Origin of the sequence: Aquitalea magnusonii (genome assembly GCF_002217795.2) — a bacterium.
GTDB classification, from domain to species: Bacteria; Pseudomonadota; Gammaproteobacteria; order Burkholderiales; family Chromobacteriaceae; genus Aquitalea; species Aquitalea magnusonii_B.
This window is the reverse complement of the sequence record NZ_AP018823.1, coordinates 1725663-1838233: the sequence shown is the minus strand read 5'-3', so window position 1 is coordinate 1838233 and position 112571 is coordinate 1725663. Positions and strand designations below refer to the sequence as shown.

Below are 112571 nucleotides of genomic sequence, written 5' to 3'. Positions count from 1 at the left end.
ATGAAACATCTTCGGCAATGGCAACCAGCGATCTGGCCTGTCCGGACAGCGCAACCAGGCTGCGCTCCACATCGCCTATCATGCCGCGCAGTTGCGTGCTCATCTCATCGGCAGCCTGCAACAGTTTGCCTACCTCATCCTGGCTCTGCGCGGTGAAGTTTACGGTCAGATCACCCGCCGCCACGCGGCGAATGGCGTCAACCGCTTGCGCCAGCGGGCGGGCCACCCAAGTACGGCTGGCCCAGAACGTGGCAGCAAACAGCAAGGCAATGATGAGCAAGGTGCCGATGGCCAGGCGCAGGCGCATCGCCATCAACTGGCTGGCAAACTCATCTTCGTAACTGCTGGCCGCCACAATCCAGCCCCAGCGTTCAAAACTATCAAATACGGCAATCTTGGGGCGGATTGCTTCATCGCTGTTCGGTTTGGCCCAGTGGTAATGCAGCAAGCCACGCTTTTGCTCCAGCATCACCCGATTGATGGCAATGCCATCCCGGTCCTTGAAATCCAGCAGATTCTTGCCCTGCGAGTGCGGGTGGATCATCATGCGGCCCGGTTCGCTGCGCGCATCAAACGCATAGACATAACCGGACTCCCCAAAACGCACCGACATGATTTTCTGGCGCAAGGCGGCCAGGCTGGCGGTAAATTCCTCGCCCACAAACAGAGCGGCCACCACTTGGCCCGCCTCATTGCTCAAGGGGGTGTAAAGCGTCATGAAGTCACGTCCGAACAACTGGGCCGGCCCGGTATAGGCACGCCCGGCATTCAGGCTGGCATAGGCCGGCGAGTCGTGACTCAGCACTGCGCCCACGGCGCGGCTGCCATCCTCCTTCTTGACCGACGTGGCAATCCGCACCCATTCGCTGCCATCCTTGACAAACACTGTGGCCAGCGCGCCGGTGCTACGGGTAAAGCGGTCCACCTCCAGCGTGCTGTTATTGATCACACGCTCACCGATACGCAGCAGCGGCAAGGATTTGCCTGCGGTATCACCACGCTCGGGCAACACGACTACCGCACCGGGCAAGTTTGCCCGCAAGGCAGCCGCCCCCAGCGCGGCAGAACGTTCCAGTTGCGCAGCATAGGCATCCATCATGTCGATGACCTGCCGGTTAGCTTGCTGCATTTCTTCTTGCATCTGGCTTTGCATGCGCTCGCCCTGCCAGTGCGTCAGCCAGGCGGCGGCGATGCCAAGAACCACAATCAGCAAAATGGAGAGAACCAGGTTCAGCTTGGTGGCTATGCTGAGCGAGCCGCCCAGCGTGGAAAGAGGTTTTGACATGATGAAATGGCCGGTAGGGATGAGTGGCAGCGATGCATTGCTGCCTAGTACATTGGTCTATTTTTCGGCGCATGATAATACGATTTGCTCGCAGTTGAACGAGCGAACAGAACCGCCATTGATTAATGTCAAACAATAAGACCCGGCAGAAAATCTGGCATAAAGTATGCAATTTTCAAGCAGAACGGCGATTGCGCAACAAAATTGGCAGACTGCCAGGTGTTCGCCATTTAATGCCATGCGAATGCTGCTGCTCAATTGAACATTGCCACGCGCCACCCCAGGCGGCCGGGGCCAGTGCCTGACAGGCAGGCTTGGCAACAAACAGCCACCGGCGGGTGCTGCAGTGCGGTTTTGCGCATGTTTTCTTGCCATCTGCCCAGACCAGGCTAGCCGGCCAGACGGCATTGCATTACCCTACGCGCTCGCGACCGGCCCAGCCATTTTGTTTCCAGCCACACAAGACCACGCATGCGCATTCAGGATTTTCATCACACCCTTACCGCCCTTGGCGCCCGTCCCTGTCACATCGGCCGCATCAACCGCGCCTGGCTGCAGGGCCTGGCGCTCGACCACGGCACCCGCCACCAGCAAAGCGCCGACTACTTTCCACTCAAAGTACGTCAGGGCCTGCCGGCACTCAGCCAGCAACTGGCAACACTGGCGCGCATCCATACCCGGCATGAGGCGGCAGATGCTTCGCAGCGCTTGCTGGTGGAACTGGCCGATGGCCAGATGGTGGAAAGCGTGCTGTTGCCACGCGACGGGCTGTGTGTTTCCAGCCAGGTGGGCTGTGCGGTGGGCTGCACCTTCTGCATGACTGGCAAATCCGGCCTGCTGCGCCAGTTGGGCAGTGCGGAAATTGTCGCCCAGGTGGTGCTGGCGCGCCGCATCCGCCCGGTGAAAAAAGTGGTGTTCATGGGCATGGGCGAGCCGGCCCACAATCTGGACAATGTGCTGGAGGCAATAGATTTTCTGGGGCGCGAAGGCAATATCGCCCACAAGAATCTGGTGTTTTCCACCGTGGGCGACCCACGCGTCTTCGAACGCCTGCCCGCCATGCAGGTAAAGCCGGCGCTGGCGCTGTCCTTGCATACCACTCGCGACGACTTGCGCGCCAGCCTGCTGCCGCGCGCACCACGCATCAGCCCGGCAGAACTGGTGGAGCTGGGCGAAGGCTATGCCCGCCAAGTGGGCTACCCCATCCAGTACCAGTGGACCTTGCTCAAGGGCATCAACGACAGCCTGCAGGAGATGGACACAGCCATTGCCTTGCTCAAGGGTAAATATGGGGTGCTGAACCTGATTCCCTACAACAGCATGGAAGGCGACAGCTTCCAGCGCCCGGACGAGGCGCATATCCGCCACATGAAGCACTATCTGCATGCTGGTGGCGTGCTGACCAAGATCCGCGACTCGGCGGGTCAGGACATTGATGGTGGCTGCGGGCAATTGCGCGCCCGAGCAGCCGACCGCATCGACCTGAGCCGGCTGCGGCGCAAGGCGGCCGGGCAGTCATAGCGGATTGCATTGACAGTGGAATTATCCTTTTTGCTAAAATGGTTATTTGCCGGACAATATCCGCTCCGGCCAACCTGAATAGCAGAAAGAACCAGCGTGCGGCTGCGATTTGAACAATGGCGTGATTTTCTCGATATTGATGCCGACAGCATCAACACCTTGCGTGAATTCAGCGGACTGATCCGCCCGCACATGGATACCCTGATGGATGCGGTATACGCCTACATCCAGGCCAATACCGCAGCCAGCGCCACCTTTGCCGACGCCGCAGCCCTGCAGCGCGCCCGCACCCACCAGCAGCATCACTGGCAAGAACATGTGTTTGCCGGCAACTTCAATCAGCACTATCTGGAAGCCACACTGGCCATCGGCCATACCCACCAGCGGCTGGGCGTGGACCTGCGCTTTTACTCCGGAGCCTATGTGGTGGTGCTCAACCAGGTGGTGCAACTGCTGGACCAGTTGGTGCAGGACGGCGCTACCCGCAGCCGCTACCTTACCGCCATCAACCGGGCCGTCTTTCTGGACATGGGCCTGGCCACCTATGCCTATTACGACACCTTGCTTAATGCGCTGGAAGACATGGCGCAGGAAGTTACCCTCAGCCTGGCCCGCGCCGGCGAATACCGTGACAACGAAACCGGCAAGCACATCACCCGCATGAGCAAGATGTGCGAACAGATGGCCCTGGCGCTGGGCAAGGATGCCACCTGGGCGCATGCGCTGCGCATGGCCAGCCCGCTGCATGATGTGGGCAAGATCGGCGTGCCGGATCGCATCTTGCTCAAGCCTGGACGGCTGGATGAAGCCGAATTCCAGATCATGCGCGAACACCCGCGCATTGGCGGCACCATCATTCCGGAACATCCGGCGCTGGTGATTCGCATGGCGCGGCGCATTGCCCTCACCCATCACGAAAAATGGGATGGCAGTGGCTACCCGGCCGGCCTGTGCGGCGAGGAGATTCCGCTGGAAGGCCGCATTGCCGCCATCTGCGATGTCTACGATGCCCTGGTGTCCGCCCGCCCCTATAAACCGGCCTGGACCCAGCAAGCCGCGCTGGATTACTTGCAGCAGGAAAGCGGATACCACTTCGACCCGCAACTGGTACAAACCTTCTTGCGCATCGTGCCGGAAATCCAATCCATCCAGAGCCGCTACGCCGAAGACCCCTGCTGACATCTGCCACGCATCACCAGCCTGTCATCAAGTCATGGCACACTGTCAGCCGGCACTCCGCCGGCAAGGACAGGGAAACAAGATGCGCAGCAAGGTGATTCTGGTCGTGGTGGATGGACTTGGCTGGCAGGTCGGCCACGATGGTATGGGCTATCTGCAAGCCATGTGTGAAGCCGGACAGGCCAGCCTGCACCAGTTGCGCTGCGAGCTGCCATCCTTGTCCCGCCCCTTGTACGAATGCATTCTCAGTGGCGCAGCCCCCATCGCCAGCGGCGTAGTGCATAACGATGTGGTGCGGCTGTCCACCGCACAAAGTATCTTCAGCCTGGCGCACGCGGCCGGACTGCGCACCGCCGCAGCGGCCTATCACTGGATCAGCGAACTCTATAACCGCGCACCCTATGATGCCGTGCGAGACCGGCTGACCGACGACGACAGCCTGCCCATCCAGCATGGCCTGTTCTATCACGTGGACCACTACCCTGACGACCATCTGTACATCGATGCCGAGCTGCTGCGCCGTCGCCACAAGCCCGACTTCCTGCTGATTCACCCCATGGGCGTGGATGATGCCGGCCACCGATTTGGCGGCGACAGCATGCAGTACCGCAACGCCGCCCGTGCCAATGACAAGCTGCTGTCGCACTATCTGCCGCAGTGGCTGGCCGAGGACTACCAGGTGCTGATCACCAGCGACCACGGCATGAATGCCGACCACAGCCACGGCGGCATTCTGCCGGAAGAACGGCTGGTGCCGCTTTACCTGCTGGGCAGCCGTTTCAACCATGCCAGCACTGCGCGGGTCCGCCAGCTAGAACTATGCGGGCTGATGGCCAGCCTGCTTGGCATCGCCCACAGCAAGCCGGATAACCGTGCCGTACTGAACCCGCCACACTAAGCGCCGCCAATTAAGAAAGCTGCCCCCGCTTGTCCTGGCGCTTGTACCGCCGCATCGGTGCGCCCGGCCCCGGCGACGCAACGCTTTTGCTGGCCGTGGCAAGCGGCGCACTGGTGGTAGATGGCGGCTACTGACGGCCCAAACCGCGCCATCCGGACGCCTTATCTTGCAAGATCATGGCGAGGATCGGCACACCACGCGACCTCCGATAGCGCCGGCACCGCCCAGCCCGCCACATTGGGGATGGCCGTACTTAGTAACGGTTGCCATCACCATCACAAGCGTGTTAGCCAACCACAACGCCCGCCACACAGTCATCTAAGCAACTGAAATAAAACATAATTTATCTATAAAATAACCGCAGGTATTAAATAGTATTCACTGATAGCTGCGATAAATATTTCAAAATTCATCCCCTGCCGTGCGCTCCCTAGACTGAAGGCCCTTTTCACCATCAGGACCAGCAATATGGCCAATCAGTACCCTCTTCACACCTTGGGCGTTATCGCACTCAGCCTGAGCCTGCTCACCCCGGCACACGCAGCCAGCCTCACCCGCGACAACGGTGCGGTCGTCGGCGACAACCAGCATTCGCAAACCGCCGGCCCCAACGGCCCGGTCCTGCTGCAAGACGTGCAGTTGATCCAGAAACTGCAGCGCTTCGACCGTGAACGCATTCCGGAGCGGGTGGTGCATGCCCGTGGCGCCGGCGCTTACGGCACGTTTGAAGCCAGTGCCGACATTTCGGCGCTGACGCGCGCCAAGGTATTCGCCAAGGGCAGCAAAACCCCGGTCTTCGTGCGTTTTTCCACCGTGATTCACGGCCTGCACTCGCCGGAAACCCTGCGCGACCCGCGTGGCTTTGCCACCAAGTTCTATACCAGCGAAGGCAATTGGGATTTGGTCGGCAACAATCTGCCGGTGTTCTTCATTCGTGATGCCATCAAGTTCCCCGACATGGTCCACTCGCTCAAACCGTCGCCGGAGACCAATTTGCAAGACCCCAACCGCTTCTTCGACTTCTTTGCCCACCAGCCGGAAGCCACCCATATGCTTACCCGGCTGTACTCCGACTACGGCATCCCCAAGGGCTATCAGTATATGGACGGCAATAGCGTCCATGCCTGGAAGCTGGTCAATGCCCAGGGCCGTTACGTGTATGTGAAATTCCACTGGGCCAGCCGTCAGGGCCAGCACAATCTCACCATGCAGCAGGCGGCCGCCATCCAGGCACAGGACTTCAACCATGCCAGTCGAGAGCTGATCAAGGCGATCAAGCACAAGCAATACCCGCAATGGGATCTGTACCTCCAGGTGATGCAGCCGGAAGACATGGCCAAGCTGGATTACAACCCGCTGGATGCGACCAAGATCTGGAGTGGTGTGCCGGAACAGAAGGTCGGCACCATGACGCTTAACCGCCTGCCGGCCAACATCTTTCAGGAAACCGAGCAAAGCGCTTTTGCGCCCTCCAACCTGGTGCCGGGCATTGAGCCCTCGGAAGACCGCCTGCTGCAAGGCCGCATCTTTGCTTATGCCGATACCCAGTTGCACCGTGTAGGAAGTAACGGTCTGCAATTGCCGGTCAACCGTCCGCTTGTTGCCGTAGACAACAACAATCAGGATGGCGCGATGAATGGCGGCCAGCGCCAGGGTGGCGTCAATTACGAGCCCAGCCGCCAGGGCAGCCTGCAGCAGGATGCCAGCGCCCGTTACAGCCAGTTGCCGCTGTCCGGCAGCACCCAGCAGGCCGGCATCAGCAAAACGCTGAACTTCCGCCAGGCCGGCGAGTTCTACCGCAGCCTGAACAAGCAGGAGCAGGCCAACCTGATTGCCAATCTCGCCGCCGACCTGGGACGGGTGCGCAATGAGGCAACCCGCAACACCATGCTGTCCTACTTCTACAAGGCGGACAGCGGCTATGGCCAGGCCATCAGCAAGGCGCTGAATGCCAATGTGGGTGAAATCGCCAAACTGGCCGCTCAACTGCACGAATAAGCAGCGCTCCGCGCCGTGGCTGCCACCCGCAGGCTGGTGGCAGCCACGGCCAGACAGGCTTGCAGGGGAGATTCAGACGCTTCCCTTGGCGCATCAGAGACCATCACCGCCCCCAGCCACGGCCATCCATCACTTGTCCGCCACACAGATCCGAGGCAAGTTCCGGGCGGCGCTCTATAATCGCAGCATGATTTTCCTGCGCACCCCCTTGCTGGAACTGGCCGGCATCCAGGCCACGGCAGCCGGTTTTCCCAAACATACCCACGACGAGTACGTCATCAGCGCCAATCTGGGTGGACTGGAAGAGGTATGGCTGGATGGCAGGCGCTTTGAAGTGCGACCGGACATGCTCACCGTTTACGCACCCGGTGCGGTACAAGCCAGCCGCAGCCTGAGCGGCGAAGACTGGCAATGCCTGTCGCTGTATGTGGCACCGGCGGCCTTTCCCAGCTATTTCGACTGCCCGCCGCCCGATCTGCCCAGCCTGCTGCAGCGCCCCGATTTGGCAGCAGCACTGCGTCAACTGGCCGTGCAAGACGCCAGTCTGCGCGAAGAGGCCATCATTGCCCTGCTCGCCCGCCTGCCGCGGCAAGGGGCAGCCGCCGCCAATAGCGCCAGTCACCGTGGCAGCGTGCTGCTGCAGCGGGTACAGCAACAATTGCTGGATGATCTGTCACAACCGCTGACGCTGGATGCACTGGCGCAGCAAGCTGGCATCACCCCGGCCCATCTGGTGCGCAGCTTCCATCAGGCTTGTGGTCTGCCGCCTCTGGCCTGGCAAATGCAGCAGCGCATGGCCGAGGCGCGCCGCCGCTTGCGGGCCGGCGAGGCCATCATCGCGGTGGCACTGGCCACCGGCTTTGCCGATCAGGCGCACTTCAGCAAGGCATTCAGCCGCTTTTGCGGCATGACGCCGGGCCGCTACCGCCAGATCAATTTTTGACAAGACGCTTGCTGCGCCAGCCCGTATCATCGGCGCTGTTTTCTTATCAAGTACGGATGCGCTGTCATGCTGGCCATTGCCACCAAGGGTTTTTTACTGTCGGTATCGCTGTGCCTGGATATCGGCATCGTCAATGCCGCCCTGATCAACACCGGCTTGCGCAAGGGCTTGCGCCCGGCGCTGATGATGGGTCTGGGCTCCTGCTTTGGTGATCTGTTCTACGCCCTGCTGTCCTTGCTGGGCATGTCGCTGCTGTTTGGCTTCACCCCGGTACGCTGGGTGATGTGGCTGGGCGGTGGCAGCGTGCTGCTGTGGCTGAGCTGGAAAATGGCGCGCGCGGCCTGGCATGAGTTTTACCATCCAAGCAGCAAGGACGGCAGCAGCGCTGCCGATGATGGCCAGCAACGCAGCACGGCGGCGGAATTCTGGCGCGGCCTGCTGATGGCGCTGGCCTCGCCCTCCTCGCTGCTGTGGTTTGCCGCGGTGGGCGGCAGCATCATTGCCCAGTCCACCGATGGCAGCTCGCTGGCGGCCAGCGTGTTTCTGGGCGGTTTTTTCCTCGGCGGCCTCGCCTGGTCGTCTTTTCTGGCCTGGCTGGCCAGTCATGGCCAGAAGCTGGTGGGCCATCGCCTGCTGCTGTACTGCAATGCAGCGTCCGCCGCCTTGTTTGCCTATCTGGCGCTGGGGGTGATTGTGCATGGCTACCAGACCTTGCTATGACAGCACCATCGGTCAGCAGCCCATTGCAAGCCACTGCAGCTCAGCCGCCCACCACCGACAGCGCCGACAGGCCCACGCCACCGGCGCGCGTCACGCAGATCTGCACCGCAATGCGCTCCTTCATGCCTTCCACATGGCTGATAACGCCTATCATCTTGCCGCTGGCATTCAGGCTGTCCAGCGCATCCAGTGCAATCTCCAGGGTTTCGGCATCCAGCGTGCCAAAGCCCTCATCCAGGAATAGCGAGTCGATGGAGGTTTTGTGGCTGACCAGGTCTGACAGCGCCAAGGCCAGTGCCAGGCTGACCAGAAAACTCTCACCGCCCGACAGGGTGCGGGTATCACGACAGACATCCGCCTGCCAGCTATCGACAATTTCCAGCTCCAGCTCACCCTCGGCCTTGCGCCGTAATTGGTAACGCCCCTGCAGGCGCGCCAACTGACGATTGGCCAGATAGACCAGATGATCCAGCGTCAATCCCTGGGCAAAGCGGCGGAACTTGTCGCCCTTGGCTGAGCCGATCAGCCCATCCAGCCGCTGCCAGCATTCGCAATCCGCCTGCTGGCGGTCAATCTGCGCCAGCAAGGCCTGCAGGCCGGCACGGCGCTGGGCATCATTATCCAGCAAGGCCTGCAGCGCGCCGCTTTCGGCGCTCAGTTGCTGACGCTGCCCATCCAGCGCGGCCTGCTCTGCCTGCAGCGCTTCCAGGCTGAGCGGACTGACGGCAAGGGCTTGCAGTGCGCTCAGCCGGCTGTTGGCAGCCTGCAGCAAGGCTTCCGCCTGCTGCAAGGCCCTGTCCAAGCCCTGCTGCATGGTTTGCAGCGCGGTACGCTGGCTCTCCGGCAGGCAGGCAGCGGTAAAGGCGGCTTCATCGGCAAATGGACTGTGCTGCAAGGCGAGCTGCCATTGCTGCGCGACCTCCGCCAGTTGCCGCTCTTGCTGGCGGACATCCTCCGCTACTTGCTGTTGCTGCCCTTGCAACTGCGCCAGCGCGGCCGCCAAGGCTGTCCGCTGCTGCTGGCAGGCTTCCAGCTGCGTCGTGATGTCGGCCAGCTCCGCCATTGCGGTGTTCGCTGCTGCCGACGGCTCTGGCAGGGCCAGTTGTTGCCAGTAGTGCTGCCATTCATCGCACTGGGCCGCCGCCTGCCTGGCTTGCACCTCCAGCCGCGCCAGTTGCTGCTCCAGCCGCTGCATCGCTTGCTGTTGCTGTTGCCAGTCTTGCCATTGCCGGGCGCAGTCGGCCAGCCAGCGTGGCGGATCTGCCGGCATGGCATGGCCCGCCTGGGCCAGCGACTGCTGCAGCAACTGCCACTGCGCCTGCGCTTGTGCCGTAAGCCGTGCCTGTTGTTGCCCGGCCTGCGCCCATTGCTGTTGCAAGCTGGCCACGGCCTGCTGCTGCAGGGCCAGCGCAGCTTGCGCGGCCTGCCACTGCTGCTGCGCTTGCTGACTGCTCTGCAAGCACTGCTGCCAGTGGCGGGCGGCGTCCTCGGCCTGCAGCAGTTGCTGCTGTAATTGCTCTTGCTGCTGCATGGCCGCCTGTGCGGCCTGGTTGAGTAATTCCGGCTGCTGCCATGCTTCCGGTTGCACTGCCAGCGCAGCGGCCAGCGGCTGCCATTGCTGCCATTGCTGTTGCTGGCTGGCCTGTTGTGCTTGCCATTGCTGCTGCAGGCTGTCCAACTGCTGTTGCAGCGCTGCCAGTGCGGCATTGGCTTGCAGGCCCTGCGCCTGCACCGCATCCAGGGCTTGCTGCTTGTCAAGCACCGCCTGGCGTGCGGCGGTGGCATCCACCGCCTGGTAGTGCTGCACCAAGGGGTGGCTGGCCGAGCCACACAAGGGGCAAGGCTGGCCCGGTTGCAATAGCGCGCGCTGGGCTTCCAGATCCTGGATGCGCAGTTCCAGTTCCAGCAGGCGCTGCTTGTCGGCCAGTTGTTCCTGCAGTTCTCGATACTGGCTGCGCAGGGTGGCCAGCGCGGCCGTGTGCTGCGGCAGCAGTGTCTGCAGTCGGGTCAGCGCCTGCTGCAGGTCTTGCGCGGTCTGCCAGTCTTGCCGCAACTGCCCGGCCAGCAAGATGGCTTGCTGCCACTGCTGGGCGGCTTGCTGGGCGGACTGCCACTGCTGGCGCAGGCTGGCAAGGTCCTGCTGCTGGCTAAGCAATGCGGCGGCCTGTTCGGCTTGTTGCGCGTGGCGGAAATCGGCCTCGGCCTGCTGACAGAGCAGGGCTTGCGCCTGCATGCGCTGCTGCTCAGCCGCCAGTGCGGTGGCCAGTTGGCGGGCTTCTTGCTCTGCCTGTGCGCTGTCCTGCAGCATGCGGGCATGCTGGTCAAACTGGCTGCGCCAGAGCGGCAAAGACTCGCCCAGTCGCGCCAAGTGTGGCTGGGCCTGTTGCTGTGCTTGCCACTGCTGCCATTGCTGCTGCGCCTGTGCCTGCGCGGAGGCCAGCAGGGCAGATTGCTGCCGCGCCAGCACAAAGCCTTGCCAGTTTAGTTGCTGCCATTGCTGCCAACTGTGCTGGTAGCGCGCATGCAGCGCTTGCAAAGCGGCCTGGCCCGCAGTCAGGCGTTGCTGCTGGCTTTGCCATTGTTGATATAGCGGCGCAATGCGCTGGGCCGGTGCGCTGGCTGCCAGTTGCTGTAATTGCGGGGCCGCCTGGGTGATGGCGGCTTGGGCCTGTTCCAGTTGCAGGCTGGCTGCCTGCTGTTGCTGCTGAGCCTGTGCCAGTTGCTGTCGCCATTGCAGGGCCTGGCCAAGCTGTTGCTGCTGCTCGGCCAGCATCTGCTGTTGCTGCTGCAGGCTGCTCAGTTGCTGCTGCATGGCGCTGCGCTGCGTTTCGGCCAGCAGCTCCACCCCGCCGGCCTGTGCCTGCAATTGTTGCAGCGCCTGGCGGCTGTCACGCGCTTGTTCGAACACGCGCTGGGAAATCTGGCCGTACAGTTCGGTGCCGGTCAGTTCTTCCAGCAACTCGGCGCGCTCATTGGGGCTGGCATTCAGAAAAGCGGCAAAACCGCCCTGGGCCAGCAGCATGGATTTGGTGAAGCGGGCAAAGTCCAGCCCGGTGATGGCGGCAATGCGCTTGAGCTTGTCGTTGCTGTGGGTAGTGAGAATGTTTCCGTCGCCATCGGCCAACTCCACCCGTGCCTGCTGCAAGGCACCGTCGGCCTTGTCCCGCGCCCGGCGCTGGCTCCAGAACGCCCGGTAAATCTTGCCCTTTACCTCGAACTCCACCTCGGCCAGGCAGTCGGCGGTGTGGCGGGTCATGATGTCGTTGCTGTTGGCAGAGATGTTTTTCAGCCGTGGGGTTTCGTGGTAGAGCGCCAGGCAGATGGCATCGAGCAGCGTGGATTTGCCGGCTCCGGTGGGGCCGGTAATGGCAAACAGGCCATTGTCGCGAAACGGTGGCTGGGTAAAGTCGATGGTCCACTCGCCCTTGAGCGAGTTGAGGTTTTTCAGCCGCAGGCTACGGATTTTCATGTTTGTTCCTCCTGCAGCGCTTGTACTATCTGCCGGTAACGCTGGCGCAGATCCGCTGCCAGCGCCTCGTCCATTTGCTCCAGCGCCAGCCGACGCTCAAACACTTCTTGCGGGCTCAGCTCGTCCAGCGTGCTGCGCTCGGCCTGCAGTGATGCGCGCTGCTGACTGCGGGCGCGCCGCAGGCGCAGCAGTTCAACCGGCTGTCCTTCCAGCAACTGCTGGATGCGGCTTTGCAGATCGGACAGATAATCATCCCCCTCTACTACCACTTCCAGCCACAACGTCTGCCCGGCAGGGGTGGCGGCCAGTGCGGCTGCAATGGATTGCTGCAGATCAGCCAGCGTGCCACGCAGGCTGCACAGGGGCTGGAAGCACGGCACGTTCAGCGGGCTGATGCTGGCAATGGAGCCGGCATCCAATTCCAGCAGCAGCATCTGCTTGCTTTGCCCCAGCTCATCAAAACTCAGGGGCAGTGGCGAGCCGCTATAGCGGATATGTGCCTGTCCCCCCACCTGCTGTGGCCGGTGGATATGCCCCAGCGCGATATAGTCGAACGGCGGAAAGGCATTGCTGGGGAAGGCATCCAGCGCGCCAACATAGATGTCACGCACCGATTCGCTGCTGCTGGCACCCACGGTGGTGAGATGCCCGCTGGCCAGAATGGGCAGCGGCAGGCCCAGGCGGTCGCGCTCTTGCAAGGCCAGTTGGTGCAGGGACTGATAATGCATGGCGATGGCCTGCTGCAGGCCCAGTTGTTTCTCCTCGGCACTCTGCCCAGCCTGGCTTTGCATCACATCACGCGCGCGGATGAAGGGCACCGCGCACAGCAAGGCGGCGGGCTGGCCTGCCTTGTCACGCAAGGTCAGCAACTGGCGTGACAGATCCTCCTGCACCGCAGCCACCACGGTGCAGCCCAGATAAGCCAGCAGCGGGCGGCTTTCTTCCAGCGTGGCCACCGAGTCATGATTGCCACCCAGCAAAACCAACTGGCAGCGCGCCTCATGCAGCCGCACCACCAATTGGTTGTAGAGTTCGCGCGCGTAACTGGGCGGCGCGCCGGTATCGAAGATGTCTCCCGCCAGCAGCACCGCATCGATGGCATGCTGGCTCACCTGCAATAGCAGCCAGTCAATCAGGGCCTGATGTTCCGCCTGCCGGCTGCGGCCCATGAAGTGCTGACCCAGATGCCAGTCTGATGTATGAAGTATGCGCACGCCATCCCCTTGACCGAAAACCAGCGCGCATTCTAGCAAGAGCGCAGCCCTTGCGCCTGCCCGGATGGCAGGGCGCGCCACTGCGGCTGGCATGCCATCATGCCGCGATGAACCTACCACTTCGCTCAGTGCTGCCATGCCTGCTGCTCATCTGCACGGGCAGTAGCGCAGCAGCAGTCAGTACCGCCCCAACGGCAATGCGCAGTGAAGTCGCCTTTGCCCCCGACCCCGCAGCACTACAACTGGTGCTCAAGGGCATTGGTAGTGCGCGGCAATCCATTCATATGGCCGCGTATGTGTTCACCAGCAAGCCGGTGGCCCTGGCGTTGCTGGATGCCCGCCAGCGCGGTGTGGAAATTGCCGTGGTGGCCGATCGCAAGGAAAGCACCGCCAGCTACAGTGCCACACGTTTTCTGGCCAGCAAGGGCCTGGCGGTAAGATTGAATGGCCGCTACACCATCCTGCACCACAAATTCATGATCATCGATCAGTTGCACGTACAGACCGGCAGTTTCAATTACACCGCGGCAGCCGCCAGCAAAAATGCGGAAAACGTATTGATCATCTGGAATGCGGCAGATCTGGCCGCGCGCTACGAAGCGCAATGGCAGCAGCTATGGCAGGAGGCAGCGCCACTGGAGGACGGCGCTAGCGCAGCACGCTAGCCAGCGGCCATCCTTGCGGCGCGCATGATGTCATCCGATTGACATACCCGGCAATATTCTCCGTCCAGATTGGCCAGCGACATGGCATGCACTTCATCGGCGGTGCGCCAGCACCCGGCCCAGTCTCGCCGGGCAAAGGTAAAGCAGCCATCGGCCACCAGGTAAACCGTATAGCCCAGGTTGCCGGCCATGCGCACAGTAGCCTCTACCGAATTACTGGTGGCTACCCCGACCACCACCAGGGTGGTGCAGTCGATGGCGGCAAGCCTTGCCTGCAAATCGGTACCGATGAAGGCCGAATTGGTCTGCTTGGGCAGCAGCCACTCGTCCGGTTGCGGCAAGGCTTGCGGCTTGAAATCATGCCCCGGCTGCCCTGGGCGATAGGTAGAGCCTGCTTGCTGCGAGTCATGCCTGACATGGCAGATTGGCCTGTGTTGGCTGCGCCAGCATGCCAGCAGCCGTGCCACCACCTGCTCGGCCTGCGGATTGTTGCGCTCGCCCCAGCACGGATCATCCACCGCACGCTGCAAATCCACCAGCAACAGCACGGCATTGCCAGGCAGGGAAAGAGGTAAAGCCGTCATGCAGCCCCCTGCTAAAGTTGATGCCACAGCATAACAGCACCTGGCATGAAAAACCCCCGCCGGACCAAAGTCGGGCGGGGGTTAGTTCAGGACCGCAGCCCGCCTTACGGCGGAGATGCGGTCTGTATTCTGAGGCTTACAGCGGCTGAACGTTGGTAGCAGCCGGGCCTTTTTGGCCGGCAGCCTTAACGTAGCTTACCTTCTGGCCGTCTTGCAGCGACTTGAAGCCGTCTACCTTGATTTCGGAGAAGTGTACGAACAGGTCGTCGCCGCCTGCATCCGGAGTGATAAAGCCAAAGCCTTTGGCGTCATTGAAGAATTTTACGGTGCCGGTTTCCATGATATATCCCTGACATAAAACAAATTAAAAACAGAGCAAATGCTCACAAACAAGACATTCAAGGGATAGACATTTGAACAATTAGGCACTCTTTGGGGAGGGACACACACTGTAACGAAATAGGCACAACTCTTGAAATCCTGCCCGACCTTTATACGCACCTGCCGCCCATTGGTCAAACATTATCTGCCAAATCTGCAAAATAAATTCTCTCAATAGCAAAAGCATTTCCCACTCGGGCCAATATCACTGGCTGTCAGCAAGTAACACGACTTGCGCCTGCTTTCAGCGGCACGCGCATGGCAGAACGCATGAAAATGCTTCTGCTTTGGGCCGCGGCTCTCTATCATCCTCACATCACCCCTCCTTGCAAGGCAGCCATGATTACCCTGCACCATCTGAACAACTCACGCTCGCAACGCATCATCTGGTTACTGGAAGAGCTGCAGCTTCCTTATACGATTACCCGCTATCAGCGCGATGACAAAACCATGCTGGCTCCCGCCGCCCTCAAAACCATCCACCCACTGGGCAAAGCACCGGTGATTAGCGATGGCGATGTCGTGGTGGCGGAGTCCGGCGCCATCATCGAATACCTTGTCGACAAGCCGGGTGCTCAATGGCTGAAACCGGCTGCCGACAGCCAGGCCCTGCTGGACTACCGCTATTGGCTGCACTACGCCGAGGGCTCGGCCATGCCACCACTATTGATGAGCCTGGTGTTCTCGCGACTGGACCAGCCGCCCATGCCCGCCCTGTTACGGCCCTTGGCGCGCCTGATTGCCAATGGCGTGCGCAAGAACTACCTGCAGCCGCAACTGGCAATGCATTTCAACCATATAGAAGCACACCTGGCCAAGAATGGCTGGTTTGCCGGCAACTCCTTTAGTGCGGCCGATATCCAGATGAGTTTTCCGCTGGAGGCCGCCAGCGCCCGCGGCCTGGTCACGCAGCAGCACCCGCATATCCGTGCTTTTCTGCAAACCATCCACGCCCGGCCCGCCTATCAGGCCGCACTGCAGCAAGGCGGACCATATGCTTATGCGTAAGCGGCGCAAGACGGCCTGATTTTGCCCTTGCCGGGGCTTGACGAGAAAAAACAGCCTCGCTATCATGCCGATCTCTAAACGGAGGGGTTACCCCAGCGGTCAACGGGTCCGGACTGTAAATCCGGCGGCTCAGCCTTCGAAGGTTCGAATCCTTCTCCCTCCACCAGCATTGCGAAAAAGGCCCGGCATCATGCTCGGGCCTTTTTCATGCCGTCAGCAGCGGCATCACCCGCAGGAGACCGCGCCATGGCCAGCAAAAACACCAAAGCCAACAAGCCCAAGCCAGCCCAGCCGTCACGACTGGCCGAGCAAAAACGGTTTCAACGCACCGAAGACGCTTGCCGCCGCATCATGGACCTGCTGTTTGCCATGCAACGCGCCGAACGCTTTGCCGAAGGCGAACTGGCTGGCAAATACGCCATCATGGCCGGCATCCACTACCGCAAGATCCGCCATGGCAAGGTAATGAGTGCGGCAGACTTCAATGCCGCCGTGGAAGTCTGCACCGCCGCCCGGCGCTGCCTGCAACAACTGGATGCCAGCTTGCAGTTTGACCAACTGCCGGACAGTGCCGGCCTGCAGCAAATACTGCCGCTGATTGATGGCGTACTGGCCGATTACCAGCAACTCAAATCCGGCAAGCCAAGCTGAGTCACACCACCGTATTCAGTGCAACTGCCGCTCCAGCAACATCCGCTGCCCGCCCCGCATCTGCAGCGCCTGCAAGCCGCGATCCAGCCGCCGACGCAGCCCCTGCGCATCGGCATACTGCTTTGACACCATGAATGCCAGACTGACCGGCGGGCGTCCTGGCAAGGGCTGCATCTTGAGCGGCGGCAGCTCCTCCGGGCGCAACACTCCCTGTTTCAACAAGCCCTGCCATACCTCCCGAAACTCGACAAAGCCCCGGCAGCGGCCTGCCCTTAGCTTGCGCAACATATCCGGATAAGTGGACGAGCCACGATCAAGCGCATCGGCTGACACGCCGAAAGCCTGATAATTAAAGCCATTCAGTCCGCACCAAGGCAAAGGCTTTGCCCCCACCTGCGCAAACTGCAGGGTGAGGCTGACTGGATGCAGCTGCAAATAAGACCGGGTAAACAGGAAATGACGTTCGCGCTCGGGCGAACGGCTGGCCGCCATTACAATCTGCACCTGACGTCCTTGCTCGGCCAGTGCCAGGCAACGGGCAAATGGCATCAGCCGCACTTGCACCGCAGACTTGCCACCCAGCACCGCATGCAATACATCCGGCGAATAGCCCTGCACATCGGCAGCCGCCGCCATGCGGTATGAAGATGGCGGCCACTGGTTATCCCCGCCGCAAGCCACCACAGTGCCCTGGGCCGGCGACACGAACAGCAGGCAGGGCCAGGCACAGCGGATGTGCTGCATGATTATTGCGACTGCACGTTTCATCCTGCGGCTCACACCTCTTCTAGCGGACAGGCTGGCAAGATACCATTAACACAACTGTGATTTCGAGCCGAAAACCATGACAAGCCCGCAGGATTTGCTGCAGCAACTGGATGCACAAGACATCCACTATCAGCGCTTTGATCACCCTGCCGTGTTTACCTGCGCCGAAGCCAGCATGCTGGCACCGCTGCCTGTTGGCCTGCCCAGCAAGAACCTGTTTCTCAAGGCTGGCAAAACCGGGCGCTACCTGCTGCTGTGCCTGCCCGCCAGCGCCAGGCTGGACCTCAAAGCCCTGGGCGAATTGCTGGCCATCAAGAACCTCGGCTTTGCCTCGGCCGAGCGACTGCTGGCCGCCCTGGGCCTGACACCGGGCGCCGTCAGCCTGCTGGCCGTCATCAACGACCGCGCCGGGCTGGTGGACGTGATTATTGATCAGACCGTCGCGCAGCATGACACCATCCTCTGCCACCCGCTGGTCAATACCAGCACGCTGGCCATCAACACCGGCGATTTGCTGCGTTTTCTCGATAGCTGCCACCACCCGGCCCGAGTGATGCCGCTACCCTGCCTGCCGAGCTGAAGCACCCATGCCGGGCAGCCATGAAAAAAGGCTGCCGGCACCACCGACAGAAGGTCGGCAGCACAGGCAGCCCGGCTGAGCGCATGCGGCGCGGTTGATTGCTTACACGCCAGCCTCGTGGGCCTGTACATCGGCATGGTAGCTGGAGCGCACCATGGCACCGACTGCCGCGTGGGCAAAGCCCATTTCATAGGCTTTTTCTTCAAACATCTTGAAGGTGTCGGGGTGGACATAGCGCAATACCGGCAAGTGTCCGTCGGACGGTTGCAGGTACTGGCCGATGGTCAGCATATCCACATTGTGGGCGCGCAGATCGCGCATCACTTCGAGGATTTCCTCGTCGGTTTCGCCCAGACCCACCATCAGGCCGGACTTGGTGCGCACTGCCGGGTTCTTGGCCTTGTAGTCCTTGAGCAATTGCAAGGAATGCGCATAGTCGGCACCGGGGCGGGCCTGCTTGTACAGACGCGGCACGGTTTCCAGATTGTGATTCATCACATCCGGCGGGGTGGTGGTGAGAATGTCCACCGCGATGTCCAGCCGGCCACGGAAGTCCGGCACCAGGGTTTCGATCTGGGTGCCGGGCGAGGCGGCACGCACCGCGCTGATGCAGTCGGCAAAGTGCTGGGCACCGCCGTCACGCAGATCGTCACGGTCTACCGAAGTCACCACCACGTACTTCAGGCGCATGGCGGCCACGCTCTCGGCCAGGTGCTTGGGCTCGTTTTCGTCCAGCGGATTGGGACGGCCATGACCCACGTCACAGAAGGGGCAGCGACGGGTGCAGATATCACCCATGATCATGAAAGTGGCCGTACCCTTGCTGAAGCACTCGCCGATATTCGGGCAGGTGGCTTCTTCGCACACGGTATGCAGTTTCTGGTCGCGCAGAATCTGCTTGATCTCATGAAAACGCTGGCCGGTGGGCAGCTTGGCGCGAATCCATTCCGGCTTTTTCAGCTTTTCATCCAGCGGCACGATCTTGATGGGAATGCGTGCGGTTTTGGCGGCGCCTTTATGCTTGACCCCTGCCTCGTTGTCCAACTTCATGCTGTCTCCTTCACCACGGTCAGGTGTTTTTCCAACTGGGGCAGCAGCAGCTCGGCCACTTGCGCCAGGGTTTTATCCACCCCCAAATCCTTCATTTGCGTCACCCGCAGGCCTTCATAGCCACAGGGATTGATCCAGCCAAACGGCGTGAGGTCCATGTCCACATTCAGTGACAGGCCGTGATACACCGCTCCGTTCTTGATGCGCAGGCCCAGCGAGGCAATCTTGGCACCGTCCACATACACGCCCGGCGCGTTGACATCGCCATTGGCGGTAATGCCCTGCCCGGCCAGCATGTCGATCACCGACTGCTCGATGCGGCGCACCAGTTCGCGCACACCGATATGCATGCGCTTGAAATCAATCAGCAGATACACCACCAACTGGCCGGGGCCATGATAGGTGACCTGACCGCCGCGGTCGGTTTTCACCACCGGGATGTCGGTCAGGCGCAGCAGGTGTTCCGGCTTGCCGGCCAGACCCTGGGTGTATACCGGATGGTGCTCCACCACCCACAGCTCATCCGGCGTTTCGGCCGTGCGGGTATCGGTAAAGGCCTGCATGGCCCGCCAGGTGGGTTCGTAGTCCACCAGGCCCAAATGCTTGATCAGACGCTGCACGCGCTTGGCTCCACGTTGGTTTAAAGCACCATCTTGACCATGGGGTGGCCAGTGAGCGACAGATAGATATTATCCAGCTGCTGGCGCGAGGTGGCATTCACGGTAATGGTGAGCGCGTAGAAACGTCCACCCGAGCTTTCGCGCAGGGTGACATCATGCTCGGCCAGGTCCGGCGCATGTACACGCACCACTTCGGTCATGGTGAGGACAAATTCGTCATGACGCTCGCCCATCACCTTCAGGGGGAAGCGACAGGGAAACTCAATGATTTCCTGTTTTTCAGTGCTGTTTTCAGCCATGTTCAACTCGATTCTGCAAAGGCAAAAGGCCCGCATCACCCGATGCAGGCCATTGCCGTCCCCCATCTGGCGGGGCGTCAATCAAAAGCCGGTTTACTTCCAGCCCAGCATCAGCTTGATGCTGTCCCACAGGCGGCTGAAGAAACCACCCTCTTCCACGGCTTGCAAGGCCACCACCGGACGCTCCAGCAGCGGCTTGCCATCCAGGCTCACCACCAGCTTGCCTACCGTCTGACCGGCCTTGATCGGGGCGATCAGCGGCTGCATGGTGGACAGGTCGGCCTTCAGCTGCGCGGCCTGGCCCTTGGCCACGGTGGCATAGACATCCTGGCTAAAGCCCACCGGTACTGCTTTGGCGGCACCTTTGTAGACCGGCACTTCGGAAACCGGCTTGGCTGCGGAGTAAAGTTTGGGCGTATCGAAAAACTGCAAGCCGTAATTCAGCAGTTTGGCACTTTCCACTGCACGCGCTTCCGGACTGGCCGTGCCCACCACCACCGAAATCACCCGGCGGCCATCACGATGGCTGGAGGTGATCATATTGTAGCCGGCGGTATCGGTGTAACCGGTTTTCATGCCATCGACGTTGGGATCCCGGTACAACAGCAGGTTGCGGTTGGGCTGGGTAATCTTGTTATAGGTGAAGGACTTGATGGAGTAAGTGGGGTAGAACTCCGGGAAGTCTCGGATCAAGGCTGCGGACAGGATGGCCAGATCATGCACCGTGGTGTAGTGGTCGGCATGCGGTAGGCCGGTGGCATTGCGGAACTGGGTGTTCTTCATGCCCAGTTTCTGCGCCTGTTGAGTCATCACCTGCGCAAACACGTCTTCACTGCCGGCAATGGCTTCGGCCAGGGTGACGCAGGCATCGTTGCCGGACTGCACGATCATGCCCTTGATCAGGTCATCCACCTTCACCGGCACTTTCGGGTCAAGGAACATGCGCGAACCGTCGGTTTTCCAGCCACGACTGGACACGGTCAGCATCTGGTCCAGCGACAGGCGCTTTTCCTTGATGGCCTTGAAGGTGAGATAGGCGGTCATCAGCTTGGTCAGCGAGGCCGGCTCTACGCGGGCGTCAGGGTCCTGGGCAGCCAGCACCTGGCCACTATTGAAATCGACAAGATAAAACGCCTTGCCGGCGATTTCCGGTACCGGCGGAACAAAAGCAGCAGCGGAGGCAGCAACAGGCATGGCCAGGCTGGCGGCCAGCAGAATTCGGGTGATGGTGGTTTTCATTAGGATCAACAACGGGTGAGGGGTACACACAATAGCCGCTGATTATACACGTCCACGCTGCTGCGTTGACCGTAAATGGCCGGTTTTTGGCGTAATCTGCGGCTGGTGACAGCGCGATTGCGGCAATGCAGCATGAAAATGGCAACACGGCTTCCCGGCGGCTTGGAGTTCCTGCTACTCTGACAGTTCAATAAGAAAGCACGACAAGGACATCGGCATCACCATGCAAGACAAGCAAGACTATCTGGAGCGCATCCTCACCTCCCGCGTCTATGACGTCGCAGTGGAAACCCCGCTGGAAACCGCCAACAACCTCAGCCGCCGCACTGGCAACACCATTTTGCTGAAGCGCGAAGACCTGCAACCGGTGTTCTCGTTCAAGCTGCGTGGCGCCTACAACAAGATGGCCAAGCTGACCCCGGCGCAACTGGCCAATGGCGTGATTACCGCCAGCGCCGGCAACCACGCGCAGGGCGTGGCTCTGTCGGCCAAGAAGATTGGCTGTGAAGCCATCATCGTGATGCCGGTGACTACCCCGCAGGTGAAGATTGACGGTGTCACCAGCCGTGGCGGCAAGGTAGTGCTGCACGGCGAATCGTTCAGCGATGCTTACCAGCACGCCATGACCCTGGTGGCCGAAACCGGCAAAACCTATATCCCGCCGTTTGACGACCCGGACGTGATTGCCGGCCAGGGCACCATCGGCATGGAAATCCTGCGTCAGCACCCCGGCCATATCGATGCCGTGTTTGTCGCCATTGGCGGCGGCGGTCTGGCTGCAGGCGTGGCCAGCTTCATCAAGCGCCTGAAACCGGAAATCAAGATCATCGGCGTGCAGCCGGTGGATTCGGACGCGATGAAGCAGTCCATCGAAAAAGGCGAACGCGTAGAACTGAAAGATGTGGGCCTGTTTGCCGATGGCGTGGCTGTGAAGCTGGTGGGAGAGGAAACCTTCCGCATCTGCCGCGAGCTGCTGGACGAAATCATGCTGGTGGATTCGGACGCCATGTGCGCCGCCATCAAGGACATTTTCGAAGACACCCGCTCCATCGTGGAGCCGGCCGGCGCACTGGCCGTGGCCGCCGCCAAGGCCTATATCGAGCGCGAAGGCTGTACCGGCCAGACGCTGGTGGCCATCAACTGTGGCGCCAACATGAACTTCGACCGCCTGCGTCACGTCTCGGAACGCTCCGAGCTGGGCGAACGCCGCGAAGCCATCATCGCCGTCACCATTCCGGAAAAACCGGGCAGCTTCAAGCAGTTCTGTTCGGTGATCGGCAACCGCAACATCACCGAATTCAACTACCGCTTTGCCGACCCCGGCACCGCCCATGTGTTTGTCGGGGTGCAGATCAGCGGCAAGCAGGATTCGGAACGCATCATTGCCGAACTGAAAGCCAACGGTCTGGAAGGGCTGGATCTGACCGACAACGAGCTAGCCAAGCTGCACATCCGCCATCTGGTGGGCGGCCATGCCCCGCAACTGAAGGACGAGCGCGTGCTGCGCTTTGAATTCCCCGAGCGTCCGGGCGCGCTGATGCGCTTCCTGGAAGGCATGCAGACCAACTGGAACATCAGCCTGTTCCACTACCGTAACCACGGTGCCGATTATGGCCGCGTGCTGGTAGGCATTCAGGTGCCCTCCAGCGATAATGCCGAGTTCCAGCGCTTTCTGGATGGCCTGGCCTACCCCTATGTGGAAGAAACGGACAATCCGGCCTACAAGCTGTTCCTGGGCAAGACCATCCGCTAAACTCTGCTGGCCAGCCAACACGGCTGGCCGCAGAACTTCCCGCACAGGCATCCGACATGATCAAAGCAGTACTGTTCGACCTCGACGGCACCCTGGCCGATACCGCACGCGACCTGGGGGCAGCCCTCAACCGTCTGCTGGCCGAAGAAGGCCTGCCGCCGCAGCCCTACTCCGCCATCCGCCCGATTGCCAGCCACGGCGCACGCGGGCTGGTGAGCCTGGGCTTTGGCATTGATCGTGAGCATCCACGGTTCGAAGAATACCGCCTGCGCTTTCTTGATCATTACGAACACAGCTTTGCCGATGAAACCGTGCTGTTCGACGGCATCAACAGCATGCTGGACGGCATTACGGCCAAGGGCCTCACCTGGGGCATCATCACCAACAAGCCGATGCGCTTTACCGACCGGCTGGTGCCGGCGCTGCCCTTTAGCAGCCGCCCGGCCGTCACCGTCAGCGGCGACACGGTAGGCGTACCCAAGCCGGACCCTGCTCCCATGCTGCATGCGGCCAGCCAGATCAGCATCGCACCGCAGCACTGCCTGTATGTGGGCGATGCCGAGCGCGACATCCAGGCCGGCCGCGTGGTGGGCATGAAAACCGTACTGGCCAACTGGGGCTATATCTCGGCGCAGGATCAGCCGGAGCAATGGGGTGCCGACATCAGCATCAACCATCCGCTGGAATTGCTTAAGCATCTGTAAACCAGCAGCAGCCAAGCGCCGCAACCCGCATGCCGCCACCGGCCAATGCGGGTTTTCTTTTGCGTGATTAAACACCAATAAGAAACAATATCTTGAAGATATTGGTCTATTTCACCAGTCGGGTAATCAATACACTGTATCCATCTGCTGGCAATCACAGCATAAACCGACAAGGATGCAGACCATGAAACACCTCGCCCTCACCCTGCTGGCCATAAGCTTCAGCACTGCCGCACTGGCCGCCCACCACAGCAACTACCCCAGCGCCAGCGACATCAGCGCCTGGCAGGCGGAACAAGCGGCCATCAAGGCAGCCGATGCCCGCCTCCCCGCCGAACGGCAGGCCGAAATCGCCCGCGACAATGCCGCCTGGCAGGCTGCGCTGCTGCAGAAAAACCAGCACAACGCCGGCATCAATCACTGACACCACGAGGTCACACCGCATGAGCCCTCTTCATCTGCATATCGGTGCCGCACACACCAGCCTGGCACCGGCACACCCGGCACCGCAGCCAAGCAGCATGCCGGTAGGCTGGCAATCGGCACTGGCCGCCACTCCACAGCGCCTCCCCAGTGCGGCAGCGCTGGAGCTGGCCATCATGCAGGTGGAAGATGCCATCAGCGCCAGTTGGCCGCAGCGGCTGACGCTGGATGCGGTCAGCAGCAGCGACCCAGCCATTTGCCAGATGGCTGCGCTGTGCGGACTGCCACCGCAGCCAGGCAGCCGGCTGCAACGGCATAGCGTGGAAAGCCTGTTTTCACGCCTGGCCAATGCGGTGGAAGGCGGCTCGGCAGCCGGGGTGCCGGACAATGCCGAATTCATCGGCAGCCTGCTGATCCTGCGTGAGCTACTGCATCACCTGGATATCGCCGCCATTACGCTGGCCGATCCGGCATCTTGAATGTCGCCCGGACCAAGCGTGCAGTACAAAAAAACCGCCGCCAGGGAAACCTGGCGGCGGTGGTATGCCAAGCCGGCTGTAGCTACAGCCGGCAGCGGACTCAGAAGGGATAAACCACTTCTGCCGGCTTGAACTCGCAAGGCTTGTCGGACGGAGCCGCATCGTGCATTTCGGCCTTGCTGTCGGAAATCTTGGTCCACGAACCACCCAGGCTACAGGCAAAATCCTGGCCCAGTTCCAGTTCACCAAACGTCGATGGCAGTACCGGCTCTTCACAGTGCGGGCACAGATTGCCATCCGGCCCCGTCAGTTGGGCCCGGCTGGATACCTTGTCACACCAGCAACATTTGATTTGATCTTCAGTCATCTTTACTTCCCGTTACCATGGCTTGTCATGTCGAAATGACGCGAGTGGAGCGGGATTATACTCGGCTTGAGCCAAACCGACGAATGCCATGTACGGCATCAGGCGGCGTGCGTGTCCTTGCGGGGTGAAAACAGCACCACCGCGGGGCGGGCATAATAGAAGCCCTGCAATAGCGCCGCACCGGACTCCACCACCAGTTGGTGCTGGGCCTCGGTTTCCACCCCCTCGCACACCACTTGGGCACCCAGTGCGCCAATCATGCCGATCAAGCCGGGCAATACCGTACGCGCCCGCGGGTTCACCATGGACTGTGTCAACAGGCTGCGATCAAGCTTCACCAGGTCAGGCGTCAACTGCCACAGCCGGTCAAAATTGGAATGGCCGGCACCAAAATCGTCGATGGCAATGCGAAAGCCCTTGCGTTTGTAGCTGTTGATGGCCGCATCCAGCAAGACGAGGTCGTCTATTTCCGATTCAACGATTTCCAGCACCACCTGCTCCGGCCGCAAGCCGCAATAACTCAACAGGGTTTCGAAGGTGGTGCCGTGCTTGCCGCTGGCAATGCTGAGCAAATGCCGCCCATGCACATTCAGGAACAGCAACTCACCCGCCTCGGCCTGACTGGAAAAATTCAGCGCATGCACCACCCGGCTCAGGCGGTCCAGGTACACCAGTTCCTCGGCACAACTGGCGCGGGCAAAAAACCGGTCGATGGCCATGGGCTGACCATCACGATCGATCACCCGCAGCAGGGCCTCATGGGCAAACGGCTGGCGGGTTTGCGCATGCATGATGGGCTGGAAGGCACTGTACAAGCGCAAACCGCCATACATGGCGAAAGTGCCATGATCGGAAAAATTGAGCGTGGGCCTGTGCTGGGCAACCCCCGCCGGCCATTGATTGAAATAGCCCAGCAAACGGTTCAACTGCATGCATGTCCTATCTTGATTGAGCAGTTTGACGGCTACACCGGCGCACGCTGGCCTGGCCGTGCTTCAGGCGGCGTTCAGCCGGTGCAGGATGCTTTCGTCATCGGCACTGGCAACATATGTGGCAAAGCCATGGCGGGCATAGCTTTCGCGCACCGCCTGCAGGCGGGCAGGCTGCCTGGCGTATTCCGCCGGCAGCAAAAAACCGATTTGCTGTTCCGGCATGGCCAGTTGATCGACAATCTGGCGAAACACCCGCCCGTGATCCTGGCTTACCCGCTCCAGCAAGGCCACGGAAACCGGCAATAACAAGGCTTCGCCCTGATGGGGACCTTGCAGGAAATTGAGCAGATGCAGGCAACGGATGAAACGGTCCAGCACCACCGGTGTTTCACTCACTCCGGTCAGACGCGACAACACCTCGCCGCCAATCGGCTCGCCACCCGGTGCCACGGCATGCAGGCTGGCCAGCACACCAAGGCGCTGCCCGGCGTCATCGCTGACCGGTGCAAAGCGGCTGGCAAGCCTTACCTTGAGGAACTCCCCCACCACTTCTCCATCGGCGGTATTCCACAGCGGAAATTCCATGAAGTAAGCAGGATGGACCGTATGCAGAAAACGTGTGAGCAATGGATTCATCAGCGGCCCGACCGGTAACAGGCATTAAATCGAAAGAATGAGTCAATAACTGCCTGCACTCTAGCCCCATCTGTCAGCAAAGAAAAATCATCAATCTTCAATTTGGTATGCATTTATCTGCTATCGACTGCACAAATCCGTCGCAAGACTGCTCTCACCTGCACATCGACATACCGCTATTGATATGGCACAAACTCTGTACAAGTCGGGCTGGACGCCGCATTACTGCTCCCCGGATACTGCTGGCGTTAATCCTCCTCCATCCCTATGGAACTTGTGCCCACCCCTTGCCGGGTGGGCAATTTTTATTCCACCGCCCCTTGCGCGCTCCGCCCTCAGTTGCGCGGCTTAAGCGGCTCCGGTAAAAATCCGCCAGCATCTGCGCAGACCGGCATACCGAGCGCCGGTCTGACTTCCGGTTTCTGCTTGCGCAGCGGTGGCAAACGCCAGCCATGTGAACCCGCAGCAATAAGCGGCAGAAATCGGCCACGCCCAGTCATCCCGACTTGCGTTTATCATGTGCAGCACGCCGTTTTGTTGCACAAGCCGGCGCAACAGCCCCGGAGGCACAGCCATCCGGACCACCAGCAGCCACACCTGGCAAGGCAAAGCGATGATCAGTGAAGAAATCACCCTGCGCAAACTGCAGACCCTGGCGGCCTTTGTCGCCACCGGCAGCCTGTCGCGTACCGCCGAACGCATGCAGATGAGTACGGTGAGCGTACACCGCGCCCTGCATTCGCTGGAGGACGCCATGCGCTGCGCGCTGTTTCGCCACGAGGGCCGTCGGCTGATCGCCCTGCCCGCCGCCCTGGCGCTGGCCGAAGCAGCCGAGGACGCCGAGCGGACATTGGAGAGCGGCATCAGCAAAGCGCGGGAAAAAGCCGGTTTTGGCGCGGCACAGTTGAAAATCGGCGCCATGTATTCGCTGACGGTGGAGCTGATTCCGCGGCTGGTGATGGGGGTGAAGCTGCGCCGCCCGGAACTGGCCATCGAATTGCAATTGGGCTCCAACGCCCAGTTGCTGGACAAGCTGCAAACCCAGACGGTGGACGCCTTGCTGATGTCGCTGCCGGACGAAGGCAGCCCGCCGGGCTTGCTGGCGGTACCGCTGTTTGAAGACCAGCTTTATCTTGCCTCCTCCCTGAACAGCCCGGCACCTGCCAGTACCACGGCAGACCTGGCCGACTACCGCGACGAAAAATTCGTCGCCCTCAGTGACGGTTTTGCCACCAGCCGCGACTTCCAGCGCCTGTTCAGCAGCGCCGGCTATCAGCCGGATGTGGTGATGCGGGTGGATGATATTTTCTCGCTGATGAACCTGGTGGCCGCCGGAGTGGGCCTCAGCCTGCTGCCCGGCCGGGTCAGTTCGCTGTTTGCCGGGCGCATCCGCTTTACTCCGCTGGCCCAAGAGTGGCGCAGCACACAACGTATCGGCCTGTTGCTGCAGGAATGCCGCGAGCGCGACCCAAACCTGCTGGCCTTGCTGGCCGAAGCCCGCATGCTGGGCCAGCAGATGTCAGCCAGCGGCATTGCCGCCAAACCATTAGCCTCAGGCTAACAATTCGACAGCCAGCTTGATTGATGGCCAGCGTGCCAGCGCCTACCTTGCAGACATTCTCATCTGCGATATGGAGCAAGCATGCTGGCAGCCTCAACTCCCTCCCCGGTCTGGAATCGCCGCCGAGCCGAAAAGCGCCGCCGGATCGAGCTGGCCGGCCATCTGGCGGATGGCCGCATCCTGCCCACCAGCCAACTGACCGCCGCGCTGGAAATCCTGATCGCCCCCGGCGACCGGGTGGTGCTGGAAGGCAATAACCAGAAACAGGCCGACTTCCTGTCGCGCAGCCTGGCCCGCGCCAATCCGTCCCGCCTGCATGATCTGCACATGATCATCCCCAGCGTGGGCCGTCCCGAGCATCTGGACATTTTCGAAAGCGGCATTGCCCGCAAACTGGATTTCTCCTTCTCCGGCCCGCAAAGCCTGCGCATCGGCCAGCTATTGCAGGATGGCTGTCTGGAGATCGGTGCCATCCACACCTATGTCGAGTTGTATGCCCGGCTGTTTGTCGACCTCACTCCCAATGTCGCGCTGGTGGCCGCCTATCAGGCCGACCGCCACGGCAATCTCTACACCGGCCCCAGTACCGAGGACACCCCGGCGCTGGTGGAGGCTACCGCTTTTCGTGACGGTATTGTCATTGCCCAGGTGAATGAAATTGTCGACGACCCGTCCGGACTCACCCGTGTGGACATACCGGCCGACTGGGTGGATTTCGTGGTGCTGGCCGACCGCCCCTTCTTTATCGAACCGCTGTTCACCCGCGACCCACGCCTGATCAAGCCGGTACATGTGCTGATGGCGATGATGGCGATTCGCGGCATTTATGAGCGGCATCAGGTGCAGTCGCTCAACCACGGCCTGGGCTTTAATACCGCCGCCATCGAATTGCTGCTGCCCACCTATGGCGAGCAACTGGGATTGAAGGGCAAAATCTGCCGCCACTGGACGCTGAACCCGCACCCGACACTGATTCCGGCTATCGAAAGCGGCTGGGTGGACAGCGTACACTGCTTTGGCGGCGAACTGGGCATGGAAGCCTATGTGGCAGCCCGCCCCGATGTGTTTTTCACCGGGCGCGACGGTTCGCTGCGTTCCAACCGCGCCTTCTGCCAGATGGCCGGGCAATACGCGGTGGACATGTTCATCGGCTCCACCCTGCAAATGGATGGCGACGGCCACTCCTCCACCGTCACCCATGGCCGGCTGTCCGGCTTTGGCGGCGCCCCCAATATGGGCCACGACCCGCATGGCCGACGCCATGCCAGCCCGGCCTGGCTGGACCTGATCCAGACCGACAACCTGCTGGCGCGCGGCCGCAAGCTGGTGGTGCAGATGGTGGAAACCTTCCAGGGCAACGGCCAGCCCACCATCGTGGAAAGCCTGGACGCGGTGGAAGTGGCCCGCAGCAGCGGCATGCCGCTGGCACCGGTGATGATTTACGGCGATGACGTCAGCCATGTGCTGACCGAAGAAGGCATTGCCTACCTGTACAAGGCGCAATCGCTGGAACAGCGCCGGCAGATGATTGCCGCCGTGGCCGGCATCACCCCCATCGGCCTGCGCCACGACCCGGCCAGCACCGCCGCCCTGCGCAGCGCCGGGCTGGTGGCCCTGCCGGAAGACCTGGGCATACGCCGCAGCGATGCCAGCCGCTCGCTGCTGGCCGCCAAGAGCATGGCCGAACTGGTGAGCTGGTCGGACGGGCTGTATCAGCCGCCGGCCCGCTTCAGGAGCTGGTAATGCAGCCCGCCCTCGCCCCCGATCAGGCCGGACAACTGGCCAGCCAACTGGCGGCCCTGGCCTGCCAGTGCCTGCTGGACGAAGCCCGGCTGGCACCCAAACCCGGACTGGTGGACAGCCGTGGCAGCGGCGCACACCAGGACCTGACGCTGGCACTGATGTGCCGCTCGGCCCGTGCCTTGCAACTGGCCTTCCTCGCCATGGCCCGCGCCGCCTGGCAGCAGCAGGCATCAACCACGCTGCGCGAACAGCTAGGCAGCCTGGGCCGGGCTGGTGAACAAGCCATGCTGCAGGCCAGTGGCGGCGTCAACACCCATCGCGGTGCCATCTGGGCCATCGGCCTGCTGGTGGCCGCTGCCGCCATGGACAGCAGCCAGTTGCAGGCATCTGCCGTCTGCCAGCGGGCCGCCGCACTGGCACAACTGCCCGACCGCCTGCTACCGGCACAGCCACGCAAGGGCGAACTGGCCTGCCAGCGCTATGGCGTGGGTGGTGCCCGCGGCGAAGCGCAGCAGGGCTTTCCGCACATCACCCGCCTGGCCCTGCCAGCGTTGCAAGCCAGCCGCGCACGTGGCGACGGCGAGGTCAATGCCCGGCTCAATGCCTTGCTGGCCATCATGAGCCGGCTGGACGACACCTGCCTGCTGTCACGCGGCGGTATGCCGGGGCTGACCCTGGTGCAAAGCGGCGCACAGGCGGTGCTGGCCGCCGGCGGGGTGGCCACGCTGCCCGGCCGCCGCCAGCTCTACCAACTGGAACAAGACATGCTGGCGCAACGCCTGTCACCGGGCGGTGCCGCCGACCTGCTGGCCGCCACCCTGCTGCTGGACCGGCTGCCAGGCATGGCAGGCAACTGATAAGCAAAAAGCGAGGAGCAATCATGGAAAAACTACATCTGGAATACCCGGCCGCTGCCCCGGCCACACGGCGTGTGCTGGTGGGCGTGGTGGCCTCCGGCGATCTGGAAGTGCTGATCACGCCGGCTGACGCAGGGCGCTGCCACATCGTGATACACAGTTCTGCCGATGGCAGCGCCACCCGCTGGCGCGCCCAGCTCGACCGCCTGTTTGCCGACGGCAAGGCTGCCGCCATGCGGATGGAAATCAATGATTTTGCTGCCACGCCGGGCGTGATCAGCCTGCGCCTGGCCCAGGCACTGGAGGAACTGTCCGCATGAGCCATCAACAAGATATCTCCCGTCTGCTGCAAGGCCACAGCTTTATCGAGCTGAGCGCCCGCGAACGCGCCCACAGCCTGCTGGACCCAGGCAGCAGCCGTGAGCTGGCCGGGCCGTTCGAACGGCTGTATTCACCCTGGCTTGGTACGCAGGGCATTGTGGCGCAGGCCGACGACGGCGTGGTCATCTGCAAGGGCCTGCTCGATGGCCAACCCGCGGTGATTGCCGCCATCGAAGGTGGTTTTCAGGGCGGCAGCCTGGGCGAAGTGGGCGGAGCCAAGCTGGCCTGCGCGCTGGAACTGGCGGCAGCAGACAATCGCCAGGGCATCCCCACCCGTGCCGTGATTCTGTTTGAAACCGGCGGCGTGCGCCTGCAGGAAGCCAATCTGGGCCTGGCCGCCATTGCCGAAATCCATGCCGCCATTGCCGACCTCAGCCGTTATCAGCCGGTGATCGGCATCATTGCCGGCACCGTGGGCTGTTTTGGCGGCATGTCGATTGCCGCCGGCATGTGCAGTTATCTGATTGTCACCCGCGAAGCCAGGCTGGGGTTGAACGGCCCGCAGGTGATCGAACAGGAAGCCGGGGTGGCGGAATACGACTCGCGCGACCGGCCCTTCATCTGGAGCCTGACCGGCGGCGAACAGCGCCATGCCTGCGGACTGGCCGATGCCCTGCTGGAAGACGACAGCACGCTGATCCGGCAGCAACTGCTGCACTTCATTGCTAGCGGCCTGCCCGCCACGCCGCGCCATCGGCGCAGCCAGCATTACCTGCAGCGGCTGCTGGCCATGGACAGCAGTGTCCAGGCCGATGCCGCCTCCGCCCGTCAACTTTTCCAGTCAGGAGCAAAACCATGAGCCAGTCCACCATCAGCCAGCGCGGCCGCGACTGGTTTCACGCCCTGTGTGGTCAAATCCCGCTGCAGCAAGGTTTGCCGCCATCCCTGCTGGTGGCCGATGGCGAACTTGCCGGGCAGCCCGCACGTTATGTGGCCGTGGTAGCCGACCCGCACAACCCGTTTGAACGTGCCCGCCACGGCGAAGTGGGACTGCTGGAAGGCTGGGCACTGGCCGCCACCATTGACGCCGTGGTGGATGCCGACCAGCAGCAAGCTGACAAGCGCGCCATCGTCGCCATTATCGATGTCCCCAGCCAGGCCTATGGCCGGCGCGAAGAAGCCTACGGCATCCACCAGGCACTGGCTGCCGCCGCCGCTGCCTATGCCCGCGCCCGGCTGGCCGGTCACCCGGTGATCGGGCTGATTGTCGGCAAGGCCATGTCCGGCGCATTTCTGGCCCACGGCTATCAGGCCAACCGCCTGCTGGCACTGGACGACGCCGGGGTGATGGTACACGCCATGGGCAAGCAGGCCGCCGCCCGCATCACCCTGCGCACGGTGGAAGAGCTGGAAAAGCTGGCCGCCAGCATTGCCCCCATGGCCTATGACATCGCCAGCTATGCCAGCCTGGGCCTGCTGTGGCGTCTGCTGCAGGCCGCGCAGCCAGACCAGCCAACCCCGGCCGATGTACAACTGGTGCGCGCCGCACTGGCTGAGGCCTTGCACGACATCCAGGCCGAGCCGCAACCCGACCTGCGCCAGCGCCTGCACGGCGAACACCGCCAGGCCACGCGCCAGGTGCGCGCGCTATTGCAACAACAATGGACACAGAACGGAGGGTAAACAGTAACAATCACGGTGCATGGGCATTACTGCAGTAACAGGTGACAACAATATGACAATACAAAGGAGAGACACACCATGATCATCTACGGAACTGCCTTGCTGGCAGCCTGCCACTTGCTGGGCCTGTTTCTGGGCGACCTGCTGGGCAGCCTGATCGGCGTCAAATCGAATGTCGGCGGCGTGGGCATTGCCATGTTGCTGCTGATTTTCGCCCGGCTCTACCTGCACAAGCGCGGCTGGCTGCCTGCGGAAACCGAACAGGGCGTCGCCTTCTGGGGTGCCATGTACATTCCGGTGGTGGTGGCGATGGCGGCCACCCAGAACGTGGTTGCCGCCTTGCGTGGCGGCCCGGTTGCCGTGCTGGGCGCACTGGGCGCGGTGCTGGTATGCGGCTCGGTCATCGCCCTGCTCAATCGCGGCAGCAGCCAGCACGTCTGGCAGCCGGAAGCCGAAACCCCGCAAGACCCACTGGCCTGATACAGGAGCAACATCATGCAAATGCTGGAAAAAGTATTGGCGCACAACGGGCTGGTAACGGCCTTCCTGCTGGTGGGCAGCATCACCTGGCTGTCGGCGCGGCTGTCACGCCGCTTGACGCTGGGCCGGGTACACGGCTCGGCCATTGCCATCCTGATCGGCCTGGGGCTGGCCTATTACGGCGGCGTGCTCACCGGAAAACAAAGCGGGCTGGCGGACATTTCGCTGTTTTCCGGCATCGGGCTGATGGGTGGTGCCATGCTGCGCGACTTCGCCATCGTGGCCACCGCCTTTGAAGTACAGGTGACCGAAGCACGCAAGGCAGGGGTGATCGGTGCCTGCTCGCTGCTGCTGGGGACGGTGCTGCCCTTTATCGTCGGAGCCAGCATTGCCCATGCCTTTGGCTACCGCGACGTGGTCAGCATGACCACCATCGGTGCCGGAGCCATCACCTATATTGTCGGCCCGGTCACCGGGGCGGCGTTGGGTGCCAGCTCGGACGTGATGGCGCTCAGCATTGCCACCGGCCTGCTCAAGGCCATCATGGTGATGGTGGGTACGCCGTTTGCCGCAGGTTTCCTCGGCCTGAACAATCCGCGCTCGGCCATGGTGTTCGGCGGGTTGGCCGGCACGGTCAGCGGTGTTTCGGCGGGCCTGGCCGCCACCGACCGCCGACTGGTGCCGTATGGCGCGCTGGTGGCCACCTTCCATACCGGCCTTGGCTGCCTGCTGGGGCCATCAGTACTCTACCTGGCCACCAAGGCCATCATGGCCTGATACCAACCTCCTCTTTACTTCAGCCGAAGTAAAGATTTGTCGCGGCAGCGCTGGTCGCTGCCGTCTTTTTTTCAGGAGTGAGGGATGATGCCTGCTTGTTTGCCACACGATTTGCTGTGGCTGTCCGACGCTGCGGCGCTGGTGGCAGATGCCGGGCTGCCGGACTGGCTGCTATGGCACTGGCACCCCGGTCTGCCGGTGGTAGTGCGCCGCGCCAGCGCCCGGCCCGGCTGGATTGCCGTCGGCGTGCGCGGCCTGCAGCGCTGGCAACGCGCTGCCTTGTGGGCCGACAGCCAGCATATTGCCCGTCGGCTAAGCCCGGAGCAGTTGGCGGCACAGCAAGGCTGGCGGCATCATCCGCGCCTGGCTGTACTGCCCGCCTTACAGGCCCTGCAACAGGCAGCAGCCGCCTTGCAAGGCTGCGGCCTGGTCTGGGGCATTACCGGCAGTGCCGGTTTCGAACTGGCCACTGGCCAACCCGTCCTCAGTAACAGCAGCGATCTGGACCTGCTGCTGCGCTGCCCGCAGCCGCCCGACCCTGCTCAATTGCAAACCCTGGCTGCTGCGCTGGCGGACTTGCCGTGCCGGGTGGATGTCCAGTTACAAACGCCTGCTGGCGGGGTGGCGCTGGCCGAATACCTGCGTGGTGGCCGCTTGCTACTGAAAACCGATAGCGGACCACTGCTGCTGGATCAAGCACAAACAGCATGGACTGCCAGCAGGCACAGTCAGACGGAGCAATGCACATGAGCGTGTTATTCGTGTTTCCCGGCCAGGGCAGCCAACCCCCCGGCATGTTGCACCAGCTACCGCCACATGCCGCCTGCCGGGCGGTACTGGCCGAGGCTGAAGCCGTGCTGGGCCGCTCGCCGCTACTGCTGGATTCCGCCGCTGCGCTGCAATCCACGGTGGCGGTGCAGTTGTGCCTGCTGCTTGCCGGCGTGGCCTCCGCCCGCCTGCTGCAAGCAGAAGGCATCCAGCCGCAGTTGGTGGCTGGCTTGTCCATCGGTGCCTTCCCGGCTGCCGTCCTCGCCGGGGTGCTGGATTTCCACCACGCGGTGCAATTGGTTCAATTGCGCGGCCAGTTGATGGAACAGGCCTATCCGCAGGGCTATGGCATGTGCGCCATTACCGGGCTGGCGCTACCACAGTTGCAAGGCTTACTGGCCGCAGCCCAGGCCGAAGGGCAACAGGTGTATCTGGCCAATATCAATGCCGAGCAGCAACTGGTGGTGGCCGGGACAGATGCCGCGCTGCAAGCCATTGCGCAGGCCGCCTTGCAGGCAGGTGCCGCCCGCTGTCGTCGGCTGGCCATCAGCGTGCCTTCGCATTGCAGCCTGCTGCAGCCAGCCGCCAGCAAGCTGCAACAGGCAATGCGTGACACGCCGCTACACGCCCCGACCTGTCTCTACATGAGCGCCAATGCGGCACGGGTGTTGCGCCAGCCGGAGCAGATCCGCGACGACCTGGCCAATAATATGGCCCGGCTGGTGCATTGGCATGACACCGCCCGGCTGGCCTGGGAGCGCGGTGCGCGGCTGGCGGTGGAAATGCTGCCGGGCAGCACGCTCAGCCGCCTGCTCAAACCGGTGTTCGCCCAGGGCGTGGTGATGACGCTGGCACAGGACAGGCTGGACAGCCTGCAATACACCGCCCGGCGCATGGAACAGGACAGCCAGTACTGAAGTTGGTAATTACAGCCCGGCCAGCACCGCATCCAGCGCGCCCAGCAGCAGGTCGGCATGGTCGCGGCCAAACGGTAGCTGCGGCCGCACTTTCAGGATATTGCCTGCCGGGCCGGTGGCGCTGATCAGGATGCGCCGCTCGCGCAGCGCATTGACGATGCGCGTGGTCTGCGCACTTGCCGGGGTCTTGCTGTCGCGGTCGCTCACCATTTCCACGCCGATAAAGAAGCCGGTGCCGCGCACATCGCCAATCAGCGCATGCTTGCCGGCCAGTGCCTCGAAACCGGCCTTGAGGTAGGCACCGGTGTCGCGGGCATTCTGTTGCAAGCCCTCACGCTCAATCACATCCAGCACCGCCATGCCTGCAGCCACCGACACCGGATTGCCACCAAAGGTGTTGAAGTAACGTACCTGAGCGCCAAAGCAATCGATGATGTCAGCGCGCGCCATCAGCCCGGCCAGCGGGTGGCCATTGCCCATCGGCTTGCCCATGGTGATGATGTCCGGCACCACGCCATGCCGCTGGAAGCCCCAGAAATGGCTGCCACTGCGGGCGAAACCGGCCTGCACCTCGTCGGCGATGAACAGGCCGCCGGCGGCATGAATGGCATCCACCGCGCCTTGCAAAAATCCGGCTGGCTCGGCAAACACGCCATCACTGGTAAACAGCGTGTCCACCAGCAGTGCCGCCGGGCGGATGCCATGGCGTTGCAGGTCGGCAATGGCGGCCTGCACATCACGGGTAAAGCGTGCTGCCACATCCTGCGCATTGCCGCGATAGGCATCCGGCGGCGGCACGGTACGCACGTTAGGCCCCAGCGGCACGCCATCACCAAAGGCTGGCGAACAGGCAGCAATACTGCTGGTGACGCCGTGATAGGCATGCGCGGTGACAATCACCCCCTGCCCGCCGGTGAAGCTGCCCGCCAGCCGCAGGGCCAAATCGTTGGCTTCACTGCCGGTGCAGGTAAACATGGCCTGATAGCCGGGCATGGCCAGTGTGGACAGCAGGCGCTCGGCGTAATCGACAATGCCGTCGTTCAGGTAACGGGTATGGGTATTGAGCACGGCGGCCTGGCTGGCAATGGCGTCCACCACCTGCGGGTGGCAATGGCCCACCGAGGCCACATTGTTATACACGTCCAGATAGGGCTGGCCGTCCGGGTCGTACAAGTACACGCCTTCGGCGCGCACCACATGCAAGGGCTGCTGGTAGAACAGGCGGTAAGCCTGGCCCAGTGCCTGCTGGCGACGGCGGATCAGCGCCTGCTCGCGCTGTGGCAGGCTGTCGGCGGTGGCTGGGTCAAAGGCATTCACCATGCGTTGATCAGGCGGGTTCATGCGTGTCCTTTCATCTGGCACAAGGCAAACAAGTAGTCGGTAGCTTGGGCTTGTCCCAATGCAGACAGGCGCTGCAGGCCATCCCAACTCAAACCATTGTTGCGCAGGATATAGCTGCTGTTTTCCGGATGGCGCGCCGCGCGCCAGCCGGTAATGGTGACGGTCATGCACAGCCGGGTGAGAATCAGCGGGTACAGGATGGCAATTTCCTCCGCCTGCAGCGGACAGACTGCGTGATAGGCGGCAATCAGCTCCCCGGCGCTATCCAGCGGATTGTCATTGCCCGATAGCTGGTAGGAGCAGGCCACCGCCAGTTCGTTGATCAGCGGCGCTTCCACCATGTCACCAAAATCAATCAGTCCCACGGTGGTGGTGAGATCCTGCGGGTCCACCAGCACATTGTGCGGGTTGAGATCGTTATGGATGACCTGCCGCCGCAGGCCGCCCAACACCGGCTGCACATGCTGGATGAAATGGGCCAGCCAGTCCGCCAGCACGGCTTTTTGCGGGCTGTCCGGCGTTTCCGCCAGCAGCGCTTGCAGCCGCTCGGCATGCTGGATGTCCCACAGCAGCGGATGGTGTGCAGCCGGATGCGCATAGTCGCGCAAGGCATTGTCCAACCGCCCCAGCGTCTGGCCCAGATGGGCGCGCTGCGCCGGTGAGCGTTTGACCTGATGCAGCGGCTGGCCGGCCAGATAGCTCAGCAGGCGCAACACCCGCCGGCTGCCATCAGCCATGTCCACCACCGCATAGGGCAGGCCATCGCTGCGCGGCAACAACTGCGGCACCGGCAAACTTGGGTCCTGTGCCAGCGCATGCAGCAGCGCCCGGCTCTGGAAGTCGGTGACGGCACGGTCTTCGGCCGGATGGCTCAGCTTCAGTACATATTCACGACCGTCATCGCCGCGAATGTGGAAGTTGGCATCACGCTCGCTGTTGAGCGGGCTGGCCACCCCGCGCAGGCCATAGTGCTGCCACAGCAGGCTGGTGGCCTCGCGGCAATCCACCGCCGCGGCCATGGTGGAAAACAACTGGTCTATCACCATCTCAGACATGCTGTCCCCCGTTGATATGGATTTCCGAGCCATTGATATACGAGGAATGGCCAGAGCACAGGAAGTGAATCGCCTCAGCCACTTCATGCGGGGTTCCCAGGCGGTGCAAGGGAATATCGCGCTCGACAATGCTGGCGGTATTGGGCGACAGGATGGCGGTGTCGATTTCCCCCGGCGCGATGGCATTGGCACGGATGCCATGCGGGCCGAACTCATGCGCCAGTTCGCGCGTCAGCGCCGCCAGTCCGGCCTTGGAGGCGGCATACGCCACCCCGGCAAAGGGGTGAACACGCGAACCGGCAATGGAGGTGACATTGACAATGGAGCCCTGGCCTTTTTTCAGCTCGGGAAACAGGCCGCGTGCCAGCAAGGCGGTAGACACCAGATTGACATTCAGCACCCGGCTCCAGTCATCGGCGGAGCTGGCCAGAATGCCCAGCCGTTCGCCTTGCGGCCCCTTGGGCGAGATGCCGGCATTGTTCACCAGCGCGTGCAGCTCACCGTTTGGCAAGCGGCTTCTGACCTCGGCAATCAGCTTGTCCAGGCAGGACAGATCCGACAAATCAGCCTGTACATGACTTTGCCGGGCCGATGGCCACAGGCAGGCTTCGGAAAAGGGCTGCCGTGACACGGTGAAAATCTGCCAGCCGTTTTCCTGAAACAGCTTTACCGTGGCATGACCGATGCCGCGACTGGCACCGGTCAACAACATATAGCGGGTGGGATGGGACATGATGGCGCTCCTGGTTCTGAGGCAGATTGGCAGATGCTGCCGCCCTTGCCCGATTCAGCCAAATTTATGATGCATCATATTTGTTGCATTTGACTCTGGCAAGTGCGGTGTTACCATGCAGCTTTGCCCTTACTTGCACCCCACGCCATGGATTACCAACTGGACACACTGGAACACGACAATCTGGGTAGCACGGTGTATCAGATGCTGTGCAAGGCGCTGATCCAGGGGCGGCTGCAACCTGGCGCACGACTGAAAATACGCGATCTGGCCGAGCAACTGGGCACCAGCGTCACCCCGGTGCGCGATGCCATCCTGCGTCTGGTGCAGGAGCAGGCGCTCACCATGCAGTCGCCGCGTGACATCCGCGTGCCCTATATGACGGTGGAGCGTTATCTGGAAATCCGCGCCATTCGCATCCGCCTGGAAGGGCTGGCGGCGGAAACGGCTGCGCAGAAGGCAGACGCCAGCGCCATTGCCCGGCTGGAAGACATTGTCAGCCGCAATGCCGCCGCCATGCGCGTACAGGACATCGCACTTGGCTGCGAGCTGAATCAGCAATTTCACTTTGCGCTGGTGGAAATAGCCGGCCTACCGTTTTTACAGGGCATCCTGTATCGCATCTGGCTGCAGATGGGGCCGCTGATTGCCGCGGTGTACCAGCAAGGCGGCAGCGACATGATCGACTACCACTACCCGGTGCTGGAGGCCATCCGTCGCCAGGATGGTGCTGCAGCGGCCAGCGCCATTGGCGATGACATCCTGCACGGTGGACACAGCATTCTGCTGCATTTGCAAGCCCGCCAACCGGCCTAGCGGCGCAGCCCCAAGCCGCGGCTGACGGTTTTCCGTACGCCAAAACACGGAAAACCGTCAGCAAGCCAAAGTGCAATAAAAAATATCCTTGTTTTTCAATTACCTGCAAATAAAAAACCAGGCACGGCTTTTGCAATAGCTGGCGACATCTGCGTTACGGAAAGCTGCTGCCATGACCTTCAAACTACTGCTCAGCCTGATTGGCTCTTCCTTGCTGGCCCGCCAACTGGGCAGCAACCCGCTGGACGCATTGGACACGCTGTCCCTGCCCACGGTGCTGCTGCTGATGACGCTGGGCAATGCCGCCACCTATCTGCTGGTGCGACTGCTGTTCATCAGGCTGTCTGCCGCACACTGAGCCATCCCGGCGCACGCCATCCCCACAGGCAATACCCTGCACACATGACAAGGCCCGGCAATGCCGGGCCTTGTTGCTGCCGCTCAGACTGGCAGCGCCAGCCTGAGCGTGCAGTCGCCATCACACCATGAAGTAAATCAGCGCCGCTTCACCAAACACGCCAATCACCGTACCCACCAGCACCGAGTGCGAGGCATGCAGTGCATAGGTCTGGTTGCGCACGGCAAACATCGAGGCGGCAATGGCGGTGGGCACCGCCCCGACAATCAGCGCCTGCTTGGCAAACTCGGCATCCACGCCAAACAGGAAGATGCCCAGCAACATCAGGGCCGGTTGCAGGAAGTTCTTCATCGCCACATTGCCCACCACATGGCCGTTGAAGCTGGGTTTTTCCCCGCAGAACATCAGGCCCAGCGCCAGCAGCGACACCCCGCCGGCCGCCTTGGCCAGCATGTCCACGCTTTCCTGTACCGCAGCGGGCAGATGCAGGTGATTGAAGCTGAGGATCACCCCCAGAATCGGCAGCCAGACAATCTGGTTGGACAGGGTTTTCACCAGGCTTTGCTTGAGCATGGCCACCACGCCGTCATCTGCGCCGGCATCGGACATCTCGCCGCAACGGCACAGCACGATGGTAAGCGGCAGGATGATGAAGCTGGTGATCAGATTGCCGATCAGCACCGCAATAAAACCCTGCGGCCCGCACACCTGCTGCAAGATGGGCGCGCCAAAATAAGCCATGTCCGGGAAAGTACATACCAGCGCCTGGATGGCGCTGGTTTTCAGCCCCTGGCGGTAGTAATAACGCCCGGCCAGCAAGGCCAGCACATAGGTGCCGACAAAGCCGAAAGTCATGCACAGAATGAATGGCAGGTTCTGGATGCGCTCCGGCGGCGTTTTCAAAGCGCCGATAAACAATGAACACGGCAAGGCATAACGCATTACCAGCGTTGCCATCACCCCCACATCCGCCTGGCGGAAATAACCACGCTGGCCGCCAAACCAGCCCAATAACATCAACAGCACCACCGGCAGCAGTGCCGTGCTCATGGTTCCCCACATGATCTTGCTCCTCATCTCTGTAATGTTTGTCTCGCGATTGCAGAGCAAGCCCCGTGCCACGAAAAAACAAATACAAACCACTGTTTTTATTGAGGAATAAGCCACACAAAAACCATGAAGTGCGGATAGCCGCGAATCTGTCGCGCACCAAGTACGGAAATCCGTACTTTTATGCATGTCCCGGCTGACCCGCCAGCCAGGCTGAATGGCAGGAATTCCGTCCATCCGGCCGCGGCAAAGCGACGGAATTCCGTCACTACATCGCCCTGACGCCAGGCTGAATCCTGCTTTTTCCTTTGTTTTCAGATACCTGCACAGCACATGCCGCATGGCACGCTCCTTGCAAAGACCCTGATAACGGACAGGCCATTACGCCCGCAGCGGCAGGCGGCGTGATGACCAGAACCACAGCAAAGGAAATCCCATGAGTGAAACCATCCGCATCAGCATCGATGGCAAGGTGGTGGACGCTGCAGCCGGCAACTCCATCCTGCATACCCGCCTGCAAGGCGAAGAAGCACTGACCGCCAATATCGGCTGCATGGGCCAGGGGGTATGCGGCTCCTGTCGCTGCCTGGTACGCAAGGCGGGCGAACGCAGTGCCGAAACGCGACTGGCCTGTGAAACCGTGGTGGAGGACGGCATGCAAGTCAGCTTCATCGACTACTACCTGCCTGATCATGTACACCGCTACCGCCCGCAGGACTTGCGCGACGGCTGGCAGGCGCTGCCACAACTGCAACAAACCTTTCCGGAAATCAGCCAATGCCGGCACTGCAGCGGCTGCGACCGCGCCTGTCCGCGCCACATCCCGGTGCAACAGGGCATTGCGCTGGCCAATAGTGGCCAACTGCAAGCCGCCGCCGCGCTGTTTGATGCCTGCATCATGTGCAATCTGTGTACGCTGGCCTGCCCGGAAAACATCCGCCCCAATCATGTCGGCCTCTACCTGCGCCGCGCCCAGGCCATCCAGAACCTGCGTCCGGGCGATCTGCTGCGCCGACTTGAGCAGCAAGCCAGAGGCGAAATGGCCATCAACACCCTGGCAGACAACACAAGGAGCGAGGCATGACTAGCGCCATTCCCTATCTGCAGGCCCTGAGCAATCTGCACGCCCATGCACAGCCAGCGCTGCGTCCGGCCGACCTGTCGCGCAGCGCGCTGCTGGCGCAATACCACCCGGACAATGCCGACAATGCCAGCACCCTGCTGCAGATCGGCCCCAGCCGTGGCCAGCCCTGCCACCCGCGGCTGGCGGCGCTGCTGCAAAGCAATGCGCTGATCGACGGCTTTGACCTGGCCGGTGCCGAACAGCGCAGCACCGAGGTGTTGGTGATTGGCGGTGGTGGTGCCGGTGCCGCCGCCGCGCTGACCGCCGCGCGCAGCGGTGCCGAGGTGATCCTGGCCAGCAAGCTGCGCTTGGGCGACAGCAATACCGTGATGGCCGAAGGCGGCATTCAGGCCGCACTGGCCGCCAATGACAGCCCGCAACAACACTTTGACGATGCCATGCGCGGCGGACACCAGGCGGCCAATGCGCAATTGCTGGCGCAGATGGCCAGTGATGCACCCGGTGTGATTCGCTGGCTGATTGAGCTGGGCATGCACTTTGATCTGGAAGACCCGTTCACCGATGGCGGCAAGCTGCGCTACAAGCAGGCGGGCGGCTGCAGCCAGCCGCGCATCCTGTGCTATCGCGATTACACCGGGCTGGAGATGATGCGGGTGCTGCGCGAAACGGTAGAGCTGGAACCTGCCATCACCCAGCTCAACCGCTGTCCGGTAGTGGAACTGCTGTCGCATGAAGACGGCAGTTGTGCCGGTGCCGTGCTGTACGATCTGGAATACCAGCGTTTCATCGTGGTTTCCGCCCGCCAGACCATTCTGGCCACCGGAGGCTGCGGCCGGCTGCATCTGCAGGACTTCCCCACCTCCAATCACTACGGTGCCACCGCCGACGGGCTGGTGCTGGCCTACCGCATCGGTGCCGGCTTGCGTGACATGGATGCCTTCCAGTACCACCCCACCGGCGTGGCCTGGCCACAGCGCCTGCGTGGCGGGCTGATCTCCGAAGCCGCCCGCTCCGGCGGGGCCTTGCTGGTCAACGGGCTGGGCGAGCGCTTTGTCGAAGAACTGGCCCCGCGCGATGTCGTCACCGCCGCCATCCTGCGCGAATGCGCCGCCGGACGCGGCATCGAACGCAATGGTCAGATCGGCGTGTTCCTGGACACCCGGCAACTGGGGGCCGACCTGGCCAGCCGCCTGCCCGCACTCCAGCATCTGGCCGACAAATGCGGCATCGACCCCAGCCGCGAGCCCATGCTGATCTACCCCACCCTGCACTACCAGAACGGTGGCGTCATCATCGACGGCAACGGCCAGACCGCCGTACCCGGCCTGCTGTGCGCCGGGGAAATCACCGGCGGCATCCATGGCCGCAACCGGCTGATGGGCAATGCGCTGCTGGACATCCTGGCCTTTGGCCGCCGTGCCGGTCGCCAGGCCGCCCGCCTGGCCCAGGCCGCCCGTCACAAATCCACCCTGCCACCACAACGTGGCGGCATCGAACACGTCTACCGCTGGCAACGCCAGTTGGCCCTGGCCGGACTGGACAGCAGCCAGCAAGCACCATTGCTCTACCCCGGCGATGCACGGCTGAAACTGCAGCGCCCCACCGGCCCGCGCGTCTAGGAGAACAACATCATGGAAAAACTCAATCAGGTTCTGCTCAACCCTGCGCTACAGGTAGGCCCGGATCTGGCCGCCTGGTTGCAGGCCGGTGGCGGCCTTGGCCTGCAAGCCGCCCTCAACGCCCCCACCACCATCATCCGCCAGATTGCCGATGCCGACCTGCGCGGCATGGGCGGGGCCGGTTTCCCGGCCTGGCGCAAATGGGAAGCCACCGCCAATGCGGTGGGCGATAACAAATACGTGGTGTGCAATGGCAATGAAGATGAGCCTGGCACCTTCAAGGACCGCACCTTGCTCAGCGCTTCGCCGCATCAGGTGGTGGAAGGCGCGCTGATTGCCGCACTGGCGGTGCGCGCTGCCTGCGTCATTTTCTATATCAACCCGCACCAGGGCCAAAGCCTGCAGCATATGCGGTTGGCGGTCAGCCAATGGCAGGACAGCCCATGGCTGGACAAGCTGGCCGCCGCGCTGGGACACCCGCTGGCCATCAAGGTGGTGGCCAGCTCCGGCCGCTATATCGGTGGCGAAGAAACCGCGGTGGTGGCCTCGCTGGAAGCCGGCTTCCCCTTCCCGCGCAAAAAACCGCCCTTCCCGGCGGAACAAGGCATCAACGGCCAGCCCACGCTGATCAATAATGTGGAAACCCTGGCCAATGTCAGCCACATCCTGCGCCATGGTGCCGCGTGGTACCGCGCACTAGGCGTGGGCAAGGCCGGTGGCACCAAGCTGTACTCGCTGTCAGGCGACGTGCTGCGCCCCGGCCTGTACGAGCTGCCCATGGGCACCAGCCTGCAGGAACTGGTGTTCCACTACGGCGGCGGCATGCTGCAGGGCAAGGCCTTCAAGGCCGTGTTTACCGGCGGCCCGTCCAACACCCTGCTTACCGCGCGCGACCTGGACGTGGCACTGGACTTTGACTCGGTATGGCTGCGCCATTCGCGGCTGGGTACCGGTGCGATGATTGTCATCTCCGAAGGCAGCAGCATCATCCGCAAGGTGGCCGAATACATCGACTTCTTTGCCAAGGGCTCCTGCGGCCAATGCCCGTCCTGCAAATGCGGCACCTTCCAACTGGCCCGCCTGCTGGACCGGGTGGACGGCGGGCGCCACAGCCATGCCGACCTGGACGCGCTGCAACACCTGTGCCAAATCCTGCCCGGCAGCGGCCGCTGCGGGCTGATCGACGGTGCTGTCACCGTGGTGAAAAGCTCCATGCACACCTTCCCGCAGGAATACGGCCTGACTGCACCGGCAGAAGCCTGAGCGGGCCAAGCCTCAACCCAAGCAGCCCGGCAGCCTTGCTCTGCCGGCAACCACAACCACACCACAGGAATGATCCGATGCGCCAACAAACCATCGCCGGCAGCACCCCGGCACTGCGCTTTTTGCTGGACCACAAGGTGGATTTCACTTGCCACGCCTACAGCTATGAAGAACACGGCGGTACCGCCACCCCGGCCCGCGAACTGAATGTGGACGAACACAGCGTCATCAAGACCCTGGTATTTGAAGACCAGGACGGCCTGCCACTGGTGGTGCTGATGCATGGCGACCGCAAGGTGTCCACCAAGGAACTGGCCCGCCAGCTACCTTGCAAGAAGGTGCAAGCCTGCAAACCGGACGTGGCCAACCGCCATTCCGGCTATCTGGTGGGCGGCACCAGCCCCTTCGCCACCCGTACGCCGATGCCGGTATACATGGAAGCCAGCATCCTGCAACTGCAGCAGGTCTACATCAATGGAGGCCGCCGCGGCCTGCAAGTGGCCATGTCACCGCTGGATATCAGCCGCTTGCTGCAGGCGCGCTGCGTGGAAGTGGCGCTGGAAAAGTAAACCCCACCACGCCGTCACCGCAATAAGGGCAGCCAGGCAAAACCCTGCCCCACCTTGCCGTACTGCTTGCGCTGCCTGTGGCGGCGCGCCCTGCGCCAGGCTGCCAGGCGCTGCTTGGCCACGCCAGCGCCGCGCACTGGCCGTCCCCCGCCTGGCAGCCCTGTCGCCATGGCGGCAATCAGTCCCCGCCCCGGCAGCCGCGGCGCATTGTTGTCGCCACAGTCTGATCATCCCCAAGGCCGCTGACAGCGGCAGCAATATATTGTCTTGTACTGCCCACCACGCTGGTCTATCAACAGATAGCAAATAAACCGGGCGATTGATTAGTGATTGCTTGTTTGACCATTCACAGTGCAACGCCCTATTAAATCAAAACCGTGGTGGGGGAAGATCATGTTTAGCCAATTATCCGTAAAACAGAAACTGCTCGGGGGTTTTACCCTGGTCATCATGCTGTTGTTCATCCTGCTGGGCGTGGCGATTTTCAATATGAAAATCATCAACAGCAAAATCATGGACATGACGCAGGACCGCTACCCCAAGATATCCCTGGTCAACAGCATTACCGTGAAATCAATGGATATGGGCCGTCAGATCCGCAATGCGGTGTTGTTTGCTAACGAAAATGCCGACGAGTATGTGAGCAAAGTCACCGACCTGGACAAATCGCAGGATGAGGATCTGGCCAAGATAGCGCCTATGCTTTCCACCGAAAAAGGCAAGGCCATGTTTGCCAAACTGCAAGAGCAGAACCTGGCATTGACTGCCGCGCTGGAGCAGGTCTACCCCTTGATTCGCAGCCACAAATCGGCTGAGGCAGCCATTCTGTTGAAACAGAAAGTTGCTCCGGCCAACAATACCTTTATGGCCAGCCTGAAGGAGTTTGCCGCCTTTCAGGAAGAGCTGATGCAAAAATCGATGCAGGATGCCTCTCGCGCCTATCAGGATGCCATGGTCAGCATGATGACGGTGGGAGGGATGGCCCTGTTGCTGGCGGTGGCCTGTGCCTTGTTCATTGCCCGGCTCATCACCCTGCCGCTGCAGAAATCTGCCCGCCTGGTAGAGCAAATCCGTCAAGGCAACCTGACCGGCCAGGATGAGGACTACCCCAAGGCGCGTGACGAAGCCATACAGATCGCCCGCGGCATCCAGGAAATGCGCAGCGGCCTGCGCGAAATCGTACAGTCCATCCAACAGAATGCACACAATGTGTCGGACTCCGCCCGTGAGCTGTCCAGCATGGCAGAGCAAGTGGCCAGCGGCGCGCAGCACCAGGCCGAAGCCACGTCGGAAGCCGCCGCCACCATCGAACAATTGACCGTCAGCATCAATCATGTGGCGGACAATTCCGACGAGGCCAAACGCCAGTCCTTGCAGACCGGCAGCCTGGCCCGTGACGGTGGCAAGGAAGTGATTGATTCAGTGGCCCGTATCAAGGATGTCAGCCAGGCGGTCAGCGGCACCTCCACCCAGATGAATATGCTGAGCAATGAGGTGCAAAAGATTGACAGCATCGTCACCGTGATTCGCGATGTTGCCGACCAGACCAATCTCCTGGCGCTGAACGCCGCCATCGAAGCCGCCCGCGCCGGCGAAATGGGACGAGGCTTTGCCGTGGTGGCCGACGAGGTGCGCAAACTGGCGGAACGCACCACCTCTTCGGCACAGGAAATCACCCAGATGATCAACTCCATCCAGCATGGCGTCAGCCGCGTGGTGGGCAGCATGGACTCCAGCCTGGACAGCGTGCAGGCTGTCACCAGCAGCACCGAACTGGCCTCGCAAACCATCACCCGTATTGGCAACAGCACCCATGCAATCGAACGCAGCATTGCCAATATCACCGATGCACTGGGTGAGCAGCGCACCGCCAGCCAAAGCCTGGCACAAAACATGGAGCGGGTATCACATATGGCGGAGGAAAACAGCGCCACGGTAGAGGAGCTGGCAACCACATCGGCGCAACTGAGCGCGCTGTCGCATAACCTGCAAAGCATCACCGCACGCTTTCAGGTATAGCCAGCCGGCCCGCAGCCATGCGGCAGAGGCTAAGCGGGCCGCCCCCAGCTACACCGCCCCCAGGCAGTCACCGCCCAGGCTTAACCAACAGCAGCCGCCCTGGCCCTTAGCTGCCGCCCGGCCAGGCAGCGACTAAGCTGGCGCGGTGACGCAGTCCTCCGGCCAGCTTAGGGTAAAGCGGGTCCCCCCGTCCGGCGTGCGCTGGCAACTTGCCTGCCCGCCATGCGCCCGCGCAATGGCCGCCACCACCGCCAGTCCCAGCCCGCTGCCCGGAGCCTTGCTGTCTGGCGCCCGCCGGAATGCGGTAAAAACCAGGGCTTGCAAGGATGCGGCAATGCCAGGCCCGCTATCGGTCACGCTAAGCTGATTGATGCCTGCCTGACGGCTTAGCTGGATAGTGACCGGCCCGGCAAGCGCATGCAGCCTGGCGTTTTCCAGCAAGGCCAGCAGCGCCTGGCCAATCCGGTCCGGATCGCAGTTCACCTGTGTCAGTTGAAGGTCGAGGATCAGAGATTGTCCGGCCTCGGCCAGCGGGTGATGCAGCATCTCCGCCAGCGCGCGGATTTCCGCCTGCAGCGCCACCGGCTGGCAGCGCAGCGACAAATGCCCGCTCTCGGCCAGGCTGACCACCCGCAAGTCTTCAATCAACTGATTCAGGCCCTCCACCTGGGAGAGCAAGCGGCGGAACTGTGCCTCATCCGGCGCAAACACGCCTTCGGCCAGACCTTGCAACCGCCCACGCAAAATGGTGACTGGCGTCCTTAATTCATGCGCAATGGCGGCATTCCAGAATGCCTGCTCCTCGGTCATCTGCTGCAGCCTGCTGGCCAGCACATTGAAGTCATCCACCAGTTGGGTAGCTTCACCCAACTGGTGATCACCGGACACGGCGCGCGCCGTCAGATCACCCTGGGCCAGCCGCCGGATGCCGGCAATGACGGAATTGAGCGGTAGCAGGATGCGCCGTGACAGCTTGATGGCGACCAGCGCCGCCGCCAGCAGCGCGCTCAGCGCGGTGATGATCAGCCAGGTCCACTCCGGCCCGGTGGGGTAAAAAGTGTCTCCCGGAAAATTCTCGGGCCAGTATTCAAGCCACAGATAATAAAAAGCATAGGAAGTCAGCACCAGGAACAGGGTTACGCCCAGGGCCATGGCCATCATCGTCAGGACAATCTGCCGGCTAAGCCCCACCAGTCTCATGGCTCACCTCCAAAGCGGTAGCCCACGCCGCGGACACCGGCTGGGATGCCGCGAATGCCCAGTGCTTCCAGCTTTTTGCGCAGCTTGCTGATATGGCTGTCCACCGTACGCTCCAGCGCATCGCTCTCGGGCAGGCAGTGGGCCAGCAGTTCGCCACGGCTGAAAACGCGCTTGGGCGAGCGGGCCAGTTGCAGCAGCAATTTGTATTCGGTCAATGTCAGCTCCAGCGGCAGCAATTGCCCGGCAATATCAGCCAGCACCTCATGGCGCTCCTGATCAATCTGCAAGGGCTTCACCCGGATGCGCTGCGTGGCCGGGCTGCCCGGCCTGGGCGTGGCGCGCCGTAGCACCGCCTGGGTCCGCGCCACCACCTCGGCAGGGTTGAAAGGCTTGACCACATAATCGTCAGCCCCCAGGCGCAAGCCCATCAGCTTGTCGATGTCCTGGTCCATCGCGGTCAGCATGATCACCGGGGTATCGCCGCGCAGCCGCACTTCAGACAATACCCGCCAGCCATCCAGCTCTGGCATCTGCACATCCAGCAGCAACAGGTCCGGCTTGTGGCTCAGATGCATGGCCAGGGCCTCTCGTCCGTTTCTGGCATGCAGGCTGCGCAATCCGCTGCGTTCCAGATAGGCGGCAATGATTTCTGCAATTTCCACTTCGTCTTCTGCGATCAGGATCACCGCCTGTTTCAGCGGCACGGTGCTGCCCACGGTCTGCAAGTCGTTCGTCACGGCACAATCTCCATCGAATCTCCACATTGTTTCAGCTTGAACTCCACAGGGTCAATTCAGAATCCGGCACGCAGGTGCATTGTCACCCACTCATAAAGGTATTTTGCATGCAGCTTGACCCGTTTATCCGCCTTGGCGGCATTGCCGCCCTGCTTGCCCTGCTCACCGCATGCGATCAGGCAGAAACCGCGGAGTCACCCACCCTGCCACAAGTCACCACCGTAGTGCTCAGTCCAGGCCGACTGGAACTGAGCGAAGACCTGCCCGGCCGCGTTGCACCGCTGCGGATGGCGGAAATCCGGCCGCAAATCAGCGGCATCGTCCAGCAGCGGCTGTTTGAACAAGGTGGCGAAGTCCGCGCCGGGCAGGCGCTGTTCCGTATCAATCCGGCACCGCTGATGGCCGAACGCGATACTGCGCTGGCCGCGCTGCAAAGGGCGGAAGCGGTGCTGGCCCGCGCCCGGTTGCAGGCGCAGCGGCTGGAACCGCTGGTGCAGGCCGATGCGATCAGCCGGCAAGTTTACGATGACGCGGTTTCCCAGCGCGAACAGGCTGCCGCTGATGTGGCCCAGGCGCGCGCCACGCTGCAGCGGAAAAAACTGGAGCTCAAATACGCCACCGTGGATGCACCGATCTCCGGCCGTATCGACCAGGCACTGGTCACCGAAGGTGCGCTGGTAAGCAGTAACGATGCCAGCCCGATGGCGCGCATCCAGCAGATTGACAAGGTGTATGTCGATGTACGCCGTCCGGCCGCCTCGCTTGAAGCATTGCAGCAAGCCCTGGGCAATCGGGACGGCAATGGCCAGAGCGGGCTGCCGGTAACGCTTCTGCGCAGCGATGGCACTGCCTATGAAACCAAGGGGCGCATTCTGTTTTCCGGCATCAATGTCGATGCCGGCACCGGCGATGTGCTGTTGCGCGTGCAGGTGGACAACCCGAAGCGCCAATTGCTGCCAGGCATGTACGTGCGCGCCAGGGTGCCGCTGGCGCATTACAGCAATGCGCTAACCCTGCCGCAGCAGGCGGTCATCCATTCCGCGGGAAAAACCCAGGTCTGGACTGTCGATGGCCACAACAAGGCGCATCTGACCCCGGTCAGGGTTGGCGAGCTGGTCAACCGCCATTACCGCGTTGTCGCCGGGCTGATCAAGGGGCAGCAGGTGGTGGTGGAAGGGATGGATCGCCTGAGCGATGGCGCACAGCTTGCTGTGCGGCGCTATTTTGCTCCGGCACAACCTCTGGCTGATTAATCAGAAAGCTTTTGTCATGGCCAAGTTTTTTATTCAACGCCCGGTGTTTGCCTGGGTGATTGCGCTGTTCATCATCCTGCTTGGGCTTATTGCCATTCCGAATCTGCCGATTGCCCGCTACCCCTCGGTGGCCCCGCCCAGCGTCAATATCACCGCCACCTATCCGGGTGCCACCCCGCAAGCGATGAACGACGGGGTCCTCAGCCTGCTTGAGCGCGAACTCTCCGGGGTGAAGAACCTGCTGTATTTCGAATCATCCACCGACACCTCCGGCACGGCATCGATTAGCGTGACCTTCAAGCCTGGCACCGATCCGGAACTGGCCCAGGTGGATGTGCAGAACAAGCTCAAGTCGATTGAGCCGCGCCTGCCCCAGGCGGTGCGTCAGAACGGTCTGACGGTGGAATCCTCCTCATCCAGCTTTCTGATGGTAATCGCCCTGCGCTCGGACGATGGCCGCCTGAACGAAGTGGAGCTGAGCGATTACATGGCCCGCAATGTGGTGGATGAGCTGCGGCGCATCGAAGGCGTCGGGCAAGTGCAGCTATTTGGGGCAGAACAGGCCATGCGACTGTGGGTGGACCCGGCCAAGCTGAATGCATACGGTCTGACCATGGCCGACCTAGCCACGGCCATCAGCCAGCAAAATGCCCAGATCGCGCCGGGCCGGATCGGCGCAGAGCCGGTGCTGCCCGGCCAGCGCGTCACCGTGCCGCTGACGGTGCAGGGCCAGCTTGGCAGCCCGGAAGAATTCGCCGGCATCGTGCTCAAGGCCAATGCCAATGGTTCCAAGGTGCTGATGAGTGATGTCGCCCGCGTCGAACTTGGCGCGCAGTCCTACGCCATGGCAATCCGTGAAAACGGGAAAAGCGCCACGGCGGCGGCGGTGCAACTGGCACCGGGTGCCAATGCGCTCAAGACCGCCAATGCAGTCAAGGCCAGGCTCAAGGAACTGAAAAAGACCATGCCGCCGGGAATCAGCTATTCCCTGCCGTTTGACACGGCACCGTTTGTGCAGATTTCCATCGAAAAAGTGCTGTACACCCTGGCAGAAGCCATGGTGCTGGTGTTTCTGGTGATGTACCTGTTCTTGCAAAACATCCGTTACACCCTGATTCCGGCCATCGTGGCCCCCATCGCCCTGCTTGGCACCTTCACGGTCATGCTGCTGGCGGGGTTTTCCGTCAATGTGCTGACCATGTTCGGCATGGTGCTGGCCATTGGCATCATCGTGGATGATGCCATCGTGGTGGTGGAAAACGTTGAGCGCATCATGTCGCACGAGGGCTTGTCGCCACGGGATGCCACCATCAAGGCCATGCGGGAAATCACCGCGGCGGTCATCGGCATTACCCTGGTGCTGACCGCGGCATTCATCCCCATGGCCTTTTCCGATGGCTCGGTCGGGGTGATTTACCAGCAATTCAGCTTGTCGATGGCGGTATCCATCCTGTTTTCCGCCTTGCTGGCCCTGAGCCTGACCCCGGCACTGTGTGCCACCTTGCTCAAACCGGTGGATGGCAGCCAGACGCGCCAGCACGGTTTCTTTGCCTGGTTCAATCAGGGCTTTGACCGGTTAAGCCAGCGCTATGTCGGCGGGGTGGGCAAGCTGCTACTGCGCTGCGGGCGCGTGATGCTGGTTTTTGCCGCGCTGAGCCTGGCGCTTGCCTGCGGTTTCCAGTTGCTGCCATCGGCCTTCTTGCCGGAGGAAGACCAAGGCTATTTCATGACCTCCTTCCAGTTGCCGGCCGATGCCACTGCCGAGCGCACCCTGGGTACGGTGCGCAAGTTCGAGCAATACAGCAAGACACGCCATGACATTGCCGCGCAGTTGTCCATCATGGGCTTTGGCTTCTCCGGTTCCGGCCCCAATACCGCGCTGGTTTTCACCACGCTCAAAGACTGGAACAAGCGCAGCAGCAGCGCCCAGGACGAAGTGACGCAGGCCGCTGCCGCCACGGCAGATGCTGCCGAAGGCAATATCATGCATTTGAACCCGCCGGCGATTGATGAGCTGGGCACAAGCTCCGGCTTTACCCTGCGTTTGCAAGACAGGGCCAACCAGGGCTATGCCGCCCTGAAGGCGGCAGAGGCCAAGTTGCTGGCGCTGGCCGCCCAGAGCAAGCTGCTGAGCGGCGTTTACGCCGAGGGACTGCCTGCCGGCACCAGCATCCGGCTTGATATCGACCGCAAAAAGGCCGAAGCCCTGGGAGTGGCGTTTTCCAGCATCAGCGACACGCTGTCCAGCGCCATGGGCTCGCTCTACATCAATGACTTCCCCAATGCCGGGCGCATGCAGCAAGTGATCATCCAGGCCGATGCCCCGGCGCGCATGCAGATTGACGATGTGCTCAAGCTGTATGTGCGCAATGCCAGCGGCGGCATGGTGCCGCTCTCGGAAGTGGTGCATCCGGTGTGGTCCGATACCCCCTTGCAGATGGTGCGCTACCAAGGCTTTCCGGCAGCGCGCATCTCAGGCAGCGCCGCCCCAGGGGTTTCCAGCGGCGAAGCCATGGCCGAAATGGAAAGGCTGGCTGCCAAGCTGCCTGCTGGCTACAGCGTGGCCTGGACCGGCCAGTCGCTGCAGGAGCGCTATTCGGCAACCCAGGCCCCCATGCTGATGGTCTTGTCCATGCTGGTGGTCTTCCTGGTGCTGGCCGCGCTGTACGAAAGCTGGAGCATCCCGCTCTCGGTGATTCTGGTGGTGCCGCTCGGCCTGCTGGGCGCGGTGAGCGCGGTATTGCTGCGCGGCTTGCCCAATGATGTGTTCTTCAAGGTGGGCATGATCACCGTCATCGGACTCTCGGCCAAGAATGCCATCCTGATTGTGGAAGTGGCCAAACAGCTACGCGAACAGGGCCATGGCCTGCTGGAAGCGGCAAGCACAGCCGCCCGCCTGCGCCTGCGTCCCATCCTGATGACCTCGCTGGCCTTCGGTCTGGGCGTGCTGCCCTTGATGCTGGCCGGCGGGGCCAGCGCCGAAACACAGCATGCGATTGGCACCGGGGTGTTTGGAGGCATAGTCAGTGCCACGGTACTGGCCATCTTCTTTGTGCCGGTCTTTTTTGTGCTGGTCATGCGCGCGCAAGACAGCCTTGCCGCCTGGCGCATGGCACGCGCAGCCCGTAAGGCACAGGCCGGGGAGGACGCATGAAGCTCCGGCGGCCCATCTTGCCCGGCACACTGCTGGCGCTATTGCTAAGCGGTAGTTTTTGCCTGCTGCTGGCGAACCTGCCCGACCTGCGCCTGCATCATCTGCGCCTGCACTTGCAACCGCTGCGTTGGCAAAAGACGCACTGCCCTTCGCCATCGATTGCCGGAATACAAAGCACCCCGCCGCACAAGGGGCAGGACAAGGAGAAGTCTTGATCATGAAACCGCACTTTGCATATCTGCTGCTGGCCCTGCCGCTGGCAGCCTGTTCGCTCACGCCGGTACTGAATAAGCCGGTAGCACCGCTTGCGGCGCAGTTTCCCGCGCCGATGGCGCTAGACCAACAAGCCAGCGCGGCAAGCCGCGACTGGCGGCAGATTTTTCCCGATCCGCGCCTGCAGCAGTTAATCCTGACCGCACTGGCCAATAACCGGGATTTGCGCCTGGCAGCGCTGAATGTGCAAACCGTACAGGCCCAGTACGGCATTCAAGCTGCCACGCAACGGCCTGCGCTTGAGGCCACGGCGGGCAGCAGCCGCCAGCGGGCGCAGACCGATGGCAGCAACTCCGCCATCAGCACCACCTACACCCTGGGCATGGGTATCACTGCTTTTGAAATTGACCTGTTTGGCCGGAGCGCTGCCTTGTCCGAGGCGGCATTCGCGCGTTATCTGGCCAGTGAGCAAGGGCAAAAAACCGTGCAGATTGCCCTGCTTGCCGCCGTGGCCGATGCCTATTATGGCCAGTTGCTGGCGCGCGAACAGTTGCAACTGGCAGAGCAAACCCTGGCCGACTGGCAGCATTCGCTCCAGCTTGCCCGTATTTTGCATGCCGCCAATCAGAGCAGCGGCCTGGAGCTGGCACAGGCCGAAGGACAGGTGGCCAGTGCGCAAGCCGATCTGCAAGCCAGAATGCGCGGGCTGGAGCAGGCCGATAATGCCTTGCAGTTGCTGCTGGGCACGGCAATGCCGCCAGACTTGCCACCGGCACCACGGCTGGACGCCTTGCCACGGCCACTGCTGTCGGCAGGATTGCCATCGGAACTGCTGATGCGCCGGCCAGACATCCTGCAGGCCGAGCACAATCTGCAAGCCGCCAATGCCGATATCGGGGCGGCGCGCGCCGCTTTCTTCCCCCGGCTGTCGCTGACAGCCGCGCTGGGTTATGGCAGCCCGCAACTGCATGATTTGTTTGATGGCAAACGCCAGGTATGGAGTTTTTCCCCGCAGTTGAGCATGCCCATCTTCAATGCAGGCAGGCTGCGTGCCGAACTGCGCCTGGCCGAACTGCGCAAGTCCAGCGCGGTGGTCGAATATGAGCGCGCCATCCAGACCGCCTTCCGCGAGGTGGCAGATTGCCTTGCCGGGCGCGAAACCTATGGCCGCCAGATCAGCGCCCAGCAGCAGGCGGTAGCCAGTGCAGCCAAGCGGCTGGACTTGTCCAATCTGCGTTACCGGGCCGGGCTGGATGGCCGGCTGGAACTGCTGGATGCCCAACGGCAATTGTATGCGGCGCAGCAAAGCCTGCTGGATCTGCGCAAGAGCGAACTGAGCAATACCGTGGCGCTGTACAAGGCGCTGGGTGGCGGCGCATAGCAGCTTGCCGCCACCCAGGCGGCTGAGCGATCAGCCGCCATCACCGCATTGCAGGCTGGCGTGCCGGCTTACGCCCGCTGGCCTGCCAGTGCGGCGCGCACCAGGCCATCCAGCCAATCCTGATGACCATTGAGCATGGGATTGGGGTGGGTGTCGCGCAGCGCTGCCGCCGGTTTGCCCTTCTGGGTTTCCTGGGTAAGAATACGCAGCCGGCCACCGTCCAGGTCTTCCAGCAGCCAGGCATGATGCACGTCCAGCCGTTCAGCGCTGCCCTCGGCCCCGGCCCAGCCATGCCAGGCCAGCCGTCCAGGCTGGCCGGCTTGAGGTGCCACATATTCATTGCACTGCGCTTCTACCGGAAAACCGAAGGTTTCAAAATAAAACCGCAGGCCTTGTGCCAGTTGCGGCCCCTTGTCGGCGTAAAACCGCACATTGGCAGCGTTGGCGTAATAAGTGGGCCATTGCGCCGGCACTGCCAGCAAAGGCCATACCTCGGCGGCGCTCAGGCCGGCGACAATCACCTCATTGGAAACATAGTTTTCGGTAAAGCCGGGCAGATAATCCTGCGGCCAGATAATGCTGTGCATGGGGTATTCCTTGGGTCGATTGATCATCAGCAGCCCGTGGCAAGCACGCTGGCCGGGCGGGTTGCTGCTACCCCATCCATGATGGGTCGACCCAAGAAATAAGACCAATCCTGAATTCTTATTTTTGACATCAGCAAAAGCAATATCAGAACACCCGTCAACTGTCCTGCGGCAATGCCGGGCTGGCACTGCTGGCAAACAACAAGTCACGCAAGCAGCGCTGCGCCGGGTCGTGATGGCTGCGCGGGTGCCAGGCGGCAATCTTGACAAAACCGGGAACCGGCAGCGGCATCTCGCGCACCACCAGGCCGGGCAAGCCGTTCACCAGCCGGGATGGCAGGGTGGCCACCATATCGCTGTTGCGCAGGATGTCAGGCAGAATCAAAAAACTTTTTACCGACAGCGACACCCGCCGTTGCCGGCCTTGCTGTTGCAAGGCGGTGTCGGTCACGCCACAAAACTGCCCGCCGGCATAGGACACCAAGGCATGGTCAAGCTGGCAGAAGGTATCCAGCGACAGCACCGGCGTCGCCGCCGCCGGGTGGTCTGCGCGCATCACGCAGACATAGTGCTCACGAAACAGCTCACGCGCGTGTAGGTCGGGTGGCGTGCTATCCGGCGTCAGCAGGGCCAGGTCGATCTGGCCGCGCTCCAACTGGCGGTGGATCTGCGCGTGATCCAGCGGTAACAGCGCCACCCGCACCAAGGGTGCCTGCTGCTTCAGCATGGTCAGAAAAGGCAGCACCACCGCGCGCAGTGCGTAATCGGTTGCGGCGATGCTAAAGGTAAGCGAGGCCAAGGCCGGGTCGAAGTGTGGCGGCTGCAGCAGGGCATCTATCTGCCCTAGCGCCTGCTTGACCGGCAGGCACAGGTCCAAGGCGCGTTGCGTAGGGATGATGCCGCGCTGGGCGCGGACGAACAGCGGGTCGCCAAAACTGTCACGCAGGCGGGTGAGAATGCCGCTCATCGCCGGCTGGCTCACGCCCAACCGGGCGGCGGCCCGCGTGACATTACGCTCATCCAGCAGCGCATCCAGCGCCTTGAGCAGGTTCAGGTCCAGGGTGTTGAGGTTTCGCATGCCAGCGTTTCCATTGCGCGCTTTATTTGCTCACAGGGCGCAAGATCACATGCCACGCACCATGCGTGGCCGCGCACAGCATAGCAGGACGCCGCGCAACAGGCAGCCACCCCTGGCCGTGGCCGCACTCAGCCAGGCGGTAGCGGGCCGGCCGGCTGATACTGGCTGTCGCTGACCTGCTCGGCCCAGTGGGCAGCCACACCGTCTTGCTGCTCCTGGATTGCGATATGGGTCATGGCGCTGCCGGGCGCTGCGCCATGCCAGTGCTTGACCCCGGCAGGAATCCACACCACATCACCGGGGCGGATGGTCTGGGCTGCGCCGCCCCAGCAGCACACCAGGCCGCAGCCGGCTGTCACCAGCAGGGTCTGCCCCAGCGGGTGGCTATGCCAGGCCGTGCGCGCGCCCGGCTCAAAGGTGACGCTGGCCCCGGAAGTGCGGGCCGGTGGCGCTGGCTGGAACAATATGTCCACCCTCACCTGCCCGCTAAACCATTCTGCCGGGCCGCAAACCGAGGGCTGACTGCCCGCGCGGCTGATGTGCAATTCCATGCCTATGCTCCTTGCAAGTTCAACTAAGGTCTTGGCCCACATTGCCAAGGACAGCATGACTTTACGACTGGCCGGCGGCTGGCAGTAGCCGCCTGGCATCGCATGCCCTTATGAAAATGGCTCATCAGTCTTTGTGCTATCGTGTAAAAGCCCGCATGACAGTGAGAGATTTTCATTAATGACCCGCATCGACTACAACAGCCTGCATACCTTTCTGCTGGTGGCGCGTGAGCGCAGCTTTACCCGTGCGGCCGCGCAGTTGGGCGTATCGCAATCGGCGCTCAGCCATTCCATCCGCGTGCTGGAAGCGCGGCTTGGCCTGCGCCTGCTGACACGCAATACGCGCGGGGTAAGCCCCAGCGAGGCGGGTGAGCATCTGCTGGCACGTATTGCCGACAGCTACGACAACATCGAATTTGCCCTGGCCGCGCTCAGTGAAATGAAGGAAAAACCGTCCGGCACCGTGCGCATCACCACCCACGACCATGCGGCCGACAGCGTGCTGTGGCCACGCCTGCGCCCGCTGCTGCGTGACTATCCGGACATCCGGCTGGAACTGGACATCAACTACGCCCTGGTGGATATCGTGGCGGAGCGCTTTGACGCCGGAGTGCGCAGCGGTGGCCAGGTGGCAGGAGACATGATTGCCACCCGCATCGGCCCGGACTACCGCATGGCCGTGGTGGGCGCACCGTCCTACCTGGCCGGGCGCCGCCCGCCGCAACTACCGCAGGAACTGAGTACACATCGCTGCATTAATCTGCGCCTGCCCACGCATGGCGGGCTGTATGCCTGGGAGTTCATGCAGGACGGAAAAATGGTGGAAACCCGCGTCGATGGGCAATTGGTATTCAATACCAGCGGCCAGATGCTGACCGCCGCACTGGATGGGTATGGTCTGGCCTACCTGCCGGAAGACATGGTGCAAGACGGGCTGCGCAGCGGCAGGCTATGCGCGGTGCTGCAGGCGTTCTGGCCGCGGCTGACCGGCTATCATCTCTACTACCCGCACCGGCGCCAGCCCTCACCGGCCTTTGCCCTGGTGCTGGACACCCTGCGCTATCGCGACGGGGTGACCGCTGCCGCGGCAGGCTGGACGGCAGGCGGCAGATAGGCGCTGCATGCTTTGAGCAGGAAGGCGCTGAAGCGCTGCTGGTTCAGCACATACCAGCCATTGTCGATGTTGAAGCTCTTTACCCCGCCGGCAAGATTGGGCTGGGCGAAGTACAGAATGGCCTTGTCCCGGCCCAGGCCGGACAGGCAGTCCAGTTCGGTCATGATTTCGGCACTGTGCAGCGCACTGCCGCCCAGGGCAAAGTTGACGCTCCACCAGATGGAAAGATTGCCGTTTTTTTCCTTGTGTACCGGGCGGTTTTCCATGGCGGCATTCTGTTCGCACTGGTCACTGCATTGCCAGTACCAGGGGGCTGCCTGCGCCTGCGCGGCGCTGGCAAAACCAGAATTCAGTGCAATACAACAGAGAAGCAGGCTGGCTGCCTTCAAGTGACGCATGAGAATGAACAGGTGAAAAGCGGGTTGGGTCCGGTTTGCTTACGGCCAGCCAGGCTGCACTGTCCGCTTGAAAATGCAGGGACAATGTAATGGCAAATTTAAACATCAATAACTTTATTTACCCAAACTTACACTGCCAGCCCCACCCGCCCTGCCCGCTCAGCCCTGCCCTGCGAAGCCCTGCAGCACATTCACGGCATTGATGCCGATTTCGTCCACCATATAACCACCCTCCATCACAAACAGGGTGGGCAGGCCCAGCCCGGCAATGGCTGCGCCCATGGGGAAATAATCCTCACTACGCAGGCGAAAATGGCTGATGGGATCATCCACAAAGGTATCCACGCCCAGTGACACCACCAGCACATCCGGCTGGAAGGCGCGAATCTGCTGACAGGCATGCGCCAGCGCCTCGGCATAGGCCGTCCAGTCCGTCCCGTGGGGCAGCGGATAGTTATGGTTGAAGCCCAGCCCGGCTCCGTGGCCGGTTTCGTCTCGATGGCCGGAGAAATAAGGGTAGGAACGCCGCGGGTCGCCATGCAGGGAGACAAACTGCACATCGGCACGCGCATAGAAAATGCTCTGGCTGCCATTGCCGTGGTGGAAGTCCACATCCAGCACCGTCACCCGCTTGCCGCCCTGATCCAGGCAGAACTGGGCTGCGATGGCGGCATTATTGAGATAACAATAGCCCCCCATGTATTCGGCAGCGGCATGGTGGCCGGGCGGACGGCACAGGGCAAAGGCGCTGTGCTGGCCATCCAGCAGATGCTGCATCCCGGCCAGCGCCAGATCGGCACTGGCGCGCACCGCCTGCCAGGTGCCGGCGGTAATGGCCACACCGGCATCCATCGCATAAAACCCCAGCTTGCCATCGATATGCTCGGGCTCGATATCGCTGCGCAAATCGCGCACCGGCCATACCAGCGGCAAGGCATCGTGCTGATGTCCCAGTGCGCTCCATTCCTGCCAGGCGGTTTCCAGAAAGCGTACATAGCGTGCGCTGTGTACCCGCGCATAGCGGCTGCTGTCCTGCGCCGGCGCGGTGGCCAGCGGCCCCAGGCCCACTTCGCGCACGCGCGCCAGCACCGTGTCGGCACGATGCGGCATTTCAAAACAGGGGGATACCTTGCCGTCTTTCAGTTCAGAGGCATGGTGCAAATGGTGAAGCTGGCTGTAGAAGGTAAGCATCAGGAAATACCGGCTGTTGGCATAGAAAAAAAGTATGCCGCCGACACCGGGTAATTTCTTTGCTTTGACTGAGCAATTTATCCATCATTGCGCAAAAAAACCGCACAAAACCGCCAATTATCGAAAAGAAACCACTTTTTCATCACCTCAGCCTGGCATGGCAAACAACTGGAACAGTTCCTGCAGATGCGGGGCTTCAAAACGGCGGCGTACGGTGATGGCATAGAAGGTTTCCTCCACCCCTTGCACCGAACCGTACTTTTCCAGCAAGCCCTTGCCCAGTTCATCCTTGACCACGATGGCCGGAATCAGGGCCACCGCGCCGGCATCGCGCGCCAGCAGCCGCAGTGTGGCCATATCATCCACTTCAGCCCGGATGCGCGGCTCGATACCCAGTTTTTCGCACAAGAGGTCAAAGCGCACACGGATTTCACTCTTGGCGCTGGGCACCATCAGCAACTGCTGGCGCAGGATCTGCGCCAGGTCGAACGGCCCTTGCACCAGGCCGGGCGGGCCGATCAGGCAGACTTCCTGCCTGGCCAGGGTGCGGCAACGCCAGGGATGCTTGTCATCGGCAATCACCGGACGATTGCTCAACACCACGTCCAGTTCGAAAGCAGCCAGCCGGCTGAGCAACTCCTCCAGCCCGCCGGCTTCCAGATTCAGCTTCACCGCCTGCCGTCCCAGCACCGGATGCAGAAAACTTTCCAGGAAATTGCGTGACAGGGTGGACACGCTGCCAATGCGCAACTGGCCGCCCTGGCCGGCATCCTGGCTGCTGGTGGTGGCCAGCAGCTCGTTACCAAGCGCAAAGATGGCCTCGGCATAGCGCAGCACCGATGCGCCCATTTCGGTCAGCAGCAATTTTTTGCCTTCGCGCAGAAACAAGGGCGTGCCGAGTTGCTCCTCCAACTGGCGTATCTGTGCTGACAGCGCCGACTGTGAAATATGCAAGCGCTCGGCGGTACGCGTGAGGTGGCCTTCCGCCGCCACACGCCAGAAATAATACAGATGGTGGTAGTTGAGGCGATTGATCATTCTGTTTAATCGATCGATTTGTCCATATTAATGTATTTTACCGAACAAGTGATGACAGGCATAGTGCGGGTGTTTTCACTCACCGGCCACACACCATGGTTTTATCTCTACATGCCTTGCTGGCCCTGCTGTGGCTGCTACCGGCACTGCTGCGCCCCGGTCTGCAGCACCACTGGCGGCTGGCCCAGGCCAGCGCCGCCGGGGGCGCACTGGCAGCCCTGCTGCTGATATGCCTGCAGGGCCTGCAGCCGGCCCTGCTCTTTCAGTTGCTGATCCAGCTACTGGCCTGGGTCATCTTGCGTTTTTCAGTGCGTTATTTCAGCGGTGAGCCAGGCCAGGCACGTTTTCTGCGCGCGGTAGGCTGGCTGCTGGCCGGCGCTACCCTGGTGGTGGCCAGCCAGGATTGGCTCACCTTGCTGGCGGGCTGGTTGCTGACCAGTCCGGCCTTGCAAAGCCTGCTCACCTTCTATCCCGATCGGCCACAGGCGCGCATTGCCGCCCGGCGCGAGGCCGTGGCCAGCCGGCTGGCCGAGCTGTGTTTGCTGCTGGGTGCCGCGCTGACTGCCTGGGCGGTGTCCTCCCCGCTGTTTGCCGACATTGCCCGGCCGCTGGACTCCAGCGCAGCGCAACTGGCGCGTCATGCCGGCGCGGTGTTACTGGTGTGCTGTGTGCTGCTCAAGACCGCACAGCTCCCCTTCCATGGCTGGCTCACCCAGGTGATGGAAGCGCCAACCCCGATCTCCGCGCTGCTGCATGCCGGGGTGGTGAACCTGGGCGGCATGGTGCTGATCAAGCTGGCGGCCTTGTGGGCGGCCGTACCGCTGACCGCCTGGCTGCTGGTGCTGTGGGGCGGCATGACCGCCGGACTGGCCTGCTGGGTAATGCAGACCCGCATCAGCATCAAGCTGCGGCTGGCCTGGTCCACCTGCGCCCAGATGGGCTTCATGCTGATGGAGTGCGGCCTGGGCCAATACTCGCTGGCCTTGCTGCACCTGGTGACCCACTCCATCTACAAGGCACATGCCTTCCTCAGTTCGGGCAGCCAGGTGCGTAGCACCATTCGCCAGTCGGCCAGCATGGCCAGCAGCGGCAAGGGCTGGCATCTGGCCAGTGGCGTGGCCGGCATTGCCCTGCTGCTGGCCAGCCTGCACGGCTGGCAACTGGCGCTGGGCCACGCCCTGCAGCCACCGCCGCTGCTCATCGTCATCATCGGCCTGGGGCTGGCTCCGCTGTGCCAGCGCAGCATGCGCGGCTATGCGCTGGCCCTGCTGCTGTGCCAGACCTACCTGCTGCTGCACACATTGTTTGCCAACATGCAGGCGGATCATGCGGCTGCTCCGCTGGCCTGCCAGGCGCTGCTGGCGCTGTTTTTTGCCGGGCTGTTCCTGCTGCAAGGCTGGATAAACCGCCACCCCGGCCATCCGCTGAGCCAGCGGTTGTATGCGCTCGCCTTTGGCGGCTTGTATCTGGACGAGTGGTGGCTGCGCATCAGCATGCGTACCCGGCTGCACCGGCTGGGTCGTCGCCCCGCTTTCAACCATGACGGAGCCTCTGCCCATGACATCCGCTAATCCCGCCTGGCAAGCTGCGGCAAGCAGCGCCGCCAGCCGCATTGCACCCAGTTGGCCGCTGGACAGCCTGCTGGCCAGTTCGCCCTACTGGGGGCTGCGCCAGCAATCATTTCAGCAGGCCCACTATACGCTGCACAGCCTGGCCGGCAGCCGCCTGCATCTGGATGAAGCCGACTACCGGCGGCAATACGCCGCTGGCCAGATCAGCCTTGCCGACCTGGCGGCAGCACTGCAGGAGGCCGGCAGCGGGCAAACGCCTGCGCAATGGCTGCAACAGGGCGATGCCACGCCCGCCGCCGCACCGGCCAGATTGCTGCAAAGCAACTGGCGGCAGGACGCGGCAGGCCATGCCGGCCTGCAAAACTGGCAGCAGGTGATTACCCAGCAGGTAAGCCAGTGTTGTGCGGCATGGTTCGATCATGACCAGGCCGAATGGCAGCCAGACCGGCACGGCGGGCTGTACCAGAACTGGCTGGCCGAAATGGCGCTGCAGCCACCACCCAGCCCGGATGCCACCGAACGCCAACGCCTGCGCCATGCCATTGCCGCCCTGCCAGCGGATCACCACGCGCTGTTCCAGCACGTACTGCCCCGGCTGGAGGCCAAACCGCACTGGCTGAGTGACTGGTTTTATGTGCTGCTGCAACGCAATAGCGGCTGGGCCGCCTGGTGCCGTTATCAGCAGTGGCAGGCCGGGCTGGCCGGTAGCGACAGCAGCCTGCCGGAAGAATTGCTGGCCATGCAACTAGCCTGGGAATACCTGCTGGACAACGGCGAGCGCGGTGCCGACAGCCACTGGCAACACTGGCATGCCGCCTGGGACGCACAGGTGGCGGCAGCGCCCGGCAACGCCCGCGGGCTGATCTGGCAGCGCGCCGCCGAACTGGCAAGACACGGCCCTCTGCTGGCCCAGTTGGCCGCGCAGCCTGCCGCCCCCGCCATGGCGGGCAGCGACATCCATGCGGTGTTTTGCATCGATGTCCGCTCAGAACCCATGCGCCGTGCGCTGGAACAAGCGCTGCCGGGAGCCAGCAGCGCCGGCTTTGCCGGTTTCTTCGGTCTGCCGCTGGCCATTCGCTTTGCCGGCGAGGACCACAGCCAGCCGCGCCTGCCCGGCCTGCTGGCCCCCAGTTGGGAGGCCATCATGCCGCCACTGGAAAAGGGCTTGCAGGAATGGGGGGCATTCCAGCGTGCGCCCCTGTCGTCCTTCACCCTGGTGGAAAGCGCCGGGCTGGGCAAGGCGGGCAAGCTGCTGCACAAGGCGTTTCCCGGCAAACGCCGGGCCACGCTGGCCGAGCTTGACCCCTGGCTCAACGACAAGGACAAGGCCATGGTGTCGGCGGGCCGTCAGTTGAACACCGATGACATCGTGGCGCTGGTGGAAAAACTGCTGCCCGCCATGGGCCTGGCCCACGGTTTCCCCGCCACGGTATTGCTGGTGGGGCATGCCAGCCACAGCAGCAACAACCCGCAGGCATCGGCCTTGCAATGCGGGGCCTGTGGCGGCCACGGCGGCCATCTGCACGTGCTGCTGCTCAGTGACTGGCTGCAACGCCCGGCCGTTCGCAAGGGACTGGCCGCGCGCGGCTGGACCATCCCGGCCAGCACGGTGTTTCTGCCGGTGCTGCACCTGACGCACAGCGACGAACTGCAGGTATTGCAGGCCGAAGGCCAGTCTGCACTGCAGCAACAGCGCGGCCAGCAACTGCAGCCGCTGCTGGAGCAGGTGGCCAGCCTGGCGCGCAGCCGACGTGCCGGCCAGGATGACATGCCGCCGACCATCGGTGCCGACCGGCTATTGGCCCTGCTGCGGCAAAAAGGCCACCACTGGGCTGAAACCCGCCCTGAGTGGGGGCTGGCCGGCAATCACTGCTTCATTGCAGCGCCACGCAGCCGCAGCGCCGCGCTGGATCTGCAAGGCCGGGCCTTCCTGCAGGAATACCACTGGCAACAGGACCCGCAAGGCAGCCAACTGGCCGCCATTTTTGGCGGACCGCTGGTAGTGGCGCACTGGATCAATATGCAGTATTTCGCAGCGGTGGCCGACCCCGCACGTTATGGCAGCGGCAACAAGCTGCTGCACAACGTGGTGGGGGGACGAATCGGCGTGTTCGAAGGCAATAGTGGCGATTTACGCATCGGCCTTTCCATGCAGTCGGTACATGACGGCAAGCAATGGCGCCATGCACCGCTGCGGCTGGCGGCCTGCATTGACGCCCCCGCCGCGCTGATTGCCCAGGCGCTGCAGCAGCAAGCGGAAGTGGCCACCCTGGTACAGCAGCGCTGGCTGCATCTCTACCGTTTTGCCGAAACCGGCATGGAGTACTGGAGCAATGGCAACTGGCAAGCCGCCACCCTGCCTGCACACCCCTGAACCGCACCCCAGAAAGCATCTTCAGAAAGCATCTAAAGCATCTATGGAACACCTCAAGCCACATGTGGCGGATATCCGCCGCGCCGCCGCGCTGCTGGGCCAGGGCCAGTTGGTGGCGCTGCCAACCGAAACCGTGTACGGCCTTGCCGCCAGCGCACAAAACCCGGACGCCATCCGCCGCGTGTTCAGTGCCAAGGGCAGGCCGGCAGACCACCCGCTGATCGTTCATCTGCCCGATCTGTCGCACCTGCAGCACTGGGTAAGCCAGATACCGCCGCAAGCCAGGCAACTGGCGGCGGCATTCTGGCCCGGCCCGCTCACCATGGTGCTGCCCGCCGCCCCCACGGTATCGCGCCTGATTACCGGCGGGCAGGATACCGTGGCCGTGCGCTGGCCGGCTCATCCGCTGTTCCAGGCCGTGCTGGACCAGTTAGGCCATGCGGTGGTGGCACCGTCGGCCAACCCTTTCGGCCATATCAGCCCAAGCTGCGCCAGCCATGTGCTGCGCCAGATGGCTGGCCGCATCGAAGCGGTGCTGGATGGCGGTGACTGCCGCTTCGGCGTGGAGTCCACCATTATTGATCTATCCGGCCCTGCCGCGCGCATCCTGCGTCCGGGCAGCATCAGCGCCGCCCAGTTGGCGCAAGTGTTGCCATTGGCGCAGGCGCAGCACGGCCATGCACCGCGCGTGCCGGGTGCGCTGGCCTCACATTACGCCCCGCGCCTGCCCTGCCACCGTTTTGAAAGTGCAGAGCGCGCCCGGCTGCCTGCCGGCATCTGGGCGGAAAAACTGGCCTTCATCGGCATGGCGGGCTATCCCGCCCCGCCGCAGCCGCCTGCCTGCAGCTTCCTGCTGCCTGCTGATGCCGCCGCCTACGCCAGCCAGCTCTATGCGGTGCTGCACCAGGCGGAAGCCAGCGGCTGCAGCCGCATCCTGATCGAGCTGCCACCCGACACCCCGGACTGGTTGCACATACGTGACCGTCTATTGCGCGCCAGCAGCCCGATCGGGAGCGAGACTGCCAATACCAGCGCCTGATATGGGCTGAAACTGCTGTTTTTTACATGCAGCAGCAGGGAACGGGCTTTCCAGAAAAGCCGGATGTCATGCATCATGTCCGCAGAATCCGACGGGAAACACCGGCATGCCGCATGAACACCGAATGCTTCGTTCCTTCAAGCTGCGCTACATCATTGCGCTAGCGCTGATGGCGCTGCTGGCCACCACCACCTTTGTCTCGCAAAAGCTGGTCATCGCCGCCCAACAAAGCACGGCCGCACTGGTAAACATCAGCGGTCGTCAGCGCATGCTCAGCCAGCGCATTGCCCTGTACAGCCAGCAACTGGCCACCACCGAGGGCAATCGCTCCCGCATTCGCCAGCAACTGCAGCAGGCCATCGCGCTGATGGCCAGCAGCCATCAGGGCCTGATCAATGGCCAGCCGGAACTGCACCTGCCCGAAACAATGTCACCGGCGGTGCATGATCTCTACTTTGGCCACCCCCAGGCCACCCACTTTCTGGAAAATCGCTACCTCGCGCTGGCCAGGCAGATCCTGGCTCAAGCGGATGGCCGGCTAAGCCTGGCTGATCCGGCATTGCAGCAACTGCTGGCACTGGCCGATGGTGATTTGCTGCACGCGCTGGATGCCGTGGTAAAGCGCTACCAGCAAGAGGGCGAAGCCGCGGTAGAACAGTTGCAAACCGCGGAAACCCTTGCCTGGCTGGCTGCGCTCACCTTGCTGCTGATTGAGGGGCTATTCATTTTTGTCCCCTTCGCCAGGCAGATGCGCCGGGTGATCCAGGCGCTAGAAGACAGCCAGCAAGCGCTGCAAGCGCACCAGTTGCGGCTGGAAGCCGAAATCGAAACGCGCACCGCCGAGCTGCTCAGCCGCGAGGAACAACTGAAGAAGTTTTCGCTGGTGATACAGCAAAGCCCGGCCAGCATAGTCATTACCGATATGGCGGCCCGCATCGAGTACGTGAACGAGGCCTTCCTGAAGAATACCGGCTACGCGCTGGAGGAAGTGCTGGGGCAGAACCCGCGCATCCTGCATGCCGGCAAAACGCCCAAGGCAGTCTATGACACCTTGTGGTCCACCCTGCAGGCCGGGAAAGTGTGGGAAGGCGAATTCGTCAATCGGCGCAAGGATGGCAGCGAATATGTGGAGGCGGTGGTGATTGCCCCCTTGCGCCAGCAGGATGGCAAAGTAAGCCACTATGTGGCCATCAAGGATGATATCACCGACAAGAAAGCCGCCATCGAAGCCATCCGCCAGAGTGAACTGAAGTTCCACACCATGATGGACTGGGCCAGTGACTGGGTGTACTGGATCAAGCCGGACGGGCAATTCCACTACATGACGCCATCGGCAGAACGGATCAGCGCTTACCGCGCCGCCGAATTTGAGCAAAACCCCGGACTGCTGGATGCCATCATTCACCCGGAAGACCACACCAAATGGCTGGCCGGACAACAACGGCGCGCCGACAAGGACACCAGCATGGAAACCGTCGGCGTGGATTTGCGCATCTGCCGCAAAGACGGCGGCATCCGCTGGGTTAATTTCACCAGCCGGCCCATCTATGGCGATGATGGCAGCTATCTGGGACAGCGCGTCACCCTGCACGACATCACCGAGCGCAAGGCGGCAGAAGATGAAATCCGCCAATTGGCCCATTACGACCCGCTGACCTGGCTGCCCAACCGCCGTTTGCTGTTCGATCGCTTGGAACAGGCGCAAAAAATCAGCGAACGCAGCCGTGAATATGGCGTGCTGATGATGCTGGACCTGGACCAGTTCAAGAAGCTCAACGACACCCTGGGCCACGAGATGGGCGACAAGCTGCTGGTCCAAGTGGGCCGCCGCCTGCGTGACACCATCGGTGAGGCCGATACCGTGGCCAGACTGGGCGGTGACGAATTCGTCATCATGATTGAAAACCTGGGCCAGAACGAAGCCGCCGCCGCCAAGAAAGCCGAGCACCTGGCCGAAGCCATTCGCACCGGGCTATCACGGCCATACCGGCTGGAGGGCGATCAGGACACCGAACACATCTACACCACCAGCATAGGCATGACCCTGTTCCGTGGCATCAGCACCTCGCTGGAAAACCTGCTCAAGCAGGCCGATGTGGCGCTCTACCAGTCCAAGGATGCCGGACGCAACCGGGTGCGCTTCTTCAGCCCCACCATGCAGGCCTGCATCGAAGCACGCACCCTGCTGGAAAACGCCCTGCGGCTGGGTTTTGCCCGTGAGGAATTTGTCCTCTACTACCAACCGCAGGTAGACCGCCATGGTGAGCGCATCGGTGCTGAAGCGCTGTTGCGCTGGTGTTCGGCGGAGCGCGGCATGGTGTCGCCCGGCCAGTTCATCCCGGTGGCAGAGGAAATGGGGCTGATCATCGAACTGGGGCGCTGGGTGCTCGACAACGCCTGCCGACAACTGAAGCAATGGGAAGACCACCCCCAGTTTGGCCAGCTGGACATCGCGGTAAATGTCAGCGCCCGACAGTTCCATCAAGCGGATTTTGTCGAATCGGTGCAGCGCAGCCTGCAACAAAGCGGTGCCAACCCGGCCCGGCTCAAGCTGGAGCTGACCGAGAGCATCGTGCTGGAAAACATGGACCTGGTGGTGGCCCGCATGCATCAGCTAGGCGCGCTGGGCATCCGCTTTTCGCTGGACGACTTTGGCACCGGCTACTCCTCGCTGTCTTATCTGAAACGCCTGCCGCTGGATCAGATCAAGATCGACCAGTCCTTCACCCGCGAGCTGGGCAAGGATGCCAGCACCACCGCCATCGTCAAGGCGATTCTGGCCATGTCGCGTTCGCTGGGACTGGAAGTGATTGCCGAAGGGGTGGAAACCCGCGCGCAGCGGGATTATCTGGAAAGCTATGGCTGCTATGCCTACCAGGGCTATCTGTTCGGCAAGCCGCTGCCGATTGCCGACTGGGCAAGCGACGCCGCCACCACCGGCTGAAGCGCTCAGTAACACAGCCGGTTCTTGCCGGCACGCTTGGCGGCATACATCAGCTTGTCGGCCTTGCCCAGTATGTCAATGGCCGACTCGCCCGGAAACGCCAGGCAACAGCCCAGCGACACCGTCACGCCAAAGCCGGCCTCCTGCTGCATGCGCGTGCTGTGCAGCACTTGCAGCCGGATACGTTCGCCGCACTCCACCGCACTGGCGAGCGAGAGGCCGGGCAGGATCACCAGAAATTCCTCCCCGCCGGTACGGCCAAACAGATCATTGCCACGCAATACCGACTTCACCTCCTCCGCCAGTACCCGCAACACCACATCGCCCACATTGTGGCCGAATACATCATTGATTTTCTTGAAGTTATCAACATCAAAAGCAATCACGCAAAACGAACCTTCCGCATGACTCACCTTGTTCACCAGCGCATTCAGGTGCTCCAGGATGGCACGGCGATTGAGTATCTGGGTAAGGCTGTCGGTGGATGCCAGCACCAGCAGCGCATTGCGTGCCTGCTCCAATCCAGCCGACTTGGTCTCCAGGCTGGAACGCAGCTCCACCTCCTCGTCATGCAGTCGTTTGAGCCGGCTGACCAGTGACTCCATGGCCACCTGCTGCTCGAAAAAGCCGTAATTGCGCCGCGCATACTTCCAGGAGGTCAGTAACAGGAAAAATATGTACAGCAAGGCGATAACCGAAAACGCATAACGATCGGATGGCGACATCACCCGGTCAATTACATGCAACTGGATGAAAAACACCAGGGTCAATACCGTGCTGAACAGGGCATACAGCCGGAAAATCAGTCCATGCGACATGATGGTGACGCTGTTGATGGCCGCCAGCGCAATGATCTTGAACATGTAGACAAAATCGAACTGGTGATGGGGAAAGGCAAACAGCATGCCGCCCCAGGCCGTTGCGGCAAGGAGGACCGACACATAAAAAGAAGCAAAGTATTTTTCCAGTTGGTCCGGCTTGCTCAGCAGCCTGCCCATTGCTGCCAGATGCCACAGGCGCAGCGACTGAACCATCTCCATCACCAGCAACCAGCACACGCCGGCCCAGCCGGCATGGCTATTCCAGTGCGCCACATAAATGGCCAGGGCAACTGCCATCGACACCCGTATCGACATGGCATCCTGCTCAAAATAGTACTTACACAGGCGTACGCTGGCTTGGTTCATGGTGTCTTTCTTGCCGCTCAGCGGGCATTGCGCAGCGCCTGCCTGTCCAGCACAAACGGCGGCAGCAGGATATTCCGGCCTGGTTTGCCGGGTGTCTTGATGGCGGCATCCGCCAGCTCCACCGCCAGACGCGCCATTTTTTCGCCGTCCTGCACCATGGTGGCCAGCATTTCCCCGTTACGCACCGCGTCCGCGATGAGCGGATTGCGATCCACGCCGACAAAATCGTAGCGTCCGGCCAAGTGAAGCTGGCGCAAAGCCAGTATGGTGGCCGTTGTGGAAGACTCGTTGGGGGTGAAGATGGCATCAAATGTTGCGCTGCCACCCTGAATGAACGCTTTCACGGTTTGCCTGCCGCGCCCGATGGCCTGGTCAATCGGCGGCCCGTACAACACGCTGGCACCATCCTTGCGCGCCGCAGCGATAAAGCCATGCAGCCGCTGCTCGGTGGACGGCACCCGGCCAGAGTTAGGAAGCACCAGCACCTGGCGAATGGCCGGATTATGTTTTTTCATTCGTTTCCAGGCCAGCGCACCGATGGCGACATTGTCAGAGGCAACCGAACCGTACTGACTGGTCAAACCCGGATTACGGTCTATCAGCACCACCGGTACCGGCAGGAAACGCAGGATTTCGTTGTAGTTGGCGATGGTGGCGCTGGGAGCCAGGATGATGGCGCGGCAACGCCGGGCAACGGCTACATTGAGTAACTCGATCTGGGCATCGTCAATCAGGTGCTCACTATCCACCACACCGCGGTCGTAAATGAAATAACCCAAACGCTCCCCTTCCCTGGCCACATTGGTCTGCAGATTGGCCCAGTAATCGCGCCCACCACTGGCATAGATGAAAGACAGGCATTCGCGCGCCTGTACCAGCGCGCAGACAGACAACAGGGCCACGGTCAGCCAGCCGCGCCAGCCCTGCCCCATGGACTTGGACATTGCAAAATGATGCTTAAACACAAGGCTCTCCCAGAAGCCCGCAGCCAACGCTGCCAGGCATTCTGTCTGACTGGTTGATATCCAGTTCGTATCAGGTGTGTTGCTGCCGCCGATTGCTACCGGTCTGGCAGGCAAAGTCAGTTTATCCGGCCAGGCTGCTTGCCAGACAAATGCGCATTACATTCATAGCCGATCACGGCTGTGCATGCCGCATGTTTTTGTCAGGCAAGCCACGCTGGCATGGCGGCCAATGACTCTGGGTGATGGCAGCCATTGCCAGCGGCAGCCAAGCGGCTTGCATCTGGCAGCAGAGGGACTACACTCTCATTGTGCATTGCACAATAAAGAAGACATCATGACTCTCACCTTCAGCCGGCTGCAGGCTACCGCCAGGCCGTCCATCCTGGAACACCTGTCGGTACTCAGCCCGGACGACCGCTTCACCCGCTTCGGACTGGAACTGAGTCCGGCCGCCGTAGCTGCCTACGTGGACAGCATCAACTTCAATCGTGACATCGTGATTGGCGCGCATTACCGCGCCTTGCTGATCGGCGTGGTCCACATTGCGGTATTCCAGCATGAAGCCTACCCCTGTGGTGAGCTGGGCATCAGCGTGGACAGCTTCTGCCAGGGCAAGGGCATTGGCCGCCTGCTGTTCGACCAGGCCTTGCAACATGCGCGTCGCCGCAAGGTTAACCGCTTGCGTATCCAGTACCTGCGCCGTAATGGCCGCATGGCTTCACTCTGCCGCGGCTTGAGCACCCACTTTGCCCAGGAGGGTGAGGAAACCGCCTGCCAGATCACCCTGGCCGAAGATGATGTCGCCAATGCCTGTCGCTACGAAATGCTGGATGGCATCGAGGTGTTTCATGCCGATGCCGCACCAGCGCATGGCCACGTCTTGTTCATTCACGGCGTTGCCGGTGACGGCTGGCAATGGCGGGAAAACATGCTGCCCTGGTTTGCCGCCCACGGGCTGAGTGGCTCGGCACTGTCGCTGCGCGGCCACGGCGGCAGTGCGGCACGGCAAAACCAGACCTTGCGCGATTATGAGCAAGACGTGCAGCAAGTGCTGGACGGGCTGCCCGGCAAGCCGGACCTCATCGTCGGCCACTCCATGGGCGGCTTCCTGACCCAGCGCGTGCTGGAAGGCAATACTGACCTGCACCGCGCCAGCCTGATCTGCTCGGTACCGCCCTGGGGACTGCTGCCCGGCACGCTGGACAAGGTGGTGGAATTCATGGGCGACCCGCTGGGCAAGGCCATTGCCATTCAGGCGGCAGAAGGCAAGCCGGCCTATGTCAACCCGGACAATGTCAGTGCCCGGGTGCAGGTGATAGGCGGCAGCCGTGACAAGCTGATACCGCCCGAGGTGGTGGCCGCCACCGCCCGTTCCTACGACACCACCCCGGTCATGATAGAAGATGCCGGCCATGCGGTGATTTCCAGCAGCAAATGGCAAAGCGTGGCCGAACAAGTGCTGCACCACCTGCTGGCCAGTTGAACGCTCAAACCTGCCCTGTCCCACCGATACCGGCAAAGATGATGGCATGCATGTGCGCCACAATGGCGTCGTCGCTGTAACGCCCATAATCCTTCATATAGTCCACCGCCGGATCACAGGTGCGCGAATAGTAGGCATAGAGGATGACATCGGTGGGCAAGTCGCTGCGGATGTCGCCTGCCGTCTTGGCTTGCTCCACCAAGGCTTCCATTTGCTTGTGCAGCTTGTACACCCGCGTCACGTAGCGGATGCTGCGGGTCAGCATCTCCTTCACCTGCGCACTGGCTGAGGGCAGGAAGGGCAGCCCGCCCTGCAAACGCACCCGCAGCGCCCATTCCAGCAGGCTGGCCAGCCTTTCCTTGCTGCTCAGGCCGGCATCCAGTGCCGCCAGATACTCCAGCGCCCCATCCAGCAGGCGGATCATCACCTCGGTGGCCAGGTCCTCCTTGGACTTGAAATGCTTGTACAGGCTGGGCTTGGAAATGCCTGCCTCTCCGGCCACATCGTCCATGGTCATCAGGTCGAAACCCTTGCTGGCCAGCAAGCGGGTGGTGGCATCCAGCACCGTCTGTTCGCGTAGCTTGAACGCCTGATCCTTGAAACTGAGCTTGCTTAAAATACTCATGAGTACGACCTTTTACTAATCAGTAGCTTTTTTTACAAAGCGGTTATATGCTGAATATAAGCACGATGCAACGCGGGTGCCAAGCTGTTTTGTTTCCCGCAGACATCCATTCAGAGATTCCGGCTTGGGAGTTCAGGTGAAAGTACATCCAGACAAACGTCAACGCGTGGCGGTGATTGGCGGCGGCATTGCCGGCCTCGCCAGCGCATGGCTGCTGGCGGGCAAACACGAAGTCACCCTGTTTGAAGCGGCCGACTATGCCGGCGGCCACACCAATACGGTGGACTTGCAACTGGAAGGCCAGTCCTTCGCCGTGGACACCGGCTTTCTGGTGTACAACGAGCGCACCTATCCCAATCTGATTGCGCTGTTCCGCCAACTGGACATACCGTCCTGCGCCACCGACATGTCCTTCAGCGTATCGCTGGACCAAGGCCGTGACGAATGGGCCGGCAGCTCGCTCGATACGGTATTTGCCCAGCGCAGCAAACTGCTGTCGCTGCCCTTCTACCGCATGTTGAGCGACATCCTGCGCTTCAATCGTACCGCGGCGCAGCTACTGGAACGCGCCACCATCGATACCCTGACCCTGGGCGAATTGCTGCAACTGGAAGGCTATGGCCATCGCTTTCGTGACCACTATCTGGTGCCGATGGCAGCGGCCATCTGGTCCAGCCCCAGCAAGGAGATCCTGGATTTCCCCGCCGCCACCTTCCTGCGCTTCTGCCTGAACCACGGCCTGCTGCAAATCAGCCAGCGACCACGCTGGTTTACCGTGCCGGGCGGGGCGCGGCAGTATGTGGACAAGCTGTGCCAGCGCATCCAGCATGTGCGCCTGTGCAGCCCGGTCAGCAGCGTGCGGCGCACTGAGCAGGGCGTGCTGATCAACAGCCCGCATGGCGAAGAGCGCTTTGACAGCGTGATTTTTGCCACTCACGCCCCGCAGACCCTGGCCATGCTGACCGATGCCAGCGCGGAAGAACGCGACATCCTGTCCGCCGTGCGCTACCAGCCCAATACCGCGGTGCTGCATGGCGATGCCAGCTTGCTGCCCAAGCGCCGCAAAACCTGGTCGGCCTGGAACTTCCTGGCCGAAACCGGCCAGCCCAGCCAGCGCGCGGTGTGTGTCAGCTATCTGCTCAATGCCTTGCAACCGCTGCCGGTCAGCCAGCCTGTCATCGTCACCCTCAACCCGCTGCGCGACCCGGATCGCAATCTGGAATACGCCCGCTTCGTCTATGAACACCCGCTGTTCGACAATGCCGCCATTGCCGCCCAGGCCCGCCTGCCCCTGCTGCAAGGCAAACGCAACAGCTGGTTTGCCGGTGCCTGGACCGGTTACGGTTTTCACGAGGACGGACTGAAGTCCGCGCTGAATGTGGCACAGGATTTTGTCACCTTGCCGGAATGGGCCCGCCTATGAGCCCCGTCAGCAGCAATGCCTATCTGGTATCCGGCAGCGTGATGCACCAGCGGTTGCGGCCTGCCCGCCATCGCTTCATTTATCCGGTATTTGCCATCCGGCTGAAGCTGTCGGAGCTGGAACAGATTGGCCACCGCTGGTTTGGCGTGGATCGCTGGCGGCCGCTGATGATACGCAGCCGGGATTACGGCCCGCGTGACGGCAGCCCACTATTGCCCTGGATACGCCAGCAACTGCGCGATGCCGCCTTGCCTGCCGACGGCGAGGTGTGGCTGCAAACCTTTCCGCGCCTGTTCGGCTATGCCTTCAATCCGGTCAGCTTCTGGTATTGCCACGACAGCCATGGCCGCCTGGTTGCCGTGCTGGCCGACGTCAACAACACCTTTGGCGAGCACCATGCCTACTTGCTGGCCCAGCCGGATGGCAGCCCCATCGTCAACGGTGCCACCCTGACTTGCCGCAAGCTGCTGCATGTGTCGCCGTTTTGCCAGGTGGCCGGGCATTACCGTTTCCGACTGGCCGAGAAGGCCGACCGCATGCTGATGCGCATCGATTACCACGATGCCGACGGCCTGCTGCTCAATACCAGCATTTCCGGCGCGCTGCAGCCGCTTACCACCGGCAATGCCCGCCGGGCCTTGCTGCGCCAGCCCATGCTGACCCTGGGCATCATCGCCCGCATTCATTGGCAAGCCTTGCAGCTGTGGCTGAAAAAAGTGCCGTTTTTCAGCAAGCCCGCCGCCCCGGAACACCCATTGAGTCACGGACAGGAGTTGCGCCCATGAGCCTCACCCGTACCCTTGCCCTGCCCCGCAACAGCATGCCCTGGCTGGCACGGCTACTATTGCAAAGGCTTAACCGGCTGCAATATGGCAGCCTGCTGCTGCATACCCCGGATGGACAAAGCCTGTGGTTTGGCCATCCGGGAGAATTACCGGAAGCCGAACTGCAGCTGCATGACTGGACAGCCTGCCGCAAACTGCTGCTGTCCGGCGATATCGGTTTTGCCGAAGCCTACCGCGACTGCCTGCTGGACACACCGGACATCACCGCCCTGCTGCGCCTCGCTTTGCGTAATGAACAAGTGCTGGGCAACACCCTGGCCGGCAGTTGGCCGGCCCGTGGCTGGTATTGGCTGAAACACTGCCTGCGCCGCAACAGCCGCCAGGGCAGCCAGCGCAATATCCACGCCCACTACGACCTGGGCAATGCCTTTTACGAATTGTGGCTGGACCCCAGTTGGACCTACTCCAGCGCCTGGTTTGACGGCCATTACGACCTGCCGCTGGCCACCGCCCAATCAGCCAAATACCAGCGCATCTGCGATGTGCTGGGCCTGCAACCGGGCATGCGGGTGCTGGAAATCGGCTGCGGCTGGGGCGGTTTTGCCGAACACGCCAGCAGCCAGGGCATTGCCGTGCATGGCATCACCATTTCCCATGCCCAACTGGACTTTGCCCGCGAACGGCTGGCTGGCAACCGTCTGGTGCAACTGGAGTGGCAGGACTATCGCGACCTGCAGGGCCAGTACGATGCCATTGTCTCCATCGAAATGTTCGAAGCGGTGGGCGAAGCCTACTGGCCGGGCTTCTTTGCCAAGCTGCGGCAACTGCTGAAACCGGGCGGCAAGGCACTGGTGCAGAGCATCACCATTGCCGAAAGTCGTTTCGAGCGCTATCGCCGCGGCAGTGACTTCATCCAGGAGTTCATTTTCCCTGGTGGCATGCTGCCCAGCAGGCAAGTATTTCAGGATACGGCCGAACAAGCCGGTTTGATGACGCGCAACCGGCTGGACTTTGGCCCGGACTACGCCGAAACCCTGCGCCGCTGGCGTCTGGCGTTTGAACACACACTGGATAGTGTGCGCCAGCAAGGCTTTGACGAAGCCTTCATCCGCCTGTGGCGCTTGTACCTGTGCTATTGCGAGGCCGGTTTTGACGAACACAGCATTGGCGTGTCGCAGTTCCTGCTGCAGGAAGCCCGGCCATGAAAACCCTGCGCCGCCTGTTGCCCCTCCTCGCCCTGTTGCTGACCAGTGCCTGCAGCACACCGCAAGTGGAGCAATACCGCGACAACAAACCCCAGCTGGATTTGCCGCGTTTTTTTGAGGGCCACACCCGCGCCTGGGGCATGTTCCGTGACCGCAACGGTGCGCTGGTCAAGCAATTTACCGTGGACATCATCGGCCAGCGCCAGGGTGATGCTCTGCTGCTGGACGAACGCTTTGTCTACAGCGACGGCAGCCGCCAGCAGCGCCAGTGGCGACTGGTGCCGCTGGGTAATGGCAAATGGCAGGGTACGGCAGCGGATGTGGTGGGCGTAGCCGATGGCGAAGTGGCGGGCAATGCGCTGCACTGGCGCTACACCTTGCGCCTGCCGGTGGATGGCCGCAGCTGGGACGTGCAATTTGACGACTGGATGTTCCTGCAGGACGAACACACCCTGCTCAATAGCGCGCGCATGAGCAAGTTCAGCATTGCGCTGGGTGAAGTCAGCCTGTTTTTCCGCAAGGAGTAAGGCCATGTTGCTGCCCGCCCTTAACCGCCCGCTGCGCAACTGGCCGCAACAGACGGTATGGATTGTCGGTGCCTCCAGCGGCATTGGTGCCGCACTGGCCAGCCAGCTGCTGGCACTGGGCGCACGGGTGATCCTGTCGGCCCGTGGTGTAGACAGCCTGCACGCGGTGGCCGCACGGCAGCCCCGTGCCATCGTGCTGCCGCTGGATGTCAGCCAGCCCGCCGCCTGGCAACAGGCCTGGGACAGCTTGCAACAGCAGGATGCCCTGCCGGACCTGGTCGTGTTCTGCGCGGCAGCCTACCGGCCGGAGCGCTGCTGGGACATCCGCCAGCAACAGGTCAGCGACACGCTGCAAACCAATCTGGCCGGGGTGTATTACGGGCTGGAAACCATGCTGCCGGCCATGATGGCGCGCCGTCAGGGTGGCATCGCACTGGTCGCCAGCGTGGCCGGTTATGTCGGTCTGCCCGGTGCCTGTGTGTATGGGCCCAGCAAGGCAGCGCTGATCAATCTGGCCGAGCTGCTGCATGCCGAACTGCACCAGCACGACATGCAGGTGTACCTGATCAATCCCGGCTTTGTTGCCACCCGGCTCACCGCCAAGAACGACTTCGCCATGCCGGCGCTGCTGCAGCCGCAGGACGCGGCCCGCGCCATTGTGCGCGGCCTGGAACAGGGCCGGTTTGAAATTCACTTTCCGCGCAGGTTTACGCTATGGATCAAGCTGCTCGCACTACTGCCCTACCGGCTGAGACTGCCGCTGCTGCGCCATCTGGCGCGCAACTGAGAGCCCGGCTGGCAGCGCTGGCCGACTGGTATGCCACACTCAGCCCGGCCAGCCTGCTGCATATCGACGACTATTACACCGTCGACGCCCGCTTTCGCGACCCCTTCAACCAGGTACACGGGCGCGACGGCATTGCCGACATCTTCCGCCACATGTTTGCCGTGCTGGAAGAGCCGGTGTTCAGCGTGCGCGAGCAATTGCTGGATGGCCAGCAGGCCTTCATTACCTGGGATTTCAGCTTCCGCCGCGCGGGCAAGGTCTACCAGCTGCACGGCGGCAGCCACCTGCGTTTTGCTGCTGACGGCAAGGTGTGCCTGCACCGCGACTACTGGGACTCGGCCGAAGAGCTGCTGCACAAGCTGCCGCTTATTGGTGCGCCGCTGCGCCTGCTGCGTCGCCTGCTGTCGGTGCATGACCAGGGTTGGCCCGCATGAAAGCGCCATTTCGCGGCAACAAAAGCAGCCTGCCCAGCAAGCCCTGCGCGGCCTGTGGCAAGCCGATGAGCTGGCGGCGCAAATGGGCGCGCTGCTGGGATGAGGTGAAATACTGTTCCGAACGCTGCCGCCAGCAGCACTGAAGCCATGACCACGCTGATCTATTGTTTCCGAGACGACCTGCGCCTGCATGACAACCCGGCGCTGACTGCCGCCTGCCAGCAGGCGGATTACCTGCTGCCGCTTCATGTCAGCCCCCTGCCGCAAACCACGCGCTGGGGCTTTGCCCGGGTGAGTGCACGGCGCAGTGCCTTCCGCCACAGTGCGCTGCAGGGGCTGGCCACTGCATTGCAACAACAAGGTAGCGGCCTGCTGCATGCCAGTGGCAGCCTGGCCAGCGTGCTGCCCGCACTGGCAAGCCAGATAGACGCCACTGCCATTTACTGCGAGGACATCGCCACCCCGGAAGAACAGGACGAACTGGCCGCCCTGCGGGCCTGCGGCCTTGCCGTGCACAGCCATTGGCAATCCACCTTGCTGGCACGGGACAGCCTGCCCTGGGCAGATGCACAGCTGCCAGACCAGTTCACCCGCTTCCGTCAGCAAGTGGAAGCCGCCGCCATCCAGCCAGCCGCGCCCTTGCCGCCACCGTCGCTGCCACCACTGCCGCCCGCGGCGCGTCAGCTGATCCAGCCACTGGCTGCCATGGACTACCCGGCCGTCGACCCGCGCTCCAGTTTTCCGTTTCCGGACGCCGCTTTTGCCGGCAGCGAGGCCGCCGCGCTGGCACATCTGGCGCAATACCTGCAGCGCGGCCTGCCGCACAGCTACAAGGCCACCCGCAACGGCCTGCATGGCATCGACTACTCCAGCAAGCTGTCGCCGTGGCTGGCCTGCGGCAGCCTGTCAGCACGTCTGGTGTTACAGCAGCTGCATGCCTTCGAGACCGAACACGGCCATAGCGACAGCAGTTACTGGCTGTGGTTTGAACTGCTGTGGCGGGATTACTTCAAGCTGCTGCAACGCCAGCATGGCCGCCGCCTGTATCACCCCGGCGGCCTGCCACAACGCGCCAGCCCGCCGCACAACCCGGCGGCATTCCAGCGCTGGATGGCCGGACAAACCGGTCATGCACTGATAGACGCCGGCATGCGTGAACTGGCCACCACCGGCTATCTGGGCAATCGCATGCGCCAGATTGCGGCCAGCTACCTGATTCACGAACTGCAATGCGACTGGCGTGCCGGTGCGGCCTGGTTCGAAGCCTGCCTGCTCGACTATGACTGCAGCCAGAACCAGGGCAACTGGCTGTATCTGGCCGGGCTGGGAACCGACCCGCGCGGCGGCCGCCGCTTCAACCCGGACAAACAAGCGGCTGAATACGATGCCGACGGCCACTACCGCCAGTTGTGGAGCCAGCCATGACCACCCTGCGGCTGATACTGGGCGACCAGCTCAATCCGCAGCACAGCTGGTTTGCCAGCCACGAGGCCGATGTGGTCTACCTGCTGTTGGAGCTGCAGCAGGAAACCGGCTATGTGCTGCACCACGCGCAAAAGCTGTTGGCGGTGCTGGCCGGCATGCGTGACTTTGCCCGCCAGCTGAAGGCTGCTGGCCACCGCGTGCGCTATGTTGCCATCGACGACCCCAGCAATCGCGGCACGCTGGAGGACAATCTGGACGCGCTGTGCCAGCACTATCAGGCCACGGAATTTGCCTGGCAGGCACCGGACGAATGGCGGCTGGACCAGCAATTGCAGCAGTGGGCCAGCCGGCAAAGCATCCCGTGCCGGATGGTGGACAGCGAGCACTTTTACACCACACGCCATGAAGCAGGCCAGCTGTTTGCCGGCAAGGCGCAATGGCGCATGGAAGTGTTTTACCGCCAGATGCGCAAGCGCCACCGTGTGCTGCTACAGCCGGACGGCAAGCCGGTGGGCGGCGAGTGGAACTACGATCACGACAACCGCAAACCCTGGCGTGGCAGCCCGCCACCGCCGCAGGACACCCGCCCCGGCCACGACCATCAGGCCTTGTGGCACACGCTGCAAGCCGCCGGGGTGCAATCGTTCGGCAACCCCGCTGCCGACGCCTTGCGCTGGCCGCTGAACCGCGCCGAGGCCTTGCAGCAACTCGATCACTTCATCCGCCACGGCCTGCCGCATTTTGGTGATTACCAGGACGCCATGCACAGCGAAACGCCCTATCTGTTCCATTCGCTGCTGTTCTTTGCCCTCAATACCAAGATGCTGTCACCGCGGGAAGTGGTGGCCGCGGCGGAGCAAGCCTGGCAGGACGGCCTGACCCCGCTGCCGGCAGTGGAAGGTTTCATCCGCCAGATTCTGGGCTGGCGCGAATACGTGCGCGGCGTGTACTGGGCGCGCATGCCCGGCTATGCCGACAGCAATGCCTTCGACCACCAGCGCCCGCTGCCGGAATGGTTCTGGCATGGCCAAACCGGCATGCGCTGCCTGGCCCACGCCATCGGCCAGTCCTTGCAACTGGCCTATGCCCACCACATCCAGCGGTTGATGGTGATCGGCAATTTTTCGCTGCTGGCCGGGCTGTCACCGCAGGCGCTGCATGAATGGTATCTGGGGGTGTATATCGACGCCTTCGAATGGGTGGAACTGCCCAATACCGTGGGCATGAGCCAGTTTGCCGATGGCGGCCTCTTGGCCAGCAAGCCTTATGTATCCGGCAATGCCTACCTGCACCGCATGGGCAATTACTGTGGCGACTGCCGTTACCGTCGCGATGTACGGCACGGTGCCGATGCCTGCCCCTTCAATGCGCTGTACTGGGACTTCTTCCAGCGCCAGCGCCCCCGGCTGGGCGACAACCCGCGACTGGCGCTGGTTTACCGCCAGTTGGACAAGATGCCAGCCGCAGAACAAGAGGCCATCCGCCACAGCGCGGCGGCCATCCTGCAACAACTCGACCAGTTATGAACCCACACAAGGAATCCATCATGCGACTCACTCTTTTACCCCCCCATCTGCGCACCCTGTTGTTACTGGCTGGCAGCCTGCTGCTGGCCGCCTGCTCCACCCTGCCGCCGCCCGGCATCAAGCCGGTGAGCGGTTTCGAGCTGCAACGCTACACTGGCAAATGGTATGAAATTGCCCGCCTCGACCACAGCTTCGAGCGCGGCATGAGCGATGTCAGCGCCCGCTATACCCCGCAGGCCGACGGCAGCGTGCAGGTGATCAACCGCGGCTATGCCACGGCACAGGGAAGCTGGAAACAGGCAGAAGGCCGCGCACTGTTCAATGGCGACAGCACGGTGGCTTCGCTCAAGGTGTCGTTCTTCGGCCCCTTCTATGGTGGCTACCACGTGGTGGCGCTGGATCCGGACTACCGCTGGGCGATGATCGCCGGTAACGACCGCTCTTACCTGTGGATTCTGGCGCGTGACAAACAACTGCCACAGGCCGTGCTGGACCCACTGCTGCAGCAAGCCAAAGCGCTGGGCTTTGCCACCGAGCAGCTGATTTACGTGCCGCAGACCCGTAGCGACAGCTAAGCCATGCCGGTCCGCCTGAACCCGCGCAAGCTGCTGCTGAGCAAATGGACAGCCGTGCAGCCGCAGCACAAGGAAAAGCATTTCCTGGTGACCCGCGTGCTGCTGCCGGACGACCCCAGCCAGCCGATTACCGAAGTGGAGCTGGAAGCGGTCTACACCCGCCGCAGCCGCATCATTGCCTGGCAAGCCCTCACCGACAGCAGTTGCTGGCGACAGGGCTGGCTTTGAGCGGCCCTTCAATCTCACACCATCATGCAGACGCAAACCATGACTTCCCCCTCGATTGCCATCATCGGAGCAGGCCTCGCCGGCCTCAGCTGTGTACGCCAGTTGCATGAAGCTGGCCTTAGCACCACCATTTTTGACAAAAGCCGCGGCCTGGGTGGCCGTCTGTGTACCCGGCGCGGCGACAACTGGCAGGCCGACCACGGCGCGCAATACTTTACCGCCCGCGACCCGGCCTTCCGCCAGCAAGTGGCGCACTGGCTAGACGCCGGGGTGGTGGCGGAATGGCCGATCACCCCGGCAGTGCTGGGCCAGCCAGGCAGCAGCACGCCGCACGATCAGCACGAGGCTCCGGCACGTTATGTCGGCCTGCCCGGCATGTCGGCCCCGTGCAAGGCACTGGCGGATGGACTGAGCGTGCGCAGTCAGCACACCGTCTGCCGCCTGCATCACAGCGTAGCGGGCTGGCAACTGGAAACCGTCGAACACGGCCTGCTGCCCGAACTGTTCAGCCGGGTGCTGCTGGCAATACCCGCGCCGCAGGCCGCAACCCTGTTGGCCGATAGCCAGCCCGCATTGGCCGCCGTGGCAGCAGCGCAGCCCATGCTGCCTTGCTGGACGGTGATGGTGCAGCCCGACACCTCCTTCGAGCCGGGCTTTGCTGCGGCCTTTGTCAATGCAGGCCCGCTGCGCTGGATTGCCCGCAACGACAGCAAACCCGGCCGCAGCGGTGCGCCGTGCTGGGTGCTGCAAGCCAATGCCGAGTGGAGTGCTGCACATCTGGAGCAGCCTGCCAGCGAGGTGGGCGAGCGGCTGCTGGATGCATTCCGGGCCTTGGGTGCCCCGGCCTGCACGGTACTGAGCAGCCATCGCTGGCGCTATGCTGATTGCCACGCCAGCCAGCACGGCAGCGTGTGGGATGCCGCCAGCGGCATCGGCCTGTGTGGCGACTGGTTGCACGGCGGCAAGGTGGAAGGTGCCTGGCTCAGCGGCCGTCATCTGGCTGCCAGCGTACTGGGTCCCTGGCAGCCGTGAGCGTCGGGGTGGTCTGGTTCAAGCGTGACTTGCGCCTGCACGATCACGCTGCCCTGACGGCTGCCAGCCTGGCCGGGCCGGTGCTGTGCCTGTACATCATCGAGCCCGCGCTGTGGCAGCAGCCGGATGCCTCCAGTCAGCACTACCACTTTGCGCTGGAATGCGTGCAGGACCTGGCGGCCTCGCTGGCTGCCCGCGGAATGCCGCTGCTGATCCAGGTGGGCGAGGCGGTCGAGGTGCTGGCGCGCCTGCATGCCGCCATGCCGTTTGCTGCGCTGTATGCGCACGAGGAAACCGGCAATGGTTTTAGCTATCAGCGCGATCTGGCAGTAGGCCGCTGGTGCCTGCAACAGCGAGTGCAATGGCAGGAATTCGCCCAGACCGGTGTTATCCGCCGTTTGCGCTCGCGCGACGGCTGGGCCGCACGCTGGGAGCAGTTTGTCAGCCAGCCCTGCCTGCCGGTGCCCGCGCTGCAGGCCGCGCCCTGCCCGCTGCCCGTCATGACCGCACCCGGTGCCGACAGCCTGGGCATCTTTGCGTTTGACCCGCCACAGCGCCAGCATGGTGGCCGTCGCCGCGCCATTGCGGTATTACAGGACTTCCTGCAACAGCGCAGCGCGCAGTATCGCGGCGGTATTTCCTCGCCGCTATCCGCGCCCACCGCCTGCTCACGCCTCTCCCCATATCTGGCCATGGGTTGCCTGAGCCTGCGCGAAATCGTGCAAGCCACACACCGCCAGCTGCAACGCCTGCCGCCGGAAAACAGCCGCCAACGCAAGGGCTTGCAGGCCTTCATCAGCCGCCTGCACTGGCATTGTCATTTCATGCAGAAGCTGGAATCCGAACCGGAAATCGAATGGCGCAATATGCACCGTGGCTACGATGGCCTGCGCGAGGCGGAACATGACGATGCCCGCTTGCAGGTGCTGATGCAGGGCCGCACCGGCTGGCCGCTGGTGGATGCCTGCGTGGCCATGCTCAATCACACCGGCTGGCTGAACTTCCGCATGCGCGCCATGCTGGTATCGGTGGCGGCCTACCCGCTGTGGCTGCACTGGCGGCCGGTGGGGCTGTGGCTGGCGCGGGCGTTTCTGGATTACGAACCCGGCATCCACTGGAGTCAGCTGCAAATGCAGTCCGGCACCACCGGCATCAACACCACTCGGGTGTACAACCCGGTAAAGCAGGCGATGGATCACGACCCGCAAGGCCGCTTTGTGCGCCGCTGGCTGCCGCAGATGCAACAGGTGCCGGATGGCTGGCTGTTCGAGCCGTGGAAAATGCCGGACCGCCTGCGCCAGCAATACGGCCTGTGCGGTGATCAGGCGCTGAGCACACCGCCATGCGAGCTGGAAAGCGCCACCCGGCAGGCCAAGCAGCGCCTGCATGCCTGGCGCAAGCAGCCGGAAGTAAAGGCTGAAAAAGCGGCCATTGTCGCGCGCCATGGTTCACGCCAGCGCCCGCCGGGCAAGAGTGCGCGGCGACGCCAGAGCGCAGAACAGCAACAGCTTGGCCTGCCACTGGACTTGCCAGCAAAGTAGCCGGGCCAGACTGAAACAAGTTCAGCGCTGACCGGCAGGTGGCGTGTGCAAAGCCTTCACCTGGCGGGCCAATTGTCGGCAGGCTCCCAGCAGCACCAGCAGCTCGAACACGATGAACAAGGGGCCGATGGCCAGGCCACTGATATCGTCGACAAACGCCGGTTTACGGCCTTCCCACACATGACCCACCAGTTGGAACACCCAGCCCAGCACAAAGCCCCCCACGCTCAGCCATAGCCATTCGCCATCCGGCAACGCCGCCATGCCTGCGGCGGCCAGCAGCACCAGACCGAGCAACAGCGTCATCAGCAGGCCGAAACGGCGATCCAGCCGCAGGTAGTACAGCGCCAGCAAGGCTGCCAGCAGCACGGCTGGCGACAGCGGCAGTCCGGCCACCGGCCAGGCCGGGCGCGACAGCAGGCTGGCACTGGACAGAACAATCGCCGGGATCCCGACAAAATGGGTGGCAATATTGCGCCAGTCCCGATGGTAGGCGGCATAGGCAGCCAGTTGCTGCGGCAAGGTGTTCATGATGCTCCTCCTCGTTGTTGTCTTCGGCACAAGCCCTGCATCATCAGGCAGAATGCGCTTTTGCAGTGTCAGCCAGCCGACATAGCACGGAGATATCATGTCCCAGTCATCCGGCAGCGCCAGCTTGCCCGCCTCCCTCAGCAATAGCAGCTGGTTCCAGTCACTGCCAGCGGACTTGCAGCACTGGCTGCAACAGCATGCCCGGCTGCTGGTGCTACCTGCCGGCCAGCGGCTGTTTGCCCGTGGCGATGCCGCCGATGGCCTGTACGGCCTGGCCGAGGGGCTGGTAAGAATCAGCGGCAGCGATGCCAGCGGTCAGGAAGCCATTGCCGCCGTACTGGCTCCGCCGCAGTGGTTTGGAGAAATTGCCCTGTTTGATGCCGCCAGCCGTACCCACGATGCCTGGACTGACAGCACGGTCACTCTGGTGCATGTGCCACAAGCACCGCTGCTGGCGCTGCTGGCCGCGCAGCCACAGTACTGGCGCGATCTGGGCCGGCTGCTCAGCCAGAAAGTACGCGCTTCATTCATTGCCATGGAAGACCTGATGCTGCTTCCGCCCGGTCCACGCCTGGCACGGCGGCTGTTGCAGATGAGCAATAGTTACGGCGCACTGCAGGGCAGCACCCTGCGTGAACTGCCGCTGTCGCAAACCCGGCTGGCGGCCATGCTGGCGCTCTCGCGCCAGACGGTAAACCAGCAGCTGCAAGTGATGGCGGCTGCCGGTCTGCTACGGCTGCGGCGCGGCGTGGTGGAAATTGTCGATCAGCCCGGCCTGCAGTTGCTGGCCGCGCAGGCGCGGGAGGATGTTGGCTATCAGGCCGCGATTGATAAGTAAAAGCACCGATGACAACCACCATTAAGTACAGGTATGGTGGGTCTTCCTCCTTTGTAGACGACTCTTTCCCACGCCAGGCGTGGGTTTTCTTTGTCCGTATGCCCGTACTTGCCATCCATGCCGGCAACAGTTTGCCCGCCCTGTCCCTGCCCGACTTCGAATCCGTCAGACGCATCCCTGCCGGGGTTTACGATATTGCCGGACGCTGCATCGGCCCTTGTGGCGGCCCGATGTGGATTCTGCGCCATGGCGACGACGCCTGGTTGCTGGATCATGCCTTTTACGAATGGCTGCTGGAGCAGCAGGCCCAAAGCCCGCAGCCCTGTCCGGCCTAAGCCAGACCGCATCAGCCGCGGCGCATGGCCAGCACCAGCACGCCCAGCGCCACCAGGCCAATGCCCAGCCACTCCCGTGGCGCAGGCCGCTCACCCAGAAACAGCACGGCAAACACCGCCACCAGTACCAGGCTGAGCTTGTCCACCGGTGCCACCTTGCTGGCCTCGCCCAACTGCAAGGCGCGGAAATAACAGGTCCAGGAGGCACCGGTAGCCAGCCCGGACAGGCCGAGAAACAACCAGTTTTTGCCTGACAACAGCAGCGGATTGCTCCATTTGCCGGTGAAGGCGACAAACAGTGATAACAGCACGGCAATGATGCCGGTGCGGATCAAGGTTGCCAGATCGGCATCCACCCCCCGCAGCCCCAGCTTGGCCAGCACCGCGGTGCAGGCAGCAAACACCGCCGATCCCAAGGCCCAGAAAAACCAGCTTTCCATGATTTTGTCCTTTGCTATTGCCACTTGCACTACCGCACCGCACACCCGGCGGCATCAGCAACAAGCATGCCCCGCCAACGTGGCGGCTAGTCATGCTGCGCCTGCACTAGTCCGGCATGCTGTCCCGCCCCGCCAGCCAGGCCGCCTCGGCAGCCTCATCCAGTGCCCACAGCATGGCTGCGGTCAGTTCCAGCGCCGCCGCCGCCAGCCCGGCCTGTCTGTAACCGGCTGCGCAACCACCTTGCAGAGCCTCTGCCGCCAGGGTGATGGACAAATCCTGCGGGATTTCAGCCGCCTGTGAGCGACAGGCAGCGGCGGAAAAGGAATGTGCCTTGCGGCAGCTTGCCGGTCGCAAGGCATAAATGCTGCACAAGCCATCCTGCAGGAATACACAGGCCAGGCGGGCCAGCGGCCCGGCAGCCTGCCCTTGCGCCTGACGCCAAAGCAGGCGCTGGCGCAAGCGCTGTACTTGCTGCGGCCCGCCCTGCCGTAGATGGCGGGCAATGTGCAGCGCCTCGGCCTGACTGGCCTCCACGCGCAAATGACAGCAACTGTCACAGCCGGGCTGGCAGGCCGGCGGCAGCCCACGCTGCATGGCTTGCGCCACGGTTTTGTCGATACCGGCATGCAGATGGGTAACAAACTGCAAGACATGCTCCCGCGCGGGAGCCGCCTGCAGCGCCGCCGCCACCCGGCGGCTCACCTGTCCGATGGAGGCCTGCAAGGCCGCGGCCTCCTCCTTGCTCAATGTCACCATTCCTGCTCCTGCAAATCATTGCTCGGCCCGGCCAGAGGCCGCGGATACGCTGCGGCCACACTGCGTCCGCGCCATGGGCAGCGGGCCAAGCACGGGCCAGCCCCCGCCCCGCGGCGGGCCAAGCTTAAGCCAGCGTTAAGACTGGCACGGCAAGATGGCGGCGGGGAATCCTCCCCTACAGGAGAATCAGCATGACATCCGGCATATCCGCATCCGGCAGCAGTCCCTTCCCTGCCGGCCTGCAAGCTGCGGCACAGGCTGGCGGCGCTGCAGCCAGAAGGCTGGACCGCGACGCAGACCAGGACAACAGCACGACCGGCACAGCCGAACGCCCGCTGCAGCCGCTATCCGCCACCATCGGCATCAACATCAATACCACGGCCTGAAACTGCACCCGCCCGGCCCGCCTGGGCGGGTGTTTTGCTTCTCAGCAGCCAGCAGGCCGGCCCTGGCCCACGCTGTCGCGCAGGCGCGGCCAAGCCAAGGTCAGCAACAGGCCACGCATGGCCATCAGCACCAGCAGTGCCGCCCAAACACCATGATTGCCCAGCGCATGCTGCAATAGCCACAGGCTTGGCACATACATGGCAAAACTCAGCAACATGCCATTGCGCAACACGGCGGTGCGCATGGCACCCATGAACACGCCATCCCAGAAGAAAGCCCAGATGCACACCGGCGGCAGTGCCACCAGCCAGAACCAGTAGCGGGCTGCCAGTTGCTGCAACTGCTGATCCGGTGTCATCAGCGGCAGATAAAACCACCCCAGCAGCAGCATCGCCAGCGCCAGCAGGCTGCTCCAGCCCAAGGACAAGCAGCCGCAACGGCGCACCACCAGCACCAGCCCCGCGCGGCTGCCGGCACCAATTGCATGCGCGCCATGCACCTCGGCCGCCACGGCAAAGCCATCCAGCAAGCTGACGCACACCATGAAAGCCTGCAGCAGCAACTGGTTGGCCGCCAGCGTCAGCGTACCCAGTTGCGCGCCGCTGCGCGTCATCAGGGCAAAAGCGACGGTCAGCAACAGGGTACGGACCATGATGTCGATATTGGCGGCAAACAATTGCCGCCAGGCCGCCCAGCCTCCGGCGGCGGCGCAAGCCTGTTGCCATTGCTGCCAGCCGGCATGGCGCAGCATCACCCGCCAGGCCAGCACACTGCCCACCGCCTCGGCGATGGCCGTAGCCCAGCCGGCACCGGCCACTCCCCAGCCCAGCCAGGACACCAAGGCCACCGCCAGCAGCGCATTGAGCAGATTCATCAGCAATTGCAATACCATGACCTGGCGTGAGTGGCCCAAACCCAGCAGCCAGGCAAACTGGGCATAGGACAGCAAGGTAAAGGGCGCAGACCAGATACGGGCCGAGAAATAGTCTCGCGTCAGCGCAGCCACCTCCGGCGGCGGTGCCAGCAGACGCAAGGCCAGCCACAACAGTGGCTGCTGCAATAGCAACAGGCCGAGCCCGCCCAGCAGGGCCGCCAGCATCGGCCGCAAACCGGCCAGCACCACGCCGCGCTGGCTATGCTGCCCGGCGGCCTGCGCCACCAGCCCGGTGGTGGTAAAGCGCAGAAAACTGAAACACCAGTACAGCACGGTGAAAATGCTGCCCCCCACCGCCACCGCGGCCAACGCCACCGGTTTGCCCAGCCGGCCCAGCACGGCGGTATCCACCAGCCCCATCAAGGGCGTGGCCAGCGCGGCCAGCATTACCGGGATGGCAAAAATGATCAGCTGGCGCGTGGCTGGCGGAGAATACACGGCATCGGAAGTCTGCATGGCTCAGGTTGGCGGGTAAAACGGCATAGTAGCAAAAGCGCGGCATCGGCATGGCCGATTGCTGCCCGGCATGAAAAAAGCACCCGCTTGCGGGTGCTGGTACGCTGCTCGCCTCATGCAGGCGGTTCAGGCTTTCTTGACGAATTCCGACTTGAGGCCCATGGCACCAATGCCATCGATCTTGCAGTCGATATCGTGATCGCCATCCACCAGGCGGATATTCTTTACCTTGGTGCCCACCTTCACCACCAGGGAGGAGCCCTTCACTTTCAGGTCCTTGATCACGGTGACGGTGTCGCCATCCTGCAGCAAGTTGCCGTTGGCATCACGCACTTCCCGGCCCTGCTCTTCACCAGCAGCCTCGGCCTGCGCCGACCACTCATGGGCGCACTCCGGGCACACCAGCATGGCGCCGTCTTCATAGGTAAACTGGGAACCACACTGGGGACAATTGGGCAAACCGCTCATGCTATACCTTGCTATCAATCTGACTGGATAAGATTCCACCGACCACTGCCGGTGGCACAAAGCGCGCTATTGTACGCCAGAGCGCCGCCAAGTTCACCCATGGGCTGCATGGTTAATTCAGCGCGCAGCCTGACGGCTGAACGCCCACCAGCCGGCCAGCAGGGTGAAGCTGGCCACCAGGGCCACCAGCACCCAGAAGCCATGCGGATGATTGGCCAGCGGCACACCGCCCACATTCATGCCAAAAAAACCGGCCACGATATTGATGGGCAGGGCCAGTACCGTCACCATCGTCAAGGTGAACAAGGTGCGGTTGGTCTGTTCGTTCAGCTTGGCGGCCAACTCTTCCTGCAGCAGCTTGATGCGCTCCACCAGCGTGGCCAGATCGTTCAGCACCAGGGAAAATTCTTCGGTGGACTCGCGCAAGGCCTGCACATCCGGCTCGGCCAGCCAGGACGGCGGACGGTTCAGCAGGCGGAACAGGGCGCCGGGCTCCGGGGCCAGCAGCCGCTGCATGCGCACCAGGGTGCGCCGCATGCCGGAAAGTTCGGCCCGGTGATCCTGCAAGCGCTCGGCCAGCAGCCGGTCTTCGATATGATCCACCTTGCGTGTGGTTTCCCGCACAATGCCCGCCATCACATCGGCCTGATCCTGCATCAGGTGGAACAGCAAGGAGCGGGCCGAAGGAAACACCTCGCCCGCCTTTACTGCCGCACGCAGCCGGTCCACCGAGCGCAGCGGCCGCACCCTGGCCGTCACCAGCAGGCGCGAACCTGCCGCCACCCATAGCGTGGCCACATCCGAACTGACCACGCCAAAACCCAATGCCACATCGTTGATGACCGCCAGCAACATGCCGCCGGCCGGTTCAATGCGGGTGGAACCGCCTCCGGCGTGCAGCATTTCGTCAAAATCCTCGGGCAGCGGCAGATTGGCACGCATCCAGCGCTCGCACGCCACATGCGCCAGATTGAAATGCAGCCAGACAAAACCCTCGTTCTGCGGGCTGCTGCGCAGGAATTCCAGCGCCGCATCAGACCCGATAGCCTCCCCGCGCTGGCCGGGGACAAAGCGATACCCGCTGATCAGACCAACCTGATCAGCGCCATAGCTGGCACTGGCAATAGACAGGCTCATTACAGACATCACTCTCTCGATACGCCGGCCATTGCATGCCGGCAACAAACACATATTGCGACAAGCATAACATCCTGCCCCGGCTGGTTTCGCGACAGGCAGATGACAATACGCCGCCAGGCCATGCGCGTACCGGGAAATTTCCTGATATTTGAAAAGAAATAACCAAGCACTGATTAGGAATTTCTCTCTTAATCCGGCCCCAGGGAATTTCTAGACTGGCAACAGTCCAGTTGCGGACATTGCTGTCAACCCTTCATCCGATCAGGAGAGACCATGAAACGTATTGCAATTGCCCTTGTTAGCGTAGTCATGAGCGGCCCGGTACTGGCCAACAAGCTGCATCAGCAGTCCCCCAGCGCCAGCGAGGTCCAGGCATGGAAGGCTGAGCAGCAACAGCGAGAAGCCACCCAAAAGCCCAGTGGCAAGAAAAACACAGCATCCGCGCCGGGCGGTAAGGTCAACACCACCGTCGGCGGACACGGCCACAACAAGTAAGCAAGCGGCATATCACTGATTTCAACCGTATTTCATGGCGCGGCAAGCTGGCCGCGCCAGTTCTTCCGCTCCCCGCTGGCCGCCAGCCACTATATCCTTCGCGTACATTTGATCAAATAATTTGGCAGCAAGATAAAGTCTGGGCTAGAATCATCTGGCATGTGCAAAATATTAAACGAAAAAGTTTAACGAAATGCCACAAACCAGCTACCCAGAATCCTACTACGCCGCCTCTGCCAATCCGGTTCCGTCCCGTCCGGCACTGCAAGGTGATATCGAAACCGACATCTGCATCATCGGTGCCGGCTATACCGGCCTGTCCACCGCACTATTCCTGCTGGAAAGCGGCTTCAAGGTTACCGTGCTGGAGGCCGCCCGCGTTGGCTTTGGTGCCTCTGGTCGCAATGGCGGCCAGATCGTCAACAGCTACAGCCGCGACATTGACGTGATAGAACGCACGGTGGGCAGCCAACAAGCCAAGCTGCTGGGTGATATGGCATTTGAAGGCGGCCGCATCATCCGCGAGCGCATTGCCAAATACCACATCGATTGCGCGCTGAAGGACGGCGGCGTGTTTGCCGCGCTGAGTGAAAAGCAGATGGGGCATTTGCGATCACAAAAGGCATTGTGGGAGCGTTACGGTCACAAGCAGCTGCAACTGCTGGGCAAGGACGAGATGCGTGGCATCGTGGCCACCGAGCAGTACGTGGGCGGCATGCTGGACATGAGTGGCGGCCACATCCATCCGCTCAATCTGGCTTTGGGCGAAGCGGCGGCAGTAGAGTCGCTAGGCGGCGTGATTTACGAGCAATCACCGGCCCTGAGCATTCAACGTGGTCAGCAACCGGTGGTATCCACACCGCAAGGACGGGTCAAGGCAAAATTCCTGGTGGTGGCTGGCAATGCCTACCTGGGCAATCTGCTGCCGGAACTGGCCGCCAAATCCATGCCTTGCGGCACCCAGGTGATCACCACCGAACCGCTGGGCGATGAACTGGCCGCCAGCCTGCTGCCGCAGGATTACTGCGTGGAAGACTGCAACTATCTGCTGGACTACTACCGCCTGAGCGAAGACAAGCGGCTGATTTTTGGTGGCGGCGTGGTGTATGGCGCACGCGATCCGGCCAATATCGAGGCCATCATCCGGCCCAAGATGCTGAAAGTGTTTCCGCAACTGGCCAATGTGAAAATCGATTACGCCTGGACCGGCAATTTCCTGCTGACCCTGTCACGGCTGCCGCAAGTTGGCCGGCTGGGCGACAATATTTATTACTCGCAGGGTTGCAGTGGCCATGGCGTCACCTACACCCACCTGGCCGGCAAGGTGCTGGCCGAGGCACTACGCGGCCAGGCCGAGCGCTTTGACGCCTTTGCCACCCTGCCGCACTATCCCTTCCCAGGCGGCAATCTGCTGCGCGTACCGTTCACCGCCATGGGTGCCTGGTATTACTCGCTGCGCGACAAGCTGGGTATCTGAGTCCGCACGCCTTGCCTGAGCGCCAGTGCCGGCCTTGCATCCGGCGCTGGCGCTCAGCCGTCCTTCATCTGTATCACCCCGACCAAACGGCGACCATCCAGCCGGTCATTACACTTCTTTACCTTGTTTGCATAAGCAAACATTTTTTGACCTGTCTTGCCCATCCCGCCAGCGACACACTCGGAGATAATCTTGCACAGAGGCATGTGTCCGTCATGCCACCACGTACAAGGCAAGCACAGACCAGATGAGCAGCGCATCCATTACCACCTCGGCGGGTCCGCTAGACGTACAGAATATTGTCAGCCAGCTGATGACGGTGGAAAAACAACCGCTCACCGCCAGTCAGAGCAAGCTGAAAAGCTTTAACAGCAAACTCAGTGATATCGGCCAGGTCAGCTCCGCCCTGTCCGGCCTGCAAACCTCGGTCAGCGGTCTGGCATCGGGCAACTTCCTGCACACCCTGAAAGCCAGCAGCTCGGACACCACGGTTGCCACGGTGGACACCAATGGCAGCGGCATCGCCGGCAACTACCAACTGGAAGTGGAAGAACTGGCCAAACCGCGCCAACTGGTTTTCGACACCACCTCCGACGGCCAGGCCATCAGCAGTACCAGCACGGCACTGAGCAATGTGCCGGATGCACTGACGCTTGAGGTGGCAGGCAACAGCACCACCGTGCAACTGCGCGAGCCGGCAAGCAGCACCACCACAACACCAGCCAACGTCACCCTGCAAGACATCGCCGACAAGATCAATGCCGCCGGTGCCGGCGTCAATGCCTCCATCGTGCAATACAAGGGCAGCTACTCGCTGGTGCTGGCCTCGGCTGAAGCAGGTTCGGACAATGCCTTCAGCATCAGCGCCGGCGGCACCGACAGCAGCCTGAGTGCAAACAGCGCCAACACCCTGGCCGGGCTGCAACAAAGTGATACCGCCATCAGCGAATCCAACGACGCCAGCGACGCCTCGCTCACCGTCAATGGCGTGTACGTATCTTCCAGCAGCAATACCGTCAGCGATGTGATTGGCGGCGTCACCCTCGGGCTGCAGAAAACCGGCACAGCCTCCATTACCCTGACACAGGACAACAGCAGCATTGCCAGCAAGCTGCAGGGCTTTGTCGATGCCTACAACAAGGTACAGAGCGCGCTGGACAATGCAGCGGGCGGCAGCATGAAGGGCGATGCGGCACTCACCTCCATCCGCAACCAGCTAAGCGCGGTGCTGCAAACCCCGGTCAGCGCTGCCGACCCGGTCAGCTCCTATGCCTATCTGTCCCAGGTGGGCATTGCCATCCAGAAAGACGGCACCCTTTCGCTGGATCAAACCACTTTCAACAAGGCGCTCAGCAGCAAACCCGCTGCAGTGAGCAATCTGTTTGGCAACAGCAGCAATACCGGTTTTGCCGACCGCTTTAGCGCCACTATCAACAATCTGCTCGGACCTGCGGGGATCGTCGTGACCAAGCAACATGATCTGAACCAGAACGTAACGGATGAGACCACCCATCAGAACCAGTTGCAAACCAAGATGAGCGACAAGCAGGCCAACTACCTGCGCCAGTACACCACGCTGAATGCCACGCTGGCCAAGATGCAGCAATCCACCAGCAATCTGTCCGGCCTGATGGCTGGTGTCAGCTCAAGCGGCTCGTCCTCTGCTTCCGGTTCTAGCTGAGTCGCCAGCCGCCTGTTTGACAATTCGTGACAACCTTAACAGTTGGCAACATCTTTTAACCAGGCTTTGCCATCAAGCTGCTCCTTGTTCCGCCCGATAATGCAGGCAGAGCCTGTCAGGGCGCGTCTGCCCTCCCGCAGACAGCAAGGAGAACAGCATGAGTTCAGCATCCATCACCACCACCGCCGGCCCGCTGGATGTACAGTCCATCGTCAGCCAACTGATGTCCGTAGAGCAACAGCCGCTCACCGACAGCCAGAACAAGGTTGCCACCTACAAGACAGACCTCAGCGACATGGGCCAGATCAGTTCCGCCCTGTCCGCCTTGCAGACATCAGTCAGCAGCCTGTCATCCGGAGCCTTTCTGCAAACCTACAAGGCCAGCAGCTCGGACAGCACCATCGCCGCGGTCAGTACCAGCAGCGGCGGCATTGCCGGCACCTATCAGCTTAATGTCAGCAAACTGGCCCAGGCACGCCAACTGGTGTTTGACCAAAACAGCAGCGGCCAGCCCATCACCAGCGCCAGCACGGCCCTCAGCGGCGTGCCCGCCTCGCTCACCTTCAGCGTGGCCGGCACCAGCACTACGGTAAACCTCAACAACGGTGGCAGCGGCGGCGAAAGCCTGCAGAACATCTCGGACGCCATCAATGCAGCCAATGCCGGGGTCAATGCCTCCATCGTGCAATACAACGGCAATTATTCGCTGGTGATTGCCTCGGCCAATTCCGGCTCGGCCAATGCCTTCAGCGTGACATCCGGCGGCAGTGACAGCGGCAATACCAGCGGCAACACCCTGGCCGGCCTGCAGCAAAGCAGCACGGCGGCCAGCGAATCGTTTGCTGCCAGCGACGCCTTGCTCACGGTCAATGGCGTCAATGTCTCCTCCAGCAGCAATATCCTGACCGGCGTCATCAGCGGTGCCTCGGTCACCCTGGAAAAAGCCGGCCAGGTCAGCATCGGCATGACGCAAGACACCAGCGGCATCGCCAGCAGCCTGCAAGGCTTTGTCGATGCCTATAACAAGGTACACAGCACGGTGAACAGCGCCTTTACCGGCGACATGAAGGGCGACGACTCGCTGCTGTCCATCCAGGATCAGCTATCCGGCGTGCTACAGACACCAGAGGCTGGCGTCAATGCCGCCACCTCCTACGCCTATTTGTCGCAGATCGGCATTTCCCTGCAAAAAGACGGCACCCTCGCGCTGGACCAGACCGCCTTCAACAAGGCGCTGACCAGCAACCCCAGCGCCGTGGCCAATCTGTTTGGCAACAGCAGCAGTACCGGCTTTGCCGACCGTTTCAACAGCGCCATCAATAATCTGCTGGGGCCGACCGGCATTGTCGTGACCAAACAGAACGACCTGAACCAGAGCATTACCGACGAAACCAGCCATCAGACGGAAATCCAGACCAATCTGGACGCATTGCGCGCATCCTATCTGCAGCAATACACCACGCTGAACGCCACCCTGGCGCAAATGCAGCAATCCACCAGCAATCTGGCCGGCCTGCTGGCCTGAGCCGGGTTGGCACCTGCCATAAGAAACGCCACCACGGCATAAGCGGGTGGCGTTTTTCATGTCCATGACTGCAGATCACCCCAGCAAGGGATTACCATTGATGGCATTCATCAGAGCCAGCACACCCAGCACCACGAAAATCAGCGAAGCAACAATATGCACCGCCTTGGTGGGCAGGCGGTCGGCAAAGCGGCTACCCAGATAAATCACCGGCACGTTGGCCAGCATCATGCCCAATGTGGTGCCAGCCACCACCGGCAGGAAGTCATGAAAGCGCGCTGCCAGCGCAATGGTCACCACTTGCGTCTTGTCACCCATTTCCGCCAGGAAAAAGGCAAACACGGTGGTGGCGAATACGCCCATCTGGCGCTTGGGCATGACGATTTCACCCTCATCCAGCTTGTCTGGAATCAGAATCCAGCCGGCCATCAGGGCAAAGGAAGCTACGACAGTCCAGTTGAGGATATTGGGGCTGAGCGCGGTGGACAGCCAGGCTCCCAGGCCACCGGCACCGGCATGATTGACCAGCGTGGCCAGCAAAATGCCAAGAATGATGGGAACAGGCTTGCGGTAACGCGCTGCCAGAATCAGGGAAAGCAGTTGGGTCTTGTCGCCGATTTCGGCCAGGGCTACTACACCGGTGGATACCAGAAAAGACTGCATCAAGTGTTCTCCATGGCCGGGACGCGAAAACGAGTGACCGCAATGCGTCCCGGCCATGCAGAGCATTACGGTCAAAAGTCTCGCCAAGTCTCGGACCACGTGTGCCATGCCGGAACCGGCAAGTCTGTTGACACACGTCCCTCTCGCATTCGGAGGGCGGCTACTCCCTGATGACGGGTGGCATTGTAAACGAGTCATGCCATTTGGCAAGCCCCTTGCCCTGATTTTCGCCATGCACCGGGCCATCCGCCAGCCCGGCCATGGCCGCTGGGCTTAGCGCGCCGCCCAGGCGTTGAAGCGCTGCTCCAGGTTTTCGCCGTGATCCACCCAGAAGCTGCTGTCAATCGCCACGCCCTGCTTCAGGTTTTGCGGAGCCGTGGGCAGATTGCCCAGTATGCCCTTGTCGATCAGCGCGGGGGCCTTGCGGTGACTCACCCCGTAGCTGATGCCCTTCACGTATTCGGCCTGTGCTCCTGGCTGGCTGACAAAGGCCAGAAACTTGTAAGCGGCATCCAGATTGGGACTGCCCTTGGGAATGGTCCAGTAGTCGTAATCGTAGATATTGCCGTTCCACACCATTTGCAGCTGTTTGCCGCCTTCCTTCTGCGCCGCGCTGATGCGGCCGTTATAGGCCGAACTCATCACCACATCGCCAGCGGCCAGATATTGCGCGGGCTGGGCACCGGCTTCCCACCACTGGATATAGGGCTTGAGCTGGTCCAGCTTGGCAAAGGCACGATTCAAACCCGCCGGGGTATTAAGCACCTTGTACACATCATGCGCTGCCACCCCGTCTGCCATCAGGGCAATTTCCAGCGTGTACTTGGCCCCTTTGCGCAAGGCGCGCTTGCCGGGGTATTTCTTCACGTCCCAGAAATCGGCCCAGGAACGCGGGGCGGTCTTCAGCTTGTCGCTGTTATAGGCCAGCACCGTGCTCCAGGCGTAGGCTGCCATGCCGCAGGTCTGGGCGGCACCGGGCAGCAGTTCGGCCGGCTTGATGATGCGGCGGTAGTCCAGCTTTTCGAACATGCCTTCGTCACAGCCGCGCAGCAGGTCTGGCGATTCGACGTCCAGCACGTCCCAGCTCACCCGCTTGCTGTCTACCATGGCACGCACCCGTGCCATTTCACCGTTGTAATCGCCACTCACCACCTTGATGCCGCTGCTGGCGGCAAAGGGCTGGTAGTAGGCTTTTTGCTGGGCTTCCTTGTTGGCACCACCAAACGACACCACGGTCAGTTCGGCAGCCTGGGCGGCAGCGCTCAGCAATACGCAGCCCAGTACGGCTGCAACACGACAATGCTTGAATGTGGGCATGGCAAATCCTTACAGGAGACGCAGCCAGGTGGGCGGCTGCAAGCACACTGTAGGGACAGGCCGGGGTATTGGTAAAATAGCTTTACCTTGTCAACTGCATCGGTTTTTGCGATGCACCAAACCCGCGCTCAACCCAAGCGGCTGATGCTCTGCTCGCACAGCGAGACAAAGGCCTCGGCGCGGCGGGTCAGGCGCAGCTCTTGCGGCCAGGCCAGCACGATATTCAGCGCAGGCACGTCCTCCACAATCGGCAGGTACACCAGGGCATCACCGGCATAGGACTGCCGGGTTTGCGGGCGCAGGTTCAGCAGCGCATAGCCGTTGCCTGCCGCCACCAGGCCACGCACCAGTTCAAAACTCACCGTCTTGTGGCGCACCCGTGCTTCCAGATTGTGCAGACGGAATACCGACAGGAAATACTCCCGGCTATGTGGCAAATCCAGCAACACCATGGGTAAATCAGCCAGATCATGCAGTGACACTGCCGTTTGCGTGGCCAGCGGATGACTGGCCGGCAGCACGGCGTAAGGCAAGACGGTTTGCAGCGTCTGCCGGTACAGGCTGGGGGCCAGATCCAGGTCGTACAGCAAGGCCAGCTCGGTCTGCCCGCTGAGCAGTGCCTGCTGCAACTGGCCGGTATCGCCTTCATGCAGCTGCACCGTGATATCGGGGTAGGACTCGCGCATGGCGGCCAGCAGGCGCGGCAGAAACAAGGGGGCAATGGTGGTGAAGCAACCCAGCGCCAGCGTGCCTTGCAAGGACTGGCTCAGCGCACTGGCATGCTGGCTGAGGTCGTCCGCATGCGCCAGCAGGTTGCGCGCCACCGCGACAAAGCTTTGCCCGGCGGGCGTCAGCGACACGCCCTTGGCATGGTGGCGAATGAAAAACTGCAGGCCGAACTGCTCCTCCAGTTGGGCGATGGCGCTGGAAATCCCCGGCTGCGAGGTGTACAGGGCATTGGCTGCCGCAGTCACACTGCCGTGGTCGGCCACTGCCACCAGGTAAGCCAGTTGCCGCAGGGTGTATTGCATAATTTTTATCTATCCAACTAAAAAAATAATAATATTTTTGGTATTAAATGTGGCTGGCTACACTGGCCTTGTCAACCGGCTCCGCCCTGGCAGGTACAGCAAAAACAATGCCCGGCCAGCGGCTTATTGCCAATCACCGGGTGTAAAATGCCAGACCACTGGCACACACGCCCTCCGCTCCTGCGCCTCACCGGAATACACGCCATGGAATCGCTTACCCTGCTCAACACGCTGATCGGCTTTGATACCACCAGCCGGCTGAGCAATCTGCAATTGATCAGTTTTGTCCGCACCTATCTGGCAGGCTATGGCATAGATAGCTGCATCGTGGAAAACGAAGACGGGAGCAAGGCCAATCTGTACGCCACCATCGGCCCCACCGACCGCCCCGGCGTGATGCTGGCCGGACACACCGATGTGGTGCCGGTAGATGGTCAGACATGGCACAGCGACCCTTTCCAGTTGGATATCCGTGACAAGCGGGCTTATGGCCGTGGCAGTGCCGACATGAAAGGCTTTCTGGCCAGCGTGTTGGCACTGGTACCGCGCCTGGCGCAAAGCCAGTTGCATACTCCGGTACATCTGGCTTTCACCTATGACGAGGAAATCGGCTGCATCGGCGTGCGCCGCCTGCTGGAAGTGCTGGGCGGGCTGCCGGTACTACCCGCCATGGGCATCATTGGCGAACCGACACAGATGAAACTGGTGGCCGCCCACAAGGGCAAGACCGCCTGGCGGGTGACGGCGCGGGGGCACGAAGGCCATTCCAGCAATCCGACTGCCGGGGTGAATGCGGTGGAATACGCCGCCGAACTGGTGAGCTACATCCGCAGTCTGGCGCGGCAGCGACGCCAGCACGGCCCGTTCGATCCCTTGTATGAAGTGCCTTACAGCACGCTGCACGTCGGCACCATGCAAGGCGGCACCGCGCTGAACATCATCCCCGCGCACTGCCAGTTCGACTTTGAAATCCGCCACTTGCCGGAAGACCCGCCGCAAAGCCTGCTGGACGCCATTCGCAACCATGCCCTGCAGGTGTTGCAGCCGGAAATGCAGGCGGTCGACCCCGCCTGCGGCTTTGATTTCAGCGAAAAAACCAGCTATCCGGGCCTGCTCACCCCGCCAGACGCCCACGTCGTGCGCTTTGTGCAGGGCTTGCTAGGCGACCACACCCCGCCACGCAAGATTGCCTTTGGCACCGAAGGCGGGCTGTTTGCCGAGCGCTGCGGCATTCCCACCGTGGTATGCGGTCCTGGCGATATCGCCCAGGCACATCAGCCGGACGAATGGCTGGCGCTGGAGCAACTGGCTGCCTGCGATGCCTTCCTGTCACGTCTGGCAGCCCAGTTGGTCAATTGCTAAGCCTGTCTCGCCACTGCAACCGGCCCGCCTTCCGGCACAAGGAAGCCGGGCCGTTTACGCGCAAGAATGTTATCCTCCTGCTGCCTTTGCCGACAGGAGCCCATCATGGCCTTTTGCAGCAGCTTCACCCCGCAGGATCAGGATCCGTCTGCCGAACAATTGCAGGCCACGCCCGGCAGGCTGCTGCTGGAATTCGGTGCGCCCTGGTGCGCGCATTGCCAGGTAGTACAGCCTTTGCTGGCCAGCGCCATGCAGCAGCACCCCGACTTGCCGCACCTTAAGATAGAGGACGGCAAAGGCCGCAGGCTGGGACGCAGCTTCAGGGTCAAGCTGTGGCCCACGCTGCTGCTGTTGCAAGACGGGCAGGAAATGGCCCGGCTGGTACGGCCCGACAGCCAGCAGGCGGTCGAACAATTCCTGGCCGGTCTGCCTGCCGCAGCACGCACATCCTGAATACCGTCCGTCGCCGCTAAGCCGTTATCGCTCCGGCGGGCCGCAGCAATCAATGAAAGCCATGCAGTTGAATACCACCCCCATGCAGACGTCCACCGCCAATGCGTCGCCACGCGTGCTATCACTCATCCCGCCGATGACGCAGTTGAACACGCCCTACCCGTCCACCGCCTATATCACCGGCTTTCTGCGCTCGCGCCAGGTCACGGCCTTTCAGGAAGACCTGGCCTTGCAACTGGTATTGCGACTGTTTTCGGTAAGCGGCCTGCAGGCGGTACGCCAGCAGCTTGACGCCATCCCACCGAAAAAACGCAGTGCGCAACTACACAGCTTTGTCGGCCAGTTTGAGCGCTACCTGGCCACCATCGGCCCGGTCATTGCCTTTTTGCAAGGGCGTGACTCCACCGTGGCGCATCGCATCTGCGGCCGCAATTTCCTGCCGGAAGGCGAGCGCTTTGCCGCGCTGGAAGTGTATGTGGACCCGGACGACCCCTATGGCGGCGACCCGCTGGCCTGGGCCTTTGGCGCACTGGGTCAGCAGGACCGCGCCCGCCATCTGGCCACGCTCTACCTGAATGACATTGCCGACGTGCTGCGCGAGGCGGTGGATGAGCGTTTTGAATTCGTGCGCTATGCCGAATCACTGGCCATGAGCCAGCCCACCTTCGAGCCGCTGGCCCGCGCCCTGGCCGGCAAACCCACGCTGGTGGACGACACCCTGCAACAGCTGGTGGAAGAAGCCATTGCCCGGCATCAGCCGGACATCGTGCTGCTGTCGGTACCCTTCCCCGGTTCGGTGTATGCAGCCTTCCGCATCGCCCAGACCATCAAGGCGCGCTGGCCGGCCATCCGCACCGTGCTGGGCGGCGGCTTCGTCAATACCGAGCTGCGCGAGCTGAAAGAACCACGGGTGTTCGATTATTTCGACTTCATCACGCTGGACGATGGCGAAAAACCGCTGCTGGCGCTGCTGGAACACTGGCAAGGCAAACGCTCGGCATCGCGGCTGGTGCGCACCTTCATGCGCGAAGACGGCCAGGTGCGCTACATCAATATGATGGAAGCCGATATTCCGTTCGAAGAAGTCGGCACGCCCACCTGGGACGGCCTGCCCATCGACCGCTACCTGTCGCTGCTGGACATGCTCAACCCCATGCACCGGCTGTGGAGCGACGGGCGCTGGAACAAGCTGACGGTGGCACATGGCTGCTACTGGAAAAAATGCAGCTTCTGTGACGTGACACTGGACTACATCTCGCGCTACGAAACCGCCTCTGCCAGCACCCTGGTGGACCGCATCGAGGCCATCATTACCGAAACCGACCAGACCGGCTTCCATTTTGTCGACGAGGCTGCGCCGCCCAAGATGCTGCGCGCGCTGGCCGAAGAACTGCTGCGCCGCAATGTGTCCATTTCCTGGTGGGGCAATATCCGCTTCGAGAAATCCTTCACGCCGGAGCTGTGCCAGTTGCTGGCGGAAAGCGGCTGCATTGCCATTTCCGGCGGGCTGGAAGTGGCCTCGGACCGCCTGCTCAAGCTGATGAAAAAAGGCGTGTCGGTGGAACAGGTGGCACGGGTGACGCAAAGCTTTACCGAAGCCGGCGTGCTGGTGCATGCCTACCTGATGTACGGCTTTCCCACCCAGACAGTGCAGGACACGGTGGATGCGCTGGAATACGTGCGCCAGCTATTTGATACCGGCTGCATCCAGTCCGGCTTCTTCCACCGCTTTGCCTGTACCGTGCATTCACCGGTGGGGCAGAACCCGGAAGAATACGGCGTCACCCTGCAGCCCTTGCCGCCAGTCAGCTTTGCCAAGAATGATGTCGGCTTCATCGACCCCACCGGCACCGACCACGACGCCATGGGCAAGGCGCTCAACAAAGCCTTGTACAACTTCATGCACGGCATCGGGCTGGATCAGGATGTACGCAACTGGTTTAGCGGTCGGGTACCCAAGCCGCGCGTGCCGCGCAATTTCATTGCCCGTGCCTTGGGCTGAAGCAGCGCGGTTGATCCAGCAGCGGCCAGCCACTCCTCTTGGACAGGGAAAATGCTGAACGATTGGCGGTGGGTGTGCTCCAAGCAGTTGTTGCACACGCAACGACTGCCCTCCCCCCTGCTACCGTCCAGTCCCCAAGGAGAAGCACCATGTCATTCAACGACAAGTCCAAGCAGCCAAATCAGACTGCCGGCGTGGATATCACGCTGAAATTCCTGCAAGTCTCGATGAACAATGTCGAACAACTGGTCAATTTCCAGATCAGCACCAGCCGCGAACATCTGGACAACTACGCCAAGTCGCTGCAAGCGCTGAGCCAGGCCAGCACACCGCAGGAAGCCATCAGCCAGATCAGCGATCTGGCCAAAGCCAATGCCAACCGGGCCATGGAGTGCTCTGGCGAATTCTGCGGCATCCTGACCAAGGCACAGGAAGACTTGCAAGGCCTGGCACTGGAACACCTCTCCAGCATGCAAAATTCCTTGCAAGGCATGGCCAGCTATCTGCAACCGCCACCCAATAGCAGCGACAAAAAGAAATAACCCTCCCCAAACAAACAGCCCGCCATCCTGCCGGATGTGCGGGCTGTTTGTACTTGGGCGGGCCGAAGCCGGAAGGCGCAGTGCTCAGTCGTCGCCAAAATCGGCTTGCTCTGCCAATTGCTGTGCCTGTTGTTGCTCTTCGGCCAGCCGGGCCTGCCACTGTTCTTCACTCAGGCCATGGCTACCATCACAATAGTCGCGCCGGCCACAGCCGCAACGACCGATATCCGCCGGGTTTGCCTGTACTCGCATCTCTGTCTCCTGTTCACCCCTTGCCTGCAGCCATCTGCACGGCAGTAACGGGACGGGTGCAGAGACTACCCCGCTCAGCCCAGATATTCAACGGCAACGCTTGATCATCCGTACTGCAGTGCCACTGACGCGGATTCTGGCCACGCCAGCCGCAATATCGCGGATAACAAGGGGGGATGCCGGTGGCGGGGCTTACAAGATGCCCAGCTCGCGGGCAGTGCGATCCACCGCCCGCCGGGTTTTGCTCAGCAGCTCATCAATCTGGCTGCGGGTAATGGCCAGTGCCGGTGCCATGATCATGCGGCCATGGGTAGAGCGGATGATCAGCCCCTCGTCAAAACCATGGCTGCGGCAACGCCAGCCGATATCGTCTTCATTGGCAAACAGCTTGCGGCTGGCCTTGTCTTCGCACAGCTGCAAGGCCGCCACCATGCCCGTGCCCTGGATATCGCCCACCAGCGGGTGGTCGGCAAACACTTCACGCAGGCAGCGTTGCAGATAGGGGCCGGTATCCTGCTTGACGGCCTCCACCATGCCTTCGCCCTGCAACACATCCAGATTGGCCAGTGCCACCGCGGCAGCCACCGGGTGACCGGAATAGGTCAGGCCGTGGGCAAACACTCCGCCCTTGTCGATCAGGGCCTGCGCCATGCGCCGCGACAGCACCAGCCCGCCCATGGGGATGTAGCCGGAGGTCAGCCCCTTGGCAATGCTCAGCGTGTCGGGCTGGAAGTCGAAATGCTGATGGGCAAACCATTCGCCAGTGCGGCCAAAACCGCCAATCACCTCGTCGGCACACAGCAGCACATCGTACTGACGGCAAATGCGCTGGATCTCCGGCCAGTAGCTTTCCGGTGGAAAAATCATGCCACCGGCACCCTGGAACGGTTCGGCCACAAATGCCGCCACCTTGTCCGCGCCCAGTTGCAGGATTTTCTGCTCCAGCGCGCGGGCGCACTGCAGGCCGAATTCCGCCGGGCTGAGGCTGCCGCCGTGGCGATACCAGTCCGGCTCGTCAATGTGCTCAACCCCCGGAATCGGCAGATTGCCCATCTCGTGCATGAAGGCCATGCCACCGAGCGAGGCGCTGCCCACGGTGGAGCCGTGATAGCCATTCTGGCGGCCGATGAAGATTTTCTTGTCCGGCTGCCCCATCACATCCCAGAAGCGGCGTACGGTGCGGATCAGCACCTCATTGGCTTCGGAGCCGGAATTGGTATAAATCACATGGCTGTAACTGCCAGGCAGCAGGGAAAACAGCCGCTCGGACAACTCCACCACCGCCGGGTGGGTGGTGTGGAAAAACATATTGTAGTAACTCAGTTCCTTGAGCTGCCGGGTGGCGGCATCAATCAGCTCCTGCCGGCCATAGCCGACATTGGTACACCACAGGCCGGACATGCCGTCCAGATACTGCTTGCCTTCGCTGTCCCACACATACAGCCCTTCGCCACGGGTGATGACGCGCGGCCCCTCCTCGTTCAGGGCTTTCTGGTCCAGAAAGGCATGAATATGGTGGGCGGCATCCATGGCCTGATAGTCGGCGGTACTGCGTTGCTTCTGATTCGTGCGCATTGAGGTCTCCATGCCGGTACACCGGCTTACAGGCTGATCCAGGTGGTTTTGAGCTGGCTGAACTTGTCCAGCGCATGCAGGGACAGGTCGCGGCCAAAGCCGGACTGCTTGCAGCCGCCAAACGGTACGCCGGGGTCCAGCGCGTCCACGGTGTTGACCGAGACAGTACCGGCGCGCAAGGCACGCGCCACGCGGTGCGCCCGCTGCAACTGGTCGGTCCACACCGCGGCTGCCAGGCCGTAAATGCTGTCATTGGCCATGGCAATGGCTTCGGCCTCGCTGTCAAAACGCAGCACCGATAGCACCGGGCCGAAAATCTCTTCGCGGGCAATACGCATCTGCGGCGTCACCCCGGTAAACAGGGTGGGTTGCAAATAGCAATCACTGTCACCCAGTCGCAACCGCTCGCCACCAGCCAGCAAGCGCGCACCCTGCCGCACGCCGTCCTCGATAAAGCCGTGTACCCGGCCGGTATGCCCGGCATCCACCAGCGAGCCCAGCCGTGTGGCCGGGTCCAGCGGGTTGCCCGGCTGGTAATGCGCCATTTCGGTCAGCACTTTTTCGACAAAACGGTCGTGGATGCTGTTTTCCACCAGCAGACGCGAGCTGGCCGAACACACCTGGCCCTGATTGAAGCAGATGCCGAAGGCCGCCTTGCGTGCTGCGGCGTCCAGGTCGGCACAGTCGCCAAACACCAGATTCGGGCTTTTGCCACCGCACTCCAGCCACACCATCTTCATGTTGGAAGCGGCGGAATACGCCAGAAAGCGCTTGCCGATTTCGGTGCTGCCAGTAAACGACAGGCAGTCGATGTCCGGATGCAGGCCCAGCGCCTGCCCGGCTTCCTCGCCATAGCCGGGCAGCACGTTCAGCACGCCATCCGGCAGACCGGCCTCGCTGGCCAACTGCGCCAGACGGATGGCAGACAACGGCGACTGCTCGGCCGGTTTCAGCAGCACGCTATTGCCTGCAGCCAGCGCCGGGGCCACTTTCCAGGCGGCCATGTCCAGCGGGAAATTCCACGGAATCACCGCCGCCACCACGCCCACCGGTTCGCGCGTCACCAGCGCCAGCGCATCCGGGCCGCTGGGGGCCACTTCGTCATACAGCTTGTCGCAGGCCTCCGCATACCAGTCGAACAAGGCCGCCGTGGCCGGCACGTCGATATTCAGCGCATCGGAAATCGGCTTGCCCATGTCCAGGCAATCCAGCAAGGCCAGCTCATCGGCGTTGTCGCGCAGCAGTTGTGCCAGTTTTTGCAGCACCGGTTTGCGCTCTCGCGGATGACAGCGCGACCAGTCCCCGCCCTCAAAGCTGCGCCGCGCCGCGCTCACTGCCAGGTCGACATCCGCCTGCGCACAGCGCGCCACCATGGCGATGGTATGGCCGGTGTGCGGACAGATGCTGGCAAACTGGCGGCCATCTACTGCATCTTGCAGCCGGCCATCAATATAGGCCTGTGCAGCAGGCTGCAGCGCGCTGGCGCAAGCCGTCCAGAATGACAGATCTTTCGATGACAACATGCTACTCTCCTGTCGGGTTTGGCCAGTCGCGCCCCAACATACGACTGGCATGCAATGGCCACAGTCTAGGCAGGCCACCCGCCCCCGCCCATCGCCTTGATGGGTGAGGCCACTCACCCCTTGGGGGTAGCGCCGGGGCAGAACAGTTGCGGCATCATGCAAAACCATGGCCAAAACCGACAGAGGAGCAAAACAGACATGCAGATCGCCGTGAGTGACCTGGCCTTTCATCACCGGCTGGGGAAATTGCTGGAACAACTGGGAGAGCCACGCTTCTGGCCGGTGCTGGCCAGCTTTTTGGGCGAGATTGCCACCTTCGATACCTGGGTGGTGCTGCTGTTCCAGGCCGACCAGCCCCCGCTGATCCTGGCGGATCATGCCGCCAATCTGGCAGCGGACGATTTGTTTGCCGACTACCGTGCCGGGCTGTACCGCATCGACCCCTTCTATGCTTTCAGCCAGCAAAACCCGCAGCCCGGCCTGTATCGGCTGGATGATGTGGCACCGGATTCCTTCCGCGACACCGAATACTACCGCCAGTATTTCAGCCGCAATGTCGGGGAAGACGAGCTGCAATTCCTGCTGCCTATTGCCGGTCAGGGCGTGTTGTCACTGTCGCTGGCCAGCCGCCAGCGCTTCAGTGCCAGCGCGGTTGGTCGTTGCCAGTTATTCAGCCCCTGGCTGCTGCCCTTGATGCGCAAGGCATGGCAATTTGATGCCAGCCTGATTGCACAGCAGCAAAACAATCCGGCTCAGCGCCAGATGCGGCTGGAAGATGCCTTGCGCCAGCGCGGCAATCCGCAACTGACCGAGCGCGAGGTACAAGTTGCCCTGCTGATTCTGGCCGGACACTCCACCAAGGCCATTGCCCGTGAGCTGGGCATCTCCCAGGACACCGCCAAGGTCCACCGGCGCAATCTGTACGCCAAGCTGGGCGTCAGCCAGCAGGCCGGTTTGTTTCTGCTGTTTGCCGCACCAGATGCAGCCTCCGGCACCACGCCCGTCAACTGAGAAAACATCCTTTTTATTTCAATACCTTGCAAAAAACCCAAGCAGCCGCCGCAGCAAGAATGCCACACTGCAAGCGCAGATTTTGAAATTGGCATTGCCAAGCGATTTGAATTTGTACACAATCAACTCACCGCAAGCGAATCAGGGAAAGCCAAGATGGCACAAGGAGGCAAACGTGACGGTGCCGGACGCAAATCGGCATTCGGTGGCGACAAGACCGTCGCCATGCGGGTTCCAGAACCCCTGCGTCCACTGCTGGAAAACTGGCTGGCCGAATATCGCCAGCTACGCACGGTCAAAACGGCGGACACCCAGGACATCCGCACCCTGTCGGAAACCCTCAGCCAGTTGTCGCTGCCCTTGTTCGCCAGCCGGGTACCCGCCGGCTCACCCGTGGCAGCCGATGACCTGAAAGAAGCCGACATCGACCTGAATGCCCATCTGGTGAGCCACCCGGCCAGTACCTTCATGGTGACGGTGAAGGGCGACTCGATGATCAATGCCGGCATTCACGATGGCGACCTGCTGATTGTCGACCGCGCCCTGCCAGCACGCAGCGGCAAGGTGGTGGTGGCGGTGATCAACGGGGAGCTTACCGTGAAGCGGCTGGAAAAAACGGCAAGTGGTCTGTTCCTGATGCCGGAGAACCCGGCTTACTCGCCAATCGAAGTGCCGGAAGAAGCGGCATTGTTTATCTGGGGTGTAGTGACCAACGTCATTCACCCGGTCTCGTAAAGGAGCGCATGATGCAAATCGATGAAAGCCTGATCAAGATGAAGTTCATGGACTGGCGCCGTCTGCCGCGTGCTTTTCGTGAAGTCCGCGCCGGACAACCGCAGGTGCTGGTATCCCGCACTGGCCGCAGCTACTTTGTGCCGGTGCAGTTCGTCTAGTCCGGGTCGCCCAGACCAGTCCCACCGCCCTCGTCGGGCAACACCATCAGACCAGCATGCCTGGTCTGATTTCATTTGGCCCTGCCCGCAACAAGCGCCCCTGCCCTCGCCTGCCGATTGGCTTGATCAGCCTGATTGACCTTGCCCTGCCAGAACAACGCAGGCATAAAAAAACCCTCCCACAAGGGGAGGGATTAACAGGGTATCGGGGAAGTGTAACGACCGGAAGCTGAGGGCAGCCGGTCATACAGTGCCTGAATCCATACCAAGAACCAAGCACACCGGCATCGTAGCGCTTGCATCTGGCATTGACTATGGGTGGATTTACTTAGCAGACATATCGCACATGATCTTGAGAATATTCTCGGCGGATGTCTCGCGGCGAATCACTTCGAAAAAGCTGCTGGCTTCCGGGTAGGTTTTCTTCAACTGACCCAGCCACTGCTTGAGACGTGCCGGTGGGTAGCGTGACTCCCCGGCCTCGGCAAAGCACTGCTGGTAGAAATCCAGCAGCCACTCCATCAGCGCCTGCCATGGCATGGGCGTGTCGGATTGATCGCCCGCGATGCGCAAGGCCAAGTCGGGCGCGGCAATCAGCCCCCGCCCTATCATCACCCGCTCGCAGCCGCTTTGCGCCCGGATGGCATGGTAATCCGCCACGGTCCACACCTCGCCATTGGCGATGACCGGCACCGTGACATGCTCCCGGATGCGGGCAATCCAGTCCCAATGCGCGGGCGGCTTGTAACCTTCCACCTTGGTACGCGCATGCACCACCAATTCGGCAGCGCCGGCACTTGCCAATGCGGCAGCACACTCCAGCGCCAGGCTCTTGTCTTCATAGCCCAGCCGCATCTTGGCGGTAACGGGAATATCAGCCGGCACGGCAGCGCGAACCTGCCTGACAATGGCGTGCAACAGCTCGGGCTCGGTCAAGAGCACCGCCCCGCCGCGGTGACGGTTGACTGTTGGTGCCGGGCAGCCGAAGTTCAGGTCGACCCCCGGCGCACCCAGGCTGGCCACTTTGGCGGCATTTTCCGCCAGACAGACCGGGTCTGAGCCCAACAACTGCACCCGTACCGTTGTTCCGGCACGGGTTTTGCCACCGTTCAGCAATTCCGGAGCCAGACGGTGGAAAGTCCGCGTGGGCAACAACACATTGGTGACCCGGACAAATTCGGTTACGCACAAGTCGATACCGCCCAGACGAGTCAGTACATCCCGCATGATGGGGTCGACCAGACCTTCCATTGGTGCCAGCATCAGATTCATGACTTAACCTGCTGAAAAAAGGGCGCTATTGTAACGGAATCACTGCCTGGGAGCGAATGCATGACCTTGAAGATCAGCCTTGTCACCCCACAACAGCTTGAACGCTGCCTGCCGCTGTTTCAGGCTTACCTGGCCTTTTATCATGTGCAGCAAAGCGATGCGGACTGCCTGCATTTTCTCGAAGCGCGCCTACGCCAGCACGAGGCCTGCCTGTGGCTGGCGGAGGACGCCGGCGTGACCGTCGGCTTTGCGCTGATGTATCCGGGCTTCAATTCATTGACGCTCAAGCCCAACTGGCTGCTGCATGATCTGTATGTTGCACCGGACTACCGCGGCAGCGGCGTCAGCAGACAACTGCTGCAAACCTGCCAGGCCCATGTTATCAGCCGGGGCGGCGGCGACATCATGCTGCAAACCGCCCACGACAATACCCGCGCACAGCGACTGTACGAACGCAATGGCTTTGTGCTGGACAGCGAATTCAGGGTGTATTACTGGGATGGCAAGGGCGCTTGACCAGACACTGCCTTCACGCCATGCTGGCGACCGTTTTTGAACAGCAAGGACCACAACCATGGACATTCCACGCGGCATCTACCGGCATTACCGGGGAAACTTATACGAAGTGCTGGGACTGGGCCTGCACTCGGAAACACATGAACCCATGGTGGCCTATCGCGCGCTATATGGTGACTACCAGCTTTGGACACGCCCTGCCGGCATGTTCCTGGAAACCGTCATTCACCAGGGGGAAAGCCAACCACGCTTCTCCCCGGTCAAGCTGTTCTAGTCTGGCGGCACATGCGCATCTACCGTACCGACCAGTTCCCGCTACCGCTGCCGGATGGACACCGCTTCCCGGCGGAAAAATACCGTCTGCTGGCCGATGCCGTTGCAGCATTCGCCCCTCATGCCATGGAAGAGGCCCCGGCGGCCAGCCCATGGGAGCTACAGCAGGCGCATGCTGCCGACTATGTTGCACAGGTGCTGGATGGCAGCCTGCCGGCAGGTGCCTGGCGCGAAATCGGCCTGCCATGGTCGCCCCAGTTGGTAGAACGCTCACGCCGCTCGGTTGGTGCCACCATTGCCGCGGCGCGCAGTGCCTTGTTGGATGGCTGTGGCGTCAACCTGGCAGGCGGCACGCATCACGCCTATCGCGACAAGGGCAGCGGCTTTTGCGTGTTCAATGACGTGGCAGTAGCCGCACGCCTGTTGCTGCAAGAAGCGTTGGCACGGCGCATCCTGGTGCTTGATCTGGATGTGCATCAAGGCAACGGCACCGCGGCCATCTTTCGTGACGAGCCCCGCGTATTTACCTTTTCCATGCATGGTGCCAAGAACTTCCCTTTCCGCAAGGAAAGCAGCTCACTGGACATCGACCTGCCCGACCACACCGGTGACGAAACCTATCTTGCCCTGCTGCAACAGCATCTGCCCGCCCTGCTGACACAGCAGCAGCCGGATATCGTGTTTTATCTGGCAGGAGCCGACCCATGGCAAGGCGACCGCCTGGGCAAGCTGGCACTGAGCAAACCCGGCCTGTTGCAACGCGATCAACTGGTCATGCAGCAGGTTCGAGACAGCGGTGCCGCGCTGGTCATCACCATGGCCGGCGGCTATGCCAGCAATATCATAGACACCGTCAACATTCAGACCAATACCGTCCACGCCGCATGGCAGCTGTATGGCATGATGCCAGCCATGCCAGACACCTACCCCATTCGGAGAGAGCACAATGCATAAAGCCATTCTTGCCGGCGGTTGTTTTTGGTGTACCGAAAGTATTTTCCAGGCACTGCGGGGTGTTGAAACCGTGGTGTCCGGCTATATCGGCGGCCACACCCCACATCCTGACTACCGCAGCGTCTGCTCCGGTCAGACCGGCCATGCCGAGGCAGTTGCCATCGACTTTGATCCGGACATCATCAGCTTCCGCCAGTTGCTGCAGGTTTTCTTTGCCACCCACGACCCCACCACACCCAACCGTCAGGGCCATGATGTCGGCACACAGTACCGCTCCGCCATCTTCTATCTGGACGCCACGCAACATGACACCGCGCTGGCCGTCATTGCCGAGCTGGAGCAGCAACAGGTTTTCCCGGCACCCATCGTGACCACGCTGGAAGCAGCCAGCCATTTTTATCCAGCGGAAGACTACCACCAGCACTACTATGCCCTGCACGGCGCAGAGCCCTACTGCCAGGCCGTCATTCAGCCCAAGCAGTACAAACTGCGGCGTGCATTTGCCACGTGGCTCAAG

General features: G+C 62.1%; 114 protein-coding genes, 1 tRNA gene and 1 riboswitch (2 of these 116 cut by a window edge). Of the genes, 73 read left to right on the top strand and 42 right to left on the bottom strand.

Annotation, left to right across the window (positions count from 1 at the left end; genetic code table 11):
* Positions 1-1285, bottom strand: the 5' portion of a protein-coding gene (locus DLM_RS08835) for a methyl-accepting chemotaxis protein (protein ID WP_089083421.1). 761 nt of this gene lie to the left of the window's left edge; only the first 1285 of its 2046 coding nucleotides appear in the window; its start codon is at positions 1283-1285; its stop codon lies off the left edge, out of view.
* Between the two features lie 471 nt (positions 1286-1756).
* Between DLM_RS08835 and DLM_RS08830 the strand changes: the two genes are divergently transcribed.
* From DLM_RS08830 to DLM_RS08805, 6 genes are all read left to right on the top strand, one after another.
* Entirely contained in the window at positions 1757-2806 is a 1050-nt protein-coding gene (locus tag DLM_RS08830; RefSeq protein WP_089083422.1) for an RNA methyltransferase, read from the top strand.
* Between the two features lie 96 nt (positions 2807-2902).
* Complete coding sequence (locus tag DLM_RS08825; protein ID WP_197715542.1) at positions 2903-3985, top strand: HD domain-containing phosphohydrolase; 1083 nt, start codon at positions 2903-2905, stop codon at positions 3983-3985.
* 82 nt (positions 3986-4067) lie between these two features.
* Positions 4068-4883: an alkaline phosphatase family protein gene (locus tag DLM_RS08820; RefSeq protein WP_089083423.1), complete on the top strand. Its 816-nt coding sequence runs from the start codon at positions 4068-4070 to the stop codon at positions 4881-4883.
* A gap of 468 nt (positions 4884-5351) precedes the next feature.
* Complete coding sequence (locus DLM_RS08815) at positions 5352-6881, top strand: catalase (protein ID WP_089083424.1); 1530 nt, start codon at positions 5352-5354, stop codon at positions 6879-6881.
* Positions 6882-7068: 187 nt separating this feature from the next.
* The gene (locus DLM_RS08810; protein ID WP_089083425.1) at positions 7069-7824 is read left to right on the top strand and encodes a helix-turn-helix transcriptional regulator; all 756 of its coding nucleotides are present in this window, start codon (positions 7069-7071) and stop codon (positions 7822-7824) included.
* Between the two features lie 66 nt (positions 7825-7890).
* Complete coding sequence (locus tag DLM_RS08805; protein WP_089083426.1) at positions 7891-8544, top strand: LysE family translocator; 654 nt, start codon at positions 7891-7893, stop codon at positions 8542-8544.
* A 40-nt stretch (positions 8545-8584) separates the two neighbouring features.
* Here DLM_RS08805 and DLM_RS08800 read toward each other — a convergent pair whose 3' ends face one another.
* Together DLM_RS08800 and sbcD are read right to left on the bottom strand one after the other, a co-directional pair.
* Entirely contained in the window at positions 8585-12013 is a 3429-nt protein-coding gene (locus tag DLM_RS08800) for an AAA family ATPase (protein ID WP_089083427.1), read from the bottom strand.
* Positions 12010-13227 (bottom strand): exonuclease subunit SbcD, encoded by a 1218-nt coding sequence (sbcD, locus tag DLM_RS08795; protein WP_089083542.1) that lies wholly within the window; start codon positions 13225-13227, stop codon positions 12010-12012. The genes DLM_RS08800 and sbcD overlap by 4 nt, the downstream gene beginning before the upstream one ends.
* Before the next feature lie 197 nt (positions 13228-13424).
* Between sbcD and DLM_RS08790 the strand changes: the two genes are divergently transcribed.
* Positions 13425-13892 (top strand): phospholipase D family protein, encoded by a 468-nt coding sequence (locus DLM_RS08790; protein ID WP_197715541.1) that lies wholly within the window; start codon positions 13425-13427, stop codon positions 13890-13892.
* Here the strand turns inward: DLM_RS08790 and DLM_RS08785 are convergent.
* Both DLM_RS08785 and DLM_RS08780 read right to left on the bottom strand, forming a co-directional pair.
* Positions 13889-14476 carry a cysteine hydrolase family protein gene (locus tag DLM_RS08785; protein WP_089083429.1) on the bottom strand — a complete coding sequence of 196 codons (588 nt, stop codon included), beginning with the start codon at positions 14474-14476 and terminating at the stop codon, positions 13889-13891. The two genes, DLM_RS08790 and DLM_RS08785, sit on opposite strands and share 4 nt — an antisense overlap.
* Before the next feature lie 136 nt (positions 14477-14612).
* On the bottom strand, positions 14613-14816 hold the full coding sequence (locus tag DLM_RS08780) for a cold-shock protein (protein WP_089083430.1): 204 nt from the start codon (positions 14814-14816) through the stop codon (positions 14613-14615).
* 380 nt (positions 14817-15196) lie between these two features.
* Between DLM_RS08780 and DLM_RS08775 the strand changes: the two genes are divergently transcribed.
* From DLM_RS08775 to DLM_RS08765, 3 genes are all read left to right on the top strand, one after another.
* Positions 15197-15865, top strand: coding sequence for a glutathione S-transferase (locus tag DLM_RS08775; RefSeq protein WP_089083431.1), 669 nt, complete (start codon positions 15197-15199; stop codon positions 15863-15865).
* 80 nt (positions 15866-15945) lie between these two features.
* Positions 15946-16031 (top strand) — tRNA-Tyr (locus DLM_RS08770).
* A gap of 80 nt (positions 16032-16111) precedes the next feature.
* On the top strand, positions 16112-16516 hold the full coding sequence (locus DLM_RS08765; RefSeq protein WP_089083432.1) for a hypothetical protein: 405 nt from the start codon (positions 16112-16114) through the stop codon (positions 16514-16516).
* Positions 16517-16531: 15 nt separating this feature from the next.
* Here the strand turns inward: DLM_RS08765 and DLM_RS08760 are convergent, their stop codons facing one another.
* Positions 16532-17260 carry a substrate-binding periplasmic protein gene (locus DLM_RS08760; protein WP_167467073.1) on the bottom strand — a complete coding sequence of 243 codons (729 nt, stop codon included), beginning with the start codon at positions 17258-17260 and terminating at the stop codon, positions 16532-16534.
* Positions 17261-17360: 100 nt separating this feature from the next.
* Here DLM_RS08760 and DLM_RS08755 point away from each other — a divergent pair, with 100 nt between their 5' ends.
* Entirely contained in the window at positions 17361-17864 is a 504-nt protein-coding gene (locus tag DLM_RS08755) for a prolyl-tRNA synthetase associated domain-containing protein (RefSeq protein WP_089083434.1), read from the top strand.
* A gap of 102 nt (positions 17865-17966) precedes the next feature.
* On the opposite strand, the gene lipA is transcribed toward DLM_RS08755, so the two are convergent.
* From lipA to DLM_RS08735, 4 genes are all read right to left on the bottom strand, one after another.
* Positions 17967-18914, bottom strand: a complete 948-nt coding sequence (lipA, locus tag DLM_RS08750) for a lipoyl synthase (RefSeq protein ID WP_089083435.1) — start codon at positions 18912-18914, stop codon at positions 17967-17969.
* On the bottom strand, positions 18911-19534 hold the full coding sequence (lipB, locus tag DLM_RS08745) for a lipoyl(octanoyl) transferase LipB (protein ID WP_045844836.1): 624 nt from the start codon (positions 19532-19534) through the stop codon (positions 18911-18913). Before lipB ends, lipA begins: the two co-directional genes overlap by 4 nt.
* Positions 19535-19554: 20 nt before the next feature.
* On the bottom strand, positions 19555-19833 hold the full coding sequence (locus DLM_RS08740) for a YbeD family protein (RefSeq protein WP_059286389.1): 279 nt from the start codon (positions 19831-19833) through the stop codon (positions 19555-19557).
* Positions 19834-19926: 93 nt separating this feature from the next.
* Positions 19927-21072: a D-alanyl-D-alanine carboxypeptidase family protein gene (locus DLM_RS08735; RefSeq protein WP_089083436.1), complete on the bottom strand. Its 1146-nt coding sequence runs from the start codon at positions 21070-21072 to the stop codon at positions 19927-19929.
* A 223-nt stretch (positions 21073-21295) separates the two neighbouring features.
* Between DLM_RS08735 and ilvA the strand changes: the two genes are divergently transcribed.
* The 4 genes from ilvA (at position 21296) to DLM_RS08715 (ending at position 24431) form a co-directional block, all read left to right on the top strand.
* Positions 21296-22825, top strand: coding sequence for a threonine ammonia-lyase, biosynthetic (ilvA, locus tag DLM_RS08730; protein WP_089083437.1), 1530 nt, complete (start codon positions 21296-21298; stop codon positions 22823-22825).
* Between the two features lie 56 nt (positions 22826-22881).
* The gene (locus DLM_RS08725; protein ID WP_089083438.1) at positions 22882-23529 is read left to right on the top strand and encodes an HAD family hydrolase; all 648 of its coding nucleotides are present in this window, start codon (positions 22882-22884) and stop codon (positions 23527-23529) included.
* A gap of 184 nt (positions 23530-23713) precedes the next feature.
* Complete coding sequence (locus DLM_RS08720; protein ID WP_145985811.1) at positions 23714-23953, top strand: hypothetical protein; 240 nt, start codon at positions 23714-23716, stop codon at positions 23951-23953.
* 19 nt (positions 23954-23972) lie between these two features.
* On the top strand, positions 23973-24431 hold the full coding sequence (locus DLM_RS08715; protein ID WP_089083440.1) for a hypothetical protein: 459 nt from the start codon (positions 23973-23975) through the stop codon (positions 24429-24431).
* Positions 24432-24531: 100 nt separating this feature from the next.
* Here DLM_RS08715 and DLM_RS08710 read toward each other — a convergent pair whose 3' ends face one another.
* The 3 genes from DLM_RS08710 to DLM_RS08700 all read right to left on the bottom strand — a co-directional run bounded on the left by DLM_RS08710 (position 24532) and on the right by DLM_RS08700 (position 26315).
* Positions 24532-24798: a hypothetical protein gene (locus DLM_RS08710; RefSeq protein WP_089083441.1), complete on the bottom strand. Its 267-nt coding sequence runs from the start codon at positions 24796-24798 to the stop codon at positions 24532-24534.
* Positions 24799-24896: 98 nt separating this feature from the next.
* Positions 24897-25730: an EAL domain-containing protein gene (locus tag DLM_RS08705; RefSeq protein WP_197715540.1), complete on the bottom strand. Its 834-nt coding sequence runs from the start codon at positions 25728-25730 to the stop codon at positions 24897-24899.
* 63 nt (positions 25731-25793) lie between these two features.
* Positions 25794-26315 carry a hypothetical protein gene (locus DLM_RS08700; protein ID WP_089083442.1) on the bottom strand — a complete coding sequence of 174 codons (522 nt, stop codon included), beginning with the start codon at positions 26313-26315 and terminating at the stop codon, positions 25794-25796.
* Positions 26316-26979: 664 nt separating this feature from the next.
* Here DLM_RS08700 and DLM_RS08695 point away from each other — a divergent pair.
* From DLM_RS08695 to mdcH, 10 genes are all read left to right on the top strand, one after another.
* Positions 26980-27927 (top strand): LysR family transcriptional regulator, encoded by a 948-nt coding sequence (locus DLM_RS08695; protein WP_089083443.1) that lies wholly within the window; start codon positions 26980-26982, stop codon positions 27925-27927.
* Positions 27928-28008: 81 nt separating this feature from the next.
* Positions 28009-29670 (top strand): malonate decarboxylase subunit alpha, encoded by a 1662-nt coding sequence (gene mdcA / locus DLM_RS08690; RefSeq protein ID WP_089083444.1) that lies wholly within the window; start codon positions 28009-28011, stop codon positions 29668-29670.
* Positions 29670-30527 carry a triphosphoribosyl-dephospho-CoA synthase gene (locus tag DLM_RS08685; protein ID WP_089083445.1) on the top strand — a complete coding sequence of 286 codons (858 nt, stop codon included), beginning with the start codon at positions 29670-29672 and terminating at the stop codon, positions 30525-30527. The genes mdcA and DLM_RS08685 overlap by 1 nt, the downstream gene beginning before the upstream one ends.
* Positions 30528-30550: 23 nt before the next feature.
* Positions 30551-30847: a malonate decarboxylase subunit delta gene (locus DLM_RS08680; RefSeq protein WP_089083446.1), complete on the top strand. Its 297-nt coding sequence runs from the start codon at positions 30551-30553 to the stop codon at positions 30845-30847.
* Positions 30844-31707 (top strand): biotin-independent malonate decarboxylase subunit beta, encoded by an 864-nt coding sequence (locus tag DLM_RS08675; RefSeq protein WP_089083447.1) that lies wholly within the window; start codon positions 30844-30846, stop codon positions 31705-31707. Before DLM_RS08680 ends, DLM_RS08675 begins: the two co-directional genes overlap by 4 nt.
* Positions 31704-32531 carry a biotin-independent malonate decarboxylase subunit gamma gene (mdcE, locus tag DLM_RS08670; protein ID WP_089083448.1) on the top strand — a complete coding sequence of 276 codons (828 nt, stop codon included), beginning with the start codon at positions 31704-31706 and terminating at the stop codon, positions 32529-32531. The genes DLM_RS08675 and mdcE overlap by 4 nt, the downstream gene beginning before the upstream one ends.
* A gap of 78 nt (positions 32532-32609) precedes the next feature.
* Positions 32610-33011 carry a malonate transporter subunit MadL gene (gene madL, locus DLM_RS08665; RefSeq protein ID WP_089083449.1) on the top strand — a complete coding sequence of 134 codons (402 nt, stop codon included), beginning with the start codon at positions 32610-32612 and terminating at the stop codon, positions 33009-33011.
* A gap of 15 nt (positions 33012-33026) precedes the next feature.
* A complete protein-coding gene (madM, locus tag DLM_RS08660) occupies positions 33027-33788 on the top strand; it encodes a malonate transporter subunit MadM (protein ID WP_231960136.1) in 762 nt (253 codons plus the stop codon).
* A gap of 84 nt (positions 33789-33872) precedes the next feature.
* A complete protein-coding gene (locus DLM_RS08655) occupies positions 33873-34538 on the top strand; it encodes a malonate decarboxylase holo-ACP synthase (protein ID WP_197715539.1) in 666 nt (221 codons plus the stop codon).
* Positions 34535-35473, top strand: coding sequence for a malonate decarboxylase subunit epsilon (mdcH, locus tag DLM_RS08650; protein WP_089083451.1), 939 nt, complete (start codon positions 34535-34537; stop codon positions 35471-35473). The genes DLM_RS08655 and mdcH overlap by 4 nt, the downstream gene beginning before the upstream one ends.
* 9 nt (positions 35474-35482) lie before the next feature.
* Here the strand turns inward: mdcH and DLM_RS08645 are convergent, their stop codons facing one another.
* From DLM_RS08645 to DLM_RS08635, 3 genes are read right to left on the bottom strand one after another with little or no spacing between them, the layout of a single operon-like run.
* Positions 35483-36814, bottom strand: coding sequence for an aspartate aminotransferase family protein (locus DLM_RS08645; protein ID WP_197715538.1), 1332 nt, complete (start codon positions 36812-36814; stop codon positions 35483-35485).
* Complete coding sequence (locus DLM_RS08640; RefSeq protein WP_167467072.1) at positions 36811-37869, bottom strand: phosphotransferase; 1059 nt, start codon at positions 37867-37869, stop codon at positions 36811-36813. The genes DLM_RS08645 and DLM_RS08640 overlap by 4 nt, the downstream gene beginning before the upstream one ends.
* Positions 37862-38602 carry an SDR family NAD(P)-dependent oxidoreductase gene (locus DLM_RS08635; protein WP_167467071.1) on the bottom strand — a complete coding sequence of 247 codons (741 nt, stop codon included), beginning with the start codon at positions 38600-38602 and terminating at the stop codon, positions 37862-37864. Before DLM_RS08635 ends, DLM_RS08640 begins: the two co-directional genes overlap by 8 nt.
* Positions 38603-38749: 147 nt before the next feature.
* Between DLM_RS08635 and DLM_RS08630 the strand changes: the two genes are divergently transcribed.
* Entirely contained in the window at positions 38750-39418 is a 669-nt protein-coding gene (locus DLM_RS08630; protein WP_089083453.1) for a GntR family transcriptional regulator, read from the top strand.
* Between the two features lie 172 nt (positions 39419-39590).
* Complete coding sequence (locus DLM_RS08625; protein WP_089083454.1) at positions 39591-39776, top strand: hypothetical protein; 186 nt, start codon at positions 39591-39593, stop codon at positions 39774-39776.
* A gap of 120 nt (positions 39777-39896) precedes the next feature.
* On the opposite strand, the gene DLM_RS08620 is transcribed toward DLM_RS08625, so the two are convergent.
* Positions 39897-40838, bottom strand: a complete 942-nt coding sequence (locus DLM_RS08620) for an AEC family transporter (protein WP_089083455.1) — start codon at positions 40836-40838, stop codon at positions 39897-39899.
* Between the two features lie 424 nt (positions 40839-41262).
* Between DLM_RS08620 and DLM_RS08615 the strand changes: the two genes are divergently transcribed.
* The 4 genes from DLM_RS08615 (at position 41263) to DLM_RS08600 (ending at position 45361) form a co-directional block, all read left to right on the top strand.
* Positions 41263-41910 (top strand): 4Fe-4S dicluster domain-containing protein, encoded by a 648-nt coding sequence (locus DLM_RS08615; protein ID WP_089083456.1) that lies wholly within the window; start codon positions 41263-41265, stop codon positions 41908-41910.
* Positions 41907-43529, top strand: coding sequence for an FAD-dependent oxidoreductase (locus DLM_RS08610; protein WP_089083457.1), 1623 nt, complete (start codon positions 41907-41909; stop codon positions 43527-43529). Before DLM_RS08615 ends, DLM_RS08610 begins: the two co-directional genes overlap by 4 nt.
* 12 nt (positions 43530-43541) lie before the next feature.
* Entirely contained in the window at positions 43542-44792 is a 1251-nt protein-coding gene (locus DLM_RS08605) for a complex I 51 kDa subunit family protein (protein WP_089083458.1), read from the top strand.
* A 77-nt stretch (positions 44793-44869) separates the two neighbouring features.
* Entirely contained in the window at positions 44870-45361 is a 492-nt protein-coding gene (locus DLM_RS08600; protein WP_089083459.1) for an aminoacyl-tRNA deacylase, read from the top strand.
* Between the two features lie 14 nt (positions 45362-45375).
* Here the strand turns inward: DLM_RS08600 and DLM_RS23325 are convergent, their stop codons facing one another.
* A complete protein-coding gene (locus tag DLM_RS23325) occupies positions 45376-45531 on the bottom strand; it encodes a hypothetical protein (protein ID WP_167467070.1) in 156 nt (51 codons plus the stop codon).
* A 223-nt stretch (positions 45532-45754) separates the two neighbouring features.
* Here DLM_RS23325 and DLM_RS08595 point away from each other — a divergent pair, with 223 nt between their 5' ends.
* Complete coding sequence (locus DLM_RS08595; RefSeq protein WP_089083460.1) at positions 45755-47380, top strand: methyl-accepting chemotaxis protein; 1626 nt, start codon at positions 45755-45757, stop codon at positions 47378-47380.
* 132 nt (positions 47381-47512) lie between these two features.
* Here the strand turns inward: DLM_RS08595 and DLM_RS08590 are convergent, their stop codons facing one another.
* Both DLM_RS08590 and DLM_RS08585 read right to left on the bottom strand, forming a co-directional pair.
* A complete protein-coding gene (locus tag DLM_RS08590) occupies positions 47513-48580 on the bottom strand; it encodes an ATP-binding protein (RefSeq protein WP_089083461.1) in 1068 nt (355 codons plus the stop codon).
* On the bottom strand, positions 48577-49317 hold the full coding sequence (locus DLM_RS08585) for a response regulator (protein WP_197715537.1): 741 nt from the start codon (positions 49315-49317) through the stop codon (positions 48577-48579). Before DLM_RS08585 ends, DLM_RS08590 begins: the two co-directional genes overlap by 4 nt.
* A gap of 107 nt (positions 49318-49424) precedes the next feature.
* Between DLM_RS08585 and DLM_RS08580 the strand changes: the two genes are divergently transcribed.
* The 4 genes from DLM_RS08580 to DLM_RS08565 are packed head-to-tail and all read left to right on the top strand — an operon-like array spanning position 49425 to position 55318.
* The gene (locus tag DLM_RS08580) at positions 49425-50570 is read left to right on the top strand and encodes an efflux RND transporter periplasmic adaptor subunit (protein WP_089083463.1); all 1146 of its coding nucleotides are present in this window, start codon (positions 49425-49427) and stop codon (positions 50568-50570) included.
* Positions 50571-50586: 16 nt separating this feature from the next.
* Positions 50587-53724: a multidrug efflux RND transporter permease subunit gene (locus DLM_RS08575; protein ID WP_089083547.1), complete on the top strand. Its 3138-nt coding sequence runs from the start codon at positions 50587-50589 to the stop codon at positions 53722-53724.
* Entirely contained in the window at positions 53721-53939 is a 219-nt protein-coding gene (locus tag DLM_RS08570; RefSeq protein ID WP_089083464.1) for a hypothetical protein, read from the top strand. Before DLM_RS08575 ends, DLM_RS08570 begins: the two co-directional genes overlap by 4 nt.
* Before the next feature lie 2 nt (positions 53940-53941).
* Positions 53942-55318 (top strand): efflux transporter outer membrane subunit, encoded by a 1377-nt coding sequence (locus DLM_RS08565; RefSeq protein WP_089083465.1) that lies wholly within the window; start codon positions 53942-53944, stop codon positions 55316-55318.
* 68 nt (positions 55319-55386) lie between these two features.
* Here DLM_RS08565 and DLM_RS08560 read toward each other — a convergent pair whose 3' ends face one another.
* The 3 genes from DLM_RS08560 to DLM_RS08550 all read right to left on the bottom strand — a co-directional run bounded on the left by DLM_RS08560 (position 55387) and on the right by DLM_RS08550 (position 57534).
* Positions 55387-55905, bottom strand: coding sequence for a polyketide cyclase (locus DLM_RS08560; protein WP_089083466.1), 519 nt, complete (start codon positions 55903-55905; stop codon positions 55387-55389).
* A 157-nt stretch (positions 55906-56062) separates the two neighbouring features.
* Entirely contained in the window at positions 56063-56983 is a 921-nt protein-coding gene (locus DLM_RS08555) for a LysR family transcriptional regulator (protein ID WP_089083467.1), read from the bottom strand.
* Between the two features lie 128 nt (positions 56984-57111).
* Positions 57112-57534 (bottom strand): cupin domain-containing protein, encoded by a 423-nt coding sequence (locus DLM_RS08550; protein WP_197715536.1) that lies wholly within the window; start codon positions 57532-57534, stop codon positions 57112-57114.
* Between the two features lie 178 nt (positions 57535-57712).
* On the opposite strand from DLM_RS08550, the gene DLM_RS08545 reads away from it, so the two are divergent.
* The gene (locus DLM_RS08545) at positions 57713-58648 is read left to right on the top strand and encodes a LysR family transcriptional regulator (protein ID WP_089083468.1); all 936 of its coding nucleotides are present in this window, start codon (positions 57713-57715) and stop codon (positions 58646-58648) included.
* Here DLM_RS08545 and DLM_RS08540 read toward each other — a convergent pair.
* The 3 genes from DLM_RS08540 to DLM_RS08530 all read right to left on the bottom strand — a co-directional run bounded on the left by DLM_RS08540 (position 58594) and on the right by DLM_RS08530 (position 61275).
* On the bottom strand, positions 58594-59046 hold the full coding sequence (locus DLM_RS08540; protein WP_089083469.1) for a hypothetical protein: 453 nt from the start codon (positions 59044-59046) through the stop codon (positions 58594-58596). The genes DLM_RS08545 and DLM_RS08540 overlap by 55 nt on opposite strands.
* A 159-nt stretch (positions 59047-59205) precedes the next feature.
* Positions 59206-60237 carry a histone deacetylase family protein gene (locus tag DLM_RS08535; RefSeq protein WP_089083470.1) on the bottom strand — a complete coding sequence of 344 codons (1032 nt, stop codon included), beginning with the start codon at positions 60235-60237 and terminating at the stop codon, positions 59206-59208.
* A 147-nt stretch (positions 60238-60384) separates the two neighbouring features.
* On the bottom strand, positions 60385-61275 hold the full coding sequence (locus DLM_RS08530) for a LysR family transcriptional regulator (protein ID WP_089083471.1): 891 nt from the start codon (positions 61273-61275) through the stop codon (positions 60385-60387).
* 95 nt (positions 61276-61370) lie between these two features.
* Here DLM_RS08530 and DLM_RS08525 point away from each other — a divergent pair, with 95 nt between their 5' ends.
* The 4 genes from DLM_RS08525 to DLM_RS08510 all read left to right on the top strand — a co-directional run bounded on the left by DLM_RS08525 (position 61371) and on the right by DLM_RS08510 (position 69203).
* A complete protein-coding gene (locus DLM_RS08525; RefSeq protein WP_089083472.1) occupies positions 61371-62846 on the top strand; it encodes an NADH-quinone oxidoreductase subunit L in 1476 nt (491 codons plus the stop codon).
* Positions 62833-65220, top strand: coding sequence for a YbcC family protein (locus DLM_RS08520; protein ID WP_089083473.1), 2388 nt, complete (start codon positions 62833-62835; stop codon positions 65218-65220). The genes DLM_RS08525 and DLM_RS08520 overlap by 14 nt, the downstream gene beginning before the upstream one ends.
* A 43-nt stretch (positions 65221-65263) precedes the next feature.
* Positions 65264-66259, top strand: a complete 996-nt coding sequence (locus tag DLM_RS08515; RefSeq protein ID WP_089083474.1) for an L-threonylcarbamoyladenylate synthase — start codon at positions 65264-65266, stop codon at positions 66257-66259.
* Between the two features lie 124 nt (positions 66260-66383).
* Positions 66384-69203: an EAL domain-containing protein gene (locus DLM_RS08510; protein WP_167467069.1), complete on the top strand. Its 2820-nt coding sequence runs from the start codon at positions 66384-66386 to the stop codon at positions 69201-69203.
* A 5-nt stretch (positions 69204-69208) separates the two neighbouring features.
* Here the strand turns inward: DLM_RS08510 and DLM_RS08505 are convergent, their stop codons facing one another.
* Together DLM_RS08505 and DLM_RS08500 are read right to left on the bottom strand one after the other, a co-directional pair.
* Positions 69209-70390 carry a GGDEF domain-containing protein gene (locus DLM_RS08505; RefSeq protein ID WP_089083476.1) on the bottom strand — a complete coding sequence of 394 codons (1182 nt, stop codon included), beginning with the start codon at positions 70388-70390 and terminating at the stop codon, positions 69209-69211.
* 17 nt (positions 70391-70407) lie between these two features.
* Positions 70408-71334 (bottom strand): substrate-binding domain-containing protein, encoded by a 927-nt coding sequence (locus DLM_RS08500; protein ID WP_089083477.1) that lies wholly within the window; start codon positions 71332-71334, stop codon positions 70408-70410.
* 355 nt (positions 71335-71689) lie between these two features.
* Between DLM_RS08500 and DLM_RS08495 the strand changes: the two genes are divergently transcribed.
* Positions 71690-72838 carry an alpha/beta fold hydrolase gene (locus DLM_RS08495; RefSeq protein WP_167467068.1) on the top strand — a complete coding sequence of 383 codons (1149 nt, stop codon included), beginning with the start codon at positions 71690-71692 and terminating at the stop codon, positions 72836-72838.
* Between the two features lie 4 nt (positions 72839-72842).
* On the opposite strand, the gene DLM_RS08490 is transcribed toward DLM_RS08495, so the two are convergent.
* The gene (locus DLM_RS08490) at positions 72843-73463 is read right to left on the bottom strand and encodes a TetR/AcrR family transcriptional regulator (RefSeq protein WP_089083479.1); all 621 of its coding nucleotides are present in this window, start codon (positions 73461-73463) and stop codon (positions 72843-72845) included.
* A gap of 136 nt (positions 73464-73599) precedes the next feature.
* Between DLM_RS08490 and DLM_RS08485 the strand changes: the two genes are divergently transcribed.
* Genes DLM_RS08485 through DLM_RS08425 form a run of 13 tightly spaced genes read left to right on the top strand, consistent with a single transcriptional unit; the run spans position 73600 to position 84951 of the window.
* Positions 73600-74886: an NAD(P)/FAD-dependent oxidoreductase gene (locus DLM_RS08485; RefSeq protein WP_089083480.1), complete on the top strand. Its 1287-nt coding sequence runs from the start codon at positions 73600-73602 to the stop codon at positions 74884-74886.
* Positions 74883-75671: a DUF1365 domain-containing protein gene (locus DLM_RS08480; protein ID WP_231960135.1), complete on the top strand. Its 789-nt coding sequence runs from the start codon at positions 74883-74885 to the stop codon at positions 75669-75671. The genes DLM_RS08485 and DLM_RS08480 overlap by 4 nt, the downstream gene beginning before the upstream one ends.
* The gene (locus DLM_RS08475) at positions 75668-76876 is read left to right on the top strand and encodes an SAM-dependent methyltransferase (RefSeq protein WP_089083481.1); all 1209 of its coding nucleotides are present in this window, start codon (positions 75668-75670) and stop codon (positions 76874-76876) included. Before DLM_RS08480 ends, DLM_RS08475 begins: the two co-directional genes overlap by 4 nt.
* Positions 76873-77403: a DUF3833 domain-containing protein gene (locus DLM_RS08470; RefSeq protein WP_089083482.1), complete on the top strand. Its 531-nt coding sequence runs from the start codon at positions 76873-76875 to the stop codon at positions 77401-77403. Before DLM_RS08475 ends, DLM_RS08470 begins: the two co-directional genes overlap by 4 nt.
* Positions 77404-77407: 4 nt before the next feature.
* Complete coding sequence (locus tag DLM_RS08465) at positions 77408-78190, top strand: SDR family NAD(P)-dependent oxidoreductase (protein ID WP_089083483.1); 783 nt, start codon at positions 77408-77410, stop codon at positions 78188-78190.
* Positions 78118-78624: a nuclear transport factor 2 family protein gene (locus DLM_RS08460; RefSeq protein ID WP_089083550.1), complete on the top strand. Its 507-nt coding sequence runs from the start codon at positions 78118-78120 to the stop codon at positions 78622-78624. The genes DLM_RS08465 and DLM_RS08460 overlap by 73 nt, the downstream gene beginning before the upstream one ends.
* Positions 78621-78767: a DUF2256 domain-containing protein gene (locus DLM_RS08455; protein ID WP_082086484.1), complete on the top strand. Its 147-nt coding sequence runs from the start codon at positions 78621-78623 to the stop codon at positions 78765-78767. Before DLM_RS08460 ends, DLM_RS08455 begins: the two co-directional genes overlap by 4 nt.
* A 4-nt stretch (positions 78768-78771) precedes the next feature.
* Positions 78772-80049 carry a DASH family cryptochrome gene (locus tag DLM_RS08450; protein ID WP_089083484.1) on the top strand — a complete coding sequence of 426 codons (1278 nt, stop codon included), beginning with the start codon at positions 78772-78774 and terminating at the stop codon, positions 80047-80049.
* Positions 80046-81575, top strand: a complete 1530-nt coding sequence (locus DLM_RS08445) for a cryptochrome/photolyase family protein (protein ID WP_089083485.1) — start codon at positions 80046-80048, stop codon at positions 81573-81575. The genes DLM_RS08450 and DLM_RS08445 overlap by 4 nt, the downstream gene beginning before the upstream one ends.
* A 20-nt stretch (positions 81576-81595) precedes the next feature.
* Complete coding sequence (locus DLM_RS08440; RefSeq protein ID WP_089083551.1) at positions 81596-82150, top strand: lipocalin family protein; 555 nt, start codon at positions 81596-81598, stop codon at positions 82148-82150.
* 3 nt (positions 82151-82153) lie between these two features.
* On the top strand, positions 82154-82378 hold the full coding sequence (locus DLM_RS08435) for a TIGR02450 family Trp-rich protein (protein WP_089083486.1): 225 nt from the start codon (positions 82154-82156) through the stop codon (positions 82376-82378).
* Positions 82379-82417: 39 nt separating this feature from the next.
* The gene (locus DLM_RS08430; RefSeq protein WP_089083552.1) at positions 82418-83410 is read left to right on the top strand and encodes an NAD(P)/FAD-dependent oxidoreductase; all 993 of its coding nucleotides are present in this window, start codon (positions 82418-82420) and stop codon (positions 83408-83410) included.
* Positions 83407-84951 (top strand): FAD-binding domain-containing protein, encoded by a 1545-nt coding sequence (locus DLM_RS08425; protein WP_089083487.1) that lies wholly within the window; start codon positions 83407-83409, stop codon positions 84949-84951. The genes DLM_RS08430 and DLM_RS08425 overlap by 4 nt, the downstream gene beginning before the upstream one ends.
* Before the next feature lie 21 nt (positions 84952-84972).
* On the opposite strand, the gene DLM_RS08420 is transcribed toward DLM_RS08425, so the two are convergent.
* The gene (locus DLM_RS08420) at positions 84973-85482 is read right to left on the bottom strand and encodes a DUF962 domain-containing protein (protein ID WP_089083488.1); all 510 of its coding nucleotides are present in this window, start codon (positions 85480-85482) and stop codon (positions 84973-84975) included.
* Positions 85483-85579: 97 nt separating this feature from the next.
* Here DLM_RS08420 and DLM_RS08415 point away from each other — a divergent pair, with 97 nt between their 5' ends.
* Positions 85580-86320: a Crp/Fnr family transcriptional regulator gene (locus DLM_RS08415; protein ID WP_089083489.1), complete on the top strand. Its 741-nt coding sequence runs from the start codon at positions 85580-85582 to the stop codon at positions 86318-86320.
* A gap of 98 nt (positions 86321-86418) precedes the next feature.
* Positions 86419-86655 (top strand): hypothetical protein, encoded by a 237-nt coding sequence (locus DLM_RS08410; protein WP_089083490.1) that lies wholly within the window; start codon positions 86419-86421, stop codon positions 86653-86655.
* An 11-nt stretch (positions 86656-86666) separates the two neighbouring features.
* Here the strand turns inward: DLM_RS08410 and DLM_RS08405 are convergent, their stop codons facing one another.
* Together DLM_RS08405 and DLM_RS08400 are read right to left on the bottom strand one after the other, a co-directional pair.
* Positions 86667-87095: an EamA family transporter gene (locus DLM_RS08405; RefSeq protein ID WP_089083491.1), complete on the bottom strand. Its 429-nt coding sequence runs from the start codon at positions 87093-87095 to the stop codon at positions 86667-86669.
* Between the two features lie 106 nt (positions 87096-87201).
* Positions 87202-87852, bottom strand: coding sequence for a YkgJ family cysteine cluster protein (locus DLM_RS08400; protein ID WP_089083492.1), 651 nt, complete (start codon positions 87850-87852; stop codon positions 87202-87204).
* A gap of 191 nt (positions 87853-88043) precedes the next feature.
* Here DLM_RS08400 and DLM_RS08395 point away from each other — a divergent pair, with 191 nt between their 5' ends.
* Positions 88044-88238 carry a hypothetical protein gene (locus DLM_RS08395; RefSeq protein ID WP_089083493.1) on the top strand — a complete coding sequence of 65 codons (195 nt, stop codon included), beginning with the start codon at positions 88044-88046 and terminating at the stop codon, positions 88236-88238.
* A gap of 41 nt (positions 88239-88279) precedes the next feature.
* Here DLM_RS08395 and DLM_RS08390 read toward each other — a convergent pair whose 3' ends face one another.
* The 3 genes from DLM_RS08390 to DLM_RS08380 form a co-directional block, all read right to left on the bottom strand.
* Positions 88280-89629 carry an MATE family efflux transporter gene (locus tag DLM_RS08390; RefSeq protein ID WP_089083494.1) on the bottom strand — a complete coding sequence of 450 codons (1350 nt, stop codon included), beginning with the start codon at positions 89627-89629 and terminating at the stop codon, positions 88280-88282.
* Positions 89630-89755: 126 nt separating this feature from the next.
* The gene (locus DLM_RS08385) at positions 89756-90097 is read right to left on the bottom strand and encodes a zinc ribbon domain-containing protein YjdM (protein ID WP_045847365.1); all 342 of its coding nucleotides are present in this window, start codon (positions 90095-90097) and stop codon (positions 89756-89758) included.
* Positions 90098-90214: 117 nt separating this feature from the next.
* Positions 90215-91234: a transporter gene (locus DLM_RS08380; RefSeq protein WP_089083495.1), complete on the bottom strand. Its 1020-nt coding sequence runs from the start codon at positions 91232-91234 to the stop codon at positions 90215-90217.
* A gap of 276 nt (positions 91235-91510) precedes the next feature.
* Between DLM_RS08380 and DLM_RS08375 the strand changes: the two genes are divergently transcribed.
* The 4 genes from DLM_RS08375 (at position 91511) to fliD (DLM_RS08360) (ending at position 96415) form a co-directional block, all read left to right on the top strand.
* Positions 91511-91732: a hypothetical protein gene (locus DLM_RS08375; RefSeq protein ID WP_145985810.1), complete on the top strand. Its 222-nt coding sequence runs from the start codon at positions 91511-91513 to the stop codon at positions 91730-91732.
* A 193-nt stretch (positions 91733-91925) separates the two neighbouring features.
* A complete protein-coding gene (locus DLM_RS08370) occupies positions 91926-93209 on the top strand; it encodes an NAD(P)/FAD-dependent oxidoreductase (RefSeq protein ID WP_089083497.1) in 1284 nt (427 codons plus the stop codon).
* Between the two features lie 247 nt (positions 93210-93456).
* On the top strand, positions 93457-94890 hold the full coding sequence (gene fliD / locus DLM_RS08365) for a flagellar filament capping protein FliD (protein ID WP_089083498.1): 1434 nt from the start codon (positions 93457-93459) through the stop codon (positions 94888-94890).
* A gap of 157 nt (positions 94891-95047) precedes the next feature.
* Positions 95048-96415, top strand: coding sequence for a flagellar filament capping protein FliD (fliD, locus tag DLM_RS08360; protein WP_089083499.1), 1368 nt, complete (start codon positions 95048-95050; stop codon positions 96413-96415).
* A gap of 75 nt (positions 96416-96490) precedes the next feature.
* On the opposite strand, the gene DLM_RS08355 is transcribed toward fliD (DLM_RS08360), so the two are convergent.
* The 3 genes from DLM_RS08355 to DLM_RS08345 all read right to left on the bottom strand — a co-directional run bounded on the left by DLM_RS08355 (position 96491) and on the right by DLM_RS08345 (position 99426).
* Positions 96491-97081, bottom strand: a complete 591-nt coding sequence (locus tag DLM_RS08355; RefSeq protein WP_089083500.1) for a TMEM165/GDT1 family protein — start codon at positions 97079-97081, stop codon at positions 96491-96493.
* Between the two features lie 8 nt (positions 97082-97089).
* Positions 97090-97259: riboswitch (yybP-ykoY riboswitch) on the bottom strand.
* Between the two features lie 92 nt (positions 97260-97351).
* Entirely contained in the window at positions 97352-98395 is a 1044-nt protein-coding gene (locus DLM_RS08350; protein WP_089083501.1) for an ABC transporter substrate-binding protein, read from the bottom strand.
* Positions 98396-98523: 128 nt separating this feature from the next.
* Positions 98524-99426, bottom strand: coding sequence for a LysR family transcriptional regulator (locus tag DLM_RS08345; RefSeq protein ID WP_089083502.1), 903 nt, complete (start codon positions 99424-99426; stop codon positions 98524-98526).
* A 204-nt stretch (positions 99427-99630) separates the two neighbouring features.
* On the opposite strand from DLM_RS08345, the gene argE reads away from it, so the two are divergent.
* The 4 genes from argE to DLM_RS08325 all read left to right on the top strand — a co-directional run bounded on the left by argE (position 99631) and on the right by DLM_RS08325 (position 103785).
* Positions 99631-100788 carry an acetylornithine deacetylase gene (gene argE, locus DLM_RS08340; protein WP_089083503.1) on the top strand — a complete coding sequence of 386 codons (1158 nt, stop codon included), beginning with the start codon at positions 99631-99633 and terminating at the stop codon, positions 100786-100788.
* A 105-nt stretch (positions 100789-100893) separates the two neighbouring features.
* Positions 100894-101241, top strand: coding sequence for a thioredoxin family protein (locus DLM_RS08335; protein ID WP_089083504.1), 348 nt, complete (start codon positions 100894-100896; stop codon positions 101239-101241).
* Positions 101242-101302: 61 nt separating this feature from the next.
* On the top strand, positions 101303-103243 hold the full coding sequence (locus DLM_RS08330; protein ID WP_231960134.1) for a B12-binding domain-containing radical SAM protein: 1941 nt from the start codon (positions 101303-101305) through the stop codon (positions 103241-103243).
* Between the two features lie 149 nt (positions 103244-103392).
* Complete coding sequence (locus DLM_RS08325) at positions 103393-103785, top strand: phasin family protein (protein ID WP_089083505.1); 393 nt, start codon at positions 103393-103395, stop codon at positions 103783-103785.
* Between the two features lie 84 nt (positions 103786-103869).
* On the opposite strand, the gene DLM_RS23320 is transcribed toward DLM_RS08325, so the two are convergent.
* The 3 genes from DLM_RS23320 to DLM_RS08315 form a co-directional block, all read right to left on the bottom strand.
* Positions 103870-104037, bottom strand: coding sequence for a hypothetical protein (locus tag DLM_RS23320; RefSeq protein WP_167467011.1), 168 nt, complete (start codon positions 104035-104037; stop codon positions 103870-103872).
* Between the two features lie 192 nt (positions 104038-104229).
* Positions 104230-105612, bottom strand: a complete 1383-nt coding sequence (locus DLM_RS08320; protein ID WP_089083506.1) for an aspartate aminotransferase family protein — start codon at positions 105610-105612, stop codon at positions 104230-104232.
* A 26-nt stretch (positions 105613-105638) separates the two neighbouring features.
* Positions 105639-107135, bottom strand: coding sequence for an aldehyde dehydrogenase (locus tag DLM_RS08315; protein ID WP_089083507.1), 1497 nt, complete (start codon positions 107133-107135; stop codon positions 105639-105641).
* A gap of 198 nt (positions 107136-107333) precedes the next feature.
* Here DLM_RS08315 and DLM_RS08310 point away from each other — a divergent pair, with 198 nt between their 5' ends.
* The 3 genes from DLM_RS08310 to DLM_RS23315 all read left to right on the top strand — a co-directional run bounded on the left by DLM_RS08310 (position 107334) and on the right by DLM_RS23315 (position 109039).
* Positions 107334-108146: a helix-turn-helix transcriptional regulator gene (locus DLM_RS08310; RefSeq protein ID WP_089083508.1), complete on the top strand. Its 813-nt coding sequence runs from the start codon at positions 107334-107336 to the stop codon at positions 108144-108146.
* Positions 108147-108464: 318 nt separating this feature from the next.
* Positions 108465-108881, top strand: coding sequence for a LexA family protein (locus DLM_RS08305; RefSeq protein WP_353851342.1), 417 nt, complete (start codon positions 108465-108467; stop codon positions 108879-108881).
* A gap of 8 nt (positions 108882-108889) precedes the next feature.
* Positions 108890-109039 carry a hypothetical protein gene (locus tag DLM_RS23315; RefSeq protein WP_156156974.1) on the top strand — a complete coding sequence of 50 codons (150 nt, stop codon included), beginning with the start codon at positions 108890-108892 and terminating at the stop codon, positions 109037-109039.
* A 324-nt stretch (positions 109040-109363) separates the two neighbouring features.
* Here the strand turns inward: DLM_RS23315 and DLM_RS08300 are convergent, their stop codons facing one another.
* Positions 109364-110311: a tRNA dihydrouridine synthase gene (locus DLM_RS08300; protein WP_089083510.1), complete on the bottom strand. Its 948-nt coding sequence runs from the start codon at positions 110309-110311 to the stop codon at positions 109364-109366.
* 60 nt (positions 110312-110371) lie between these two features.
* Here DLM_RS08300 and DLM_RS08295 point away from each other — a divergent pair, with 60 nt between their 5' ends.
* The 4 genes in view from DLM_RS08295 to msrA are tightly spaced (at most 58 nt apart) and all read left to right on the top strand, a layout consistent with a single transcriptional unit that may run on beyond the window.
* On the top strand, positions 110372-110827 hold the full coding sequence (locus DLM_RS08295; RefSeq protein WP_089083511.1) for a GNAT family N-acetyltransferase: 456 nt from the start codon (positions 110372-110374) through the stop codon (positions 110825-110827).
* Between the two features lie 58 nt (positions 110828-110885).
* On the top strand, positions 110886-111101 hold the full coding sequence (locus DLM_RS08290; RefSeq protein WP_089083512.1) for a DUF1653 domain-containing protein: 216 nt from the start codon (positions 110886-110888) through the stop codon (positions 111099-111101).
* 11 nt (positions 111102-111112) lie between these two features.
* Positions 111113-112054 (top strand): histone deacetylase, encoded by a 942-nt coding sequence (locus tag DLM_RS08285; protein WP_089083513.1) that lies wholly within the window; start codon positions 111113-111115, stop codon positions 112052-112054.
* Positions 112047-112571, top strand: the 5' portion of a protein-coding gene (msrA, locus tag DLM_RS08280) for a peptide-methionine (S)-S-oxide reductase MsrA (protein WP_089083514.1). 9 nt of this gene lie beyond the right edge of the window; 525 of the gene's 534 nt are visible here — the first part of the coding sequence; its start codon is at positions 112047-112049; its stop codon lies beyond the right edge, outside the window. The genes DLM_RS08285 and msrA overlap by 8 nt, the downstream gene beginning before the upstream one ends.

Coding starts and splice junctions, on each gene's coding strand:
- DLM_RS08455 (WP_082086484.1), top strand. CDS start 78,621: ATGAAAGCGCCATTTCGCGGCAACAAAAGCAGCCTGCCCAGCAAGCCC.
- DLM_RS08645 (WP_197715538.1), bottom strand. CDS start 36,814: ATGAACCCGCCTGATCAACGCATGGTGAATGCCTTTGACCCAGCCACC.
- DLM_RS08330 (WP_231960134.1), top strand. CDS start 101,303: ATGCAGTTGAATACCACCCCCATGCAGACGTCCACCGCCAATGCGTCG.
- DLM_RS08510 (WP_167467069.1), top strand. CDS start 66,384: ATGCTTCGTTCCTTCAAGCTGCGCTACATCATTGCGCTAGCGCTGATG.
- DLM_RS08520 (WP_089083473.1), top strand. CDS start 62,833: ATGACATCCGCTAATCCCGCCTGGCAAGCTGCGGCAAGCAGCGCCGCC.
- mdcE (WP_089083448.1), top strand. CDS start 31,704: ATGAGCCAGTCCACCATCAGCCAGCGCGGCCGCGACTGGTTTCACGCC.
- DLM_RS08325 (WP_089083505.1), top strand. CDS start 103,393: ATGTCATTCAACGACAAGTCCAAGCAGCCAAATCAGACTGCCGGCGTG.
- DLM_RS08790 (WP_197715541.1), top strand. CDS start 13,425: ATGCGCAGTGAAGTCGCCTTTGCCCCCGACCCCGCAGCACTACAACTG.
- DLM_RS08710 (WP_089083441.1), bottom strand. CDS start 24,798: ATGACTGAAGATCAAATCAAATGTTGCTGGTGTGACAAGGTATCCAGC.
- DLM_RS08620 (WP_089083455.1), bottom strand. CDS start 40,838: ATGTGGGGAACCATGAGCACGGCACTGCTGCCGGTGGTGCTGTTGATG.
- DLM_RS08395 (WP_089083493.1), top strand. CDS start 88,044: ATGACATCCGGCATATCCGCATCCGGCAGCAGTCCCTTCCCTGCCGGC.
- DLM_RS08295 (WP_089083511.1), top strand. CDS start 110,372: ATGACCTTGAAGATCAGCCTTGTCACCCCACAACAGCTTGAACGCTGC.
- DLM_RS08600 (WP_089083459.1), top strand. CDS start 44,870: ATGCGCCAACAAACCATCGCCGGCAGCACCCCGGCACTGCGCTTTTTG.
- DLM_RS08505 (WP_089083476.1), bottom strand. CDS start 70,390: ATGAACCAAGCCAGCGTACGCCTGTGTAAGTACTATTTTGAGCAGGAT.
- DLM_RS08550 (WP_197715536.1), bottom strand. CDS start 57,534: ATGGAATTGCACATCAGCCGCGCGGGCAGTCAGCCCTCGGTTTGCGGC.
- DLM_RS08290 (WP_089083512.1), top strand. CDS start 110,886: ATGGACATTCCACGCGGCATCTACCGGCATTACCGGGGAAACTTATAC.
- DLM_RS08440 (WP_089083551.1), top strand. CDS start 81,596: ATGCGACTCACTCTTTTACCCCCCCATCTGCGCACCCTGTTGTTACTG.
- DLM_RS08540 (WP_089083469.1), bottom strand. CDS start 59,046: ATGCGTCACTTGAAGGCAGCCAGCCTGCTTCTCTGTTGTATTGCACTG.
- DLM_RS08480 (WP_231960135.1), top strand. CDS start 74,883: ATGAGCCCCGTCAGCAGCAATGCCTATCTGGTATCCGGCAGCGTGATG.
- argE (WP_089083503.1), top strand. CDS start 99,631: ATGGAATCGCTTACCCTGCTCAACACGCTGATCGGCTTTGATACCACC.
- DLM_RS08615 (WP_089083456.1), top strand. CDS start 41,263: ATGAGTGAAACCATCCGCATCAGCATCGATGGCAAGGTGGTGGACGCT.
- DLM_RS08680 (WP_089083446.1), top strand. CDS start 30,551: ATGGAAAAACTACATCTGGAATACCCGGCCGCTGCCCCGGCCACACGG.
- DLM_RS23325 (WP_167467070.1), bottom strand. CDS start 45,531: ATGGCGACAGGGCTGCCAGGCGGGGGACGGCCAGTGCGCGGCGCTGGC.
- DLM_RS08405 (WP_089083491.1), bottom strand. CDS start 87,095: ATGGAAAGCTGGTTTTTCTGGGCCTTGGGATCGGCGGTGTTTGCTGCC.
- DLM_RS08435 (WP_089083486.1), top strand. CDS start 82,154: ATGCCGGTCCGCCTGAACCCGCGCAAGCTGCTGCTGAGCAAATGGACA.
- DLM_RS08740 (WP_059286389.1), bottom strand. CDS start 19,833: ATGGCTGAAAACAGCACTGAAAAACAGGAAATCATTGAGTTTCCCTGT.
- DLM_RS08345 (WP_089083502.1), bottom strand. CDS start 99,426: ATGCAATACACCCTGCGGCAACTGGCTTACCTGGTGGCAGTGGCCGAC.
- DLM_RS08375 (WP_145985810.1), top strand. CDS start 91,511: ATGAAACGTATTGCAATTGCCCTTGTTAGCGTAGTCATGAGCGGCCCG.
- madL (WP_089083449.1), top strand. CDS start 32,610: ATGATCATCTACGGAACTGCCTTGCTGGCAGCCTGCCACTTGCTGGGC.
- DLM_RS08310 (WP_089083508.1), top strand. CDS start 107,334: ATGCAGATCGCCGTGAGTGACCTGGCCTTTCATCACCGGCTGGGGAAA.
- DLM_RS08285 (WP_089083513.1), top strand. CDS start 111,113: ATGCGCATCTACCGTACCGACCAGTTCCCGCTACCGCTGCCGGATGGA.
- DLM_RS08655 (WP_197715539.1), top strand. CDS start 33,873: ATGATGCCTGCTTGTTTGCCACACGATTTGCTGTGGCTGTCCGACGCT.
- DLM_RS08685 (WP_089083445.1), top strand. CDS start 29,670: ATGCAGCCCGCCCTCGCCCCCGATCAGGCCGGACAACTGGCCAGCCAA.
- DLM_RS08610 (WP_089083457.1), top strand. CDS start 41,907: ATGACTAGCGCCATTCCCTATCTGCAGGCCCTGAGCAATCTGCACGCC.
- DLM_RS08335 (WP_089083504.1), top strand. CDS start 100,894: ATGGCCTTTTGCAGCAGCTTCACCCCGCAGGATCAGGATCCGTCTGCC.
- DLM_RS08820 (WP_089083423.1), top strand. CDS start 4,068: ATGCGCAGCAAGGTGATTCTGGTCGTGGTGGATGGACTTGGCTGGCAG.
- DLM_RS08475 (WP_089083481.1), top strand. CDS start 75,668: ATGAGCCTCACCCGTACCCTTGCCCTGCCCCGCAACAGCATGCCCTGG.
- DLM_RS08430 (WP_089083552.1), top strand. CDS start 82,418: ATGACTTCCCCCTCGATTGCCATCATCGGAGCAGGCCTCGCCGGCCTC.
- DLM_RS08765 (WP_089083432.1), top strand. CDS start 16,112: ATGGCCAGCAAAAACACCAAAGCCAACAAGCCCAAGCCAGCCCAGCCG.
- DLM_RS08410 (WP_089083490.1), top strand. CDS start 86,419: ATGCCCGTACTTGCCATCCATGCCGGCAACAGTTTGCCCGCCCTGTCC.
- DLM_RS08605 (WP_089083458.1), top strand. CDS start 43,542: ATGGAAAAACTCAATCAGGTTCTGCTCAACCCTGCGCTACAGGTAGGC.
- DLM_RS08525 (WP_089083472.1), top strand. CDS start 61,371: ATGGTTTTATCTCTACATGCCTTGCTGGCCCTGCTGTGGCTGCTACCG.
- DLM_RS08415 (WP_089083489.1), top strand. CDS start 85,580: ATGTCCCAGTCATCCGGCAGCGCCAGCTTGCCCGCCTCCCTCAGCAAT.
- DLM_RS08390 (WP_089083494.1), bottom strand. CDS start 89,629: ATGCAGACTTCCGATGCCGTGTATTCTCCGCCAGCCACGCGCCAGCTG.
- DLM_RS08785 (WP_089083429.1), bottom strand. CDS start 14,476: ATGACGGCTTTACCTCTTTCCCTGCCTGGCAATGCCGTGCTGTTGCTG.
- DLM_RS08640 (WP_167467072.1), bottom strand. CDS start 37,869: ATGTCTGAGATGGTGATAGACCAGTTGTTTTCCACCATGGCCGCGGCG.
- DLM_RS08445 (WP_089083485.1), top strand. CDS start 80,046: ATGACCACCCTGCGGCTGATACTGGGCGACCAGCTCAATCCGCAGCAC.
- fliD (WP_089083499.1), top strand. CDS start 95,048: ATGAGTTCAGCATCCATCACCACCACCGCCGGCCCGCTGGATGTACAG.
- mdcA (WP_089083444.1), top strand. CDS start 28,009: ATGCTGGCAGCCTCAACTCCCTCCCCGGTCTGGAATCGCCGCCGAGCC.
- DLM_RS08705 (WP_197715540.1), bottom strand. CDS start 25,730: ATGCAGTTGAACCGTTTGCTGGGCTATTTCAATCAATGGCCGGCGGGG.
- DLM_RS08380 (WP_089083495.1), bottom strand. CDS start 91,234: ATGAGCCTGTCTATTGCCAGTGCCAGCTATGGCGCTGATCAGGTTGGT.
- DLM_RS08560 (WP_089083466.1), bottom strand. CDS start 55,905: ATGCACAGCATTATCTGGCCGCAGGATTATCTGCCCGGCTTTACCGAA.
- DLM_RS08580 (WP_089083463.1), top strand. CDS start 49,425: ATGCAGCTTGACCCGTTTATCCGCCTTGGCGGCATTGCCGCCCTGCTT.
- DLM_RS08450 (WP_089083484.1), top strand. CDS start 78,772: ATGACCACGCTGATCTATTGTTTCCGAGACGACCTGCGCCTGCATGAC.
- DLM_RS08760 (WP_167467073.1), bottom strand. CDS start 17,260: ATGCAGCACATCCGCTGTGCCTGGCCCTGCCTGCTGTTCGTGTCGCCG.
- mdcH (WP_089083451.1), top strand. CDS start 34,535: ATGAGCGTGTTATTCGTGTTTCCCGGCCAGGGCAGCCAACCCCCCGGC.
- DLM_RS08315 (WP_089083507.1), bottom strand. CDS start 107,135: ATGTTGTCATCGAAAGATCTGTCATTCTGGACGGCTTGCGCCAGCGCG.
- DLM_RS08495 (WP_167467068.1), top strand. CDS start 71,690: ATGACTCTCACCTTCAGCCGGCTGCAGGCTACCGCCAGGCCGTCCATC.
- DLM_RS08400 (WP_089083492.1), bottom strand. CDS start 87,852: ATGGTGACATTGAGCAAGGAGGAGGCCGCGGCCTTGCAGGCCTCCATC.
- DLM_RS08570 (WP_089083464.1), top strand. CDS start 53,721: ATGAAGCTCCGGCGGCCCATCTTGCCCGGCACACTGCTGGCGCTATTG.
- DLM_RS08805 (WP_089083426.1), top strand. CDS start 7,891: ATGCTGGCCATTGCCACCAAGGGTTTTTTACTGTCGGTATCGCTGTGC.
- DLM_RS08720 (WP_145985811.1), top strand. CDS start 23,714: ATGAAACACCTCGCCCTCACCCTGCTGGCCATAAGCTTCAGCACTGCC.
- DLM_RS08490 (WP_089083479.1), bottom strand. CDS start 73,463: ATGAGTATTTTAAGCAAGCTCAGTTTCAAGGATCAGGCGTTCAAGCTA.
- DLM_RS08565 (WP_089083465.1), top strand. CDS start 53,942: ATGAAACCGCACTTTGCATATCTGCTGCTGGCCCTGCCGCTGGCAGCC.
- DLM_RS08500 (WP_089083477.1), bottom strand. CDS start 71,334: ATGTCCAAGTCCATGGGGCAGGGCTGGCGCGGCTGGCTGACCGTGGCC.
- DLM_RS08725 (WP_089083438.1), top strand. CDS start 22,882: ATGATCAAAGCAGTACTGTTCGACCTCGACGGCACCCTGGCCGATACC.
- DLM_RS08830 (WP_089083422.1), top strand. CDS start 1,757: ATGCGCATTCAGGATTTTCATCACACCCTTACCGCCCTTGGCGCCCGT.
- DLM_RS08810 (WP_089083425.1), top strand. CDS start 7,069: ATGATTTTCCTGCGCACCCCCTTGCTGGAACTGGCCGGCATCCAGGCC.
- DLM_RS08590 (WP_089083461.1), bottom strand. CDS start 48,580: ATGAGACTGGTGGGGCTTAGCCGGCAGATTGTCCTGACGATGATGGCC.
- DLM_RS08625 (WP_089083454.1), top strand. CDS start 39,591: ATGACCTTCAAACTACTGCTCAGCCTGATTGGCTCTTCCTTGCTGGCC.
- DLM_RS08800 (WP_089083427.1), bottom strand. CDS start 12,013: ATGAAAATCCGTAGCCTGCGGCTGAAAAACCTCAACTCGCTCAAGGGC.
- DLM_RS23315 (WP_156156974.1), top strand. CDS start 108,890: ATGATGCAAATCGATGAAAGCCTGATCAAGATGAAGTTCATGGACTGG.
- DLM_RS08530 (WP_089083471.1), bottom strand. CDS start 61,275: ATGATCAATCGCCTCAACTACCACCATCTGTATTATTTCTGGCGTGTG.
- DLM_RS08470 (WP_089083482.1), top strand. CDS start 76,873: ATGAAAACCCTGCGCCGCCTGTTGCCCCTCCTCGCCCTGTTGCTGACC.
- DLM_RS08675 (WP_089083447.1), top strand. CDS start 30,844: ATGAGCCATCAACAAGATATCTCCCGTCTGCTGCAAGGCCACAGCTTT.
- DLM_RS08815 (WP_089083424.1), top strand. CDS start 5,352: ATGGCCAATCAGTACCCTCTTCACACCTTGGGCGTTATCGCACTCAGC.
- DLM_RS08465 (WP_089083483.1), top strand. CDS start 77,408: ATGTTGCTGCCCGCCCTTAACCGCCCGCTGCGCAACTGGCCGCAACAG.
- DLM_RS08555 (WP_089083467.1), bottom strand. CDS start 56,983: ATGCGAAACCTCAACACCCTGGACCTGAACCTGCTCAAGGCGCTGGAT.
- DLM_RS08460 (WP_089083550.1), top strand. CDS start 78,118: ATGGATCAAGCTGCTCGCACTACTGCCCTACCGGCTGAGACTGCCGCT.
- DLM_RS08695 (WP_089083443.1), top strand. CDS start 26,980: ATGATCAGTGAAGAAATCACCCTGCGCAAACTGCAGACCCTGGCGGCC.
- DLM_RS08320 (WP_089083506.1), bottom strand. CDS start 105,612: ATGCGCACGAATCAGAAGCAACGCAGTACCGCCGACTATCAGGCCATG.
- DLM_RS08575 (WP_089083547.1), top strand. CDS start 50,587: ATGGCCAAGTTTTTTATTCAACGCCCGGTGTTTGCCTGGGTGATTGCG.
- DLM_RS08715 (WP_089083440.1), top strand. CDS start 23,973: ATGAGCCCTCTTCATCTGCATATCGGTGCCGCACACACCAGCCTGGCA.
- DLM_RS08420 (WP_089083488.1), bottom strand. CDS start 85,482: ATGAACACCTTGCCGCAGCAACTGGCTGCCTATGCCGCCTACCATCGG.
- DLM_RS08755 (WP_089083434.1), top strand. CDS start 17,361: ATGACAAGCCCGCAGGATTTGCTGCAGCAACTGGATGCACAAGACATC.
- DLM_RS08775 (WP_089083431.1), top strand. CDS start 15,197: ATGATTACCCTGCACCATCTGAACAACTCACGCTCGCAACGCATCATC.
- DLM_RS08515 (WP_089083474.1), top strand. CDS start 65,264: ATGGAACACCTCAAGCCACATGTGGCGGATATCCGCCGCGCCGCCGCG.
- DLM_RS08780 (WP_089083430.1), bottom strand. CDS start 14,816: ATGGAAACCGGCACCGTAAAATTCTTCAATGACGCCAAAGGCTTTGGC.
- DLM_RS08735 (WP_089083436.1), bottom strand. CDS start 21,072: ATGAAAACCACCATCACCCGAATTCTGCTGGCCGCCAGCCTGGCCATG.
- DLM_RS08535 (WP_089083470.1), bottom strand. CDS start 60,237: ATGCTTACCTTCTACAGCCAGCTTCACCATTTGCACCATGCCTCTGAA.
- lipA (WP_089083435.1), bottom strand. CDS start 18,914: ATGAAGTTGGACAACGAGGCAGGGGTCAAGCATAAAGGCGCCGCCAAA.
- DLM_RS08595 (WP_089083460.1), top strand. CDS start 45,755: ATGTTTAGCCAATTATCCGTAAAACAGAAACTGCTCGGGGGTTTTACC.
- DLM_RS08370 (WP_089083497.1), top strand. CDS start 91,926: ATGCCACAAACCAGCTACCCAGAATCCTACTACGCCGCCTCTGCCAAT.
- madM (WP_231960136.1), top strand. CDS start 33,027: ATGCAAATGCTGGAAAAAGTATTGGCGCACAACGGGCTGGTAACGGCC.
- DLM_RS08635 (WP_167467071.1), bottom strand. CDS start 38,602: ATGTCCCATCCCACCCGCTATATGTTGTTGACCGGTGCCAGTCGCGGC.
- DLM_RS08350 (WP_089083501.1), bottom strand. CDS start 98,395: ATGCCCACATTCAAGCATTGTCGTGTTGCAGCCGTACTGGGCTGCGTA.
- DLM_RS08630 (WP_089083453.1), top strand. CDS start 38,750: ATGGATTACCAACTGGACACACTGGAACACGACAATCTGGGTAGCACG.
- DLM_RS23320 (WP_167467011.1), bottom strand. CDS start 104,037: ATGCGAGTACAGGCAAACCCGGCGGATATCGGTCGTTGCGGCTGTGGC.
- DLM_RS08545 (WP_089083468.1), top strand. CDS start 57,713: ATGACCCGCATCGACTACAACAGCCTGCATACCTTTCTGCTGGTGGCG.
- DLM_RS08385 (WP_045847365.1), bottom strand. CDS start 90,097: ATGAGCGGTTTGCCCAATTGTCCCCAGTGTGGTTCCCAGTTTACCTAT.
- DLM_RS08300 (WP_089083510.1), bottom strand. CDS start 110,311: ATGAATCTGATGCTGGCACCAATGGAAGGTCTGGTCGACCCCATCATG.
- DLM_RS08700 (WP_089083442.1), bottom strand. CDS start 26,315: ATGGAATTTCCGCTGTGGAATACCGCCGATGGAGAAGTGGTGGGGGAG.
- fliD (WP_089083498.1), top strand. CDS start 93,457: ATGAGCAGCGCATCCATTACCACCTCGGCGGGTCCGCTAGACGTACAG.
- ilvA (WP_089083437.1), top strand. CDS start 21,296: ATGCAAGACAAGCAAGACTATCTGGAGCGCATCCTCACCTCCCGCGTC.